At 66.9% G+C, this 84,812-nt stretch carries 80 protein-coding genes and 3 pseudogenes; 30 read left to right on the forward strand and 53 right to left on the reverse strand.

What is annotated here, in order from left to right; translation table 11 throughout:
• The 8 genes and pseudogenes from N536_RS40250 to N536_RS0133435 all read right to left on the reverse strand — a co-directional run.
• Window positions 1-113 (reverse strand): annotated as a pseudogene (locus N536_RS40250) (porin); the annotation flags it as partial.
• Between the two features lie 378 nt (window positions 114-491).
• Window positions 492-650, reverse strand: a complete 159-nt coding sequence (locus tag N536_RS42720) for a hypothetical protein (protein WP_197040291.1) — start codon at window positions 648-650, stop codon at window positions 492-494.
• Window positions 651-809: 159 nt separating this feature from the next.
• Window positions 810-1,349, reverse strand: coding sequence for a molybdenum cofactor biosynthesis protein B (locus N536_RS0133410; RefSeq protein ID WP_155948857.1), 540 nt, complete (start codon window positions 1,347-1,349; stop codon window positions 810-812).
• Window positions 1,350-1,378: 29 nt separating this feature from the next.
• Complete coding sequence (locus tag N536_RS0133415; protein WP_029117589.1) at window positions 1,379-2,719, reverse strand: S1C family serine protease; 1,341 nt, start codon at window positions 2,717-2,719, stop codon at window positions 1,379-1,381.
• A 169-nt stretch (window positions 2,720-2,888) separates the two neighbouring features.
• The gene (locus N536_RS40255) at window positions 2,889-4,313 is read right to left on the reverse strand and encodes a HAMP domain-containing sensor histidine kinase (protein WP_051574956.1); all 1,425 of its coding nucleotides are present in this window, start codon (window positions 4,311-4,313) and stop codon (window positions 2,889-2,891) included.
• A 74-nt stretch (window positions 4,314-4,387) separates the two neighbouring features.
• On the reverse strand, window positions 4,388-5,074 hold the full coding sequence (locus tag N536_RS0133425) for a response regulator transcription factor (protein ID WP_029117590.1): 687 nt from the start codon (window positions 5,072-5,074) through the stop codon (window positions 4,388-4,390).
• A 66-nt stretch (window positions 5,075-5,140) separates the two neighbouring features.
• A complete protein-coding gene (rpmF, locus tag N536_RS0133430) occupies window positions 5,141-5,314 on the reverse strand; it encodes a 50S ribosomal protein L32 (RefSeq protein WP_029117591.1) in 174 nt (57 codons plus the stop codon).
• A gap of 95 nt (window positions 5,315-5,409) precedes the next feature.
• Complete coding sequence (locus tag N536_RS0133435; protein ID WP_029117592.1) at window positions 5,410-5,751, reverse strand: hypothetical protein; 342 nt, start codon at window positions 5,749-5,751, stop codon at window positions 5,410-5,412.
• A gap of 128 nt (window positions 5,752-5,879) precedes the next feature.
• Between N536_RS0133435 and N536_RS0133440 the strand changes: the two genes are divergently transcribed.
• From N536_RS0133440 to N536_RS0133475, 8 genes are all read left to right on the forward strand, one after another.
• Window positions 5,880-6,179 (forward strand): hypothetical protein, encoded by a 300-nt coding sequence (locus N536_RS0133440; RefSeq protein ID WP_029117593.1) that lies wholly within the window; start codon window positions 5,880-5,882, stop codon window positions 6,177-6,179.
• 107 nt (window positions 6,180-6,286) lie between these two features.
• A complete protein-coding gene (locus N536_RS0133445) occupies window positions 6,287-8,014 on the forward strand; it encodes an acyclic terpene utilization AtuA family protein (RefSeq protein ID WP_029117594.1) in 1,728 nt (575 codons plus the stop codon).
• On the forward strand, window positions 8,011-9,159 hold the full coding sequence (locus N536_RS0133450; protein WP_029117595.1) for an acyl-CoA dehydrogenase family protein: 1,149 nt from the start codon (window positions 8,011-8,013) through the stop codon (window positions 9,157-9,159). The genes N536_RS0133445 and N536_RS0133450 overlap by 4 nt, the downstream gene beginning before the upstream one ends.
• Window positions 9,156-10,748, forward strand: coding sequence for an acyl-CoA carboxylase subunit beta (locus tag N536_RS0133455; RefSeq protein WP_029117596.1), 1,593 nt, complete (start codon window positions 9,156-9,158; stop codon window positions 10,746-10,748). Before N536_RS0133450 ends, N536_RS0133455 begins: the two co-directional genes overlap by 4 nt.
• 85 nt (window positions 10,749-10,833) lie before the next feature.
• Window positions 10,834-12,789, forward strand: coding sequence for a biotin carboxylase N-terminal domain-containing protein (locus N536_RS0133460; RefSeq protein ID WP_029117597.1), 1,956 nt, complete (start codon window positions 10,834-10,836; stop codon window positions 12,787-12,789).
• Between the two features lie 16 nt (window positions 12,790-12,805).
• Complete coding sequence (locus N536_RS0133465; RefSeq protein ID WP_029117598.1) at window positions 12,806-13,963, forward strand: acyl-CoA dehydrogenase family protein; 1,158 nt, start codon at window positions 12,806-12,808, stop codon at window positions 13,961-13,963.
• Window positions 13,964-13,969: 6 nt separating this feature from the next.
• Complete coding sequence (locus N536_RS0133470) at window positions 13,970-14,740, forward strand: enoyl-CoA hydratase family protein (protein ID WP_029117599.1); 771 nt, start codon at window positions 13,970-13,972, stop codon at window positions 14,738-14,740.
• A gap of 78 nt (window positions 14,741-14,818) precedes the next feature.
• On the forward strand, window positions 14,819-15,400 hold the full coding sequence (locus N536_RS0133475) for a DUF1707 domain-containing protein (RefSeq protein ID WP_029117600.1): 582 nt from the start codon (window positions 14,819-14,821) through the stop codon (window positions 15,398-15,400).
• Window positions 15,401-15,483: 83 nt separating this feature from the next.
• Here the strand turns inward: N536_RS0133475 and N536_RS0133480 are convergent, their stop codons facing one another.
• The 4 genes from N536_RS0133480 to N536_RS0133495 all read right to left on the reverse strand — a co-directional run bounded on the left by N536_RS0133480 (window position 15,484) and on the right by N536_RS0133495 (window position 21,151).
• Window positions 15,484-16,959, reverse strand: coding sequence for a hypothetical protein (locus N536_RS0133480; protein WP_029117601.1), 1,476 nt, complete (start codon window positions 16,957-16,959; stop codon window positions 15,484-15,486).
• Between the two features lie 355 nt (window positions 16,960-17,314).
• On the reverse strand, window positions 17,315-19,288 hold the full coding sequence (locus N536_RS0133485) for a VWA domain-containing protein (RefSeq protein ID WP_029117602.1): 1,974 nt from the start codon (window positions 19,286-19,288) through the stop codon (window positions 17,315-17,317).
• A complete protein-coding gene (locus N536_RS0133490; RefSeq protein WP_029117603.1) occupies window positions 19,281-20,663 on the reverse strand; it encodes a sigma 54-interacting transcriptional regulator in 1,383 nt (460 codons plus the stop codon). Before N536_RS0133490 ends, N536_RS0133485 begins: the two co-directional genes overlap by 8 nt.
• Before the next feature lie 134 nt (window positions 20,664-20,797).
• Window positions 20,798-21,151: a helix-turn-helix transcriptional regulator gene (locus tag N536_RS0133495; protein ID WP_029117604.1), complete on the reverse strand. Its 354-nt coding sequence runs from the start codon at window positions 21,149-21,151 to the stop codon at window positions 20,798-20,800.
• A 127-nt stretch (window positions 21,152-21,278) separates the two neighbouring features.
• Here N536_RS0133495 and N536_RS0133500 point away from each other — a divergent pair, with 127 nt between their 5' ends.
• Both N536_RS0133500 and N536_RS0133505 read left to right on the forward strand, forming a co-directional pair.
• Entirely contained in the window at window positions 21,279-21,698 is a 420-nt protein-coding gene (locus N536_RS0133500; protein WP_029117605.1) for an Hsp20/alpha crystallin family protein, read from the forward strand.
• A 30-nt stretch (window positions 21,699-21,728) separates the two neighbouring features.
• Window positions 21,729-22,031: a hypothetical protein gene (locus N536_RS0133505; RefSeq protein WP_029117606.1), complete on the forward strand. Its 303-nt coding sequence runs from the start codon at window positions 21,729-21,731 to the stop codon at window positions 22,029-22,031.
• A gap of 147 nt (window positions 22,032-22,178) precedes the next feature.
• Here the strand turns inward: N536_RS0133505 and purH are convergent, their stop codons facing one another.
• The 7 genes from purH to N536_RS0133540 form a co-directional block, all read right to left on the reverse strand.
• Entirely contained in the window at window positions 22,179-23,768 is a 1,590-nt protein-coding gene (gene purH, locus N536_RS0133510; RefSeq protein WP_029117607.1) for a bifunctional phosphoribosylaminoimidazolecarboxamide formyltransferase/IMP cyclohydrolase, read from the reverse strand.
• Window positions 23,765-24,394 (reverse strand): phosphoribosylglycinamide formyltransferase, encoded by a 630-nt coding sequence (gene purN, locus N536_RS0133515; protein ID WP_029117608.1) that lies wholly within the window; start codon window positions 24,392-24,394, stop codon window positions 23,765-23,767. The genes purH and purN overlap by 4 nt, the downstream gene beginning before the upstream one ends.
• A 9-nt stretch (window positions 24,395-24,403) precedes the next feature.
• A complete protein-coding gene (locus tag N536_RS0133520) occupies window positions 24,404-25,828 on the reverse strand; it encodes a DUF6350 family protein (RefSeq protein WP_029117609.1) in 1,425 nt (474 codons plus the stop codon).
• 61 nt (window positions 25,829-25,889) lie between these two features.
• Window positions 25,890-26,768: a DUF5336 domain-containing protein gene (locus N536_RS0133525; RefSeq protein ID WP_029117610.1), complete on the reverse strand. Its 879-nt coding sequence runs from the start codon at window positions 26,766-26,768 to the stop codon at window positions 25,890-25,892.
• A 110-nt stretch (window positions 26,769-26,878) separates the two neighbouring features.
• Window positions 26,879-28,009 (reverse strand): dimethylsulfone monooxygenase SfnG, encoded by a 1,131-nt coding sequence (sfnG, locus tag N536_RS0133530; RefSeq protein ID WP_029117611.1) that lies wholly within the window; start codon window positions 28,007-28,009, stop codon window positions 26,879-26,881.
• 57 nt (window positions 28,010-28,066) lie between these two features.
• Window positions 28,067-29,236, reverse strand: coding sequence for a type III PLP-dependent enzyme (locus N536_RS0133535; RefSeq protein ID WP_029117612.1), 1,170 nt, complete (start codon window positions 29,234-29,236; stop codon window positions 28,067-28,069).
• Window positions 29,208-29,732, reverse strand: a complete 525-nt coding sequence (locus N536_RS0133540; protein WP_029117613.1) for a hypothetical protein — start codon at window positions 29,730-29,732, stop codon at window positions 29,208-29,210. The genes N536_RS0133535 and N536_RS0133540 overlap by 29 nt, the downstream gene beginning before the upstream one ends.
• A 127-nt stretch (window positions 29,733-29,859) precedes the next feature.
• Between N536_RS0133540 and N536_RS0133545 the strand changes: the two genes are divergently transcribed.
• The gene (locus N536_RS0133545; protein ID WP_029117614.1) at window positions 29,860-30,708 is read left to right on the forward strand and encodes an LLM class F420-dependent oxidoreductase; all 849 of its coding nucleotides are present in this window, start codon (window positions 29,860-29,862) and stop codon (window positions 30,706-30,708) included.
• A 269-nt stretch (window positions 30,709-30,977) separates the two neighbouring features.
• On the opposite strand, the gene N536_RS43400 is transcribed toward N536_RS0133545, so the two are convergent.
• The 4 genes from N536_RS43400 to sucC all read right to left on the reverse strand — a co-directional run bounded on the left by N536_RS43400 (window position 30,978) and on the right by sucC (window position 35,033).
• Window positions 30,978-31,103: a hypothetical protein gene (locus N536_RS43400; RefSeq protein ID WP_255358533.1), complete on the reverse strand. Its 126-nt coding sequence runs from the start codon at window positions 31,101-31,103 to the stop codon at window positions 30,978-30,980.
• 179 nt (window positions 31,104-31,282) lie between these two features.
• Window positions 31,283-32,818, reverse strand: coding sequence for an acetyl-CoA acetyltransferase (locus N536_RS0133555; protein WP_029117615.1), 1,536 nt, complete (start codon window positions 32,816-32,818; stop codon window positions 31,283-31,285).
• Between the two features lie 133 nt (window positions 32,819-32,951).
• Window positions 32,952-33,854, reverse strand: a complete 903-nt coding sequence (gene sucD / locus N536_RS0133560; RefSeq protein WP_029117616.1) for a succinate--CoA ligase subunit alpha — start codon at window positions 33,852-33,854, stop codon at window positions 32,952-32,954.
• A 15-nt stretch (window positions 33,855-33,869) separates the two neighbouring features.
• A complete protein-coding gene (gene sucC / locus N536_RS0133565; RefSeq protein WP_029117617.1) occupies window positions 33,870-35,033 on the reverse strand; it encodes an ADP-forming succinate--CoA ligase subunit beta in 1,164 nt (387 codons plus the stop codon).
• A gap of 322 nt (window positions 35,034-35,355) precedes the next feature.
• Here sucC and N536_RS0133570 point away from each other — a divergent pair, with 322 nt between their 5' ends.
• Both N536_RS0133570 and N536_RS0133575 read left to right on the forward strand, forming a co-directional pair.
• On the forward strand, window positions 35,356-36,357 hold the full coding sequence (locus N536_RS0133570) for a M23 family metallopeptidase (RefSeq protein WP_036438565.1): 1,002 nt from the start codon (window positions 35,356-35,358) through the stop codon (window positions 36,355-36,357).
• Window positions 36,358-36,388: 31 nt separating this feature from the next.
• Window positions 36,389-36,955: a hypothetical protein gene (locus N536_RS0133575; RefSeq protein ID WP_051574958.1), complete on the forward strand. Its 567-nt coding sequence runs from the start codon at window positions 36,389-36,391 to the stop codon at window positions 36,953-36,955.
• Here N536_RS0133575 and pcrA read toward each other — a convergent pair.
• Window positions 36,952-39,270: a DNA helicase PcrA gene (pcrA, locus tag N536_RS0133580; RefSeq protein ID WP_029117620.1), complete on the reverse strand. Its 2,319-nt coding sequence runs from the start codon at window positions 39,268-39,270 to the stop codon at window positions 36,952-36,954. The two genes, N536_RS0133575 and pcrA, sit on opposite strands and share 4 nt — an antisense overlap.
• 199 nt (window positions 39,271-39,469) lie before the next feature.
• Here pcrA and N536_RS0133585 point away from each other — a divergent pair, with 199 nt between their 5' ends.
• Entirely contained in the window at window positions 39,470-39,796 is a 327-nt protein-coding gene (locus tag N536_RS0133585) for a chorismate mutase (RefSeq protein ID WP_036438534.1), read from the forward strand.
• 97 nt (window positions 39,797-39,893) lie between these two features.
• Here the strand turns inward: N536_RS0133585 and N536_RS0133590 are convergent, their stop codons facing one another.
• Entirely contained in the window at window positions 39,894-41,342 is a 1,449-nt protein-coding gene (locus N536_RS0133590) for an NAD-dependent succinate-semialdehyde dehydrogenase (RefSeq protein WP_029117622.1), read from the reverse strand.
• Between the two features lie 49 nt (window positions 41,343-41,391).
• On the opposite strand from N536_RS0133590, the gene pgi reads away from it, so the two are divergent.
• Window positions 41,392-43,059, forward strand: coding sequence for a glucose-6-phosphate isomerase (gene pgi, locus N536_RS0133595; protein WP_029117623.1), 1,668 nt, complete (start codon window positions 41,392-41,394; stop codon window positions 43,057-43,059).
• A 4-nt stretch (window positions 43,060-43,063) separates the two neighbouring features.
• Here pgi and N536_RS0133600 read toward each other — a convergent pair whose 3' ends face one another.
• The 8 genes from N536_RS0133600 to N536_RS0133635 all read right to left on the reverse strand — a co-directional run bounded on the left by N536_RS0133600 (window position 43,064) and on the right by N536_RS0133635 (window position 51,845).
• Complete coding sequence (locus N536_RS0133600; protein WP_197040292.1) at window positions 43,064-44,449, reverse strand: FAD-binding oxidoreductase; 1,386 nt, start codon at window positions 44,447-44,449, stop codon at window positions 43,064-43,066.
• Window positions 44,446-45,309 carry an ABC transporter permease gene (locus tag N536_RS42445; protein ID WP_036438538.1) on the reverse strand — a complete coding sequence of 288 codons (864 nt, stop codon included), beginning with the start codon at window positions 45,307-45,309 and terminating at the stop codon, window positions 44,446-44,448. The genes N536_RS0133600 and N536_RS42445 overlap by 4 nt, the downstream gene beginning before the upstream one ends.
• A complete protein-coding gene (locus tag N536_RS42450) occupies window positions 45,306-46,259 on the reverse strand; it encodes an ABC transporter permease (RefSeq protein ID WP_231514710.1) in 954 nt (317 codons plus the stop codon). The genes N536_RS42445 and N536_RS42450 overlap by 4 nt, the downstream gene beginning before the upstream one ends.
• Window positions 46,256-47,404 carry a PotD/PotF family extracellular solute-binding protein gene (locus N536_RS0133615; RefSeq protein ID WP_029117627.1) on the reverse strand — a complete coding sequence of 383 codons (1,149 nt, stop codon included), beginning with the start codon at window positions 47,402-47,404 and terminating at the stop codon, window positions 46,256-46,258. The genes N536_RS42450 and N536_RS0133615 overlap by 4 nt, the downstream gene beginning before the upstream one ends.
• Before the next feature lie 49 nt (window positions 47,405-47,453).
• Entirely contained in the window at window positions 47,454-48,599 is a 1,146-nt protein-coding gene (locus tag N536_RS0133620) for an ABC transporter ATP-binding protein (protein WP_029117628.1), read from the reverse strand.
• Window positions 48,596-50,248 (reverse strand): amidohydrolase, encoded by a 1,653-nt coding sequence (locus tag N536_RS0133625; RefSeq protein WP_029117629.1) that lies wholly within the window; start codon window positions 50,246-50,248, stop codon window positions 48,596-48,598. The genes N536_RS0133620 and N536_RS0133625 overlap by 4 nt, the downstream gene beginning before the upstream one ends.
• Window positions 50,249-50,252: 4 nt before the next feature.
• The gene (locus N536_RS40260) at window positions 50,253-50,897 is read right to left on the reverse strand and encodes a helix-turn-helix domain-containing protein (protein ID WP_197040293.1); all 645 of its coding nucleotides are present in this window, start codon (window positions 50,895-50,897) and stop codon (window positions 50,253-50,255) included.
• Window positions 50,898-51,095: 198 nt separating this feature from the next.
• Window positions 51,096-51,845, reverse strand: a complete 750-nt coding sequence (locus tag N536_RS0133635) for an SDR family oxidoreductase (RefSeq protein WP_029117630.1) — start codon at window positions 51,843-51,845, stop codon at window positions 51,096-51,098.
• A gap of 37 nt (window positions 51,846-51,882) precedes the next feature.
• Between N536_RS0133635 and N536_RS0133640 the strand changes: the two genes are divergently transcribed.
• The gene (locus tag N536_RS0133640; protein WP_029117631.1) at window positions 51,883-52,443 is read left to right on the forward strand and encodes a chorismate mutase; all 561 of its coding nucleotides are present in this window, start codon (window positions 51,883-51,885) and stop codon (window positions 52,441-52,443) included.
• Between the two features lie 157 nt (window positions 52,444-52,600).
• On the opposite strand, the gene N536_RS43215 is transcribed toward N536_RS0133640, so the two are convergent.
• The 4 genes and pseudogenes from N536_RS43215 to cobF all read right to left on the reverse strand — a co-directional run bounded on the left by N536_RS43215 (window position 52,601) and on the right by cobF (window position 54,706).
• Complete coding sequence (locus N536_RS43215; RefSeq protein WP_231514715.1) at window positions 52,601-53,074, reverse strand: zinc finger domain-containing protein; 474 nt, start codon at window positions 53,072-53,074, stop codon at window positions 52,601-52,603.
• Window positions 53,075-53,251: 177 nt separating this feature from the next.
• Window positions 53,252-53,497, reverse strand: a pseudogene (locus N536_RS43220) (DNA-formamidopyrimidine glycosylase family protein); the annotation flags it as partial.
• Between the two features lie 34 nt (window positions 53,498-53,531).
• Window positions 53,532-53,933 (reverse strand): phage holin family protein, encoded by a 402-nt coding sequence (locus N536_RS0133650; protein WP_029117633.1) that lies wholly within the window; start codon window positions 53,931-53,933, stop codon window positions 53,532-53,534.
• A gap of 35 nt (window positions 53,934-53,968) precedes the next feature.
• Window positions 53,969-54,706 carry a precorrin-6A synthase (deacetylating) gene (gene cobF / locus N536_RS0133655; protein ID WP_029117634.1) on the reverse strand — a complete coding sequence of 246 codons (738 nt, stop codon included), beginning with the start codon at window positions 54,704-54,706 and terminating at the stop codon, window positions 53,969-53,971.
• Between the two features lie 122 nt (window positions 54,707-54,828).
• On the opposite strand from cobF, the gene N536_RS0133660 reads away from it, so the two are divergent.
• The gene (locus tag N536_RS0133660; RefSeq protein WP_029117635.1) at window positions 54,829-56,046 is read left to right on the forward strand and encodes a diiron oxygenase; all 1,218 of its coding nucleotides are present in this window, start codon (window positions 54,829-54,831) and stop codon (window positions 56,044-56,046) included.
• On the opposite strand, the gene N536_RS0133665 is transcribed toward N536_RS0133660, so the two are convergent.
• The gene (locus tag N536_RS0133665; protein ID WP_029117636.1) at window positions 56,007-57,209 is read right to left on the reverse strand and encodes an MFS transporter; all 1,203 of its coding nucleotides are present in this window, start codon (window positions 57,207-57,209) and stop codon (window positions 56,007-56,009) included. The genes N536_RS0133660 and N536_RS0133665 overlap by 40 nt on opposite strands.
• A gap of 53 nt (window positions 57,210-57,262) precedes the next feature.
• Here N536_RS0133665 and N536_RS0133670 point away from each other — a divergent pair, with 53 nt between their 5' ends.
• Window positions 57,263-58,138, forward strand: coding sequence for an LLM class flavin-dependent oxidoreductase (locus tag N536_RS0133670; RefSeq protein ID WP_029117637.1), 876 nt, complete (start codon window positions 57,263-57,265; stop codon window positions 58,136-58,138).
• Here N536_RS0133670 and N536_RS0133675 read toward each other — a convergent pair.
• A complete protein-coding gene (locus N536_RS0133675; protein ID WP_029117638.1) occupies window positions 58,122-59,279 on the reverse strand; it encodes an ROK family transcriptional regulator in 1,158 nt (385 codons plus the stop codon). The genes N536_RS0133670 and N536_RS0133675 overlap by 17 nt on opposite strands.
• Window positions 59,280-59,378: 99 nt before the next feature.
• Between N536_RS0133675 and N536_RS0133680 the strand changes: the two genes are divergently transcribed.
• Window positions 59,379-60,593: an MFS transporter gene (locus tag N536_RS0133680; protein ID WP_029117639.1), complete on the forward strand. Its 1,215-nt coding sequence runs from the start codon at window positions 59,379-59,381 to the stop codon at window positions 60,591-60,593.
• Window positions 60,594-60,596: 3 nt separating this feature from the next.
• Here the strand turns inward: N536_RS0133680 and N536_RS0133685 are convergent, their stop codons facing one another.
• Complete coding sequence (locus N536_RS0133685; protein ID WP_231514711.1) at window positions 60,597-61,148, reverse strand: HPP family protein; 552 nt, start codon at window positions 61,146-61,148, stop codon at window positions 60,597-60,599.
• A 277-nt stretch (window positions 61,149-61,425) separates the two neighbouring features.
• Here N536_RS0133685 and N536_RS0133690 point away from each other — a divergent pair, with 277 nt between their 5' ends.
• From N536_RS0133690 to N536_RS0133700, 3 genes are all read left to right on the forward strand, one after another.
• Window positions 61,426-62,067 carry a glyoxalase gene (locus N536_RS0133690; RefSeq protein WP_029117641.1) on the forward strand — a complete coding sequence of 214 codons (642 nt, stop codon included), beginning with the start codon at window positions 61,426-61,428 and terminating at the stop codon, window positions 62,065-62,067.
• A 34-nt stretch (window positions 62,068-62,101) separates the two neighbouring features.
• Complete coding sequence (rnhA, locus tag N536_RS0133695) at window positions 62,102-62,569, forward strand: ribonuclease HI (protein ID WP_029117642.1); 468 nt, start codon at window positions 62,102-62,104, stop codon at window positions 62,567-62,569.
• Between the two features lie 117 nt (window positions 62,570-62,686).
• Window positions 62,687-62,986: a hypothetical protein gene (locus N536_RS0133700; RefSeq protein WP_029117643.1), complete on the forward strand. Its 300-nt coding sequence runs from the start codon at window positions 62,687-62,689 to the stop codon at window positions 62,984-62,986.
• Here N536_RS0133700 and N536_RS0133705 read toward each other — a convergent pair.
• Complete coding sequence (locus tag N536_RS0133705; RefSeq protein WP_029117644.1) at window positions 62,965-64,476, reverse strand: cell wall metabolism sensor histidine kinase WalK; 1,512 nt, start codon at window positions 64,474-64,476, stop codon at window positions 62,965-62,967. The genes N536_RS0133700 and N536_RS0133705 overlap by 22 nt on opposite strands.
• On the reverse strand, window positions 64,473-65,246 hold the full coding sequence (locus N536_RS0133710) for a response regulator transcription factor (RefSeq protein WP_051574961.1): 774 nt from the start codon (window positions 65,244-65,246) through the stop codon (window positions 64,473-64,475). The genes N536_RS0133705 and N536_RS0133710 overlap by 4 nt, the downstream gene beginning before the upstream one ends.
• A 57-nt stretch (window positions 65,247-65,303) precedes the next feature.
• On the opposite strand from N536_RS0133710, the gene tsaA reads away from it, so the two are divergent.
• The gene (gene tsaA / locus N536_RS0133715) at window positions 65,304-65,714 is read left to right on the forward strand and encodes a tRNA (N6-threonylcarbamoyladenosine(37)-N6)-methyltransferase TrmO (protein WP_036438544.1); all 411 of its coding nucleotides are present in this window, start codon (window positions 65,304-65,306) and stop codon (window positions 65,712-65,714) included.
• 121 nt (window positions 65,715-65,835) lie between these two features.
• On the opposite strand, the gene N536_RS0133720 is transcribed toward tsaA, so the two are convergent.
• From N536_RS0133720 to N536_RS40265, 3 genes are all read right to left on the reverse strand, one after another.
• Entirely contained in the window at window positions 65,836-66,204 is a 369-nt protein-coding gene (locus N536_RS0133720; RefSeq protein WP_231514712.1) for a heme-binding protein, read from the reverse strand.
• Between the two features lie 171 nt (window positions 66,205-66,375).
• Window positions 66,376-66,720 carry a hypothetical protein gene (locus N536_RS0133725; protein ID WP_036438547.1) on the reverse strand — a complete coding sequence of 115 codons (345 nt, stop codon included), beginning with the start codon at window positions 66,718-66,720 and terminating at the stop codon, window positions 66,376-66,378.
• Window positions 66,717-67,142, reverse strand: coding sequence for a helix-turn-helix domain-containing protein (locus N536_RS40265; RefSeq protein ID WP_036438551.1), 426 nt, complete (start codon window positions 67,140-67,142; stop codon window positions 66,717-66,719). Before N536_RS40265 ends, N536_RS0133725 begins: the two co-directional genes overlap by 4 nt.
• 173 nt (window positions 67,143-67,315) lie before the next feature.
• Here N536_RS40265 and N536_RS0133735 point away from each other — a divergent pair, with 173 nt between their 5' ends.
• On the forward strand, window positions 67,316-68,689 hold the full coding sequence (locus N536_RS0133735) for an aminotransferase class V-fold PLP-dependent enzyme (RefSeq protein WP_029117649.1): 1,374 nt from the start codon (window positions 67,316-67,318) through the stop codon (window positions 68,687-68,689).
• Window positions 68,690-68,791: 102 nt separating this feature from the next.
• Here N536_RS0133735 and N536_RS0133740 read toward each other — a convergent pair whose 3' ends face one another.
• Window positions 68,792-71,059, reverse strand: a complete 2,268-nt coding sequence (locus N536_RS0133740; protein WP_036438557.1) for an ATP-dependent DNA ligase — start codon at window positions 71,057-71,059, stop codon at window positions 68,792-68,794.
• 32 nt (window positions 71,060-71,091) lie between these two features.
• Here N536_RS0133740 and N536_RS0133745 point away from each other — a divergent pair, with 32 nt between their 5' ends.
• A complete protein-coding gene (locus N536_RS0133745; protein WP_029117651.1) occupies window positions 71,092-71,346 on the forward strand; it encodes a hypothetical protein in 255 nt (84 codons plus the stop codon).
• Here N536_RS0133745 and N536_RS0133750 read toward each other — a convergent pair.
• The 6 genes from N536_RS0133750 to N536_RS0133775 all read right to left on the reverse strand — a co-directional run bounded on the left by N536_RS0133750 (window position 71,343) and on the right by N536_RS0133775 (window position 78,062).
• Entirely contained in the window at window positions 71,343-72,608 is a 1,266-nt protein-coding gene (locus N536_RS0133750) for a DUF4032 domain-containing protein (protein ID WP_029117652.1), read from the reverse strand. The genes N536_RS0133745 and N536_RS0133750 overlap by 4 nt on opposite strands.
• A 70-nt stretch (window positions 72,609-72,678) precedes the next feature.
• Entirely contained in the window at window positions 72,679-73,758 is a 1,080-nt protein-coding gene (locus N536_RS0133755; protein WP_029117653.1) for an ABC transporter ATP-binding protein, read from the reverse strand.
• 37 nt (window positions 73,759-73,795) lie between these two features.
• Window positions 73,796-74,680, reverse strand: a complete 885-nt coding sequence (locus N536_RS0133760; protein WP_029117654.1) for a carbohydrate ABC transporter permease — start codon at window positions 74,678-74,680, stop codon at window positions 73,796-73,798.
• A gap of 3 nt (window positions 74,681-74,683) precedes the next feature.
• Window positions 74,684-75,658 (reverse strand): carbohydrate ABC transporter permease, encoded by a 975-nt coding sequence (locus N536_RS0133765; protein ID WP_029117655.1) that lies wholly within the window; start codon window positions 75,656-75,658, stop codon window positions 74,684-74,686.
• Complete coding sequence (locus tag N536_RS0133770; protein WP_197040294.1) at window positions 75,658-77,028, reverse strand: ABC transporter substrate-binding protein; 1,371 nt, start codon at window positions 77,026-77,028, stop codon at window positions 75,658-75,660. Before N536_RS0133770 ends, N536_RS0133765 begins: the two co-directional genes overlap by 1 nt.
• Window positions 77,029-77,039: 11 nt before the next feature.
• Window positions 77,040-78,062 (reverse strand): sugar-binding domain-containing protein, encoded by a 1,023-nt coding sequence (locus tag N536_RS0133775; protein WP_197040295.1) that lies wholly within the window; start codon window positions 78,060-78,062, stop codon window positions 77,040-77,042.
• A 195-nt stretch (window positions 78,063-78,257) separates the two neighbouring features.
• On the opposite strand from N536_RS0133775, the gene N536_RS0133780 reads away from it, so the two are divergent.
• The 5 genes from N536_RS0133780 to N536_RS0133800 all read left to right on the forward strand — a co-directional run bounded on the left by N536_RS0133780 (window position 78,258) and on the right by N536_RS0133800 (window position 84,145).
• Window positions 78,258-79,685 carry a mannitol dehydrogenase family protein gene (locus tag N536_RS0133780; RefSeq protein ID WP_029117658.1) on the forward strand — a complete coding sequence of 476 codons (1,428 nt, stop codon included), beginning with the start codon at window positions 78,258-78,260 and terminating at the stop codon, window positions 79,683-79,685.
• On the forward strand, window positions 79,682-80,596 hold the full coding sequence (locus N536_RS0133785) for a carbohydrate kinase (protein ID WP_029117659.1): 915 nt from the start codon (window positions 79,682-79,684) through the stop codon (window positions 80,594-80,596). Before N536_RS0133780 ends, N536_RS0133785 begins: the two co-directional genes overlap by 4 nt.
• Window positions 80,597-80,617: 21 nt before the next feature.
• The gene (locus N536_RS0133790) at window positions 80,618-81,541 is read left to right on the forward strand and encodes a Ku protein (protein ID WP_029117660.1); all 924 of its coding nucleotides are present in this window, start codon (window positions 80,618-80,620) and stop codon (window positions 81,539-81,541) included.
• A 150-nt stretch (window positions 81,542-81,691) separates the two neighbouring features.
• Window positions 81,692-82,006: a hypothetical protein gene (locus N536_RS42455; RefSeq protein WP_197040296.1), complete on the forward strand. Its 315-nt coding sequence runs from the start codon at window positions 81,692-81,694 to the stop codon at window positions 82,004-82,006.
• A 72-nt stretch (window positions 82,007-82,078) separates the two neighbouring features.
• Window positions 82,079-84,145, forward strand: a complete 2,067-nt coding sequence (locus N536_RS0133800; protein WP_197040297.1) for a CHAT domain-containing protein — start codon at window positions 82,079-82,081, stop codon at window positions 84,143-84,145.
• A gap of 112 nt (window positions 84,146-84,257) precedes the next feature.
• Here the strand turns inward: N536_RS0133800 and N536_RS0133805 are convergent.
• Window positions 84,258-84,812, reverse strand: a pseudogene (locus N536_RS0133805) (HNH endonuclease); the annotation flags it as partial.

The raw sequence follows: 84,812 nt of genomic DNA on the forward strand, positions 1-84,812 counted from the left end.
CCGTCCACCAGACTCAGCTCGTTGTCCAGACCTGCGTGTGACGTGCCCGTGCTCGCGAACAGAGCCGCAATGGCCGCCACGAGTGCGACCAGCACCCGACTGAATGCCTTCATGTTCTCCCTAGCTCTGTAGTACGGCTCACCCGAAGGTTCACCATGTTTCCGTGGCATGTGACTCTGTCGCTAAACCACACACCGCGCAAGACGTCCATGTGAGCGGAATTAGAAATCCCACATGCTGTTCTTACGTATTGCTCATCGTTGACAGCAGAAACATAACGGGGAGGCATCCACGCGGCAACGCAAGCGGGTCGGCGCATGGCGCAGTGTCAGGTCGTGAGCGGACTTTGCTGCCGCTACGAGCGGAGGACCAGTGGGACCGCCGTGGTGTTAGCGCGAGCGGAAAGTTGGACGTCCGTCCCGCATAGCGCGGCGACTACCCAATTGTGCGGTGGGACCTGCTGTTTCCCGCCGTCAATGCGAAATCACAGCTCAGGCATGGTGGGGTGGGACGTTGTCCCGCAACCAACGCTCACGCTCGGCCTCGTCGGCGGATGCGGCGTCGTCGCGCTCGTCGCGCGTCGTGTCGGGAATCGAATCACCGAAAATCTTGTTAACTACATCCCGCGAAGGTGGCGTCGGTTCGTTCACGAGCGACCTCGAGTGTGACGAAGATCACACATGCGCCCGCGTTGCTGTTCATACGCCGTTAACCCAACGCGGGCGGCGGTGTCAAGCGTTGACGACAGCCGGAATTGCCGCGCAGACCAGCCCATTGAGCGGTTGCGCGGCGCAGGTGAATGCAACGGGTCAGATCTCCAGACTCGATAGCTGACCGATTACCTGGGTCGCCAGAGGGCCGAGCGTGGCCATGCCGTCGCGAACCGCGCCCCTGGATCCAGCGATGTTGACGACCAGGGTGCTGCCCGAGATCCCGGCCAACCCACGGGACACGCCAGCGTCGACGATGCCCGCCGAGAGGCCGGACGCGCGCAGCGCCTCGGAGATGCCGAGCAGTTCCCTATCGAGGATGGTCCTGGTGGCCTCCGGCGTCACGTCACGCGGCGTGACGCCGGTGCCACCGACCGAGATCACCAGATCGACGCCGCCGATGACGGCGGTGTTCAGTGCGTTGCGGATTTCGATCTCGTCCGCAGAAACCACGACGACGCCATCCACCACGAACCCGGCCTCGCCGAGCAGTTCGGTGACCAAGGGTCCGCTGTGGTCTTCCTCGTCACCGTGCGCGGTGCGGTCATCGACGACGACGACGAGTGCTCGGCCGACCAGTTCCGCAGGCTGTTCCATGATTGCAACCGTATATCCCGCCGCCGACGCCGGCGAAGCCATAACGAGGGTCGGACGTCCGGGCGCGATCGTCACTGCGCCGCCTTGCCCAAGGTGACCTGCACCGACTGCGGCTTGCCCGCCGGGTCGAGGTAGGTCAGCGTCACCTGGTCGCCGGGCGCCTTGGACCGGACCGCGGCCACCAGAGCGTCCGCGTTGCTGATCACCCTGTCGTCGATCTTGGTGACGACGACGCCGCTGGGCAGTCCGGCCGCAGCAGCGGCGCCACCGGCCGTCACGTCGACGATCTTCGCGCCGTCGACGCCCGCGTCGTTGCCGACCTGCACGCCGAGCGAGGCGTGTGCCGCCGTGCCGTTCTGGATGAGTTCATCGGCGATGCGCTTGGCCTGGTCGACGGGGATGGCGAAGCCGAGGCCGATGGAGCCGCTCTGCGAATCCGCCGACTCGCCGCCGAGCGTCGCGATGGCCGAGTTCACGCCCACCAGCTCGCCGTTCATGTTGACCAGCGCGCCACCGGAGTTGCCAGGGTTGATGGCGGCGTCGGTTTGGATGGCGTCGAGCACCGTGTTCTGGTTCTGCGCGTCACCACCCGCGGCCACCGGCCGGTTCAGGGCGCTGACGATGCCGGTGGTGACGGTGCCCTCGAGCCCGAGCGGCGATCCGATGGCGACGACGTCCTGGCCCACCCGCAGGTTGGCCGACGAGCCGAGGGTGATGGGAGTCAAACCGGAAGCGCCTTCCGCGCGGACGACGGCGATGTCACTGCTCGGATCGGCGCCCACCACGGTGAACGAGGTGGTGTTGCCGTTCGCGAAGGTCACCTTGGTCTGCGTGGCGGCGGGTGCGCCCGGCACCTCCGGCCCGCCCTTGGCCGCCGCCACCACGTGATTGTTGGTCAGGATCAGGCCGTCGGACGACAGGATGATGCCCGAGCCCTCCTCCGATTGCCGACCCATGTCGGTCTCCAGCTTGACCACGCTGGGCACTACCTTGGCCGCGACCTGCTCGACCGAACCGGCGGGCAGGCTGGCCGCGGGCTCGCTCGGCGCAGCGCCCAACGCGCTGCTGGTGACCGCAGGACGGTCGGGCTTCACCAACGTCGCAACGCCGCCGCCGACGCCAGCGGAAACCAAGGCGATCGCCAACGCGCCGATCGTCAAAGACCCTGCGCGGGAACGCTTTCGAGGCGCTTGCGGATGTTGCTGCCCGGGCATGCCCGGCTGCTGCGGCCCGCCGCGGTACGGGTCGTGCGGACCGCGGTAGGCCTGCTGCTGCGTGGCATAACGCCAGTCATACGGCTGCTGTGGAGCACCTTGCCGCGGCGCGGCGGGGTAACCCGGCGCCATGCCGTCATAGGGGCCCGGCCGGTGGCCCGGCGGTGGCGGCGGCGAATACCTCGGATGATTCGTCATTGCAGGTGGTGCTCTTCCTACGAGTAGTAGTTCCGGCGTCTGTCCGTCACAGGTAGAACGAATGGCGCAACCTGACAGTGCCCCTGCGGTCTGAGAATCCACTTAGAGAACGTTCGGCACATCCCCAGACTTTGTAGTGGTTTCCCACCCGGATCTTCCCCACCCGAGTTCATCCATTCTCTGCGTTGGCGTCCGCCCCGTCCACCGGACTCTGCATGCGTGTCGGGGCGGGCCTACCCGGCAAGACCACGTGGATCGACGTCCCCGGCGGATTTCCACCGGGCACCGTGTCCTCGATCCAAAGCGTCCCACCGTGTTTCAGCACGACCTGCTTCACGATTGCCAAGCCGAGGCCGGAACCAGGCATGGCCCGCGCCGCGGTGGAGCGGTAGAACCGTTCGAACACCAGCCGTCGCTCCTGGGGCGAAATCCCGGAGCCGTGGTCGGACACGACGAGCTGCGCGTTGACCGGGTCGACCTGCGTCAACCGCACCGCGACCCTGCCACCGGGAGGGCTCCACTTCGCCGCGTTGTCGAGCAGGTTGAGCACGGCCCGCGAAAGCCCGGCGCCGTCTCCGTACACCTGCCAGCCCTCGACGTTCACGTCGAACCCGATGTCGTTGCGGCGCCGCCGAACCCGTTCGAGGCTGCGGTCGAGGACCTCCGTCATGTCGACGGGCTCGTGAATGGTCACACCCGCGTCGTCGCGGGTCAGATCGACCAAGTCCCCTACCAACGTGGACAATTCCTCGATCTGGGCGATGACGTCCGTTCGCAGGTCCGCCATCTCGTTGTCCGGCAGGCGCGGCGCGCCCGGCGCCATCGAGGCCATCAACAACTCCACGTTCGTGCGCAGCGACGTCAACGGCGTGCGCAGCTCGTGACCGGCGTCGGTCACCAGCCGCGCCTGGCGTTCCCTGGACTCGGCCAGAGCCCGCAGCATCATGTTGAACGCCTCGGTCAGCCGGGCGAGTTCGTCGCTGCCATGGACGGGGATGGGCCGAAGGTCATCGGTGCGCGCCACCCGCTCCGCGGCTTCCGTGAGCCGCGCCACCGGTCGCAATCCGGTGCGGGCAACCGTTCCACCCGCGATCGCCGCGACGGCCATGCCAAGACCGCCGACGATCAGCAGGATGGACCCGAGCCGCTTGAGCACCTCGCCCGTGGGTGCCAGGCTCTTCGAGATCAGCAGTGAACTGCCGTTGGACAGGTGGACGGCCAGCACGCGCTGGTGGTTCGCGGTGCGCAACGACATCAACAGCCGGCCCGAGATCACGTCCTTCTCGGGATCGCCGAGCGGCAGATGCTGACCCTCCTGGTTCGCCGTGAACGTGGTGCGCTCCGGGATCACCAGCATGGCGTTGACGTCGGAGTACGCCGTGCCCTCGATGGCCTTGCCGGGATCGGCCGCCAACGACCCGCTCTCGATCAGCAACCGCGCCCGGCTCTGCAGCTGGCTGTCGATGTCGTCGTAGAGCGCTCGCGACACGACCGCGTAGACCGCGAGGGCCATCAGCACCACGACCATGGCCACCATCGACATGGCGAGCAACATCACGCGCCACCGCAGCGACACGGAACTGGCGTCGTGCATGGACGGCGGAGCCGTGACCGGTCTGCGGAAGGGCGCCTTCCACGTACTCACCAATGATGTTCTGCCGACCGACATCAGGGTGGTGTCTCGCGCAGCACGTAACCCACACCTCGCACGGTGTGAATCAGTCGCAGCTCTCCCTCGGCTTCGGTCTTGCGGCGCAGGTATCCGACGTACACCTCGAGGGCGTTGCCCGATGTCGGGAAGTCGAATCCCCACACCTCTTCGAGGATGCGGCTGCGGGTCAGCACCCGCCGCGGGTTGGCGATCAGCATTTCCAGCAACGCGAATTCGGTTCGGGTCAGGCTGATCTGGCGGTCGCCGCGCGTGACCTCGCGGGTCACCGGGTCGAGGCTCAGGTCGGAGAACGTCATGGCCGCCGACTCGGCGCGATCGTCAACGGTTCTGCGCCGCAGCAGCGCCCGCATGCGGGCGAGCAACTCCTCCAGCGCGAACGGCTTGGGCAGGTAGTCGTCGGCGCCGGCATCGAGGCCGGCCACCCGCTCCGACACCGAATCCCGGGCGGTCAGCACGAGTATGGGGAGATCGTCGCCGGTGCTGCGGAGCTGACGGCACACTTCGAGACCGTCCAGCCTCGGCATCATCACGTCGAGCACCAGGGCATCGGGCCGATCGCTACGGATCAGCTCGAGGGCTTCGAGGCCGTCCTGGGCCAGCTCGACGGAGTAGCCATTGAAGGCAAGCGACCGGCGCAGGGATTCGCGCACCGCGCGATCGTCGTCGACGACAAGTATGCGCACTGCCACAGTGTCATCCCAATGTCTGAGAGTGGCCTGAGAGGCGCGCCGCTGGTGCGGCGAAACGATCTAGCGGCGGTCGAGGTCGACCAGGCCGAGACGCGCGGCCTTGAGCAGGCGACGCGGCACCTTGTGCTGCTGACCCGCCACGGTGACGTTGACCAGGCCCTGGGCCTCGGCCTTCCACTGTGAACGCCGACTACGGGTGTTCGAACGCGACATTCTGCGCTTGGGCACAGCCATGATCGGCTCTCCTCTTCAACGGGATCGAAATCTGGTAGCCGCGCACAAAAGCTGCAGGCGTCGGCAATTGCCCTTCAGGATAGCCCGTGGGCTGCTCAGCCTCCAAAAACGGGCGCGGCAGGCGGTGGCGGGTCCTGCACGACGCACAGCACGACCATGTCGCGGGTCGTGTATTCGTAGTTGATCGCGGGACCGCATTGGGTGACGTTGGCGACCTGCGCCACGACCCGATAGTCGCGGCCAGGAGCGGTGCACGGCACAGCCGTGACGTACTGCAGGTCCTCGGTGTCGAAGGCCAAGTGGTCGTTTCGGTAGTCCATGCACGTCCCGACCGGGAACTCGGCGGCCATGGCAGACGAGTCAGCCGCGGCGGTTGGAGTGGCGATGGCGAGCATCGTCGCGGCGACGCCTGCACAGGCAGCGAATCGGCGAATCATAGTCGGACTATATAGGCCGGCTTACCATGATCACCTGCCATTGGTTCTCTCGGATGACCGACCGTCAAAGTTCACCGGCGAGCCGGCGCGGGGCAGGTTCGCTCGGCAGGGTGGAACGATGGCCATCCGTGAACAATCCCGTCAACACCGCGCAACCCACCGTCGTCATCGACGACCAGCAAGTCCGAGTCACGACCTGGACCTTCGACGCAACCGGCGACGCCACCGGCCCTCACGTCCACGAGTACGACTACATCGTCGTGCCCGTGACGGGCGGGACGTTCACCGTCGTCGATTCGGACGGCGCAACCCGTGAGATGACACAAGACGCCGGTTCCCCGTACCGAGGCAGCGCCGGCACGTCGCACAACGTCATCAACTCCACCGACACACGCGCTGTCTTCGTGGAGATCGAACTCAAGCTATAGGTACCGCCGCGACGTCGGCGCGCGTCCGCGCTGACCGCCCTGGCGTGGGACCGGTGGTACCGACTAACCTACCGGTTGGTTGAGCCGCCGAATTGATGGGAGCACGGGTGACCGCTGCACGTTCTGAGCCAGTCCGCATCGGCAACTGCTCGGGCTTCTACGGCGATCGGCACTCCGCGATGCGGGAGATGCTCACCGGCGGAGACCTCGACTACGTCACTGGCGACTACCTGGCCGAACTGACCATGCTGATCCTGGCCCGCGATCGGGCCAAGTCACCAGAACGCGGCTACGCGAAGACGTTCCTCACGCAGCTCGAGGAGTGCCTGGGCATCGCGCTCGACAAGGGCGTGCGGATCGTCGCCAATGCCGGCGGACTGAATCCCGCCGGGCTCGCCGCCGCCGTCCGCGCGCTGGCCGACCGGCTGGGCCTCGACGCCAAGGTCGCCCACGTCGAGGGTGACGACCTGGTGGGCCGAGCCGCCGAACTCGGCTTCGATCCCGCGCCCCTCGCGGCCAACGCCTACCTCGGCGCATGGGGCATCGTCGACTGTCTAAACGCGGGCGCCGACGTCGTCGTCACGGGCCGGGTGACGGACGCCTCGGTGATCGTCGGGCCCGCCGCAGCGCACTTCGGCTGGGGCCGCACCGATTACGACCCGCTCGCCGGTGCGGTGGCCGCGGGCCACGTCATCGAATGCGGCGTCCAGGCCACGGGCGGCAACTACGCCTTCTTCACCGAGGTGCCCGACCTCACCCACGCCGGGTTCCCGATCGCCGAGATCCACGCCGACGGGTCGTCGGTCATCACAAAGCATTCCGGCACGGGCGGACTGGTCAGCGTCGACACCGTCACCGCACAATTGCTCTACGAGATCGGCGGAGCCCGCTACGCCAACCCCGACGTCACGTTGCGAATGGACAGCCTGGTGTTGAGCGACGACGGACCCGACCGCGTACGCATCTCCGACGTGCGGGGTGAACCGCCGCCGCCGACGCTCAAGGTGTCGCTCAACGCCGTCGGCGGCTTCCGCAACGCGATGACGTTCGTGCTCACCGGCCTGGACATCGAGGCCAAGGCCGACCTCGTCCGCCGCCAATTGGAGGCGAACCTGACGGTGAAGCCTGCGGAGCTCGAGTGGACGCTGGCGCGCACCGACCACCCCGACGCCGACACCGAGGAAGCTGCCAGCGCGTTGCTGCGGTGCGTGGTCCGCGACCCCGATCCCGCCAACGTCGGGCGTCACTTTTCTTCTGCCGCAGTCGAATTGGCGCTGGCCAGCTACCCGGGTTTCACGACGACGGCACCCCCTGGCGATGGCCAGGTGTACGGCGTTTTCACCCCCGGCTACGTCGATGCGACCACCGTGCCGCACGTCGCTGTGCACGCCGACGGCAGCCGCACGGACATCCCCGCCGCCACCGAGACGAAGGTGCTCGAGCCGACCGCACCGTTCGCGTTGCCCCAGCCGCTCCCCTTCGGCGAGACCCGTCGCGCACCGCTGGGACTCCTCGCGGGAGCACGGAGTGGGGACAAGGGTGGCGATGCGAACGTGGGAGTGTGGGTGCGTGCCGGGGCCCCGGGAGCAGCGGAGCAGTGGCGCTGGCTGGCCCATGCGCTGACGGTGGAGAAACTGCGCGAATTGCTGCCGGAGACGGCGGATCTGGGCGTCACCCGCCAGCTGCTGCCCAACCTGCGCGCCATCAACTTCGTCATCGAGGGCATCCTCGGGAAGGGCGTGGCGCATCAGGCCCGTTTCGACCCGCAGGCGAAGGGCCTCGGTGAATGGCTGCGCAGCCGGCACATGGACATCCCGGAGGAGTTCCTGACATGAACATCTGGACCACCCCCGAGCGCGACGAGCTTCGAAAGACGGTGCGCGCGTTCGCCGAACGTGAGGTGCTGCCCCACGTCGACGAATGGGAGCGCGTCGGCGAGTTGCCGCGCGAGCTGCACCGCAAGGCCGGGGAGGCGGGTCTCCTCGGTGCGGGATTCCCCGAGGCCGTCGGCGGTGGCGGTGGCGACGGCGCCGACGCGGTGATCATCTGCGAGGAGATGCACTACGCGGGCTCACCGGGCGGGGTGTTCGCGTCGTTGTTCACCTGCGGCATCGCGGTACCGCACATGATCGCCTCCGGCGACGGGCGGTTGATCGACACCTACGTCCGGCCAACGCTGCGCGGCGACAAGATCGGCGCGCTGGCCATCACCGAGCCGGGTGGCGGCTCGGACGTCGGGCACCTCACCACGAAGGCGGTCCGCGACGGCGACCACTACGTCATCAACGGCGCCAAGACCTACATCACCTCCGGCGTGCGCGCCGACTACGTCGTGACCGCCGCGCGCACCGGTGGGCCTGGGGCCGCAGGGGTTTCGTTGATCGTCGTCGACAAGGGCACGCCGGGCTTCGAGGTCACGCGCAAGCTGGAGAAGATGGGATGGCGCTCGTCGGACACCGCCGAATTGTCCTACACCGACGTCCGGGTGCCCGCCGAGAACCTGATCGGCGCCGAGCACAGCGGCTTCCTGCAGATCGCGGCGGCGTTCGTCAGCGAGCGCGTCGGTCTTGCGGCGCAGGCATACTCGAGCGCGCAGCGCTGCCTCGACCTGACCGTGCAGTGGTGTCGTGACCGGGAGACGTTCGGAAGGCCCTTGATCTCGCGCCAGTCGGTGCAGAACACGCTGGCCGAGATGGCTCGCCGAGTGGACGTCGCACGGGTGTACACCCGTCACCTCGTCGAACGGCAACTAGAAGGCGAAACCAACCTCATCACCGAGGTGTGTTTCGCGAAGAACACCGCCGTCGAGTCCGGCGAGTGGGTGGCGAACGCGGCCGTTCAGCTCTTCGGTGGCATGGGGTACATGGCGGAATCGGAGATCGAACGCCAGTATCGCGACATGCGCATCCTGGGCATCGGCGGCGGAACCACCGAAATCCTCACCGCGCTGGCCGCCAAGACGCTGGGATATCAGTCATGAGCCTGAAATCCGTACTCGACACCTCCTCGGCGGCCTACACCGCGGCGGCGGAGACGATGACCGCCAAGCTCGCCGAGCTGGACACCGAACACGCCAAGGCGCTCGCGGGTGGTGGCCCCAAGTACGTCGAACGCCACCACGCCCGCGGCAAGCTCACCGCCCGCGAACGCATCGAACTGCTCCTGGACCCCGACGCGCCGTTCCTCGAGCTCAGCCCACTCGCGGCGTGGGGCACCGACTTCGCCGTCGGCGCCAGCGTGGTGACGGGCATCGGCGTCGTCGAAGGCGTCGAATGCCTGATCGTCTCCAACGATCCCACCGTCAAGGGCGGCACCAGCAACCCGTGGACGTTGAAGAAGATCCTGCGCGCCAACCAGATTGCGTTCGAGAATCGGTTGCCGGTGGTCTCACTGGTCGAGTCGGGCGGTGCCGATCTACCCACCCAGAAGGAGATCTTCATCCCGGGCGGGCGGATGTTCCGCGACCTGACCCGGCTGTCGGCGGCGGGCATCCCCACCATCGCGCTGGTGTTCGGCAACTCCACGGCGGGCGGCGCCTACGTCCCCGGCATGTCCGATCACGTGGTGATGATCAAGGAGCGCTCCAAGGTCTTCCTGGCCGGGCCGCCCCTGGTGAAGATGGCCACCGGCGAGGAATCCGACGACGAGTCGCTCGGTGGCGCCGAAATGCATTCCCGGACTTCGGGTCTGAGTGACTACCTGGCCGCCGACGAAGTCGACGCGATCCGCATCGGCCGCCGCATCGTGGCCCGGCTGAACTGGCGCAAACAGGGTCCGACGCCGGGGCCGGTCACCGCGCCGCTGTTCGACGCCGAGGAGCTCATCGGCATCGTGCCCGCCGATCTGCGCATCCCGTTCGACCCGCGCGACGTGATTGCGCGCGTGGTCGACGGCTCCGAGTTCGACGAGTTCAAGCCGCTGTACGGCGGATCGCTGGTGACGGGGTGGGCCACCCTGCACGGCTATCCGATCGGCATCCTCGCCAACCACCGCGGTGTGCTGTTCAGCGAGGAGTCGCAGAAGGCCACCCAGTTCATCCAGCTGGCGAACCGGTCCGACACGCCGTTGTTGTTCCTGCACAACACGACCGGGTACATGGTCGGCCGCAAGTACGAGGAAGGCGGCATGATCAAGCACGGCTCGATGATGATCAACGCCGTGTCCAACTCGACCGTGCCGCACATCTCCCTTCTGATCGGCGCCTCCTACGGCGCCGGGCACTACGGCATGTGCGGCCGGGCCTACGCTCCGCGCTTCCTGTTCGCCTGGCCGAGCGCCAAGTCCGCCGTGATGGGCGGGACGCAGCTGGCGGGCGTGCTGTCGATCGTCAGCCGGGCGGCGGCGGAGGCCCGCGGCCAGGAGGTCGACGAGGATGCCGACGCTGCGCTGCGCGCGGCCGTCGAGGCGCAGATCGACGCCGAGTCCCTGCCGATGTTCCTGTCCGGCCGGCTCTACGACGACGGTGTCATCGATCCGCGCGATACCCGCACCGTGCTCGGAATGTGTCTGTCCGCCATCGCAAATGGCCCGATCAAGGGGACGTCGAACTTCGGCGTCTTCCGGATGTGAGCGCCGTGCCAGCGATTTGTGGAGTATTTCCGGCGGTGGGCGCCGCTCAGGCTCCACAAATCGCCGAGGTGGAGGAGAGCGCGAGATGATCACCCGAGTGCTGGTCGCCAACCGCGGCGAGATCGCCCGCCGCGTGTTCGCCACCTGCCGACGCCTGGGCATCGGCACCGTCGCCGTGTACACCGACCCCGACGCCGCCAGCCCGCACGTCGCCGAGGCCGACGCCCGCGTCCGCCTCGAGGGCCGCAACGGCTACCTCGACGCGGCGCAACTGATCGCGGCCGCCCGCGCCGCCGGGGCCGACGCCGTCCACCCTGGTTACGGATTCCTCTCGGAGAACGCGGAATTCGCCGATGCCGTGCAGCGGGCCGGACTCATCTGGATCGGGCCGCCCGTCGCGGCGGTGCAGGCGATGGGCTCCAAGATCGAAGCCAAGAAGATGATGGCCGCCGCGGGGGTGCCGGTACTCGAGGAATTGGACCCGGACTCGGTCACCGCCGCGCAACTGCCCGTGCTGATCAAGGCGTCGGCCGGTGGCGGTGGCCGCGGCATGCGCGTCGTGCGCGACCTCGCCGAACTGCCCAAGCAGGTCGAGGCCGCTCAGCGCGAGGCGCAGTCGGCGTTCGGTGATCCGACGGTCTTCTGCGAGCGCTACCTGGCGACGGGCCATCACGTCGAGGTTCAGGTGATGGCGGACGCGCACGGCACGGTGTGGGCGGTCGGTGAACGTGAATGTTCGATCCAGCGTCGACACCAGAAGATCATCGAGGAGGCGCCGTCGCCGCTCGTCGAGCGCACTCCTGGCATGCGCGCCAAGCTCTTCGAGGCCGCACGGCTGGCCGCCAACGCCATCGGCTACACCGGCGCGGGGACCGTCGAATTCATGGCCTCCGAGACCGGTGACTTCTTCTTCCTGGAGATGAACACCCGGCTGCAGGTCGAACATCCCGTGACCGAGGAGACCACCGGTCTGGACCTGGTCGCCTTGCAACTCGAGGTGGCTTCGGGTGCGCGCCTGGACGCCGAACCACCAGCCGCACGCGGTCATTCGATCGAGGCGAGGCTCTACGCCGAGGACCCCGCCAAGAACTGGCAGCCCCAGGCCGGCGTGATCCACCGGTTCGACGTGCCCAACACTCGCACGGAATTCGGCACGCTGGACCGCCCTGGCGTGCGCGTCGACTCGGGCATCGTGGACGGCTCGGTCGTGTCGGTGTTCTACGACCCGATGCTCGCCAAGGTCATCTCCTCCGCGCCGGCCAGGCGCCAGGCGGCGGGCATCCTGGCCGACGCACTGGCCAGGACACGCCTGCATGGCATCACGACCAACCGGGATCTGCTGGTCAACGTGCTGCGCCATCCGGCGTTCCTCGACGGGGACACCGACACCGCATTCTTCGACACCCACGGCCTCGCCGAGCTGGCCGCGCCGCTCGCCGACCCGTCCGCGGTGAGGCTTGCCACGCTTGCCGCAGCTCTGGCCGACGCGGCCGAAAACCGCCGGACGGCACCGGCTTTCTCCCACGTCCCCAGCGGATGGCGCAACGTGCCGTCCGGCTACCAGACCAAGCGGTTCACCGATGCCGCGGGTGAGGAGCACGACGTCCGCTACCGCTTCGTGCGCGGCCGGCTGGACGCCCCCGACTTCGACGACGTGACGTTGGTATCGGCGACGCCCGATCGGGTGGTGCTGGCCACTGGAGGCGTCGAGCGGCCGTTCGACGTGGCCCGCCACGCCGACCACGTCTTCGTCGACGGCCCGCTGGGGCCGATACGGCTCACCGTCCAACCCCGCTTCCCCGATCCCGATTCGGCAGTCGCGCAGGGCTCGTTGTTGGCTCCGATGCCGGGGTCGGTGATCCGGGTCGGCGCCGCGGCCGGCGATCGGGTGACGGCGGGCCAGCCGCTGATCTGGCTGGAGGCCATGAAGATGGAGCACACCATCACCGCCCCGAGCGCCGGTGTGCTCGCCGAACTCAACGTCTCGGCCGGCCAACAAGTCGACGTCGGCGCCGTACTCGCCCGTGTAGAAGACGCGTGACCCAAAGGAGAATGACATGAGCTTCGTCGAGACCGAGGAACAGCAGGCGCTGCGCAAGGCCGTGGCGGCGATGGCCGCCAACTACGGTCAGGACTACTACCTGGAGAAGGCGCGCGCCGGCCAGCACACCGACGAGTTGTGGAGCGAGGCAGGGAAACTCGGATTCATCGGGGTGAACCTCCCCGAGGAGTACGGCGGCGGCGGCGCGGGCATGTACGAGCTGTCGCTGGTCATGGAGGAGATGTCGGCCGGAGGCTGCGCGCTGCTCATGATGGTGGTATCCCCCGCCATCAACGGCACCATCATCAGCAAGTTCGGCACCGAGGAGCAGAAGAAGCGCTGGATTCCAGGCATCGCCGACGGGACCATCACGATGGCGTTCGCCATCACCGAACCCGACGCCGGATCGAATTCGCACCGGATCACCACCACCGCACGTCGTGATGGCAGCGACTGGATCCTCAAGGGCCAGAAGGTCTTCATCTCGGGCGTCGACCAGGCACAGGCCGTACTCGTCGTCGGCCGCACCGAAGAGGCCAAGACCGGCAACCTGCGGCCGGCGTTGTTCGTCGTCCCCACCGACACACCCGGTTTGAGTTGGACGAAGATCGAGATGGAACTGGTCAGTCCCGAAAGCCAGTTCCAGGTGTTCCTCGACGACGTGCGCCTGCCTGCCGACGCGTTGGTGGGATCCGAGGATGCCGCGATCGCCCAGTTGTTCGCCGGCTTGAACCCGGAGCGGATCATGGGCGCCGCCAGCGCCGTCGGGATGGGACGGTTCGCCATCAACAAGGCCGTCGATTACGTCAAGAGCCGGCAGGTGTGGAAGACGCCGATCGGCGCACACCAGGGGCTGTCACATCCCCTGGCGCAGAACCACATCGAGATCGAGCTGGCCAGACTGATGATGCAGAAGGCCGCGACGCTCTACGACGGCGGTGACGACGTCGGCGCGGCGGAAGCCGCGAACATGGCCAAGTACGCCGCCGGTGAGGCGTCGGTTCGCGCGGTCGACCAGGCCGTCCAGTCGCTGGGCGGCAACGGCCTGACCAAGGAGTACGGCATCGCCGCGGCGGTGACGGCGTCCAAGCTGGCCCGCATCGCCCCGGTGAGCCGCGAGATGATCCTCAACTTCATCGCCCAGACGTCGTTGGGGCTGCCACGGTCATACTGAGTACTCATGAGCGCACTGGTGCACTACTCCGTCGACGGCGCGGTCGCGCGCATCGTGCTGGACTCACCGCACAATCACAATGCGTTGTCGACCGCCCTGGTACATCAACTCCAGCAGGGGCTGAGCGACGCCGCCGAGGAGTCGGGCGTGCGGGCGGTCGTTCTTGGCCACACCGGCAGAACCTTCTGCGCGGGCGCCGACCTCGCCGAGGTAGCGGGTCGCGATCCCGGCGACGTGGCCGTCGACCGGGCCCGTGAGATGACCCAGGTGCTGCGCGCGATCCTCGAACTGCCGATGCCCGTCATCGCCGCGGTCGACGGTCACGTGCGGGCCGGCGGACTCGGCTTGATCGGTGCGTGCGACCTCGTGGTGGCCGGGCCGGCGAGCACGTTCGCGCTCACCGAGGCCCGCATCGGTGTGGCGCCGTCCATCATCTCGCTGACCTTGCTGCCGAAGATGACGCCTCGGGCGGCGGGCCGCTACTTCGTCACCGGCGAGAAGTTCGACGCCGCCGAGGCCGCCGCGATCGGCCTGGTCACCGTCGCCGCTGAGGACGTCGACGCGGCGGTCTCGGCGTTGACCGCGAACATCGCGAAGGGGTCGCCCCAGGGCCTGGCCGCGTCAAAGGCGCTCACCACGACGTCGATCCTCGCAGGCTTCGACCGCTACGCCGAGGAACTGACCAAGCAGTCGGCCGCGCTGTTCGTGTCGGAGGAGGCGCGCGAGGGAATGCTCGCGTTCCTGGAGAAGCGACCACCTAAGTGGGCTCGGTCCTGAAGGGGACGCCAACGTATCGACGGCCACAGTTTGGGCAACAACCTTGCGTGTGTCGGCGATAGTCGTAGGCTCGTCGTGATGAGCACACCAGTGTCGCGTAGTGGTGCGACCCGCGCCTCCGATACCGATCGGATTCACGTGGCGCAGTTGCTCACCGATGCTGCCGCCCAAGGCCGCCTTCCGATGAGCGAATACGAGGACCGGCTGGCCAAGGCGTATGCCGCCCAAACCTACGGAGACCTGGCACGACTGAGCGCGGATCTGCCCGGCGCCACCACGGCCGTCCCCACCGGTGGGCCGTGCCGGCCGGCGCCGTCGACGTTGCTCTTGGCGATCATGAGCGGATTCGAACGCCGCGGCCGCTGGAACGTGCCGAGGCGGTTGACGTCGTTCGCGCTCTTTGGCGGCGGCGTGATCGATCTGCGCTATGCCGACTTCACCTCGCCGGAGGTGGAGATCCACTCGTACTCGATCTGCGGCGGCCAGACGATTCTGCTGCCGCCGGAGGTGAACGTCGACGTGCACGGAGTGGGCGTGATGGGCGCGTTCGACCACCTCGCCGACCGCGGCTCGCCCGGCGCACCGCACATCACCATCCGCGGCTTCTCGCTGTGGGGCAGCGTCGGCATCCGGCGCAAGAAGCGCAAGCCGCCCGCCTAACACCGGCGAAGACCTGATCGAAACGCATCGGCCCCTTCCTTGATGGAAGGGGCCGATGTGTTGATCGTTGCGTTGCGTACTGGCTAGCCGGCGGTGCCGCTCTCCGTACCGGTCTCCGTGCTGGTGCCCGTCTCGGTGGCGGGGGGCTTCGCCGGGGTGTTACCGGTGCCGGTGATGAATCTGCCGATGGCACCGGCGATTTCACCGAATACGCCGAAGCCGCCTTCGCCAGCCTTGGGGGCCTTGCCTTCGCCAGGAAGAATGATGACCGGCTCGACCTTGTTGCCGGTCTTGATGGCGTCGGCGTCATCTGCCTCGTCCGCAACCTTTTCCTTGACGGACGAAGTGGACTTGACGGGCTCGGGCGCCGGGGCGGCTGCGGGCGCCGGGGCGGCTGCGGGCGCCGTTACTGCGGCAACCTTCTTCGTGTCGCCAGCAGTCGTGTCGGCCACCGTCTTATCAACCTCGGTCGTATCGACCTCGGCCGTCTTGACCACCGTCTCCTCCACACCCGCGGCCTTGGCCAACGACGGCGCTGGTGGTGGCGTCACCGGACCGACCAACAGGTACCGAACGACGCCAGTGACGCCGTTGTCGAAGAACTCGTTCCAGAGGTCCTTCGACCGCTGATCGGGTGCGCCGTCGACCAGTCGCCAGCGGAAGTTCTCCGCGAGACCGCTGTCGAAGAAGGCGTTGATGTCGTTGATCTGGCCGGGATCGCTGGTGCTGGCGAGCAACCGGTTCTTCACGACCAGCGAGGTCCCGCCGTTGAAGAAGTCGTCGACGGTCTTGTTTTGATCCTCCGTCAGACCCGACTGCTTGATCGCCCGGTACGCCAGGCCCGAGAAACCGAAGAAGGCGGGGTTGGAGCTGCCGACGAATACTGGTTCGCCGTTCTCGTCCAGGACGGGAACCGTGTCGTCGGGGTCCTCGGTCTCTTCGTTCGGCTCAGTGAGCGGAGTACCTCGATTGAAGAAGATGTCGAGGGCCTGCTGTTGGTCCGGGCTGAGGCCCGTGCCGGTGAGCCACTTGTAGAACACACCCGAAGCACCGAACTGCGGGAAGTTGGCGCCGCCCGCGTCGTCATTGGCGGTGACGAAGAACTTGTCGATGTAGGACCGTTGCTCCGGGCTGGCGTACATCCACAGGCGCAGCCGGATGAGGTCGCTCGCGCCCCCGTTGAAGAAGGCGTTGATCTGCGCGACGGTGACTGGGTCGAGGTTGTCCCGCGTCAGCAGCAGCCGCACGACCTCCGAAGCGCCGGACCCGAAGAACGCGTTGAGAACTTCCTGGGCTCGCGGATCGCCGTCGTTCGCGTTCAGCAACAACTGGTGGATGACACCGGGCACCCCGACGGTGCCGGCCGCATCGGCGTTGCCGGGAGGCTCGTTGAAGAAGGTGTTGATGAGGTCGGTGATGTCCGCGGACAACTGGACGCGGGCGCCGTTGACGACCGCGATGTCGCGCGGCTCGAGTGGGGGCGCGATCGCGGGGATCGCGGCGATGGCGCCTGCCGTCGCCAGTGCGACGCCTGCGGTGACGAAACGGCTAACTGCCATTTTCGGTTCCCCCTCGGATCTCGGAACAGTCGGTGAGCCAAACCTACGCTCATTCTTAGAAACAGCTGAGAAGAACATGATAAGCGCTGGAGAGTATTTTGCCACAGCTCCGCAAAAACTTTGCGGATGACACCTAAGCACATTCAGATTCACACCATCCTTCGCCGGATCGTGATCGGACTCAGGAGACGGACCGAAATGCCTGGATGGCGCATCTTTCGAAGCAGCATCCCATCAGGGTTTTGCGGACGCCCGCGTCAATCTGCGACAGGCCTGGGCAAATAACGTAAACGTCACTCACCGGTAGCTTGCCGGGTAACTTCCAGTTAACCGGACTTCTTAGCAATCAGCCGGGTTAGCGGCGGCGTCGGGAGCGCAGATAGTCGCCAACCACCGCGGCGCCGAGGCCGTCGAGCTCGGGAACGACGACGCGACCCTCCACCCGCCTGGCAACGTAATCGATGAATTGGGCAAGGCCGGGATCGCTGCCCAACCTGAAGATCGTCACCTGCGCACCCAACCGAGCGACCTCGTCGAACCCCCGCACGGTGTGCGCGACGGTGCGCGGATGCGGCGGGTAGTCGAAGAACACCGATGTGCCGTCACCGTCGCCGTAGTCCTCGAGGTGAGCGGTCGGCTCTCCATCGGTGACGACCAGCACCACGGGCTGGGCGTTCGGGTGGCGGCGCAGGTGCCTGCTGGCCAGCGCCAGCGCATGGTGCAGGTTGGTGCCCTGTTCGTAGACGCCCTCGAGGCCGGCCAACTCGCCGGCCGTCACCGTCCGCGCGTACCTGCCGAAGGCGATGATCTCCAGCGAGTCGGACCGGAACCGGGTGCCGACCAGATGGTGGAGTGCGAGCGCGGTGCGCTTCATCGGCAGCCAGCGGTTCTCCATCACCATCGAGAAGGAGGTGTCGACCAGCAGCGCCACCGCGGCTTGGGTCCGCGTCTCGGTCTCGGAGATCTCGACGTCGTCCACCGTGATCCGCATGGGCAGCTCCGCCACACCCGTGCCGGCTTGCCGCAGCACCGCGTTCGTCAGCGTCCTCGTGACATTCCACGGCTCGGTGTCGCCGAACTGCCAGGGCCGTGTCGCCCCCGTGAGCTCCCCCGCCGCACCGGCCCGGCGGGTGTCGCGTTCGCCATGGCGGCCCGACAATCTTTGCGCGACGTCGCGCAGCGCGGCCTGGCCGAGCTGCCGCATGGCCTTGGGCGAGAGCCGCCACTGTCCGTCGGAGCCGCGATCCAGGAAGCCTTGATTCATCAGCGTGCGTTCGAGCTCAGCAAGCGTCCTGGCGTCCACGGCGGCGTCCTCGCCGAGTTGCCGGGCGAGCATGTCCAGATCGACGTCGTCCATCGTGGCGCCTGCATAGCTCTGCGACAGTTGCTCGGCCAGTTGTTCGAGTTCGGCGATGTCGGCCAGCGCCTGGGCGCCCTCCCCCATGCCGAGGGGGTCGTCGCCGGAGAACCGTTCCGAGCCCGACCAGTTTTCGCCGGGCCGCGCGGCCTGCAGGTGCGAGTCGAGTCGATCCAGCGCGTTCATCAGCGACGGCGAGCCGAAGGCCTGCTGTGCCAGAGCATCCAGCTCGGCACGCTGGTCTGCGGAGAGGCTGTTGCGGAACCGCTGCGCGGCGGCGGCACGCTTGGCCAGCGAGTCGAGCAGCTCGTCGATGTTCTGCGGGTTCTCGGGGAAGAACTCGCCGTGCTCCTTCATGAAGTCGGAAAAGTCCTGCTCGGTGTCCTCACCGCGAGAGTGCTTGTCCAACAAGTCGTTCAGATCGTCGAGCATGTCGTTGACGCGTTGACGATCCTCGTCGGTGGCGTTCTCCAGCGCCTGCTTCATGCCTGCGAACCGCTGGTCGAGCATCTCGCGACCCATCAGGTCCTTGATCTGCTCGTACTTCTGCTGCGCCTCGGGCGAGCGCCACTCGTAGTCCGAAAGTTCCTGGACGGCCTTGGCCGGCGACGGCGACAGCGACTCCAGCTGCAGTTCACCGAAACGCGCGTCGTCGTCGAGTGCGCGGGCCAATTCCTTGCGCTCGGCAAGCACGGCCTCGTCGAGCAGCTTCTTGATTTCGGCCAGCGTGCCGTCGAGGTTGTTGCGCTGCAACAGTTCCCGGCGTTTGCGGTTGGCTTCGGCGGCCAACCGGTCGGCGCCGGTCATGTTCTGGGTGCCCCGCCGCATGAGTTCGGACAGTGCCCGCCGCGGCGAGCTTCCCTCCATGACTTCCTGGCCGATCTGTTCGAGTGCCTCACGCAGATCGACCGGCGCGGCGAGCGGGTCGGGGCCGCCGCTGTATCGCGAGTATCGCGACGTGCGTTTAGCCATATACGGTTTCGCCTTCGCCCGATACCTTGTCGATGCGCTTCGCGAGATACAAGGCCTCGAGCGCCAGCTCGATCGCGGCGGCGCGCTCACCGTCGGTCTGCGCACCGAGACGGGTGGCGATGGCTTCGATGACGGGCAGGTCCGGCAGCGCCGCGAGGACGTCCTTGGCCGAGACCCGCTCCCCCGTGGTGACCGGCGAGCCCTCTTCGACGGCGGAGACCATCGGACCCACGTCGATGCCGCCGAGCAGCCGTTGAGCGGTGTCCGCGGTGGCCCGCCGCAACAGGTGCTCGAGGACGGCCTGCTCGCGTCCCTCTTCGCCCGACTCGAACTCCAGCTTGCCGCGCAGCACGTCGATCACCGTGGCGAGATCCACCACCCGTGCCACCGGCTCCTCCTCACCGAGGACCGTCGAGCGGTGCCGCGCCGCGGCGGCGACGGTCTCGGCGGCCGCGATGGCGAACCGTGCCGAGACACCGGAACGTTGGTCGACCGACTGCGATTCGCGAAGGTTCCTCGCGAAGCGCGCCAGGATCTGCAACAGGTAGTCGGGCACGGCCGCGGCGAGGTGCGCCTCCTGCTTGATGACTGCCACCTCGGCCTCGAGCTGCAGCGGGTAGTGCGTGCGAATCTCGGCGCCGAACCGGTCCTTCAGCGGCGTGATGATCCGGCCGCGGTTGGTGTAGTCCTCGGGGTTGGCGCTCGCCACCACCAACACGTCGAGCGGCAACCGCAGCGTGTAGCCACGGACCTGGATGTCGCGCTCCTCCATCACGTTCAGCATCGAGACCTGAATGCGCTCGGCGAGGTCTGGCAGCTCGTTGACGGCGACGATGCCGCGGTGTGCGCGCGGGATCAGCCCGTAGGCGATGGTCTCGGGATCGCCAAGGCTGCGACCCTCGGCCACCTTGATCGGGTCGATGTCGCCAACCAGGTCGGCGACGCTGGTGTCCGGCGTCGCGAGCTTCTCGGTGTAGCGCTCGGAGCGGTGCCGCCACGCGACCGGCAGGTCGTCGCCGGAGTCGGCCGCGCGACGGATCGACTCGGGCGTGATCGGGGTGAACGGATGCTCGTTGAGCTCCGAGCCCGCGATCACCGGCGTCCACTCGTCGAGCAGGCCGGTCAGTCCGCGCAGCAGTCGGGTCTTGCCCTGGCCGCGCTCCCCGAGCAGAACCAGGTCGTGCCCGGCGATCAGCGCCCGCTCGAGCTGCGGCAGGACGGTGTCCTCGAAGCCGAAGATTCCGGGCCACACGTCGCGGCCGTCGGCCAGCGCGGCCAGTAGGTTTTCCCGGATTTCCTGCTTGACGCCCCGCTCGCGATGGCCGGAGGCACGGAGCTCGCCGAGCGTGCGCGGGAGATCGTTAGGTGATGTCACCACTCCACGCTACGACGGTGAGGCGTGCGCGGCATGCGCTCCCTGCTCTTAGCGCAAACACGAGTTCGTCGGCAGATTCGGGAATACACCGGTCGGTACTGGTCCGAGGGGTTTCGGGGATGGTCGAGTTCGGATCACCCGGCGCCATTCCGAAGTCGCCGATTGGTGGCCTCGAGACCGGTATTGGCCGCGCGGAGTTCGTCATTGGCCGCTTGCAATTCCGTGTTGTGGTCCTCGACCTCCAGGATGCGTGCGATGCCTGCGATGTTGACGCCGGCATCCACGAGGCTGGTGATGCGCTTCAACCGCTCCAGGTCGTCAGCGCTGTAGCGACGGGTGCCGCCTTCGGTGCGCGACGGGTTGAGCAGACCGTGGCGTTCCCAGAGCCGCAGTGACTGGGTGCCTGCGCCCGCAAGTTCGGCCGCCACCGAGATCCCATAGACGCCTTGGTCGGCGGGAGGGCCGGTTCGGTCGGGCTCGTCGGTCATCGCCACACCTCATCAAGAAAATCCCGTTTGGACTCTTGCCTGATCTTAGCGGCAGTGCTATAAGAAATATATGCCTGTTGGCATAGGTTATGAGTGACATCTGACATACACGTTGGAGGTGACCACCATGCTGATGCGTACTGATCCATTCCGAGACCTCGACCGCCTCACCCAACAAGTGCTGGGCACGGCGGCACGTCCCGTAGTGATGCCGATGGACGCCTGGCGGGACGGCGAAGAGTTCGTCGTCGAATTCGACCTGCCCGGCGTCGCCCCCGACTCACTGGACCTGGACGTCGAACGCAACGTCGTCACGGTCCGCGCGGAGCGCCCCCGCCTCGACCCCGATCGCGAGATGCTGGCCTCCGAGCGCCAGCGCGGGGTGTTCAGCCGGCAGCTGGTCCTCGGCGAGAACCTGGACACCGACCGGATCGACGCGTCCTACGAGGAAGGCGTCTTGCGGCTGAGAATCCCGGTCGCCGAGCGGGCGAAGCCCCGCAAGATCAACATCGAGCGGAGCAACGGGCACGCTGCCATCAACGCCTGATCGGCCGGTGGGACGAGGCAGGTGGTTGCGATGACGCACGACCCCTTCGGGACGGTCGACACGAGCGACTATGCCTCCGGCGAGGTCCTGTGCCTCCTGGACCGAGACGTGACCGAGCTGTTCGCCGACGTCGACGCGATTCTGTGCGCCGCGCTGCAACCGCGCCGACGCCCACCGGCACCTCCGGCCACCGGGTGTGCCCTTGACGGGCCCCGGTGGGCCGGATGGTCGTTGGACGGATCCGCCCGCGCACGTCGTGAGTGGACCCGCCGACATGCCGGACCGGTTAGGGCGACGCAGCGCGGCCCTCCGGAGCCACGCTGGTCGAACTGACGAGAGGAAGGTGAGGAGATCACACAGTGGAACGGCGGCTACGGTCTGCCCCCTTTGCGCACGATGGGCGCGTTGAAGTACTGGACGCGCCAGTGCCCGTTCGGTGAATGATCGGGGCAGACCGCCAGCCGCCCAATCCAATTGGCGCTAATGCGCGAAGTGGCGGGCACCCGTCAGGTACAGCGTGATGCCCGCCGCCTCAGCGGCTTGAGTCACGATGTCGTCGCGCATCGATCCGCCCGGATGGACGATCGCCTGCACGCCCGCCGCCGTCAACGTCTCCAGCCCGTCGGGGAACGGGAAGAACGCGTCGGATGCCGCGACCGAGCCGGGCACCCTGTCGCCGCCGCGCTCGACCGCCAGCCGTGCCGCGTCGACGCGATTGACCTGACCCATGCCGACGCCGATGGTCGCACCGCCCTTGGCGATGACGATCGCGTTGGACTTCACCGCACGGCAGGTGCGCCAGGCGAACACCAGATCGGCCAACGTGTCTGGGTCAGCCGGTGAGCCGGTGGCCAGCGTCCAGTTGGTCGAGTCGTCGCCTTCGGCATCGATTGCATCGCGCTGTTGCGCCAGCAGTCCGCCGCTGATCTGACGGAACTCGGTGCCGCCCACCAGGGGCTCGGCGGCCACCAGCACGCGAATGTTCTTCTTGCGCGCCAAGATGTCCACGGCGCCCGGATCATAGGCGGGCGCGATGATGACCTCGGTGAAGATGTCGGCGACCGTCTCGGCCATCTCGACGCTGACGGCCGTGTTGGCCGCGATGACGCCGCCGAACGCACTGAGTGGATCGCACTCGTGGGCCTTGCGGTGCGCATCGGCGACCGACACCGACGACACGGCGATGCCGCACGGGTTGGCGTGTTTGATGATCGCGACGCAGACGTCTTCGTGGTCGAACGCCGCGCGCCATGCCGCGTCGGCGTCGGTGAAGTTGTTGTAGGACATCTCCTTACCGTGCAGCTGCTGCGCCTGCGCCAGACCGGGCCACGCGCTGGCGTCGGTGTACAACGCGGCGCTCTGGTGCGGGTTCTCGCCGTAGCGCAGCACCGCCGAACGACGCCAGGTGCCCGCGAACCACTGCGGCAGCGATGCGGGGGCCTCGGATCGTTCCGGGGACAGCGTCGAGCCCATCCACGTCGCCACCGCGACGTCGTACTCCGCGGTGTGGCGGAACGCCAACGACGCCAACCGCTTTCGCTCGGCGAGCGTGAAGCCACCCGCTCGCACGGCGGCGAGCACGCCGTCATATCCGAGCGGCTCGACCACCACTGCGACGCTGGGATGGTTCTTGGCCGCGGCGCGCACCATCGACGGCCCGCCGATGTCGATCTGCTCGACGCACTCGTCCTCGCTCGCGCCCGACTCGACCGTCTCGGTGAACGGGTAGAGGTTGACCACCACCAATTCGAAGGCGGCGACGCCGAGCTCCTGCAGCGCGGCAAGGTGCTCCGGCTTGCGGGTATCGGCGAGCAGACCGGCGTGCACGTGCGGGTGCAACGTCTTGACCCGGCCGTCGAGCACCTCGGGAAAACCGGTGACGTCCTCGACCGGGGTCACCGGAACACCAGCTGCCGCAATGGTCTTCGCCGTCGACCCGGTGGATACGATGGCCACGCCCGCCTCGTGCAGCCCGAGCGCGAGATCCGCAAGGCCCGTCTTGTCGTAGACGCTGATCAGCGCCCGCCGAATGGGGCGCCTGCCGTCCGGCTGGCCCTCGTGTTCCGTCATCCCATGGCCGCCTTTCGTCCCGTCCACGTCACGCCGCGTGTTGCCATCGCGGCGAGCACATCCACCAACAACCGTCGTTCGACGACCTTGATCCGCTCGTGCAGGCTGGCCTCGTCGTCGCCGTCGAGCACCGCCACCGCCTCCTGCGCCAGGATCGGCCCGGTGTCGACGCCCTCGTCAACCAGATGCACGGTGCAACCCGTGAGCCGGACACCGTAGGTCAGTGCCTCGAGCACCGCGTGAGCGCCGGGGAACGCGGGCAGCAGGGCCGGATGCGTGTTGACCACCCGGCCCAGGAAACGGGAAAGGAACTCCCGCCCAAGGATCTTCATGAAGCCCGCCGACACCACCAGGTCGGGCCGATGCTCCGCCGTCGCGGCCGTGATGGCGGCGTCCCACGCCGCGCGATCGGGATGGTCTCCGAGGCGCACGGTGTAACCCGGCACCGAGGCCTCCGCCGCCACGTCGAGCGCACGGCACGCACGATCCGTACCGACCGCAACCACCCGCGCCGGGTAGTCGCCAGTCGCGGCGTCCAACAACGACTCCAACAATGAACCCGTGCCCGACGCCAGGACCACCAGCCGCGCCGGCGCACTCGGGGGCACGCGGAGCTCAGGCAGCACGGGTGCAGCCTAATCGGCCGGTCTGCGCGCCTCGTCGCTGGTGGCGTCCGGCTGGGAGATCTCGGCGTCGTCGTCGGTGATGAAGTGCGCCTCGGGGTCGTCGTCGAGATCGTGATGACGCACCGCACGGGGCACGTCGTCGAACGGAGGTGCGGCGAACACCGGCTCGGTCTCCGCCTCCTCGACGACGGGTGCGTCGAATTCCACGGGTTCGTCGAATTCGACGGGTTCATCGGGCTCGACGGGTTCATCGGGCTCGTCAGGCAGTGGCGCTGCCACGACGACGGGCGCGGGCCTCGGCTTGGGACGCCGGGCGATGCCGCCGGTCATCGCGACGGTCAGGCCGCCGATCCCGACGAACCACAGGAAGACGGCCGGACCGAAGGTGGCCTGGTCGACGCCCACGTCACCGAAGTTTCCCAGCTTCCCCCCGCCCGCGTAACCGAGCAGCGCCATGACGACGGCGGCCAGCGCCGACGCCACCGCCAGCTTGGCCGCTGCCAGCGGCAAGGTCAGGGGCCGCCGCGCACACTGCTGGCCGACCGCGACCGCCGAGGCGGCGGCCACGATGAGCAGTGCCACCCAGACGGGCCCCAGCGGCGGAGAGGGAACGGCGGCGAGCACCGGCACCGCGGGAACGTCACCGCCGAGGACGGTGAAGGAGCTGAACGTGGCCAGCCCGATGTGCGCGCTGGACCCGACCGCGACGGCAGCCGTGCCGACGATGACGTTGGGCACGTACAGCACCGACAGCAGCGTGAGACTGAACTGGCCGAACACCGAGTCCGTGATGGCGTACAGATCGTGCATCGTCGCCCAGTGCACGACCATCGATCCGACCGCGACCACGCCGGAGAGCCCGAACAGCGCCAGAACCCCGGCTGCCGCCGCCCGCACGGCCTCCGGCAGCCAGCCCGGCACCTGCGCGGCCATCGAGGGACGCCGCACCACGCGCGACCCGACGCCGATCACCGCACCGATGAGGTGCACCGCCAGCACGCCGCCGAAGGCGCGCAGCGCGCTCGGCGTCTGAAGTTCGGTCAGGACGGACGACGCGTCGTGGATGATCGCCAACGCGATCGCGGCGATCAGCATCGGCCCGCCGACCGCTGACGCGACCACCCAGCGGACGACGAACCAGGAGCTGCCGGGGCGCAGGGCCGCAGCTGTGGTGCGGGCGGCGCCGAACACCATCGCGAGCACGGGAAGCAGCGGCATCACACCGAGTTCGCGGCCACCGATGGAGACCGGGACCTGATGGACGCCGAGCCACGTGGTGGCGATCGCGCCGGACGCGCCCGTCATGTCGCTGTTGACGATCAGCAACTGCAGCAGAACTACCGCTGCGATGATGACCAGCGCGATCACTGACGGCCCGAACGCGACCCTGAGCAGGTCGCGGGCCTGACGGGTGCCGACTGGCCGGTTGTCCACTAGACGCGTCGCTCCTCGCACGAGCTGGTGCGCGCGAACACGGCATGCGCGCCGCTAGTGATTATGACGGCGGAGGAGCCGATTGCTGCGTAGCGGGCTGCTGTGGCTGTCCCGATTGTTGCGACGACCCCTGAGTCCCCTGGTTTCCGGACCCGCCGGAGGACTGGGGTTGGCCGAAGGTCGGGAAGCCGGTCGGAGGGGTGGGCGGACCGGAATGCTGCTGCGGGTTCTGGGATTGGAAGCCGCCGGTCGACGGGTTGCCCGGGTACCCCTGGCCCTGGCCGTACTGCGGCTGGTAGCCCGGCCGCTGCTGCCCACCCTGTTGCTGCGGGTACTGGCCCGGGTGCTGCTGCTGGCCCTGGGGTTGGCCGTAGTAACCGCCAGGCGCGCCGTACGGGTTGTACTGCTGCTGTTGGTCGTACTTGGGCTTTGGCGCGGGCGCGGTGATGACGCCGGCGTCCAGCAGCAACCACGCCACCGCGGCGATGGCCTGCAGCAGGCTGAATGCGATGACCAGGTACAGCGCCCAGTCGATGGTGGCGCCGCTGGGCGCGTTGATCACCTCGGCGATGACCAACAGGAAGGCCAGGACGGCGACGACAGCGACGACCCCGACGAAGTTGCGCTGCTTGGGCACCAGGCTCACCCCGGCCAGAAGCGCGGCCAGGACCGCAGCCACCAGGGCGATGCCCAGGCCCAGGGTGCTACCGCTGGCGGACCCGAGCTGAGGAAACTCCGAGTTGGAGATGGTGAACTGCGGGCCGAAGCTCGACAGGTAGACCGCGAGGCCGAGCACCGCGACGGCGGCGGCCAGGTACAGGGGCAGCTTGCTCGCGGCCGGGGTCTCGGATTCTGGCGCCGTGGACAACTGCTGCGTCTGCGCGGAGAACTGCGTCGTTGGGGTGGATGAATAACCGGGGCTACCTGGCGGGTAGGTCATGACCTCTCCTGTGCTCGATTCGACCATCCACGCTAGCGCACGGCCGCGCGGGCCAAAACGCCCTGCGGCGCATCGGACCCGCACCGGCGCCGCGAGCAAACCGTCCGCGTTCAGACCGAGACGAGCACCGGCGCGTCGCTCGAATTCTGTTCGGACTCCTCGATTTCACGCACCAGCGGCAGGACGTTGGAGCCGAAGTACTCGATCTCCTCCTGAAAGTGGAGGAAACCGCCGAGGATCAGGTCGACGCCGCGTTTGCGGTAGGCCGCGATGCGTTCGGCGATCTGCTCGGGCGTCCCGATCAGCTGGGTGCGGAACCCGTCGTTGTACTGCACCAAGTCCTCGAACGACGAGTCGGCCCACATGCCCTTCTTGTCGCCCGTCGAGTTGCCCGCCTGCTGCACGGCACCACGGAAACCCTCGACGGCGGGCTTGTTGGCCTTGTCGATGATCTCCCGGAGCGTGTCCTTCGCCTCCTTCTCGGTGTCCCTGGCGATGATGAAGCCGTTCAGCCCCACCTTCACCTCGCGGTTGACCGTGCGGGCATGGTCTCGGACCTCGACGACCTGTTCGGAGATGCCGTCGAAGTCCTTGCCGTTGGAGAAGTACCAGTCGGAGTAGAGCCCGCCGTTGCGGCGCGCGGCCGTCGAGTTACCGCCCTGGAACAGTTCGGGGTTGGGCCGCTCGGGCGTGTTGAGGGGCTTGGGCTTCAACGTGAAGTCGTGGATGCGGTAGAAGTCGCCGCGGAAGTCCACGTCGTCCTCGGTCCAGATCTTGCGCAGCACCTGCAGGAACTCCGCGCTGCGGCGGTAGCGCTCGTCGTGCTCCAGCCACGGCTCGCCCAGGTGGGTGAACTCGTCCTTGAACCAGCCCGAGACGACGTTGACGGCGAAGCGCCCGTTGCTCAGGTGATCGGCGGTGGCGCCGAGCTTGGCGAGTACTGCCGGCTGCCACAGTCCCGGATGGACGGCGGCGATGACCTTGAGCCGTTCGGTGGCCAACAGCAGCGCCAGGCTGAAGCTGGTGGACTCGTGCTGGAATTCGGCGCCGTAGCTGGCCTCGTACCGGACCTGGGACAGCGCGTACTCGAATCCGTTGTTCTCCGCGGTCTGCGCGAGCTTCTTGTTGTACTCGTAATTCCAGTCGGTGCGCTGTTCGATGTCACTGGTCACCAGACCGCCGCTGACGTTGGGCACCCAGTAGGCGAACTTGACGTGATCGGCGATGCGTTCGGTGGTCATGGTGTGCCATCCCAGCAACACCGGACCACGGCGTCACGGGTAACGATCGGGATGAACCTAAGGGTGGGACACCACGATGGGCGTCTCCGCGATGCCGTTGAATCGCGACGAGGTCACCGACGTGTAGGCGCCCATCATCGGGCTGACGACGACGTCGCCGACGTTCAGCGCGGGCATCGGGTAGTCCCGCGCGACGACGTCGACGCTGTCGCAGGTGGGCCCGGCGAGGGTGACGTCCTCGAGTGGCATGCAGTGGCGGTCCCCGTCGACTTCGTCGAGCGCGAGGATCGGCGGGTGGACGTCCTCGGTCATCACGTTGGAGTAGCTGCCGTACAGGCCGTCGTCGAGGTAGTGCCACGTCCGGCCCGCCCGGATGGCGCTGCCGACGACGCTGGTCAGCAGCGTCATGCAGTCCGCGACGAGGAAGCGGCCCGGTTCGGCGAGCAGGGTGAGGTTCCTGCGACGCGGCCCCAGCACGTCGTCGACGACGTCGGCGATGGCGCCGATGGGCGGGGCGTCCTCGCGGTAGGACACGGGAAAGCCGCCACCGATGTCGATGGTCGACACGTGCAGTCCCAGCGTCCGCTCGACGTGTCGGGTCAGCTCCAGCGTCGCCTGCAACGCGTCCCGGAAGGGCTGCACCGACGAACCCTGGCTGCCGACGTGGAAGCTGAAGCCCGCGAATTGAACCCCGGCTGCGACGACGTGTTTGACGAGCAGTTCCGCCTCGGCCGGGTCGGTGCCGAACTTCGACGACAGGTCCGACTTCGCCGTCGGATTCGGGAACGCCAGGCGCACCAGTATCCGGATGTCCGATTCCCGTCCGACGAACTTCTGTGCCTCACAAGGGTTGTCGACGACGAACGTGCGGACGCCGCACTTGTAGGCGTAGTCGATGTCGGTGGCCTTCTTGATCGGATGCGTATGGATGCAACGGGCCATGGGAACGCCGAGTGACCGCACCAGGTCGACTTCGGCGCTGCTTGCGACGTCGAAGCTGCTGCCGCATGCCGCCAGCACGGTCAACACGGCGGGGTGCGGCAGGGCCTTGACCGCATAGTGCAGTCGGAAGCCGCGCAACCGCTCGGTGAGAAGCGAGTACTGCGCGGCCACACGGTAGGGGTCCAGCACGAGTAGCGGGGTGCCGTGTCGGGCGACGAGTTCCCGCCACTGCGTGCTGCTGCGCCGCAGCGCGTCCCTAAGCTGCGACCGGCGCTGCGGATCCATGTCCCACCTCCCCCGCTGCGGGCCGGCGCACTGCCAGCAGAGACTGGAATCGCTCGTAGCTGAAGATGGCCAGAACGTAGAAGCCGACGTCGGCGATCAGCTTGGCGAAGATCCAGCCCGCGACCATGCCACCGAAGAGGATCGGCCCGAGATAGAAGGCCAGCGGCCTGATGAGCGCGCTGTCGATCACCTCGGCGGGCCCGAACTCGATCGCGACGCTGCGCAGGGCGAGACCGTTGGCGCTGGCCGCCCGTCGCATCCTCGGCAGGTGGTGGTGTGCGCGGTAGGTGGTGCGTACCGCCGCCGTGTAGGCCGCAGCGTAGTACCCGGCCGACGCACCGATGGTCGCGACGATGGCCGCAGCGGCGAACGACCCGGTGACCGCGTAGGCGATTGCCGCCCCGCCGAATTCACATGTGGTTCCGGCGATTTCGCACGGTAGGTAGCGCCGTACCCACTCGAGCAGCTTTCGTCGGCGCGATCGTTCGATGCCCATGACCCGAACTGTGCCGTCGTCGCCGCCCCGGGTCGTGAGTAGAGGACTACGCGAGTTCGGGGCGCACAAAGGTGAGTAGCGGGTACCCCACCTTGCCCTTCGGACTAGAACACGTTCTAATTCTGGAATGGACTACGGGCTCGTTCTCTTCACCAGCGACCGCGGGATCACTCCGGCGGCGGCCGCCAAGTTGGCCGATGACCACGGCTTTCACACCTTCTACGTGCCCGAACACACCCACATCCCGATCAAGCGGGAGGCGGCGCACCCGACCACCGGCGACGAGTCGCTACCCGATGACCGCTACATGCGCACGCTGGACCCGTGGGTCAGCCTGGGCACGGCGGCCGCGGTGACGTCGCGGGTGCGGCTGTCGACGGCCGTCGCGCTGCCGGTCGAGCACGACCCGATCACGCTCGCGAAGTCCATCGCGACGCTCGATCATCTGTCGGGCGGCCGGGTCAGCTTGGGCGTCGGATTCGGCTGGAACACCGACGAACTCGCCGACCACAACGTTCCGCCGGCACGGCGCCGCACGATGCTGCGCGAATACCTCGAGGCCATGCGGGCGCTGTGGACGCAGGAGGAAGCCGAATTCGACGGTGAATTCGTCAAATTCGGACCCAGCTGGGCCTGGCCCAAGCCCGTCCAGTCGCACATCCCCGTGCTGGTGGGCGCTGCAGGCACTGAGAAGAACTTCAAGTGGATCTCTAAGTCCGCCGACGGCTGGATCACCACGCCGCGCGACTTCGACATCGACACCCCGGTGAAGCTGCTGCAGGACACCTGGGCAGCGGCCGGCCGGGATGGCGCGCCGCAGATCGTGGCACTGGACTTCAAGCCCGACGCCGAGAAGCTGGCTCGTTGGGCCGAACTCGGCGTCACCGAGGTGCTGTTCGGCCTGCCCGACAAGTCCGAGTCCGATGTGGCGTCCTACGTGGAGCGTCTGGCGGGCAAGATCGCCGCGTTCGCGTAGGGCACGTCACCCTGCCCGCGGCCGACCCGTCGCCGAGATCTGCCACAGGGCTGTCGCCCCGCCAAAATCGCGACCATAGATGCAGAATTCACCGCACCGAGTATTGGCGCGGCATATTCGCGCATCCCGACGATGACCATCCCCTGGAATGAACCACATGGTCGAGCGTGATGCCGACCGGTCGCCGACGGCGACAACCGTCCTGCAGATCTCGCCACACGCACCCTCGACTTCTGCATGGTTGTCGTGCACCCGGCTAAATCGCGACGCTACTGCAGAACTCGGCGCGCCAACCCGTCGCCCGCGAGTTGGGCGATCACTAGCAGGACCTTCTGATTCGGGTAGTCGACTACGCACGCCTTGATGGGCGACGGAGACGACAGTTCGTTGGGCAAGAGGACTCCGCTCAGCGGAACGACCCGGGAGGAACGCCATGCACTCCATCAGCCCACACATCGTCCAGGTATTCGACGACCCGCACGCCGAACATCGCCGCGTAAAGCGGGCAAGCATCCGCCACCGGTTCGAGTCGAAGGGGCGCGTGCCTCGACGTCAGGCGAAGTGACAGCCCGGTTCAGGCCAGTGACGCCCGGTTGATGCCGTCCTCCGTCGACTTCACCGCGATGTGAGCACCCAACGGGTCACCGTCGGACATCAGAGCCACCAGGTCCTCGTCCTCGGTGATGGCCAGGAACCGGCTGTCGTCCGATTCGAGCCTCCCGATGATGATGCCCGTCCGAACCGGCCAGTCGTAGCGCACCGAGTAGGTCTCGATGGTGGCCCGGCCGTCCGCATTGCGGGTGACGGACACCTTCGGCAACGCCGCGATGTCGGCCTGCAGCGCCTTGCTGCGGTCGGCCGCCCAGTCGGCGGGTTCGGTCGAGTACACCCCGACCGAGTACTTGCTCATGACACCGCCGTTCGCGCCGACAAGACCGAAAGCACCCGGCTTGTCCCGCATTTCGGCGACCGTCTCGGCAATCCCGTGCAGCGAGTAGCTATTGCCGGGTCCGCCGAAGTACGGCAAGCCACCGGTGAGGGTCAACCCTCTCGGATCGTCGGCCGCCAGCCCGAACGCATCGCAGACGGCGAAGACGGGGAACGGGAAGCAGCTGTAGAGGTCGAAGGTCGCGACGTCGTCCATGCCGATGCCCGCCACCCGAAGCGCCTCTGCCACTGCTTGTTTCGCCGAGATACTGTCGCCGACGTCCGCGCGGTCCAACAGGTCCTGCTCCGTTTGGTTGGCGTGCCCACGCAGATACACCCACTTCTCCTCGGGCACACCCAACCGGCGGGCGGCCGCCACCGACATCACCAGCACCGCGGCGCCCTGGTTGACCTGATCGCGGGCCACCATCAACCGCGGATACGGGTCACAGATCATCCGGTTCTCATCGGTGACCGTCACGAGCTCCTCGACCGAACGCTCCACCGGCGACGACGAAAAGGGATTCTTCGCAGCCACTTTCGAGAACGGCGCGAAGAGCTCGGCCATCTCTCTGCGGTAGTCGCCGACGCCGAGACCCAGCCGGCTGCGGCGTGCGTTGTCGAGCAGCCCGTACTGCACGGGCGCGCCGGTCAGACCGTGCGACGCCGTGTACTCGCTCATGTACTGCTCGAAGCCGTACCCACGATCCTCGAGCTGGCCGCCGACCGTCTCACTGTGGTCCGGCTTGTCTTCGCGGCGCGCAAAGGTCTTCAGCGTAGAACCGTTCTCGGAGCCGAGGATCAACGCGACCTCGATGTCACCCGACGCGATCGCGCCGCCGAACTCCGTGACCAGCTTCTGCGGGCCGTTCCCGCCGATGGACTCGAGCACCGCGCGCGCGGGATCAGCGCCTACGCGCCGCGCCACCGATCGGACATAGTTGTCCGAACAGCCCAGCGGAGGCTTCCCGAACGGAGTACAGATCTCGAACTGCCGCAGCCCCACGAACACCTCGATGGCCTGTGCCACCGCGCCCGCGTCGGCGCCGGTGTCGGCCAGCGCGGCCCGCACGCCCTCGGTGGCCAGTTCGACGGCGGACATGCCGCGGTAGTCCGGGTCGTCGATGCGCTCGGTGAACTGCCCGACGCCGACGATGACGGGGGTGCGGGGATCGACCGGCATTACGAACCTCCAGGAATGTGTTAGTTCGTCACGCTAACCGATAACTGGAACACGTTCCAATCCCGCCGAAATAGAATTCCCTGTCGTCCACCTTGCGGCTCGACGACAGGGAATGCTATTTCGGCGTTGCGGACTAGAGGTTCTGCAGGATCTCCCGAGCCAGCGACGCGGTCTCGGACGGCGTCTTGCCGACCTTCACGCCCGCAGCCTCGAGGGCTTCCTTCTTGCCCTGCGCGGTGCCCGCACCGTCGGAGACGATGGCGCCGGCATGGCCCATGGTCTTGCCCTCGGGCGCGGTGAAGCCCGCGACGTAACCGACGACCGGCTTGGAGACGTTGGCCTTGACGTAGGCCGCGGCCTTCTCTTCGGCGTCGCCACCGATCTCGCCGATCATCACGATGACCTTGGTCTCGGGGTCCTTCTCGAACGCCTCGATGGCGTCGATGTGGGTGGTCCCGATGACCGGGTCGCCGCCGATGCCGATGGCGGTGGAGAAGCCGAGATCGCGCAGCTCGTACATCATCTGGTAGGTCAGCGTGCCGGACTTCGACACCAGACCGATCGGGCCCTTGCCGGTGATGTTGTTCGGCGTGATGCCGACCAGCGACTCGCCGGGCGTGATGATGCCGGGGCAGTTCGGCCCGATGATGCGGGTCTTTTCGCCCTTCTCGACGTTGTAGGCCCACGCATAGGCGCTGTCCTGCACCGGGATTCCCTCGGTGATGACGACCAGCAGCGGGATCTCGGCGTCGATGGCCTCGATGATGGCGTCCTTGGAGAACGCCGGCGGCACGAACGCGATCGACACGTCGGCGCCGGTCTCCTTCATGGCCTCCGCGACACTGCCGAACACCGGCAGCTCGACGTCGTTGCCGTCCTTGTCCTTGTGCGACACCTTGGTGCCTGCCTTGCGGGCGTTGACGCCGCCCACGACCTGGGTGCCGGCCTTCAGCATCAGCGCGGTGTGCTTGGTGCCCTCGCCGCCGGTGATGCCCTGCACGATGACCTTGGAGTCCTTGGTCAGAAAGATTGCCATGTTGTTCTCGTCCTCTCAGGCGTTCGCCAGCTCGGCGGCCTTGTCGGCACCGGAGTCCATCGTGTCGGCCTGGATCACCAGCGGGTGGTTGGCCTCGGCCAGGATGCGGCGGCCCTCTTCGACGTTGTTGCCGTCGAGGCGAACGACGAGCGGCTTGTTGGCCTCGTCGCCGAGGATCTTCAGCGCCTGGACGATGCCGTTGGCCACCGCGTCGCATGCGGTGATGCCGCCGAAGACGTTCACGAACACGCTCTTGACCTGACTGTCGCCCAGGATGACGTCGAGGCCCGCGGCCATCACCTCGGCCGAGGCGCCGCCGCCGATGTCGAGGAAGTTGGCGGGCTTCACGCCGCCGTGCTTCTCACCCGCGTAGGCGACGACGTCCAGCGTCGACATCACCAGGCCGGCACCGTTTCCGATGATGCCCACCGAACCATCGAGCTTGACGTAGTTGAGGTCGTTCTCCTTGGCCTTCAGCTCGAGCGGGTCCGTGGCGTCCTTGTCCTCGAACTCCTCGTGGCCGGGCTGACGGAAGTCGGCATTGGCGTCGAGCGTGACCTTGCCGTCCAGCGCGAGGATCTGATCGTCGGGGGTCCGCACCAGCGGGTTCACCTCGACGAGGGTGGCGTCCTCACCGACGAAGACCTCCCAGAGCTTCTGGATGGTCACGGCCGCGGCGTCGAGCACCTCGGCGGGCAGATGGCCCTGCTCGGCGATCGAGCGGGCGAACGCCAGGTCGACACCCTTGACGGCGTCGACGGGCACCTTCGCCAGGCGCTCGGGCTTGGTCGCGGCGACCTCTTCGATCTCCATGCCGCCCTCGACCGAGCACATCGCCAGGTAGGTGCGGTTGGAGCGATCGAGCAGGAAGGAGATGTAGTACTCCTCGGCGATGTCGCTGGCCTCGGCAACGAGCAGCTTCTTGACGACGTGACCCTTGATGTCGAGCCCGAGGATGTTCTGCGCGTGCGTGAAGGCGTCGTCGGGGGTGGCCGCGTACTTCACGCCGCCCGCCTTGCCGCGTCCGCCGACCTTCACCTGTGCCTTCACCATCACGGGCTTGCCGATCTCCTCGGCGATGGCCTTGGCGTCCTCGGCGGTGTCGGTGACGCGGCCGGGCGTGGTGGGCACGTTGTGCTTGGCGAACAGCTCCTTCGCCTGGTATTCGAAGAGATCCATTGGCTCACTGTCTGTCTGCGTTGACGTTTGAGTTGATTTACGAGTATTCGACCTGAGAGGCTCGTGCGAACTTTATCCACACCGACCGGACACGTCGGCATCGCCTACCGCTCATGTGGCACATCTCACCGGGGCGCTGTAGTGATTGAAATCACAATCTTGGCCGGAATCAACTCTCGGGTTGCCACCAACATTGGATTTTGGTTAACGTGCCTACGGTCTAGATAACGTTAAGGTCACGACGACAAGGACTTTTCGGTTGGCAGAGCAAGGTTCGACCCGAACTCCACTTGGAGGATCGTCGACCGGCCAACCCACCAGAATCGCCTGCGAGACCACCGACATCATCCCGTTCAACGAGTTCGGTGATCTCGGTGACCTGGACTTTTGCAACAGCTCCGCCTTCGACCGCGAATTCCGCGTGATGCGCGCGCCCGAGCTCGACGACCTCCACGACACCGACGATTTGGTGCCGCTGCGGCTCGCCGTCCCGTCACGATTCCAGCCGCCCGTCGGTGAGGGCCGGCAGCCCGCCCATGCGTACCGCGCCAGCCACACCGACGTGAGCGACGGCATGGCGGCCACCGACATCATCGACATGACCGGCCGCCGGGGCGCGCACCGCAAGCCCGACAACGGCGCCGTCAAGGCTCGCCTGGTCGCCGCCGCGATGGCTGCAGGCGCAACGGCCGCGGCCGCCTACTCGGTGGTGAACAGCTCGGGCCCCGAGCAGGAAAGCACGATGCTCGCGGCCGGAGAGTCCGCGTTCGTCGACGGCGCCGTCATCACAGGCTCAACCGACGGCATGCAGATAGTCACGGTCGCCCCCGCCGCCGCCAGCGCCTCGGTGCACACCGAGGAGATCCAGAAGGCCGCGGCGTTCGCGCAGGAGCGCGCCGAACGCGAAGCCCGGCTGGCCCGGCCGCTGTTCGTGATGCCCACCAAGGGCGTGTGGACGTCGGGCTTCGGCTACCGCTGGGGCGTGCTGCACGGCGGCATCGACATCGCGAACTCGATCGGCACGCCGATCCTGGCCGCCTCCGACGGCGTGGTGATCGACGCGGGCCCCACCGCCGGCTACGGCGCCTGGGTCAAGCTGCGCCACTCCGACGGCACCGTCACGCTCTACGGCCACGTCAACACCTGGCTCGTCAGCGTCGGGCAGCGCGTGATGGCCGGCGATCAGATCGCCACCATCGGCAACCGGGGCAACTCGACGGGCCCGCACCTGCACTTCGAAGTTCTGCTCGGCGGCACCAACCGCGTCGACCCCGTGCCGTGGCTGGCCCAGCGTGGTCTGACGCCGGGCGGCTACGTCGGCTGACCGCCTCAGCCGGGCTGGCTAGGCTGGCTTGGTGACATCCGGCGGACCTCCCGACCGAACCAACATCATCCGGCGTCAGCCCGACGACTCGGACCCGCAGACGAGCATCATTCGCCGTCACCCCACGGGTTCGTTCCCACGCGTCCAGCCGCCCGTAGCGCACCCTGACGAGTCTCAGACGGGGTATATCCCGCGTCCCACGCCCGTGGCGGTCGGACCGGCCGGCCGGCCGCGTCCCAGCCCCACAGCGGCGTCAATCACCGCGACGGTCAGCATCGTCAGCGGCTGGGCCACCGCCGTCATCGCCACGTCGTTGATCGCAGGGTGGTGGCGAACCGACGCATTGTTCTGCGTCGCAATCGGTTTCCTCACCGCGGTATCGGCGGGTGCCACGATCGCCGGTTTGATCGTGCTGCTGCTGCGCCGCCGGATCGGGCGGCTGCTCATCGTGGTCGGTTCGGTCGTGGCGTTGATGATCTTCGCCGGCCTGTTCGTCGCGGGTGCCAAACTGCCGCCGATCGTCTACGGCATTCCGGTCCTGCCCGTCGCCAGCGTCCTGCTGGCACTGCTGCCGGCGACGGGACGCTGGACCCGTTAGAGCTTCTGAATCGGCGCGTGGTTGTGCATGAGCTTGACCCGTCCAGCGCTGCCGAAGTCGATGAGCGACATCGCCGACTCCCCCATGCCGGACACCTCCTCGACCCGACCCAGGCCGTACTTGTCGTGCGTGACGCGATCGCCCGGTTCGAGCGTGATCATCGGGCGCTTGCCCGCAGCGCCTCGCGTTGGCGCCGGCCGGGCGGGACCGAACCGTCCCGCGCCACTCACCGGTGCGCTGAACGACGGCGCTTCAACCCGGCGCCAGTCGATGAGCTCCTGCGGAATCTCCCGAAGGAACCGCGATTCCGGGTTGAGCATGGGCTGACCCCACGACGACCGCACCTTCGCGCGGCTCAGGTAGAGCCGGTGCCGCGCCCGGGTGATGCCGACGTAGGCCAGCCGCCGTTCCTCGGACAGTTCGGTCGGATCGCCCAGCGCCCGCATGTGCGGGAACATGCCGTCCTCCCAGCCGGTGACGAAGACGACGGGGAACTCCAGGCCCTTGGCGGTGTGCAAGGTCATCATGGTGACGACGCCCGCGCCGTGCTCGGGCAGCTCGTCGGCGTCGGCCACCAGTGACACCCGCTCCAGGAACTGCGCGAGCACACCCGTGTCGGGGATGTCCTCGTCCAGCTGCTCGCCCGACTCTTCGCGCAGCGCAGCGGCATTGGCCAGATCGATGCTGAATTCGTGTGCGACGCTGACCAATTCGTTGAGGTTGTCGAGGCGCGCGAGATCCTGTGGATCGCTGGATGATTCGAGTTCACGGCGGTAGCCGGTGCGGTCCAAAACCGCTTCGACCAGGTCGCCGAGCTCGTCGCCCAACTTGCCGCGCAGCTGATCGAGCATCTCCACGAATGCGGCGATCGCCTTCTCCGAGCGGGTGTTCAGCATCGGCACCTTGCCCGCCGCGGCGGCTTGCAGGGCGTCGTTGAAGCTACCGCCGGTGTTCTCGGCGTGGACGGCGACGCACGCCTCGGCCCTGTCGCCGATGCCGCGCCGCGGCGTGTTGAGGATGCGGCGCATGCTCACCGCGTCGCCGGGGTTGTCCAGCACGCGCAGGTAGGCGACGATGTCGCGGATCTCCCTGCGCTCGTAGAACCGAACGCCGCCAACGACTTTGTACGGGATGCCTGCGCGGATGAAGACCTCTTCCAGCGCGCGCGACGAGTTGTTGGTCCGGTAGAACACCGCGACGTCGTTGTAGGTGATGTCGCCCCGGTCAGCCAGCGCGTCGATCTCCTGGGCGACGAAGCGGGCCTCGTCGTGCTCGTTGTCGGCGACGTAGCCGACGATGAGCTCGCCCTCTCCGGCGTCGGTCCACAGCTTCTTGTCGCGGCGACCGGCGTTGCGGGAGATGACGGCATTGGCCGCCGACAGGATGTTCTGCGTCGAGCGGTAGTTCTGTTCCAGCAGGATCGTGGTGGCGTTCGGGTAGTCCCGTTCGAAGTCCTCGATGTTGCGGATCGTGGCGCCGCGGAACGCGTAGATGGACTGGTCGGCGTCGCCGACGACGCACAGTTCGGCCGGCGGCACGGCGTCGCGATCCTCCTGGCCCTCACGCGCCGAGTGGCCCGCCAACTCACGCACCAGGACGTACTGCGCGTGGTTGGTGTCCTGGTACTCGTCGACCAGGATGTGCCGGAAGCGCCGACGGTAGTACTGGGCGATCTGCGGAAACGCCTGCAGCACGGCCACCGTCTCGCCGATCAGGTCGTCGAAGTCCAACGCGTTGGCCGCCCGCAGCCTGCGCTGATACTCGCCGAACGCCTCGGCGATGATGCGCGGCAGCTCCTCGCCCACCTCCGACGCCTCGGCGGCCGCCTGCTGCGGACCGATGAGCTCGTTCTTCAGGTTGGAGATGCCGTTGGACAGCAGCCGCGGCGAGTACCGCTTGGTGTCGAGGCCCATGTCCTTGGCGATCATCATCAGCAGGCGCCGCGAGTCGTCGGCGTCGTAGATCGAGAAGTTGGAGTTCAGGCCCGGCAGCAGCGACGCCTGGTTGCGCAGGATGCGCACGCAGGTGCTGTGGAACGTCGACACCCACATGGACCTTGCCCGGGGACCGATCAGCTGGACCACCCGCTCGCGCATCTCCGCGGCGGCCTTGTTGGTGAACGTGATGGCCAGCACCTGCCCGACGCCGACGTCACGCGCGGCCAGCAGGTAGGCGATGCGGCGGGTCAGCACCGCGGTCTTGCCGGAGCCCGCGCCTGCCACGATCAGCAGCGGGGTGCCCTCGTGCAGCACCGCGAGGCGCTGTTGCGGGTTGAGCCCCTCGAGGAGTTGGTCAGTTTCGGTGGCGATCGACATATCGTCCTAAACCTACCGCTGGCCAGGGACACTTTGCGCCGACGCGGCCCTTGGTGGCACACTCGATCTCGTGCTCCATCAGCAGGGACGATTTTTTTACGGGTACCGGCCTGCGGTGCCCGTGGTCTAGCTGCTTCCTAGAGCCCCGCGGTCCGCTTCCGGATCCGGGGCTCGTCTCTTGTGTGAGGCCCGAATCCGGATGAGACCAGAAACGCCACACAGTCACACAAGCGATGAGAATCAGGAGTCACCAATGTCTTCTCCAGCATCACTGGACGCCGAAGATCTCGACATCGACGAGGCGCGCCAGGAAATCGATCGGCTCGACGCCGAAATCCTCGCCGCCGTGAAGCGCCGCACCGAGGTGTCGCGGGCGATCGGCAAGGTCCGGATGGCCAGCGGCGGAACCCGCCTGGTGCACAGCCGCGAGATGAAGGTCATCGAGCGCTACAGCGTGCTCGGTCCCGAGGGCAAGGACCTGGCGATGCTGCTGCTGCGCCTGGGCCGCGGCCGGCTCGGGCACTAATCCCCCCTCTGCGCCGAAGCTGCTGTGAGATCGCGATTTCGCGACGCAACGCGATCTCCCAGCAGTCTCGGCGCTGAAGGGGTTAGTTGGTCAGCGCCTAGTTGGTCAGGGCGATGTACTTCGTGTCGAGATACTCCTCGATGCCCTCGGAGCCGCCTTCGCGGCCGAAGCCCGACTGCTTGATGCCACCGAACGGCGCAGCCGCATCGGAGATCACACCGCGGTTCACGCCGACCATGCCCGACTCGATGGCCTCGGCAACCCGCAGCGCGCGGTCCAGCGACTGGGTGTAGATGTAGCTGGCCAGCCCGTACTCGGTGTCGTTGGCCGCGCGGATGCCCTCTTCCTCGGTGTCGAAGCCGGCGATCGGCGCGACGGGCCCGAACACCTCCTCCTTGAGGATGCGGGCGTCGCGCGGCACGTCGGCCAGCACGGTGGCGGGGTAGAAGTTGCCCGGCCCTCCCGGGGCCACCCCGCCCACGGCGACCGTCGCCCCGCGCGCCACGGCGTCGGACACCAGGTCCTCGACGGTGCCCACCTGCTTGGCGTTGATCAGCGGCCCCAGCGTGGACGACGAATCGAGCCCGTCGCCAAGGGTGAACTCGCTCATCCGCTTCACCAGCTTCTCGGTGAACTCCTCGCGCACCGCGTTGGCGACGTGGAACCGGTTGGCGGCCGTGCAGGCCTCGCCGCCGTTGCGCATCTTGGCCAGCAGCGCCCCCTCGACCGCCGCGTCCACATCGGCGTCGTCGAACACGATGAACGGAGCGTTGCCGCCCAACTCCAGCGACAGCCGCAGCAGCTTGTCGGAGCTCTGCTTCGCCAACGCCTTGCCCACGCCGGTCGATCCGGTGAACGTGAGCTTGCGCAGCCGTCCGTCGTCGATCAACGCGGTGGTGACGTCACCGGGCTTCGACGTCGGCAACACCGACAGCACGCCCTTCGGCAGCCCCGCCTCGTCCATCAGTTTGGCCAGCAACAGCATGGTCAGCGGGGTCTCCTGCGCGGGCTTGACGATCATCGTGCAGCCTGCGGCGAACGCCGGGCCCATCTTGCGGGTTCCCATGGCAAGCGGGAAGTTCCACGGCGTGATCGCGTAGCACGGGCCGACGGCCTGCTTGGTCACGACGATGCGGCCGTGGCCTGCCGGGCTGGGCGTGTAGCGACCGCCGATGCGCACGGCCTCCTCGGCGAACCAGCGGAAGAACTCGGCGCCGTACTTCACCTCGCCGCGGCTCTCGGCGATCACCTTGCCCATCTCCAACGTCATCAGCGCGGCGATGTCCTCGGCCCGGGCGGTGATGGTCTCGAAGACAGAACGCAGGATCTCGCCGCGTTCACGCGCCGGGGTGGCGGCCCACTCGGCCTGCACCGCCGATGCGGCGTTGAGGGCGACGAGGCCGTCCTCGGGCGTGGCATCGGCAACGGAGATCAGCACTTCGTCGGTCGCGGGATTGAGCACGTCGAAGGTCGACGAACCAGCACGCTCCTCACCGCCGATCCACAGGCCGGTGGGAACGGATGACAACAGCTTGTCGGTGTCCATACCTCCATCATTTACACCTTCGAAAGACGCTCCGCACTAGGGTCGAAGAATGACCGCCCAGTCCACTCAGATTCCCGACATCACCTCCACCCCTGCTTGGAACGCGTTGGTCCGGCATCACGACGAAATCGGTGCGAAACACATCCGCGAGCTGTTCGACGAGGACCCCGAACGCGGCCGCGAGCTGACGCTGAGCGTCGGCGATCTCTACATCGACTACAGCAAGCACCGGGTCACGCGCGACACGCTGCGGCTGCTCGTCGACCTGGCGAAGGCGGCTGACCTCGAAGGTCGCCGCGATGCCATGTTCGCCGGTGAGCACATCAACACCTCGGAGGACCGCGCCGTGCTGCACACGGCGCTGCGGCTGCCGAAGGGCGCGGAGCTGACGGTCGACGGGCAGGACGTCGTCGCCGACGTGCACGAAGTCCTCGACTCGATGGGCGCCTTCACCGACCGGCTGCGCAGCGGTGAGTGGACGGGCGCGACGGGTGAGCGCATCAAGACCGTCGTCAACATCGGCATCGGCGGTTCCGACCTGGGCCCGGTGATGGTGGACCAGGCGCTGCGGCACTACGCCGACGCGGGCATCTCGGCGCGGTTCGTCTCCAACGTCGACCCAGCCGACCTCGTCGCGAAGCTGGCCGACATCGAGCCGGCCACAACGCTTTTCATCGTCGCGTCGAAGACGTTCTCCACACTGGAGACGCTCACCAACGCGACCGCCGCCCGGCGCTGGCTCACCGACGCACTCGGTGACGCCGCCGTATCCAAGCACTTCGTGGCGGTCTCGACCAACAAGCGACTGGTCGACGACTTCGGCATCAACACCGACAACATGTTCGGGTTCTGGGACTGGGTCGGCGGCCGGTACTCGGTGGACTCGGCGATCGGCCTTTCGGTGATGGCGGTGATCGGCAAGGAGCGGTTCGCGGAATTCCTGGCCGGCTTCCACATCGTCGACGAGCACTTCAGGACCACGCCGCTGGAGGCGAATGCGCCTGTGCTGCTTGGCCTGATCGGGCTTTGGTACAACAACTTCTTCGACGCGCAGGCGCGGGCGGTGCTGCCCTACTCCAACGACATGGCCCGCTTCGCGGCCTACCTGCAGCAGCTGACGATGGAGTCCAACGGTAAGTCGGTGCGCACCGACGGGACCCCCGTTACCGCCGACACCGGCGAAATCTATTGGGGCGAACCGGGAACCAACGGCCAGCACGCGTTCTATCAGCTGCTGCACCAGGGCACCCGGCTGATTCCTGCCGACTTCATCGGGTTCAGCCAGCCCACCGACGACCTGCCCACCGCCGACGGCACGGGCAGCATGCACGACCTGCTGATGAGCAACTTCTTCGCCCAGACCCAGGTGCTGGCGTTCGGCAAGACCGCCAAGGAGATCGCCGCGGAGGGCACGCCCGCCGACGTCGTGCCGCACAAGGTGATGCCCGGAAACCGGCCAACCACTTCGATTCTCGCGACCAAGCTGACACCGTCGGTGGTGGGCCAGCTGATCGCCCTCTACGAGCACCAGGTGTTCACCGAGGGCGTCATCTGGGGCATCGACTCGTTCGACCAGTGGGGCGTGGAGCTGGGCAAGACTCAGGCGAAGGCGCTGTTGCCGGTGATCATCAACGACGACTCCCCCGCCGAGCAGTCCGACAGCTCGACCGACGCCCTGGTGCGCCGCTACCGCACCGAGCGGGGCCGGTCGGCCTAGCGACTCAGTGGCCGCGGCCCGAGACGAGGTCGGCCACCGTCGCGATCGGCGACGTACCGCGGCGGCCGCGCAACTCCGCGCGGTCGGCGGCGTAGTAGGCCGCGTAGAGGGCCTGTACGGCGATGTACCGCAACGGTTCCGGCTCCCACTTGCGCACCTGGTGGTTCACCCACGGTAGCTCCGTGAGCGCCGACGGCGACTTCAGGATGAGGTCGCGCAGGGTGCGTCCGGCGAGGTTGGTCGACGTAACGCCCGTTCCCACGTAACCGCCCGCCCAGCCGAGCCCCGTCGAGGGATCGAGTCCCACCGTCGCCGACCAGTCACGCGGCACCCCGAGCACGCCGGACCAGACGTGCTCCACTGCCGCGTCAGCCGTCGAGGGAAAGAACCGGGTCAAGATTTCGCGCAGGAGGCCGACGGTCTTGGGGTCGGTGGCGCCGTCGACGTCGGTGCCCGAGCCATAGCGGTACGGAACGCCTCTGCCACCGATCGCGATGCGGTCGTCGGCCGTGCGCTGCGCGTACATGTAGGCGTGGGCCTGATCGCCGAGCGTCTCGTAGCCGTTCCACCCGATGTCGGCCCAGGTTTCGGCGGGCAGCGGTTCGGTGACGATCAGCGAGGAGTTCATCGGCAGCCACGTGCGCCGCAGGCCGTTGATCCTGGCGGTGAATCCCTCAGTGGCCCTGACGATCACGTCGGCCGTCACCGTGCCGGCGGCCGTCCTCGCCTCGTGCGGACGGATCTCGTCGACCCTGGTGTGCTCGTAGATCTCGACGCCCAGCGATTCGACGACCCTGGCGAGACCTCTGGCGAGCTTCGCGGGGTGCAGACGTGCGCAGTGCGGGTGCCACATCGCTCCGGTCGTTCCGCGCACGTTGATGCGAGCCGTGGCCTCTGCGGCGCTGAGAAGTTCGACGTCCGTCATCGACCACTCGCCCGCCTCGGCGACGGCGTCGAGCAGCCGGGCTTGCTGAGCGGCGTTCGTGGCAACGGTGAACTCGCCGCCCTTGATCACGTCGCAGTCGATGTTCTCGGCGCGGGTGACTCGGATGACCTCGTCGACGGTCTCGTTCATCGCGGTCTGCAGGCGCCCCACCGCTTCTCGGCCGTGCGACTTCAGGTAGGAGCCGCGGCCACCGGTGATCTCGTTGGTGAGCCAGCCGCCATTGCGACCCGACGCGCCGAACCCCGCGAAGCGTTGCTCCAGCACGACGATCCGCAACTGGGGCGCCGCCTTCTTGAGGTAGTAGGCCGTCCAGAGGCCTGTGTAGCCGGCACCGATGATGCAGACGTCGGCCTGCGTGGAACCGGGCAGGGCCGGCCGCGCTGGTTCCGGCCCAATGCTGTTCCACCAGAAGGAAACCTTGCCGTTCGTCAGTGCGGCGCTCATCGGCCCACCATCGCACTCGTCAGCCCGGCGGCGCCACCACCAGAACCCGCCGGATCCCGCCGGAGGATCAGGGCGGCAATGCCGAGCACGATCAAGGTGAGCACCAGCATCAGGGTGGACATCGCCGCGATGTCCGGCCGCAGCGACGCCTTCAGCGACGCGAAGATGTACACCGGCCAGGGCGTCGACCCGGCGACCGAGACGAACGACGAGACCACCGTATTGTCGAGGCTGAGCGTGAAGGCAAGCAGCGCACCCGAAATGACGGCGGGACGGATGAGCGGCAGCGTGATGTCGGTGAACCGTCGCAACGGCGGTGCGTACAGATCGGCGGCGGCCTCTTCGAGGAATTCGTTCATCCCGGTCATCCTGGCCCGCACGATGAAGGTGACGACCGCGCTCGCGAAGAGCGAGTTGGCGATGATGAGGCGCACCTGACCGATGTTGAAGCCTGCGAGCCCCCAGTCGACACCGAGCGTGACGAACCAGGGCAACAGCGAGATTGCGCTGACGATCTCGGGGGTCACCATCACCAGGCCAAGAAGGACCAACAGCCCTGGCCCCCACCAGCCGGGCCGACGGGTCAGTGCGATGCCTGCGAAGGTGCCGAGCAGCGTGGCGACGACCGCGGTCCCGGAGGCGGTGATCAACGAGACGGTGATCGCGTTGGTGATCGCCGGATTGGTCAGGGCCGCGACGTACGGCTGCAGCCCGAACCCCTCGAAGGTCTGCAGGGTGCGCCCGTTGTTGAACGAGAACACCACGATGACGACGATCGGGAAGAAGAGGAACAGCAGCCCGAGTACGCCCCAGATGTTCAGGAAGGCGTCGGCGGGACGGATCCTGCGCCGGTCGGTCACGAGGTCTCCTTCAGCGGCAGTTTCAAAGATGTTGCAGCAGTGGCGATGCCACCGACCACCTTGAGAACGCCGCCGACCACGACACTCGTGCCGAAGATGGCCAGCATGAGCAGGACGGCCATCGCCGCGCCGAGTGCCCAGTTCTGGGCGCTCTGGAACTGGGCGGCCACCATCTGGCCGACCATGCTGCCGCTCGCCCCGCCCAGCACTGTTGGGGTGATGTAGTCGCCCATCAACGGAACGAAGACCAGCAGCAGTCCGGCGGTCACCCCCGGCGCAGCCAACGGAACGGTGATGCGCCACAGTGTGTCCCAGGCCGTTCCGCCGAGGTCGCGGCTGGCCTCCAGCAGTTTCGGGTCGAGACGCTCCAGTGCCACGTACAGCGGGAGGATCATCAGTGGCAGATAGTTGTAGACCACGCCGAGCTGGACCGCAGCCGAGGTGTACAAGACGTGTAGGGGCCCGTCCGTCAGATTCGCCCATCGCAGGGTCTTCGACACGAAACCCTCTGGGCTGAGCGAGATTTGCCATCCGATGGTGCGAACCAGGAAGTTGGTCCAGTACGGGATGAGGACGAGGGCCAGCACGACGCCGCGCCACTTGGAGGCCAGCTTGACCGCCATCCAATAGGCCATCGGAAACGCAATCACCAGGCACAGCAACGTTCCCACGACGGCGATCTTGAGCGTCCGAACGAAGATCGCGAAGAATGCGGGCGACGCAGCTTGGCCGTAGCGGTCGAACGACAGGATGTCGTTGGCGTGGGTGGTGTAGAGGTCAGGCTTGTAACCGAAGCTGTACCAGACCACCAGGCCGAACGGCAGGATGAAGAACAGCAGCATCCAGACGCTGATCGGCAGGGCTCCGAGTCCTCCCGGCAGACGCAGCCGCCGCGCGGGCGGCACGTCGGCCAGCGCCGCCTGCTCCGCCCGTCCCTCCACGACGGTCACTTGCCCGCCGCGGCCTTGAGCTCGTCGTAGATGCCGATGATCGTGCCCTCAGCCGACGTCATTTGGCTGTAGACCAGCTTCTTCATGATGTCGTCGCTGATGAAGACCAAGTCGGGCCGTTTGATGTCGGCCTTCTTGGCCGCATCCTCGATTCCCTTGATCCCGGTGTTGTAGCCGATGTAGAGGAGCTCCTTGAGGGAGACGACGGGGTCGAGCACGTAGTTGATGAATTCGTACGCGGCGTCTTCGTGTGGTGCGCCCTTGACGATGGCCCAGTTGTCCTGCCACAGGTTGGCCCCCTCCGACGGCCAGACCCACTTGTACCTGTCGGGCTCGGCGTTCGCGAGGATGCCGAGCCGGGCGTCACCGTTCCAGCAGTGGATCAGCGCGCGGGCGGAGGAGGAGATCGATGCGTTGGTGGACGACTCGAAGGCCTGCACGTGCGGAGCGATCTTGTCGATGATGAAGGAGCGGTAGGCCGCGATGTGGGCGGGATCGGTTGTGTTCTCGTCGATTCCGTTGGCATAGAAATAGGTGAACGCGACCTCGCTCTGGTCTTCGAGGAGCGAAAGGCTTCCCGACGCCTCCTTCTGCGCGGCGTCGAGGAAGTCCACCCAAGACTTCAGTTCGCGCTTGATGATGGTGGTGTCGTAGACGTAGCCCGTCGAGCCCCAGTCCTTGCACACGCTGTACTTGTTGCCGGGGTCGAACGGGGTATCGACCACTTTGGCCGTGAGGTTGCTCATGTTCGGCAGCTTCGAGTGATCGAGCTCGGTGAGCAGCCCGGCGGTCGCCATCTGTTGAATGTTCGAGTGGGTGGGCACGCAGATGTCGTAGCCTGTCGTGCCCTTGGCCGCACTGAGTTTGGCGATCATCTCGGGGTTGGAGCCGTACGAGTCGAGGGTGATCTTCGGGCCCTTGGCCGAGGTGAAGTCCGTCAGCACGGCAGGGTCGTCGTACTCGCCCCAGGTGTAGATGTTGAGGCCGCCGGACGACGCGCCACCACCACCGCCCGACGAATTCGAGCAGGCGGCGAGGAAGGCGCCGACCCCGAGCGCTGCGGTGCCACCCAGAAAGGTTCTGCGGCTGAGCGAGTTCCGCATTGCCTCGGGAACGAGAGCACGGATGTTCTTCTGCTGATTCATGGCGTGACTTCCAGTTCGGGTCGACGGGACGATGGACAACAGCGAGCGGTTACGACGTGAAGATCCGTACGGCGTCCGCCGACCACGAACACGTCACGGGTGATCCGAGTTCGGTGGGCGGGTTGGCGGCGCGGGGCAGACGGGCCAGAATCTGGTCGTCGCTCGGAGTGTGGATGACCAATTGCAGGCTGTGACCGAGTTCTGACACCCCGAGCAGCGTGCCGGTGACGGAGTTGACCAACGTGTCCGAGGCCGCACCGGCCGGTGCGGTCGTGACCACGACCGACTCAGGCCTGATCGCCGCAGTGACCTCGGCGCCGGCCGCGGCAGGCACGCTGCCCTTCGTGGGCCGTGACGAATGGAGGGAGAGGCCGGCGGTCTGCACACTCACCCCCGCGCGATCGAAGGATGTGATCGTGCCGGAGAAGGAGTTCTGCCTGCCGATGAACCCGGCCACGAAGGCCGACTCCGGCTCGTCGTAAACGCTTGAGGCCGTACCGATCTGCTCGATCCGTCCGTCCTTCATGACCGCGACGCGGTCGCTCATCGACAGCGCTTCCTCCTGATCGTGCGTGACGAAGATGAACGTGGTGCCGAGTTCGTGCTGCAGCAGCTTCAGCTCGACCTGCATCTCCTCCCGCAACTTTCGGTCCAAAGCGCTCATCGGCTCGTCCAGCAGCAGAACGGCGGGGCGGTTCACCAAAGCCCTTGCCAGCGCGATGCGTTGCTGCTGGCCGCCCGAGAGCTGCGCCGGTTTCCGGGAGGCGAACGCAGTCATTCTCACCATGTCGAGAGCGCGGCTCACCCGGCCGGCCATCTCCGCCTTCGGCACGCCCGAGCGGCGCAGACCGTAGGCGACGTTGTCGGCGACCTTCATGTGCGGGAACAGTGCGTAGGCCTGGAACACGGTGTTCACCGGGCGTTTGTGCGGCGGCAGGTTCTCGACGTTGCGACCCGAGATCTGGATGGAGCCGTCATCGGGGAATTCGAAGCCGCCGATCATCCGCAATGTCGTCGTCTTGCCGCACCCGCTCGGCCCCAGCAGGCTGAGGAACTCGCCGGCCCGAACGTGCAGAGTGACGTTGTCCACGGCAACGGCGGACCCGTAAACCTTGCTGAGGGAGCGCAGTTCGACGGAGCCGGCCACGGAGTCGGGAGGCGCGGTCACTTCGGAGGGCAGATCGGTGATGCTCATACCGATACCAGCGTCGCGGAGGCGTCGTAGACGATTTCGCCGCCGATGATCGTGTAGGCGACGGTGGCCGAACCGATCTCGGCCACCGGCGCGGCGAAGATGTCGCGGTCGAGAATGACGATGTCGCCGGCCTTTCCGACTTCGATGGTTCCCGAACGCTGCTCGTCGTGGTTGAGGTAGGCCGTGCCCAGGCTGTGCGCTATCAGTGCGTCGGCAAGGGAGAGTGCCTGCTCGCCGAGGAAGGGCATTGCGGCCGGACCCGTCACACCTGCGGGGGCCCGGTTGACGCTGGTGTGGATGATCTCCAGGGGATTCGCCGTGCTCACCGGCCAGTCACTGCCCGAGGCCAACGGCGCTCCCGCCCGCTGCAGCGACCCGAACGGATACTGCCAAGCGGCTCTGCGGGTGCCGAGGAACGGGATCGTCAGGACGTCCATCTGCGGCTCGTGTCTGGCCCAGAGCGGCTGCATGTTGGCGACCACGCCTAGTTCGGCGAACCGGGCGACGTCGTCGGGGTGCACCACCTGGATGTGTGCCAGCGTATGCCGAAGATCCTTGTCGCCGTTGGCCTTGCGGGCCGCCTCGATCGCGTCGAGCGACTCGCGCACGGCCCGGTCGCCGAGGGCGTGGAAGTGCAGCTGGAAGCCCAATGCATCGAGTTGCGTGGAGATCTCGATGAGCGTCGTCGGGTCGACGAAGCTCTTGCCCATGTTCTCGCCCGGACAGCCGCACGCATCCAGGTAGGGCTCGAGCATCCCGGCCGTGAAGTTCTCGGCGACGCCGTCCTGCATGATCTTTACGGTGGTCGCCGCGAATCCGGCGGCCAACGCGCGTTCGCGCTTCTCGACGAGTTCGGGAATCTGCTCGAGACCTCGGTTGCGGTCCCACCACAGCGCCCCGACGACGTGGGCCTTCAGCACACCGGACGCCACGCCACGCAAGTACGAGTCGAGCGGGTCGGGGGTGCCGTTGGTGGCGCCGACGATGGCGTCCTGCCACGCGGTGACCCCCCAGGCGAACAATTGCCGCTGAGCGATCTTCAGCGCCTCGTCCATGTCGTCCTGGCTCGGCTGCGGGATATGTTGTGCGACAAGGTCCATGGCGCCTTCCTGCAACGTCCCGATCGCGTGGCCGTCGGCGTCGCGTTCGATGCGACCGTCGAACGGGTCGGGCGTCCCATCGTCGATGCTGCCGATCTGCAGGGCCTTGGTGTTGACCCAGGCGCCGTGACCGTCGCGGTTGGGGAAGAACGCCGGCCGGTCGGACACGATGGCGTCGAGCGCCGCCGCCGTCGGCAACCCGCCAGGGAACGAGTCCATCGACCATCCCCCACCGGTGATCCAGGGCAGCTCGGGATTGGCCGCGGCGTATTCGGCGATGCGAGTGAGGTAGCCGTCCGCGGTGCCGTACGGGGTCAGGTCGCAGGCGATCATGTCGAGGCCGGCGTGATACGGGTGGATGTGACTGTCTTGAAAGCCCGGGGAGACAAGGCCGCCCGCCGCGTCGATCTCGACGGCGTCGGGGGCGGTGAGCGCATCCGCACCGATCGCGGTGATGATGCCGTTTTCGACGAGAACGGGCTCTTCGACGATGCCGGCAGGTGTGAAGACGTGGCCCCCGGTGATCAGCAGGCGGTCGCGAGTAGCCATGGTGTCAATCCTTAATCTGGTGTGCGGCAGATGCATTGAGCGGGTTCGTGTCGACCGGCGGAGTGAAGTGGGACGTGATCCACATGGCCTGGGCCGGGGTCGCACCGATGTTGACGGCCCGGTGGGGTATCGACGAGAGGTATTCGACGCTGTCGCGGGGTCCGAGGATGAACGTCTCGGAGGCGATGGAGATTTCGATGTGGCCGGTGAGCACGTAGAACAGCTCCTGCGCGTTGTCGTGGGCATACGCCTCGGGGCCGGTCGAGCCGCCAACGTCGAACGAGCCTTCGTAGACTTCGAGCTGGTGGATCGGCGGCCGCGAAAGCAGTAGCTTCTGCAGTCCGCTGTCACTGGAGAAGATGGGCCGCTCGTGCGCTCGAAGCACGGGACGCGAGACGGGTGCTTCGTCGGCGAGCAGGTCGGCGACCGAAATGCTCACGGCCGCGGAGATGCGCTTCAGCGCGCCGACGGACACTCCGCACTTGCCGTTCTCCAGCTGGCTGATGAAGCCCGCACTGACCCCCGCCCGGGCGGCGACATCGCGCGTCGACAGCCGGAGGCGTTCGCGGGCCTCCCGCAGCCGACTGCCGAGTGTGGCGCGAGCCGCTCGGTCGATGTCGGTTACGGCGATCGTGGGTTCGGAAAACACGTGCCTCATTTCGTTAAGACGCACTTAACGGATCGCTTACTGAGGCTAAAGCTATGGCCGCATGCGCCAATGCGCAAGACCCGAGGCTCGAAAGCCAGCAGACTTAACGCAACCGAAAAGATCGCACGACCCGTGACTTGGGTGCGGAAACCGTCGCGCAGCGAACGAAAACGCTCGCGAATCGCAGGGTGGGACTGCTTAGGCGAAGCGCTTGGTGAACCGAGGCGGCAGCACCTTGATGAGCTCGACCAGCGGCCACCACGGCCAGGCCGGGACGACGGCGCGGCCCTTCTCCTTCTCGATGGCGTCGACCATCGCCTTGACGCCGGTCTCGTTGTCGACCATCAGCATCGTGGTGCCCGACTTGGCCGTCATCTCCGACTCGATGTAGCCGGGCTCGAGCACCGTGATCTTGATCGGACCCGACGGATACTCTGCGCGCAACGACTCGCCAAGCGACGTGACGCCGGCCTTGCTGGCGGCGTAGGCGGCCTTGGTGCCGGGCACGCCCTTGTTGCCAAGCACCGACGAGACCAGGACGAGGTGGCCCGCACCCGTCTTCTTGAACATCTCCAGCGCGGTCTCGATCTGCACCAGCGCGGACACGAGGTTGGTCTCGATGGTGGCCTTGTTGGCCCATGGCTTGCCGCCGCCCAGCGGGTAGCCCTTGCCGATGCCGGCGTTGACGATGATGCAGTCGATGCCGCCCAGTTCCTCGCTCAGCTCGCCGAACACCTTGGGCACGGCCTCGTGGTCGTTGACGTCGAGCGCGGCGATCGCGACGGTGATGTTCGGATGCCGGCCGGTCAGCTCGGCCTTCAACTCCTCGAGGTTGTCGGTGCGACGCGCGCAGAGCGCTAGGTCACGGCCCTTGGCGGCAAACTGGCGGGCCATGCCCGCGCCGAGGCCCGAGCTGGCCCCGGTGATCAGGATCTTCTGGCGAGTCACCTGGACAGACTAACCAGTTGGGTGATGATGGTTCACCGTGAGGCGTCGCGTACTACTCCTGGTCGGAATCGTGCTCAGTGGTCTGATCGGTGTGGCGCCCGCCGCACAGGCCGACGACCCCAGCCCGCTGTACGGGCTGGTCGACGCGGCCGCACAGCGACTGCAGACCGCGGACCCCGTCGCGGCGTTCAAGTGGGTCGACGGCGGATCCATCGAGGACGCGGCGCGCGTCAAGCAGGTGCTGGACGCGGTCGGCGCCGACGCTACGAGGCACGGCATCGACGAGGCGTTCGTCCGTGCGGCGTTCGGCGACCAGATCCACGCCACCGAGGGCATCGAGTACACCCGCTTCGGCCAGTGGAAGCTGGATCCCGCCGCCGCACCGACGACCGCCCCTGACCTGTCCGAATCACGCACGGCCATCGATGGTTTCAACCGCTCCATCGTCGACGAGATGGCGGAGCACTGGGACGTGCTGCGCGGCCCCGGATGCACGCAGGCCGTGACCGACGCCCGCACCGCCGTCGTGGCCGACCGCCGGCTCGACCCGCTCTACGACCAGGCGCTCACGTTCGCCACCCACTCGTACTGCGGCTAGCGCTGCAGGCGCATGTGGCGTTCGCGTCCCTATGCGCGTTTTCCACACCATGGTGGTTCGTCGGGCCACGACCGGCCTTGTCCACGACCGTGGTGTCGAAAACGTGCATGGGACGCAAGAGGGAGTCCCTGGACCAACGGGCTTCGCGGGCGTCACATCACTTGAGCAGCTTGGACATTCGCCGGTCGGCCAGCACCTTGCCGCCCGTCTGGCACGTCGGGCAGTACTGGAACGACTTGTCGGCGAAGGACACTTCACGCACCGTGTCGCCGCACACCGGGCACGGCAGCCCGGTGCGGGCGTGCACCCGCAGACCCGAGCGCTTCTCGCCCTTCAGCGTGGCCGCGCCCTGCCCGACCAACCGCGTGACGGCATCGGTGAGCACCGTGATCATCGCGTCGTGCAGGGCGGCGAGCTGGGCATCGGTGAGCTTGCCCGCCGTTGCGAACGGCGAGAGCTTCGCGACGTGCAGGATCTCGTCGCTGTAGGCGTTGCCGATACCGGCGATCACCTTCTGGTCGGTGATCACGTTCTTGATCCTGGCGCTGTTGCCCTTGAGCGCCGCCGCAAGGTCGTCGGGGCCGAGCGAAAGGGCATCCGGGCCGAGGGCAGCGATCTGCGGCACCTTCATCGGGTCGTCGACCAGCCACACCGCCAGCCGCTTCTGGGTGCCGGCCTCGGTGAGATCGAAGCCGGGAGCCGCCCCGGCGGCGACATTCGGCTGGGGTGCCTCACCGGGCTTTCCGAGATGCACCCTTAAGGCGATGGGGCTCTTGCCTCCCGGCCGCAGCGGCGCTGGCGACAACTGGTCGGACCAGCGCAGCCAGCCGGCCCGCGACAGGTGGGTGATGAGGTGCAGGTCCCCGCATTGCAGGCCGAGGTACTTGGCCCACCGGTTGGCCCCGGTGACGGCCTGGCCGTGCAACGCCGAGATCGGCGGGTCGAACGTCTTCAGCACCGACAGCGCCGCGACGTCCACCCGACCGACGGTCAGGCCGACGGCGTGGCGGCGAAGGTGGTCGGCGAGCGCTTCGACCTCGGGCAGTTCTGGCACGTTTTCCAGGTTAAGCGCTTGCCCGACACTCGGACTAGGAAGCGCGCGACCTGGTGGCGTCGCGGACCACCAGGGACAACAGCCAGCTGACGACAGACAGGACGATCGCGGCCCAGATCGCCGTCCACCAGAAGTCGTCGATGTAGAGGCCCCAGTGCGTGGTGTTCTCGGTGATCCAGGACGTGATCCACAACATCAACGCGTTGATGACGATGTGAAACAGGCCGAGCGTGAGGATGTAGAGCGGGATCGAGAGGATCTGCACGATCGGCTTGATGATTGCGTTGACCAGGCCGAAGATCACGGCCACCACGACGATGATTCCAATTCGTTGCAGCGTGTTGTCACCGCCGACGAACTCGATGCCGGAGACGACGAGGGTGACGACCCACAGCGCGAATCCGGTCAGCCCGGCACGAACGAGAAACTGCCCCATGCGGGTGATCTTGCCACGCCGAAGGGCCCGCGAACTCAGGCTCGCAACAGGTAGGTGTCCATGATCCAGCCGTGGCGCTGACGGGCGTCGGCCCGGATTGCGGCGATCCGCTCGCCCACCTCGCCGACGGTCCCGGCCGCCAACAACTCGTTCGGCGTGCCGAGGTAGGCGCCCCACCAGATCCTGGTCTCCGGCGGGCAGGCGAGGAACGCACAGTCGCCGTCGAGCATCACCACGGCGGCACCGGACAGCCCCTCCGCGCGCAGGCGTCGTCCGGTGGTGATCAGCACGGGTTCGCCGACGTCGTTGAGCGGGATCCGGTGACGCGCGGTGAGGGCCTGAATGGCGGTGATGCCGGGGATGACGTCGTGGTGCAGGTCGATGCGCTGCGCGACGAGCTCGAGGATGCGCAGCGTGCTGTCGTACAGCGACGGGTCGCCCCACGCGAGGAACGCGCCGACGCCGTCGTCGGGCAGTTCGTCGTGCAGTGCGCGCGCCCAGACGTCGGCGCGGGCGGCGTGCCAATCGGCCACCGCCTGCAGGTAGTCGCCATCCTTGGCGCGGGGCGGGTCGGGCAGCTCGACGAACCGGTAGCCGGGTTCGCGGATGAACCGGTCGCAGACCTCTCGGCGCAGCGCGACCAGGTCGTCCTTGTGGGAACCCTTGTCCATCGCGAAGAACACCTGCGTGTCGTTGAGCGCGGCGACCGCCTGCGCGGTCACGTAGTCCGGGTCACCGGCTCCGATTCCGATGACGTGGATCCGACGAGTCACGCAGGCGAGTATGCCCGACCAAACGCCGAGTCCCGCCGCCGCAAGTACCCGGTACCGGGGGTATTGACATCATCCGGTTCGCGTACATACCTTTGGGTATCGGCCATGAAGGGACGTCAACGATGACAGTTTCCGTCAACGCAGCGAGCGCGCCCACGCGGGAAGAGTTCGCCGGGCGGCTGCTGAAGGGGTCAGCGAAACTGTCCTACGCCCCCATCGTCGACATCGACTGGGATGCGCCGTTGGATCCCGACAAGTTCTTCCTGCCGCCGAAGTCGGTGTCGCTGTACGGAACGCCGTTGTGGGACGCGATGACTCGCGAGCAGCAGATCGAACTGTCCCGCCACGAGCTGGTCAACACCTTGTCGGCAGGAATCTGGTTCGAGAACATCCTCAACCAGGCTTTGTTGCGCGACCTGATGCACGCCGACCCGACGTCGAACGCGACGCACTACGCGTTGACCGAGATGGGCGACGAGACCCGCCACATGGTGATGTTCGGCAAGGCCATCGCGAAGGTCGGCGCCAAACCGGTACGGCCGCGGCTGTATCAACGGATGATCATCAACGGTTTGCCGTTGGCGTTCAAGGGATCCGTGCTCTGGGTCGCCGCGCTGATCGGCGAGGAGATCTTCGACTCGCTACAGCGCAAGATGATGGACGACCCGGACCTGCAGCCGATGGTGCAGCGGCTCATGCGGATTCACGTCACCGAGGAAGCCCGACACATTCAATTCGCCCGCGACGGCGCGCGCAAGCGGGTGGCGGAGATGCCGTGGCTCAACCGCATGTGGGTGGCGAACATCAACGGCCTCGGCGGGATGTTCTTCCAATACCTGTTCACCAATCCGGTGCCCTACCGTCGTGTGGGTCTCGACCCGCGCAAGGCCCGCCGCATCGCCCGCCGCAGCCCGCACCGTCGCGACGTTCAGGTGCTCGGGTTCGCGCCGTTGGCCGCCTTCCTCGACGACGTCGGGCTGATGGGCCCGATCGCGCGCCGGCTCTGGCGGCGGACCCGCTTCCTGCCCGCAAAGACTTCCAGTGCAGAGGGGGCACCGGTCGTCGACGACGGCGTCGACGAGGTGTACGACGGCCCCGTGGTAGTGCGGATCGGCGACGTCGAACACTCCGCGCGGGCACGGCTGTCCGGGCATCTCGATCCGATCGACGGCCGCTACCACTGGCGCGGAACGCTTTTCGCGACGCTTCCCGATGACGTGCTCAAGCAGCCCGCGGTGTCGCTCACCGTGAATGGCCGCACCGCGCAGGCCCGCATCGCCGAACGGACGCCGCAGGGCGGCTATGCGGTGGCCGGGGTGGGCGCTCCGCCGTTCGCGTGACGACCGCCAACCGCCATCGCCAGTAGGACCACTGCGAATACCGCGCCCACGGCTCCCGAGACGAGCAGCGGAACCGTACCGTCGTCGCCCCATGCGAACCCGGCCCACAAGCCGGCCGCCAGCACCGCGAACCCCGTCGCGCCCTGGAACACGCCTTGCGCGCTGGACTGTACGTCAGGCCCGACGATGGACGAGATCCACGCCTTGCCGACGCCGTCGGTGCACCCGGTGAACACGCCGTACGCGCCGATCAGCAGCCACGCGGTGAGTGGATCGTCGGTCAGCCCGAGGCCGCCGTAGCCGATCGCGAAGAACACCAGCCCGATGCCGAACACCGCGGGGCGCGGGATGCGATCGGCGAGTAGGCCTGCCGGATAGCTGACGAGCGCGTACACCGCGTTGTAGGTGACGTAGGCCAGGATCACCTCGGCGACGGAGAAGCCGATCTCGTTGAGCCGCAACAGCAGAAGCGCATCGGGGAAGTTGACGACGGCGAAGGCCACCAGTATCGCGGTCACCCGCCAGTAGCCGCCGGGCAGGTCGCGCACTCGGGAGAACATCCCGACCCGCACCGCCGTGACGATGCGCCGCGGTTCCCTGACCAGGAACACCAGCGCGACGCTGAGCACCGCAGGGATCACGGCGACCCACAGCAGCGGCGCGATCCGATGATCGAGCAACTCGTAGCCGGCCAGGCCCAGCAGCGGTCCCACCACGGCGCCCAGGGTGTCCATGGCGCGGTGGAAGCCGAAGACCCGGCCGCGGGCGGCGGGGTCGACGTCGGCGACGAGCAGGGCGTCCCGCGGCGCGCCGCGCATGCCCTTGCCGAGCCGGTCCACCACGCGGCCGGCGAGCACACCGGGCCAGGCCGCGAAGGCCGCGACCATGACCTTGCCCAGCGCGGCCATGCCGTACCCGGTGGCGATCAGCGGACGGCGCGCGAAGCGGTCGCCGAGCGGCCCGGACGCCAGCTTGGTCAGCGACGCCGCGCCCTCGGCGGCGCCCTCGATGGCGCCGACCACCGCGGGCGGCGCGCCCAGCACGGCGGTCAGGTAGATCGGCAGCAGCGGGTAGAGCAGCTCACTGGCGGTGTCCTGCATGAACGACACGGCCGAGAGCACGCGGACGTTGCGGGTCAACCAGGCGCTAGGCACGCGGCCCATCCTGCCGCAGAGTTCCGTACCGCCGAACTAGAACGTGTTCTAGTATCGGTCTCATGCGGTTCACCTATGCGGAGTCAATGACCGATCCGTCGTACTACATCCCGTTGGCCAAGGCTGCGGAGGCCGCGGGCTATCACGCGATGACCATTGCCGACAGCATCGCCTACCCGTTCGAGTCGGACGCGAAGTATCCGTACACCGAGGACGGCAACCGCGAGTTCCTGGACGGCAAGGCGATGATCGAGACGTTCGCGCTGATCGGGGCGCTCTCCGCCGTGACGACGCGGCTGCACTTCAACATCTTCGTGCTCAAGCTGCCGATCCGCCCGCCGGCCCTGGTTGCCAAGCAGGCCGGCTCGCTGGCGGCGTTGTTCGACAACCGGCTCGGGCTCGGCGTCGGCACCAGCCCCTGGCCCGAGGACTACGAGATCATGGGCGTCCCATTCGCCAAGCGCGGCAAGCGGATGGACGAGTGCATCGACGTCATCCGCGGCCTGACTACGGGTGACTACTTCGAGTACCACGGCGAGTTCTACGACATCCCCAAGATCAAGATGACTCCGGCGCCGACCAAGCCTGTGCCGATTCTCGTCGGCGGACACGCCGATGTCGCACTGCGCCGGGCTGCGCGCAACGACGGCTGGATGCACGGCGGTGGGGATCTCGGTGATCCGGAAGCGCTCGACCAACTCATCAACCGACTCAAGAAATTTCGGGAAGAAGAGGGCCGGACGGGCCCATTCGAAATCCACGTGATGTCGCTCGACGCGTACACACCGGACGGTATCAAGCGCCTCGAGGACAAGGGCGTCACGGACGTCATGGTCGGTTTCCGGATCCCCTACGTCATGGGCGACGACACGCAGCCACTGGACAGCAAGATCCGCAAGCTTGAACGGTTCGCGGAGAACGTCATAGCGAAGGTGTGACCGCGAGCGCGTCGACGGCGCGCGGCCCGAGCACCTCGTCGAGCACCATCATGGCGGTGCCGACGGTCGCCGCGCGATCACCATGCTTCGCGGGCACCACTTCCAGGGTGCGGGTCGCCTGGGCAGTGGCGTTGCCGTACAACGTCTCCCGCAGCCCCGCGACGAAGATGTCGAAGGCTCCACCCAGGTCGCCCGCCAGGACGAGGACACCGGGGTTGAGCAGGTTCACCGCGGCCGCGACCACCTCCCCGACGTAGCGTCCGCTGTCGCGGATCATGCGGCGCGCCTCCGCGTCGCCACCGTTGGCGAGTTCGACGACGTCGCGCATGTGCCGGACGGCATGCCCCTGTTGCTGCAACGCGTGCACCACCGCCCACCCGCCCGCGATGGCTTCCAGGCAACCGATGTCCCCGCACCGGCACGGAATCCCTTGCGCCGCAGCGGTCTTGTTGTGGCCGAACTCCCCCGCCGCCTGAGCCGCGCCACGCTGCAGGACCCCGCCGGCGATGATGCCCGCCCCCAGTCCCGTCGAGGCCTTCAGCACCAGCACGTCATCACGGCCGGGACCGCGCTCGCCGATGGCGATCGCATTGGCGTCGTTGTCCAGGACCACGGGCACACCCGAGAGTCGGCTCAGCTCACCGAAGTACGGCCGCAGATCTACGCCGTCCCAACCGCGCAGGATCGGCGAGTCCCTACTGCACCCACGCTTGCGGTCCACGGTTCCCGGCAGGCTGAGCCCGACACCGTAGACGGGAACGTCGCGGTGCTCGTCGAGCATCAGGTCGAGGCGCTTGACGACGTCGGGCATCAAATCGTCGGGTCCGAGGGCGACCTCCTGATCGATGTCGCTCATCGACAACACCTCGCCGGCGAGGTTGCATACCGCCAACCGGGTGCGGCTGATGCCCACGGCCACCGTCAGCACCACGCCCGCGTCGGCGTCGAAGGACAACAGCGTCGCGGGACGGCCACCGGTCGATGGCGCCTGCTCCCGTTCGACGACGAGACCCGACGCCGTCAGCAGCGCGATCCGTGCGGCGACCGCGGTGCGGGAAAGACCTGTGAGCTGGGCGATCTCCGTGCGCGTGGTGTCGCGACGGGCCCTGATCAGGGTAAAGACATCGCCGACGGTGGCCATGCCTCGATTGAACACCGAAAACGTAAGCCACGCCACTTTCGCCGCTTAAAGGCAAAAGTCAATTTGAAGACAGGCATAAGTAGGCTACCCTTGGGACCCGTGACCAGCACCCTGGAGAGGCCCTTCCGCCCGCAATCCGTCGTGTCCCCGGACCCGACCGTCCGATGGCTGGCAGTGCTCGCACTCGCCATCGGCGGATTCGGCATCGGCACCACCGAGTTCGTCGCCATGGGCCTGCTGCCCGACATCGCGGCCAGCCTGCACATCACCGAACCGACTGCCGGACACGTCATCTCCGCCTACGCGCTCGGCGTCGTGATCGGTGCGCCGCTCATCGCATCCTTGACCGCTCGCGTCCCACGCAAGACGCTGCTGCTGGCCCTGATGATCCTGTTCACGGTGGGCAACCTCGCCAGCATGGTCGCGCCGTCCTACGGCACGCTGATGGCCGCCCGCTTCGTCGCAGGCGTACCGCACGGCGCGTTCTTCGGCGTCGCCGCCCTGGTCGCCGCCCACCTGATGGGCCCGCAGAACCGGGCCAAGGCAGTGGCGCACGTGTTGACCGGCCTGACCGTCGCGACGGTGCTCGGCGTGCCGGTGGCATCGTGGCTCGGGCAGCACTTCGGCTGGCGCAGCGCGTTCGGCCTCGTCGTCCTGATCGGCCTCATCACGTTGACGGCCCTGTGGTTCTGGTTGCCGAGCATGCGCTCGATGCACGCGACCAGCCCGCTCACCGAACTCGGCGCCCTCAAGCGCGTGCAGGTATGGCTGGCCCTGCTGGTCGGCATGGTCGGCTTCGGCGGCATGTTCGCCGTGTACACCTACGTCAGCACGACGCTGACCGATGTCGCCGGCCTGCCGCGGGCGTTCATCCCGTTGGCGCTCATGGTCTTCGGTGTCGGCATGGTGGTCGGCAACCTGGTGGGTGGGCGGATGGCCGACTCCTCGGTGGTCCGTGCCCTGTACGTCGCGATTACCGCGCTGGGCGTCGTGCTCGCGGTGTTCGTGTTGGCGGCACACAATCCGTGGACTGCCATGGCGGGGCTGTTCCTGATCGGCGCGGCGGGGTCGGCGATCGGCCCCGCGCTACAGACGCGGCTGATGGACGTCGCACACGACGCGCAGACACTCGCCGCCGCACTGAACCATTCGGCGCTCAACATCGCCAACGCTACCGGCGCGTGGATCGGCGGCGTGGTGATCGCTGCGGGCCACGGCTACACGGCCCCCGCCGCAGCCGGTGCGCTGCTGGCCGTCGCAGGCCTCGTGGTGCTGACCCTCTCGGTGCTGCTGCAGCGCCGCAGTCGGACTTAGGCGTCACCACCAGTAGTGCGGGTATTTGGCACCGTTGATCTTGTTTCCGGCTAGGCCGACGACGACGAGAATCACCGCAGCCGCACCGATCAGAACGACGAACTCCCATCGCGGGATGGCGGGTACGACGGCGATCATCGCCGTCGCGGCGGCCGGCGAGTGCGACATCCGTAGCAGCTTCATCGCGCCGAGCGCCAACGCTCCGGCAACTGCGCTGGCCCATAGCGAATCGATGCCGATCATGCCGACGAGCACACCGACGACCGCCGACATCACATGCCCACCAATCACGTTGCGCGGCTGTGACAGTGGAAAGTGCGCGCCACCAACGACCAACGCCATACTCGCCGCCAGCGGCGGGATCAACCACGGATCATGAGTGACGGCCGTCAGCGCCGCCACGATCGCGAGTGCCACCAAGCTCGCCAGCATTTCAACGACGATCACCGTCAGCCGCTGGCGCGGTGGCGCAGAACTCGAATACCACCGCGACCGCCTCGGCGCCGGCTCCGCCGCCGAGCGTGGTTCCACAGCGGTCGCAATCGGCTCCGTCACGAAGCGCTCCCGACCGATGCACCCACCCGACAGAAGCTATACGGCACGCCCCCCGTCGAGGAAGGCCAAGCCGTCAATGACGTGATTCACGGTATTTATCGTGTGGCACAACGGATGTCGGCGAATCAATGGTCGACGGTTGCCAACCCCTTCGGATGCGTGATTCACGCCGCCTATCGCGGCGCGATGAGGATGTTGACACCATGGTCGTGGCACCCCGTCGTTGGTTTGCCCTAGACGGGGGTCAGCGGGTACCGACGAACCGGAGACGAGCATCTTGGACGAAGGCCTCACCGTCGCTGGCCTCGACGTCGCTGATCCCGTGGACGCCTGGACTCGTGCTGGGTTCAGCGTGGGCTCCGACGCCGTGTGCAGGGTCGGCGGCGTTGGAATCCGGCTGCTCGGAGATGGCCGTGCCGGCATCGTCGGGTGGTCGTTGCGTGGCCTGCCGTCGGGGCGCGCGCTGGACGATCTCGACGGCATCCCAACGCGGACGTCGGACGGCAACAATGCCATCCCGGCCACGCACGCGAACGGCGTCACCGCGATCGACCACGTGGTGCTGCTGTCCCCCGACCTGGGCCGAACGGTCGAAGCGATGGCCGCGATTGGCGTGCACCCGCGCCGGGAACGCGAGGCCGAACTCGGCGGTCAACCGATTCGCCAGGTCTTCTTCCGGTTCGGTGACGTGATCGTCGAGGTCGTCGGCTCGCCAGTGACGGCAAGCGACGGCCCCTCCACTCTCTGGGGCATCACGTACGTCGTCGACGACATCGATGCCACCGCGTCGTTCTTCGGGGACCGCACGACACCGGTCAAGGACGCGGTGCAACCGGGACGTCGGATCACCACGCTGCATCATCAGGAGCTCGGGATGTCGGTCCGGTCGGCGATGATCTCGGCTCCCGCGCGTCGCTGAGGCCATTGCCCGACGGAGTGCCTATTCTCGGCGCATGCCCGACGCCGACGATGTAGTGGTCATCCACACCGACGGCGGGTGCAGGCCCAACCCCGGTCCTGGTGGCTGGGGTGCGGTGCTGCGCCAACGCGAGCACGTCCGCGAGATGTGCGGCGGCGAGCCCAGTGAGACCAGCAACAACCGGATGGAGTTGACCGCGCCGATCATGGCGCTGGAGGCGCTCACCAGGCCGGTGGTGGTGCACCTGTACACCGACAGCACCTACGTCCGCAGCGGCATCACCAAGTGGGTGCTCGGCTGGGAGCGCAACGGTTGGCTGACCGCGGCCAAGCAGCCGGTGAAGAACGTCGACCTCTGGAAGCGCCTGCAGGCGGCCTGCGCCCGCCACCAGGTCGAGTGGTTTTGGGTGAAGGGCCACTCGGGTGTCGCCGACAACGAGTTGGCCGACGTGCTGGCGACCCGGGGCATGCAGGAAGCGATCGACGCCGTCGCGCTGGCGTGACCCCTAGGCGCTCATACCATTTACAAATATTTGCATCCGGCATGAGCGGGCCGCTTTAGCGGAATCCGATCCTACATTGGAATGTGTACGCACATCAACCAATTGAAGGGTCGGGCCATGAAATACTTTGTCGCTGCTGGGATTACCGCGGCCATGCTGTCATCGTCAGCCATCGCACTCACCGCCGTCGCCACGGCGGCGCCGTCGGGGCCGTCGCAGGTGGATCAAACGGTCCGAACGCTCGAAGCCAGCGGGTACAACGTCACCATCAACCGGACCGGCGACGCACCGTTGTCGGCGTGCACGGTCAGCGGCATCCGCCCCGGACAGACGCACTCCACGCAGGACTCCCGCGGCGGCGGCTCCATCAACACCACGGTGACGTCGAAGACGGTCTACGTGGACGTAACCTGCTGAGCCCGTACGTGAATCGTCACCAACCGCACCCGGAAGGTCGTCCTTCCGGGTGCGGATTCGGCGTCGATGGTGCCGCGGTGCGCCTCGACGATCGACGCGGCGATCGACAACCCCAGCCCGAAGCTCCCGGACGCGTGAGACCGCGATTCGTCCGCTCTGACGAACCGTTCGAACAAGTGCGGCAACAGATCCCGATCGATTCCCGGCCCATCGTCGACGACGGTCAACTCGGCGTACGGTGCGCCGTCGTCGGCCCTGCCCGTGGCAACGGCGGTCGTCACGGTCGTTTCGGCCGGTGTGTGCTTCCAAGCGTTGGACAACAGACTGACGAGCAATTGATGAAGCCGGGCCCGATCACCGACGACCCACACGGCGCCGTCGGGCACGTTGGTCAGCCAGTGATGATTCGGTGCCGACACCGCGGCATCGTTGACGGCGTCGATCACGACGTCGGTGAGGTCCACCTCGGTGGTGTCCAAGTCCTCACCTTCGTCCAGTCGCGCCAGCAGGAGAAGGTCGGAGACCAACGAACTCATCCGGCGCGCTTCGGCTTCGATGCGGGCCAGCGAGTATTCGGTGGTATCCGGCAACACCGAACTGTCCTGGCGGGTCAGCTCCGCGTAACCGTGAATCGCGGCGAGCGGGGTGCGCAGTTCGTGGCTGGCGTCGGTGATGAACCGGCGCATCCGCCGGTCGGAGGCCGCCACCTCGGCCAGCGCGCGTTCTACGTGTTCGAGCAGGCTGTTCAGCGTGTCGCCGACGAGGCCGACCTCGGTGCGCCGGTCCGTGTCCCTGCGGGGGACGCGCGGCGTGATCGAGTGGTGGTCGCGGTCCAGCTTCAACGTCGCCACCTCCGCCGCCGTCGCAGCAACCCGGCCGAGCGGGCGCAGCGCGAACCGGACGATCGCGATGGTGCCGAGAGCCGTCACCAGCAGCGCTAGTGCAGTCAACGCCGCGACGATCGCCGTCTCCCGCGCCACTGCCTTCTGCGCCGGCTCCAGCGACACCGCGGTGACCAGGCGTTCGTCGCCGTCACCCGGCCGGACCTCCATCAAGTACTCGCCGTGACCGGGCAGGTCGACGTCGTGCTTGCCGATTCCGATCCAGGCCGCCAGTTTCGGGATCTTGTCGACCACCTCGCGAGGCGCGGGGCCGGCCTCACCGTCTTCGAAGCGCGCCGAATCCACGACCTTGCCGTTCTGGACCAGCGCGATGACGTTGCCCGGTGCCTGACCGACGACTTGGGTGAGGGGCTTCATTGCGCCAGGCGGCGGTTTGCGGCCATCGGCCGTTGGCGAAATGCGGTACTTCGTCACGCTGTAGCTGAACCCGTCCGCCGATGCCGTCAGCTGGGTGTCGATGACCCCGGAAAGCGAGCTGCGCAGGGTCAGGACCGACAGCACGCCGACAGTGAGCAGCACGACCATGACGATCGCCGAGACCCCGAGCACGAGCTGTCGCCGCAGCGTCCACGTCCGCCAGCGGCTCATTCCGCAGGCCGCAACATGTAGCCGACGCCCCGCACCGTGTGAATCATCGGCTCACGGCCGGCGTCGACCTTCTTCCGCAGGTACGACACGTACAGGTCGACGATGCTCGACCGTCCTCCGAAGTCGTAGTTCCACACCTTGCGCAGAACTTCCTGGCGGCTCAGCGCCCGTCGGGGATGGCGCATCAGGAATCGCAGCAGCTCGAATTCGGTCGACGTCAGCGCGATGGGTTCACCGCTGCGCGTGACCTCGCGGCTGACGCCGTCGAGTTCGAGATCGCCGACGGTCAACGTCTCGTCGTCGGCAGGTGTCAGATACGCCGAGCGCCGCAGCAGACCGCGCAGCCTGGCCACCAGCTCCTCGAGCGAAAAGGGCTTGGTCATGTAGTCGTCGCCGCCGGCGGTCAGACCGGTAACCCTGTCCATCACGGAGTCGCGGGCCGTCAGGAAGAGCGTGGGCGTGTAGGTGTCCGAATCCCGGATCTGTTGCAGCACACCGAGTCCGTCCATGTCGGGCAGCATGATGTCAAGGACCAGGATGTCCGGGGTGTTGGCGCGGTATTTGTCGACGGCCTCACGGGCGTCGTGTGCGACGTCGATGTCCCAGCCCTCGTACTGCAACGCCATACGCACCAGATTGGTGAGCGCACGCTCGTCGTCGACGAGCAGCACCCGGATGGGTGAGCCGTCGGCGCGATACATCCGGGGCAACTTGCCGAGGATGGCGCGACGGGGACCCACGTCAGGGTCACTGACCGGTGGCGAGGTCATCCGTCCATTGTCGCGATGTCCAAGTGAAGCGGTGACGTTCTCATAGACAATTCACATGTGCCCAACTTCGTGCTGCAACCGATCGGACGGGTTGAGTCGACGCTGACCGACGCCAGCGCCGCGCCCCGCCAGGGCGACGAGGGTTCACCGGATTGCTGGCTGGTGTTCGATGCTGACGTCCGGGCCGCACTCGAGGGGATAGGACCCGGCAGCGAGATCGTCGTCATCACCTGGCTGCATCTCGCCGACCGCAACGTACGCCAGGTGCATCCCCGAGGCGAGACCGACAGACCCTTGCGGGGCGTCTTCGCGACGCGCTCGCCCGATCGGCCGAACCCACTCGGCCTGCACGTGGTGACCGTCCTCGATGTCGACGGCCTTCGCATCCGCGTGCGTGACCTGGAGGCGGTCGACCGCACCCCGATCGTCGACGTCAAACCGGTGCTGGAACCGCGGGGACGGCGATGAGGTGTTGTCGTTCAGCGCCTTTCGATCGAGGCGCGCGAGGTTGACGCCACGCAACAAAAGTTCGAGAAGGCAGTTGCGCCAGTTCAATCTCGCGGAGACTCCTGGGGATTGGAGATGCCAGCTATGACGCCATCGCGTCGAACAGCCGGGCGATCTGTGCAGGTGCCACGTCCACACCGCACTGTGCGCGCAAGTTGGCCAGCGGCCGCGCAATGCCCTGCAGGTCGGCCCATTCGTTCGGGTGGGCGATGAAGTAGTTCCGAATGGCGTTCTCGGCGTCGCCGGGTGCCAGCGCGCCGGAGTTGGTGATCGCGTCGTCCGCGCCGGGATGTGTCGCGAGATAGGCGCCGGTCGCCGTCGAGACCCCGCCGAGCGTGGTGCTCAGCCCAGCCGCAGTACATCCGGGCTGAGCGGACGCGGTCGGAATCGCGATCGTCGCGGCAGCCAACCCGCCTAGTGCGCCGGCTGCAAGTACACGGAAAGCTCGCATGGTGATGCTCGATGTTTGCACTTCTCGCCCCTTGAGTCGCGGCGGCACCTTTGTCTCGCCGACGCTAGCGGCTACCCCGCAAACGTCCCGTTAAACCCGCGTCTTTGGCGCCTCACCGGACGTCACCGACTCGCGTCTCAGATACCTTGATTCGCAATCATTCTCGTTTCCTCAGAGATACTTGCGTAGCGTCTCGGCTTGCCTGCGGAGCCGTTGTGCCGCGTCGTGCCGTCCCAGCAACTCATAGCGGTCCGCTTCCGCGACGTAATCGTCGACGTGGTCGTGCAGGACGGCGCGGACATCGGCGATCGACAGCTCACGACGGGCCACCTCCGTCGAGTCGGCGTCCACCGTGGCGGGGTCGACGGCTTCGGCGTTGTCGATCGCCGCGATGGTGGTGCGCAGGGCGGCGACGGCTTCCGCGTGACGGGTCTTCAATGCGACGCCGAGGTCGCGGCGCAACAGGGCGCGAAGCGCATGGGCGTCTGCGGGTCGATCCACCTGGTTCTGCGTCATGTGTCGGCCTGCTCCGCAAGGGCACTGATCAGCGTGATCATCTTCGCCGTGTCATCGGCGCCGCCGACGACGATGACCTTGAGGCTGTTGCGCGTCTCGTCGTACACAGTCTGGACGTGTAGCGGTCGCCGGCCACCCGAGCCGCCGTTGGCCGCGCCCAGCACGTGTGTGGTGATTCGGTCCATGACGCCGCGACCGACGGCCTCGATCTGCACGATCGCCGACACCTCCACGCGTGGCTCCGTTGCCGGAATCGTTTGCCCGCCACCGGTGAACTCCCGCAGGTCCTGCTCGGCGATGCGGTATTGCTTGCCGATCCGCACGGCGGGCAAGCGGCCGTCCCGCACGTAACCGCGGACGGTTCGCACGTGCAGCCCGAGGACTTCGGCCACTTCCTCGGCCGAGTACAACGTTGATGTCACGACTGCAGACTACCGCATCATTACCTATCACTCCTTTATAGAGGGATTATAGGGATGTTTAGCGCACTCAGCGGGGGCCGGTGCTGACCTGAGAACGTCGAGACGCAGGTGCCCACGATCGAAATGCCTTGTCCCCCAATCCCTGCGCCCACCTGGAACGGTAGGGTCGGCACATGCCTGATCGCACCGCCGGCCTGCGCCTCGCCGCCACGCACGCCGAGGCATTCCTTGCCACTCTCGACGAGCGCCCCGTGGCCGCCCGTGTCGACGCCGCCGGTGTGCGCGAAGCCCTCGGCGGTCCACTGCCGATTCGTGGTCAGGATCCCGGTGCCGTCATCGACGCCCTCGTCGCCGGCGCCGAGCCTGGTCTCGTTGCTACCGCGGGGCCACGCCATTTCGGCTTCGTCATCGGCGGGGCGCTGCCCGCCGCGCTGGCCGCGGACTGGCTGGTGGCCGCATGGGACCAGTGCGCGGCGTTCCATTCGCTCTCCCCCGCAGCTGCCGCGATCGAGGAGGTCGCGTCCGCGTGGACGCTCGAGCTGCTGGGCCTTCCGGCGAGCGCGAGCGTCGGATTCGTGACCGGCGGTCAGGGCGCCAACACGACCTGCCTTGCGGCCGCCCGGCACGCCGCGCTGGCCCGCGTCGGCTGGGACGTCGAGCGCGACGGGCTCATCGGCGCGCCGCGGCTGCGCGTGCTGTGCGGTGAGCAGGCGCACGCCACCATTCACACCGCGCTTCGATTGCTCGGCCTCGGCTCGGAGACGGCCGTTCGCATCCCGGCCGACGACCAGGGCCGGATGGACCCGGTGGAGCTTCGGAAGGCGCTGGCCGCCGGCGACGGACCCGCCATCGTCTGCGTGCAGGCAGGCAACGTCGCCACGGGCGCCTTCGACGCCTTCGAACCGATCGCCGACGCATGCGCCGCCCACGGCGCGTGGCTGCACGTCGACGGCGCCTTCGGCCTGTGGGCCGCCGCCGCACCCGCAACGAGGCACCTGACCCGCGGTGTCGAGCGGGCCGACTCGTGGGCCGTCGACGCGCACAAGTGGCTCAACGTGCCCTACGACGGCGCCATGGCCATCGTCGCCGAGCCGGAGCATCACGTCGCCGCGATGAGCCTGGCCGGTCCGTACCTGGTGGCCGATCCCGGGCAGCGCGACAGCACGAACTACGTGCCGGAGAGCTCCCGGCGCGCCCGCGCGGTGCCGGTCTACGCCGCCATCCGCTCGCTCGGCCGCGATGGCGTCGCGGAGTTGATCGAGCGCAACTGTGCGCAGGCCCGGCGGATGGCGCAACGGCTGGTCGCCATTCCCGGTGCCGAGATCCTCAACGACGTCGTGCTCAACCAGATCCTCGTCCGACTGCCGGGCGGCGATGACGCCAACCGCGCCGCGGTGGCCGCCATCCAGCGGGACGGAACGTGCTGGCTCGGGGGCACCAACTGGCGGGGCGAACACGTTCTGCGGGTGTCGATTTCGAATTGGGCGACGACGGACGAGGACATCGACCGCTCGGCCGCGGCGATCTCCGCGGCCGTCGCACGCTAACGGCAACCATCCCGCGCCGACACTGCTGGGAGATCGCGAATCGCGCGGAAAACGCGATCTCCTAGCAGTCTCGGCGTAGTGGTGGGTGGGGCAAGCGAGCGCTTACTCCCACACCACCTCGTCGGGAGTCTTGTCCGGCCGTAGCCCGCGCCAACTGGGCTGGCGCAGCCGGCCGTCCGACGTGCGCTCGCTGTAGCGCACCTCCCCCACCAGTTCCGGGCGCACGAACGTCACGCCCTTGGCGTCAGGGCCGGAAAGCCTTGTGGTGAACGGGGATTCATCAGTATGCAGCGGGGCCAGCGTCTTCTTCAGACTTGCCAGCGCCTTGTCCGTGAACCCTGTGCCGACCCGGCCGGCGAACTGCAGTCCACCATCGGTTGGCACCCCGACCAGCAGAGCGCCGATGCCGCTGGTCCGGCCGCCCTCCCCCGCACGCCATCCGCCGATCACGACCTCCTGGGTCAACCAGAGCTTGTCCTTGATCCACGACGCCGACCGCCGGCCGGGCTGGTAGGTCGAGTCCCGCTTCTTGGCGATCACGCCTTCCCACCGGTGCTTGCGGGCGTATTCCAGCGCCTCCGGTCCGTCGCCGGGGAGCTGCTCTGGCACGGTCAACCCGCCCGCCTCTGCCAGCGCCTCGAGCACCCGACGGCGGTCGGAGTACTTGGCGCGCAACAGGGATCGGCCGTCGAGCGACAGGATGTCGAACGCCCAGAACTCGACACGGGTCGAGCGGGCCCGGTTCTGCATCTCGCCGAAGCTGGGCACCCCGGACTCGTCGAGCGCCACCGCTTCGCCGTCGAGGATGACGTGGTGGTCGGCGAGATCAGCTGCCAGCGCCTGTAATTGGGGATACTCGCGGGTGACGTCACGTCCCCGCCGGGACCGCAGGTTCAGCGTGCCGTGGTCGGCGTCGACGAGCAGCCGGTAGCCGTCCCACTTGCCCTCGAACGCCCATTGCGTCGCCTTGAGTTTGGCCACCGACCCGTGCGTGGCGAGCATCGGCGCCATGTCCGTTGCCGTCAGCGTCGGCTGTTCCTTCATCCGGTGCGCCAGCCAATTCTTGCCATCTGTCTGAATCAACGCGTAGCGGCCGGAGATCCTGCTGCCGTTCAGGGTGACGATCACCTCGCCGCCCTTCGCCGGGCCGTCCGGCGGATTGTCGCGGAACTTCTCGGCCTCGTACGTCCCCGAATCCCAGATGATGACCTTGCCACCCCCGTACTCGCCCTTGGGAATGTCGCCCTCGAACGTCGCGTACTCCAGCGGATGGTCCTCGGTGTGCACGGCCAGGTGGTTCACCGAGGTGGTGTCCGGCAGGTTCTTCGGCACGGCCCACGACACCAGCACCCCGTCGCGTTCGAGCCGGAAGTCGTAGTGCAGCCGGCGGGCGTGGTGCTCCTGGATGACGAAGCGGTCGTCGTTGCCGAGCACGGGTGAGACCGCGGGCACCGGTTCCGGCGTCTTACCGGGATCGCGCATGCCGCGGTAGGTGGTGAGCCGATCTTCCACCGGCACATTGTCATCGAGCTCGGCGATCAGGTCACCGTCACGTTCGACGCGCTCCAACACCTCGTCGAACCGCAGGTGACGTAGCTTCGGGTCGTCGATCTCGTCCCACGTCCGCGGCGCCGCGACGGTGGGTTCGTCACGCCCCCGCATCGAGTACGGCGCAATCGTGGTCTTGGCGGCGCTGTTCTGGCTCCAGTCGACGAACACCTTGCCGGTGCGCAGGCTCTTGGTCATCGTCGCGGTGACGCGCTTGGGCATCGTCTTCTCCAGCTGCTGCGCGACCCGCTTCGCCAGCACCGAGGCGCCGTGCGAGCTGATCGGCTGCGCCAGAGGCACATACAGGTGCAGACCCTTGCTGCCACTGGTCAGCGGGTAGGTGGTCAGCCCGATGTCGGCGATGAGGTCGCGCACCTCGTGTGCGACCTGGCAGAGCTGCTTCATCGTGACGCCCTCACCAGGGTCGAGGTCGAACACGATGCGCGTCGCGGGCCCGGGTTCCTGCCCACTGGCGAGGAAGCGCCACTGCGGAACGTGCACCTCGAGCGAGGCCTGTTGCGCCAGCCAGGCGAGACCCTCACGGCTGTCGATGACCGGATACGTCGTCGTGCCGGACTTGTGGGTGATCGATCCGCGGCCCAGCCAGTCCGGCGCCGACGAGGCGAGCTGCTTCTCGAAGAACGATCCCTCGGCCACCCCGTTCGGCCAGCGCTTCCGCGTGACGGCCCGGCCGGCGATGTGCGGCACCATGACGTCGGCGATGGTCACGTAGTAGTCGAAGACCTCGGCCTTCGTGGTCCCGGTGGCGGGATAGAGCACCTTGTCGGGGTTCGTCAGCTTCACCCGCCCAAAGCGCTCCACGCAGCCATTATCCGCGGAGTAGGGTTCGCTTCGTGCGCAGATTCGTCGCAGCGGCCGTGTTGGCGTGTGCCGGCGCGGTCATCGGCGCTGCGCAAGCCGCTGCGGATCCCGCCGATCTGGTGCCGTACTGCACGGGCGATCAGACGCCGATGGACTCGAATTGCCGGGAAAATCCGTCGCAAGCCGCCCCGCACATGGGCTCCGGCGTCTCTCCTGGACTTCTCTACGGTGGTGTCTCTCCCGGACTGCCGTACGGCGTCAACCCCGGCGAGGACCCGACCATCTAAGGCTCGTCGTCGAATTCGAGGACGGCAAACGGCGCGGTCGGCACCTCGGCGATGGCCAACTTGGCGGCGGCGTCGAGAGGTATGACGTCACGGGACAGCGCCGCAAGGGCTTTGGTGGTGCCCACGTCGTGACCGGCCTGCTCGCTGAGCAACCAGCGCACCTCGAGCAGATCGCAATACGCCTGGATCGGCGTACCGGTGTAGTGCAGCGCGGCGTGGGCCAGTTGCTCCGTGGGCGTCAACAACTCGATCACCCACAGCCGGGCGGCGGCCGACTCGTCGACGTCGTGGCCGACCTCCCGGCACAACTGCGCCTGATACGCCTGCAGATCACCGAGCAGGATGCGGGCCTGCCCCTCACCGACGTCCAGTCCGGTCAGTTCCCGCAGCCGCTGCGCGTGGTAGCGACGGTCGCCGACGGCGACGTGCAGCCGCAGCTGGCTCGGGTTGGCGCTGTCGGGTTGCATCGACAGCTCGTCGACCGCGAAGCCGAGGTCGTTGAGTCGACGGATGGTTCCTTCGACGCGGTAGCGGTCGGTGAAACCGAATACCGGTTCAGCGTGCAGCAAGTCCCACAGCGACTCGTACCGATCCCGAATGTTCTCGGCCTCGGCGATGAGGGTGTTGTTGAACTCTTCGGGCCGCTCGAGTCGCTCGGCGAGATCGAGCATTCCCATCGCGACGTTCTCGACCAAGATGTCGAGGTCGTAGTGACGCTGCCCTCGACTCAGCGACGGGTGCACCTCCGAGGTCTCCGCGTCGACGAGCCACGCCTGCAGCAATTGCCCGTCCCGCGAGAACAGCGTGTTCGCCAGTGAGCAGTCACCCCAGAACACGCCGTGGCGGTGCAGTTCCACCAACAAGCCGGCCATCGCATCCAGCAGCCGCGCACGGTGTTTGGGCTGATCGGGCGGCAGCCGCATGAACAGGCGGCGGTACTGCCAGGACCCCTCGAGGTAGCGGGTGACCAGGATCGCGGTGTCGAATTCCGGCTGCAGCACCAGCCCGGCCGGACGCACGGCGGGCAGCTCCATGTCTTCGAGCCGCCGCAGGACGTCGTACTCCTTCATGGCAAGCCGCGGCGGCATGTCCTTGACGGCCCACAGCTGATCATCGGCGTCGACGAACTTCACCAGGTGGCGGCTGGGCCCCACGGCGATGTCGCGCAACGGAACGTCGGGCACCACCCAGTCCGACAACGGCCGGTCCCACGGCAGCGCGAGGAGGCCAGGAGATGGTGTCCGGAGCCGAAACTCGGTCATTGCCCCCGGTCGTCCCCTGCGCTTCGCGCGTGGGCCCAGCGCTCCTGCCCGCCGGATGGCTGCCGCATCGTCAGTTGAGCCGCTCGCCCGTCTCGGGGTGGAACAGGTGCACCGCGCCCTCGGGATGCCTGCCCAACCGCACGGTGTCCGCCAACCTCGGCGCCCTGCGCGGATTGCACCGCGCCACCAGTTCAACCCCGGAGCTGGCGTGCGTGTAGACGTAGGCCTCGCTGCCGAGATCCTCGACCAGGTCGACGACGACTTCGACGCCACCGGACTCGACGATCTCGAGTTGCTCGGGCCGGATTCCGAACGTCACCTCTGACAGGCCCGCTGCGCTGATCTTGCTCAAATCGTCGCGTTCGAGTTCCAGCGTCGAGTCACCGACCTTGACGCCGTCGGCGGCGACCGGCAGGGTCACCAGGTTCATTGCCGGTGAACCGATGAAGCCCGCAACGAACGCGTTGGCCGGACGATCGTAGAGCTCGTTGGGCGCGGCGAACTGCTGCAACTTCCCGAAGCGCAACACGGCCACCCGGTCGCCCATCGTCATCGCCTCGACCTGGTCGTGGGTGACGTAGACGGTCGTGGTGCCGAGCCGGCGTTGCAGCGCGGCGATCTGGGTGCGAGTCTGCACGCGCAGCTTGGCGTCGAGGTTCGACAGCGGCTCATCCATGCAGAAGACCTGGGGCTCGCGCACGATGGCACGCCCCATCGCGACGCGTTGCCGCTGGCCGCCAGAAAGCTTGGCCGGCTTGCGATCCAGGTGCTCCGTCAGGTCCAGGACCTTGGCGGCCTCCTCGACCTTCTTGCGCCGTTCCGCGGCAGGCACCCCGCGCAGCTTGAGTGCGAAGCCCATGTTCTCGGCGACGGTCTTGTTCGGGTACAGCGCGTAGTTCTGGAACACCATCGCGATGTCGCGATCCTTGGACGGCACACCCGTCATGTCCTTGCCGCCGATCTCAATGGACCCCTCGTCGATGTCCTCGAGGCCGGCGAGCATGCGCAGCGCGGTGCTCTTGCCCGAACCGGAGGGCCCGACCAGGACGATGAACTCGCCGTCCTGGATGTCGAGGTTGAGATTGTCCACCGCGAGTTTGTCCGACCCCTCGTAGATGCAAGAGGCGTTCTTGTACGTGATTGCAGCCATTTTGGATTCTCCGTGTCTATCGAGTGGTTGGGGTGGTCTACTTGATTGCGCCGAAGGACAGTCCGCGCACCAGCTTGTTTTGCGCGAACCAGCCGCACAGGATCACGGGAAGGGCCGCCATGGTTGCGGCCGCCGACAGCACCGCCCAGTACTGACCCTCGCCGGCAATGAAACCGACCAGGTATACCGGCATGGTCTGCGCGTTCACCGCGGTCAGGTTCACCGCGAGGAAGAACTCGTTCCAAGCGAAGATCACGCAGATCAGCGCAGTGGCCGCGATGCCGGGTGACACCAACGGAAGGATCACCTCGCGCACCGACCGCCACAGGCTGGCGCCGTCCAGGCTGGCAGCCTCGAGCAGTTCGCCTGGCACTTCGAGGAAGAACGAGCGCATCATCCAGACGGCGATCGGCAGGTTCATCGACGTGTAGAGGACGACCAAGGCCCAGATGTTGTCCAGTAGACCGATGTTGGACACGATCACGTAGAGCGGCAGGATTGCCGCGACGACGGGCAGCATCTTGGTGCTCATGAAGAAGAACAACGCGTCCGACGTCTTGCGGACGGGCCGCAGCGACAATGCGAAGGCTGCGGGCACCCCCAGGAGCAGCACCAGAATCGTCGACATGCCCGTGGCGAAGACGGAGTTCAACATCGCGGGGCCGATGCCCTGATTGAAGACCGCGGCGTACTGATCCAGCGTCGGTGTGAAGAACAACGTCGGAGGATTGGTCGCCGCGGCACTCTCCTGCTTGAACGACGTCAGTACCATCCAGAACACCGGGAAGAAGAACCCGATCCCGACGAGCCACGCGACCACGCCCCAGGGGCTGAACTTCTTGGACTTCTTCTTCCGCGCCGGAGCGGCATCACTTGTCGCCGTGGTTCGTGCTGTCTTGTCAACTACCTTCGGAGCACTCATGGCCTAGGCCGCCTCTTCCTTGCCGGAGAACGATTTGAAGATCAAGCGAAGCGCGAAGCTGGCGATGATCATCGTGAAGATGACGACCACCACGCCCATGGCGGCGGCCTGGCCCATGTCGAAGCCGAGGAACGCCCGCTGATAGATGTAGAACGGCAGGTTCGCGCTGGCGACGCCCGGTCCACCCTGGGTCATCATGAAGATGGCGTCGAACGTGTTGACCAGGTAGACGGCGCCGAGCACCACGCCCAACTCGATGAAGCGCCGAAGGTGCGGCAGCGTCAGCTCGCGGAAGAGTTGGATCGCGGTGGCACCATCGACCCGGCCCGCCTCGAGCTGGTCGCGGGGCATCGACGTCAGGCCTGCCAGGATGAGCAGCATCATGAACGGCGTCCACTGCCAGATCAATTCGACCATGACCATCATCAGCGGGAACTGACCGATCCAGTCCACCGGGCTGATCCCCACCAGCGACAGCACCCAGTTGAGGATGCCGTTGTTGGGGTCGAGGATCGTCGTCTTCCAGATCAGGGCTCCCGCAACGGGAGTGATGAGGAACGGCGTGATCAGCAGCGTCCGCACTGCCCCTCGTCCGAGGAACGCGCGGTCCAGCAGCAGCGCGATCAACAGGCCGAGGAACGCCGAGATCAACACCACGCCGACGATCAGGATGACGGTGTTTAGTGCCACCGACCAGAACTGACTGTCCTTGACCACCGCGACGTAGTTGTTCAGCCCCACGAATTGCCGCGACCCGGGGCGAACCAGGTTCCACGACAACGTCGAGTAGTACAGGGTGAACAAGAACGGCACCTGCGTGACCGCGATCATGAAGATCAACGCGGGTAGCAGTGGCCCGCGGCGGCGCCACCCCTCGGCGCGGCTCACGCCGACGTCCTGGGCTTCCCGGATCTTGCGGACCCGTTCGGCCACGGCCTCCTGACTGGCGTCTGACTCGGTATCAGCGGTAAGAGTCATCACTTCTCCTGGTATGTCTTGCCGACGACCTCGGCGTATTGCTGTGCTTGGGCCAGCGCGTCGTCCACCGACTTCTGTCCGGCGATCGCTGCGCTGATCTGCTGGCTGACCCGGGTGCCGAGATCCTGGAACTCCGGGATCCCGACGAACTGCACGCCGGTGTACGGAACCGGTTGCACCGTCGGCTTGTTCGGGGTCGAGTTCGTGATCGACTGCAGGGTCAACGGACCGTACGACTTCGAGATCGCTTCGTACTCAGGCAGTTCGGTGTAGGTCGACGTGCGGCTGCCGGGTGGGACGCGCGCCCAGCCGAGCTTCTCACCGACCAGCTTCATGTAGTCCTTGCTGGTCATCCACGAGATGAACTTCCAAGCGCCGTCGGGGTTCTTGGCGGCCTTCGGAATGCCCAGCGACCAGGTGTAGAGCCAACCCGAGTTGGGCTTCTCGACGATGGGCGCCGGCAGGTAGCCGATCTTGCCGACCAGATCCGGGTAGGTCTGGGGATCCTCGAGCACCGAGACCGCCGACGTCGCGTCGTACCACATCGCCGTCTGGCCCTGACCGAACAGGTTCGCGCACTCCTGGAAACCCGTTGAGGACGCGCCCAATTCGCCGGACTTCTTGATGGTGTCGACGTAGAAGTTGACCGCCTTCTTGACCTCCGGGCTGTTGAGTTGCGCGTTCCACTGGTCGTCGAACCAGCGTCCGCCGAAGGTGTTGATCACCGTGTCCAGCGGCGCGAGCACCTCACCCCAGCCCGGCTTGCCGCGCAGGCAGATGCCTGCTCGGTCACCGGTCTTGAGCTGGTCCGCCCACCCCGCGACCTCTTGCCACGTGGGTTGATACTTCGGGTCCGGGTTGACCTTGATGCCGGCCTGCTCGAACATGTCCTTGCGGTACATCAGGAACGACGACTCGCCGTAGAACGGCACCGAGTACATGTTGCCCTCGTAGGACAACGAATCCCGCAGCGACGGAATGAAGTCCTGCTCGTCGTAGCCAGGAGTGTTCTTCGCGTAGTCCGAGAGGTTCAGCAACCAACCGTCCTTGGCCCACTGCGGGGTCTCGAAGTTGCTGATCATCACGACGTCGAACTGACTGCCGCCCATCGCGGTCGACATGGTGATCTTCGCTCGCGCCTGGTTCTCCGAGAGCGAGATGAACTTCAGCTTGGTGCCGGGGTTCTCCTTCTCGAACTCCGACGACAACTTCTGCGCGTCGGCCATCTGTGAGTTGGACACCAGAGCGATCGTCACCTCGTTGTCCGACGCCCCCAGCGACCCTGCGCCTGCGCATCCCGCGGTCAGCACCAGGCCGGCCGCGGCGACGCAAGCCGAAAGCTTGTGCAGCACTCTTCGTGTGGTTCTCACTCTTACCTCCACTATCGGGATTCCAAAAGCCAACGGGCACAGTCCACGTCGCACACCAGGAGCTTGGCCAACTCGCCCCGCAACGCACCGAGGGTGGCCTGGTGCTTGGCCGCTCCACTCGAGACCAAGATGCTCTTCTTGCACGCTCGGACGTCCTCGAGCGGAACCGACACCGCGCGCTGCGCCAGTTCGGTGACGATTGGCGTGCCCGCTGCATCGAAGAACCGGCCGCCGATCTCGCCTACGGCGCCGAGCCCGATGAGTTCGTCGAGCATGCGGTTGTCCAGGAAGCTGCCCTCGAAGAGCGTGGTCGAGGTGGAGACGGCGCCGACGCCGAACAGCATGGTGTCGGCGCGCCGGCCGGCCTCCAGGGTGCGGGAGATCACCGAGTCGCTGCGCATCGACACGACGGTGGACGGGTCGGCATACAACGGTGCGGGAAGGCGAATCGCGTCGGCGCGCAACACTTCTGCCCCGCGGCTCAGAATGAGCTCCATGCCCGTCTGGTAGGCCGCGGTCGACATGGCGCCGTCGAGCTGGACCACCGTCCGGCAACTCGCGACGCCGGGGTTGAGGGCCATCGCGACTGCCACCTGCTCCGGACCCCAGGTGAAGCCGAGCACGTCGTCGGCGGAGAGGCGACGCATCAGCAGGGCCGCGGCGGCACGGCCGACGCCGGCGAACATCGCGGGCCGTCCCGGGGCACCGTCGTCGACGCCGTGGCCGGTGACGACGGCCTCGGTCAGGCCGAACCGCCGTTCGAGCTCGCGCTCCTCTTCGTCGTGCAGATCTTCTTGCAGCGCCGCGGGCACGACCACCTCGATGCGCACCAGCCCCTTGGCCTTGGCCCGCCCGATCAACCGACCGGCCGTCGGACGGGAGACGCCGAGGCGGGTCGCGATCTCCGCCTGCGTCAATCCGTCGAGGTAGTAGAGCGTGGCCGCACGCAGCGCGAGCCGCAGATCTTCCGCGGTGGAACCGGCGGCACTCAAGGAACCGGCCCCGACCTGGCCATTCGACGTCGGTGTCGGCACGATTTCCACCTCCCACCTTCTCCGTTGAATCGTGAACAAATGCTCACGGGTGCGTGTAGATGCTCATCACGCTAACATGGTGAGTGTGACGTACACAACACCTTCGATGTCGAAGAAGATGCGGGCCGGCCGGGCCCCCGCTCCCCTGAACGACGACCGCGTGGCGGGTACCGTCAACTCAGTGGTGACCGTGTCATGAAGCTCAACGAGGTGACGTTGCCGGCGATCCCGATCGCCAAGCCGACCTATGACCGCGACGAGATCAGCGTCGGGATAGTGCATTTCGGTGTGGGCGGGTTCCACCGCGCGCACCAGGCGATGTACGTCGACCAGCTGCTGGAGTCGGGTGCCGCGAAGGACTGGGGCATCTGCGGAGTCGGGGTGATGCCCGCCGACCGGAAGATGGCCGACGTGCTGACCGCCCAAAACGGGCTGTACACGCTGATGACCGAGCATGCCGACGGCAGCCGCGAGGCACGCGTCATCGGTTCGATCGTGGACTACCGCTACGCGCCCGACGACCCCGAGGCCGTGGTCGAGTTGATCGCCGCGCCGAGCACCAGGATCGTCTCGCTGACCATCACCGAGGGTGGATACGACATCGACCATCAACCGGCCGACGGGGTGAGCGTGTTCGCTCTGGTGACCGCAGCGCTGGACCGCCGCCGCGAGCGCGGACTGTCGTCGCCGACGATCGTGTCCTGCGACAACATCGAGGGCAACGGCGAGGTGGCGCGGCACGCGTTCACCACCCATGCGGAGCGGACGCATCCGGGGCTGGCCGAGTGGATGGCCGAGCACACCCGCTTCCCGAACTCGATGGTGGACCGAATCACCCCCGTCACCTCACCCGAGGTGATCGAGGCGCTCGCAACGGAATTCGGTGTCGAGGACCGGTGGCCGGTGGCGGCGGAGCCGTTCACGTCGTGGGTGCTCGAGGACGACTTCTCCGACGGCAGACCGCCGTTCGAGGACGTCGGCGTCCTGATCGTCGACGACGTGACGCCGTACGAGCTGATGAAGTTGCGGCTGCTCAACGCCAGCCACCAGAGCCTGTGCTACTTCGCCTACCTGGCCGGGTACCGGCTGGTGCACGAGGCGGCGGGCGACCCGTTGTTCGCCGAATTCCTGCGCGAATACATGGATTCGGAGGCAACGCCGACGCTGAAGCCGGTGCCGGGCATCGATCTGCCCGACTACAAGCGCACGCTGATCGAACGGTTCGCCAACCCCGGCGTGCGCGACACCATCGCCCGGTTGTGCTACGGCTCCTCGGACCGCATCCCGAAGTGGCTGCTGGCCGTGATCCGGGAGAACCTGCGCACCGGCGCCCCCATCCGGCTGGCCGCGGCGACCGTGGCCAGCTGGGCACGGTATGCCGAGGGCGTCGACGAGCAGGGAGAACCCATCGACGTGCAGGACCAGCTCGCGGATTCGCTTGTGCCGCTGGCTCGTTCGCAGCATGAGAACCCGACGGCGTTCATCGACAACACCGCGCTCTTCGGCGACCTCGGGCAGCAGCCCCGATTCGTCGAGGCGTACCTCTGGGCGCTGGACTCGCTGCACCGCGACGGCGCCCGCGCGACGCTGGAGGCGCTGCTGCACGGAGATTCGGCCTCGTGAGCCGCGCGCTCGTCATCGGTGAGGCGCTGATCGACATCGTCGAGCGCGAGGGGCGGCCGCTCGGCGAACACGTCGGGGGCAGCCCGCTCAACGTGGCGATCGGACTCGGCAGGCTCGGGCGCGACGTCGACTTCCTCACCCACATCGGTGACGACGAACGCGGCCGCCGCATCGTCGACTACGTCGAAGCCTCCGGCGTCCGACTCGTGCCCGGCAGCGTCACCGCCGATCGCACCCCGACAGCGCTGGCCCGGCTCGACGAGATCGGCGCCGCCGACTACGTCTTCGACATCGCCTGGGAGTTGGCGGGCACGCCGGAGGTCGCCCCGCCGATCGTCGCGCACACCGGGTCGATCGCGGCGTACCTGGCTCCGGGCTGCCTGGCGACGGCGGCGCTGCTCGACGCCTATCGGCCGTCGGCAACCGTCACGTTCGACCCGAACGTCCGGCCGGCCCTGATCACCGACCGCGAGGAGGTGATCGGCCGGATCGACCGGCTGGTCGAGAAGGCCGACGTCGTGAAGGCCAGCGACGAGGACCTGCGGTGGATCGACCCCGACCTGGGGCCCGAGAAGGTAGCCGAGAGCTGGCTGGCGTCGGGACCGTCGATCGTCGCCGTGACGCTCGGTGAGCGCGGCGCATTCGCTGTGTGCGCGGCGGGACTGGTGCGGGTGCCTGCGCGGCCGGTCCAGGTGGTGGACACCGTCGGTGCTGGCGACTCGTTCATGACCGGGCTCATCGACGCCTTGTGGGCGCTGGACCTGCTGGGCGCGTCGCGGCGGTCCGACCTGGCGCGCATCGACACCGGCACCCTCGAGGGCGTGGTCCGCGCGGCGGCGCTGGCGTCGGCGGTGACCGTCGCCCGCGCGGGGGCCGACTTGCCGGATCGCGCCGCTCTGCTTCGGGAGTAGCGCAATGGGCAATACTGAGTCATGCGTTCCATCTGGAAGGGATCCATCGCCTTCGGGCTGGTGAACGTGCCGGTCAAGGTCTACAGCGCGACCGAGGACCACGACATCAAGTTCCACCAGGTGCACGCGAAGGACAACGGCCGCATCCGCTACAAGCGGGTTTGCGAGGTGTGTGGCGAGGTCGTCGAGTACCGCGACATCGCCAGGGCGTACGACTCCGACGACGGTCAGACAGTGATCATCACCGACGAGGACATCGCGACGCTGCCCGAGGAACGCAGCCGCGAGATCGAGGTCGTCGAATTCGTGCCCGCCGATCAGCTCGACCCGCTGATGTACGACAAGAGCTACTTCCTGGAGCCCGACTCGAAGTCGTCGAAGTCCTACGTGCTGCTGGCCAAGACGCTGGCCGAGACCGACCGGGTGGCCATCGTGCACTTCGCTTTGCGCAACAAGACGCGGCTGGCGGCGCTGCGGGTGAAGGACTTCAGCAAGCGCGACGTGATGGTGATCCACACGCTGCTGTGGCCCGACGAGATCCGCGATCCCGACTTCCCGGTGCTCGACAAGGAAGTCGACGTCAAGCCCGCGGAGCTGAAGATGGCCGGCCAGGTGGTCGAATCAATGACCGACGACTTCCACCCCGACCAGTTCCGCGACGACTACCAGGAGCAGCTGCACGAGCTGGTGCAAGCGAAACTCGAAGGCGGCGAGGCGTTCACCACCGAGGAGCAGCCCACCGAACTCGACGAGACCGAGGACGTCTCCGACCTGCTGGCCAAGCTGGAGGCCAGCGTCAAGGCGCGCAAGTCGGGCGGCTCCTCGGACTCCGACGACAAGCCCGCGAAGAAGGCACCTGCCAAGAAGGCCGCCGCGAAGAAAGCGCCTGCGAAGAAGGCCGCCGCCAAGAAAGCGCCGGCGAAGAAAGCTGCGGCCAAGAAGTAGGGCTTGCCGCGGGGCACCGATGTACATGAAATTTGCACCTTTGGACACCGACGGCAATTAGGGTCGCTGCAAATTCACTTCGCTTCGCGCGGCCAGCGCGATCCTTAAGGAGCAGAGTTGGCGTCGATTGAGCTCACTGTGCCGGAAGAGTTGGCCACGGCGCTCGCCGGTATTCCCGGCGTTGAGCGATCTGCAAGTAGTCGGCGGAGCGGGACGTGGCAGATTGTTGCCGAGATCTTGGCGGGTACCTCGGTGACGATCTCGCTGCTTCAAGCTCCGCAGACTCTCACCGACGTGGCACAACGTTTACACGGGTTGCTACGGGGTCGGGTCAAAGACGGTCGCGCGATTCACATCGACGCCGTCGGCCCGGGCGGCGAAATGCGGCTCACCATTGACGGACACACCGATCTCGACGATGTCACCGAGCTACTTCGGTCAACGGTCTTCGACAGCGGCCAGTAACACATGCGTTTCCGGAGGGGACGACACCGCGTTCCGACACTTGACACAACGGACGAACACATAATCGAACGCTTGCGCCTTGCGGCGCGCGTTTGGGACGTTGTCGAGCAGCGGCCCTTATTTGCGACACATATGCAATACGCGCGAGAGCTGTTGAGTGAGTTGATGATCAAACGGTCGGACGCGACGGTCGCCGAAGCGGTTCAGGACACTCTGGCGGGCCAGATCGTCCACGTCTACCACAAGCGCTTGCGCAGAGACGATCTGGCAGAGTCCGCGATACACGATTTCGCGGACTCTTCGCCATTTTTTACCGCCACGCACATCGACACGTTGTATCGATCGCTCGACACGTATCAAATACACACCGCGAACACCGCCGCAGTAACCGCGGTAGTCCGCTCGCTGTTCGTTCAACTCGAACGATTCGACGGCAGCCTCGCTACTCCTGAAGTCTTATCTGTGTGCGCTCAAGCGGTGCACGACAACGGTCTTCCACTCGATGACGTCGTCGGTCGATTCAAAGAGCTGACCAACGTGTCCCCCGGCTATGACGCAATCCGGACATTCTATGAAGCTCAATTTAAGAAGAGCGTTGGCGACAAGGACGGCCATGATGCTCTTCGGGTGAGATACCTCGATAGCTTCGCCCGTGTGTCACGGTCGGATCCGGCCGCTGAACGTGTTGAGCACTTGGGCCGTTGGGTCCAGAGCCGTGAACAACCTCAGCGCTCGATCTTGGCCATGGCTGCACAGGCGGCTGAGGCGGGCGACATGGTCAAAGTCGCAAAGCTGTACGAGGTAGCAGCCGACCAAGCCGAATCGCCCGACCAGGCAGCGCTATTCCGACTGCTTTCCGAGGGCGGTCGGTTGAAGTCGAACCAACTGTCCACCGCAGACAGCCTGTATGAGTGCCTGCTCCGTCTGCGCTCGGGCCACATCACACGCGCCAAACCGCTCTTCGACCCCGACCATTTGATGCCGGACTTATGTCAACAAGCGATTCGGGTGCAGCGTCAAAATCCCTTATCCGACATTGCCTTACAAGTGGCGGACTTTGCCGGTGACGTCCGCACGGGGGTTGCACTTGACCACCGATACTCGAGTCTGAAGAACGCAACCGCTGCGATTGCCGACCTTTCGGCGGTAGATGCATTGCAGCGCGACCCCGATGTCCTCGACGTGCGAAACCTCAAGGCATCGCTTCCTGGAGCGTCATTCGTATGGGTGTCCATTACCCATGACACAGACAACGTCGAGGCGGACGACAGCTACGTGAATGTCACCACGCTTTCAGCTGACGAACGAAGATCGTACGTGCGATCGGTTCCAGTACCTGATCGTCAAGATCCCATCGTTCGCACCGCTATCGGGCGTGGTTCCGAGGAGCTCACTGACAACGAATTATGGTGGCTTTCCGACACTATCTTCGGTGACCTCGCTGAGGCGGCAGCTGGTAACGGGCTATATGTCATCCCCGACCAGGCCGCGTGGGAATTGCCCTGGTCCCGCCTCATCCCGTCCTACGTCGACGCATACGCGATAGTGCCCTCCGCAGCCTCGGCAATGCGGTTGTTGTCTACTTCGCATGCTCGGAAACCGAGGTCGGTGATTGGTCTGTTCAATACGGATCTGGCGGGCGCTCAAAAGGAACTGGCGTCGCTGCGTGCTTTGGATGGCGAGGGACACATCGACTTTCATCGGGCGACTACAGCTGAGGAGCTCGCGACCGCGCTGCGGTCGCGTTCGTTCGATTTGTTGGTTGTCACGGCGCACGGAACTCGCGGCGAGGGATTTGAATTCAGCATGGACCTGGGCGCCGAGATAGTGCCGCTCTTGTCACTGCTGGAGCTACCCCTGCCACCAGCCATCAGCTTCGGCTGCTGCTGGTCTGCACGTTCCAGTCGATCCTCGACCTCGGTCGTCGCCGTTCTGAGCTGTCTGTTGGCCGGCGCATCAACGGTAGTCGGCGGTTTGTGGGACATCGATGACAGAGCCTCTGGGGTTGTGTTATCCAAGGCCTACGCAAACTTCGCGCAGGGTTCGTCGCTCGCATCGTCGACGCTTAGCGCGTTCAGATCAGTCGATGAGTCGGCACGATCCGCCGCTGCCGGAATATGCGTCGTCGGGCGTTGGTGAAGTACCCATCGAAACCGCTGCGAAACCAATCGAACGGCAAAGGCAATACTGGCTCGCTTGCGACGGCGCTCCAGACCAGGCGGCGCGGTGGACTGCCGCCAAGAAGCCGCTCTCAGAAGGGTGGTGGTTCGTAGGTGGCGGCGCGCCAGGCTCGTTGTTGGCGTCTTTGTTCGGCGTTGAGTTCGTGGCGTTGGCGGCGTTCGGCGGTGATGCGGTCGCGGCGGTCCTGATCGCGGGTTTGCTTGCGGCGCGGCATCATCACCGACCGATCCGTCTGCGGCGGCACCAGCTGCGGCGGGATGTCCAACTCGCCCGTGGGCTGCCCCAGCGCCGGGAACATCGCCGCACCGTGGGGTTCGGTGCGGTAGACGTGCCCGGTCGGGGCGGTCAACACGATGGTGCCATCCGGTAACTGCTGATCCGACCAGCCGCCCGGACCACCCCCGAACGTCTTGATCAAATGATGGGTACGGCAGTACGCCTTCGTATTCGAGGGATGCGTCGGCCCCACCGGATACGGCACCGTATGGTCCAGATCGCAATTGGCGACGGGTTTGTCGCAGCCCGGCCAGCGGCACGTCAAATCCCGCCACCGGACAAACTCCTTGGTCTTCGCCGACGGTGTGTATCCCGGATCCGCCGCCACATCGGTGGGCACCGTCACCGG

Source organism: Mycobacterium sp. URHB0044 (assembly GCF_000620625.1).
GTDB lineage: Bacteria > Actinomycetota > Actinomycetes > Mycobacteriales > Mycobacteriaceae > Mycobacterium.

What these genes read in the sequence shown, in the direction of transcription:
- N536_RS0133410 (WP_155948857.1), bottom strand. Translation starts at nt 1,349, where the DNA reads ATGGCTTCGCCGGCGTCGGCGGCGGGATATACGGTTGCAATCATGGAA.
- N536_RS0133415 (WP_029117589.1), bottom strand. Translation starts at nt 2,719, where the DNA reads ATGACGAATCATCCGAGGTATTCGCCGCCGCCACCGCCGGGCCACCGG.
- N536_RS40255 (WP_051574956.1), bottom strand. Translation starts at nt 4,313, where the DNA reads ATGCACGACGCCAGTTCCGTGTCGCTGCGGTGGCGCGTGATGTTGCTC.
- rpmF (WP_029117591.1), bottom strand. Translation starts at nt 5,314, where the DNA reads ATGGCTGTGCCCAAGCGCAGAATGTCGCGTTCGAACACCCGTAGTCGG.
- N536_RS0133435 (WP_029117592.1), bottom strand. Translation starts at nt 5,751, where the DNA reads ATGATTCGCCGATTCGCTGCCTGTGCAGGCGTCGCCGCGACGATGCTC.
- N536_RS0133450 (WP_029117595.1), top strand. Translation starts at nt 8,011, where the DNA reads ATGAACATCTGGACCACCCCCGAGCGCGACGAGCTTCGAAAGACGGTG.
- N536_RS0133455 (WP_029117596.1), top strand. Translation starts at nt 9,156, where the DNA reads ATGAGCCTGAAATCCGTACTCGACACCTCCTCGGCGGCCTACACCGCG.
- N536_RS0133460 (WP_029117597.1), top strand. Translation starts at nt 10,834, where the DNA reads ATGATCACCCGAGTGCTGGTCGCCAACCGCGGCGAGATCGCCCGCCGC.
- N536_RS0133465 (WP_029117598.1), top strand. Translation starts at nt 12,806, where the DNA reads ATGAGCTTCGTCGAGACCGAGGAACAGCAGGCGCTGCGCAAGGCCGTG.
- N536_RS0133470 (WP_029117599.1), top strand. Translation starts at nt 13,970, where the DNA reads ATGAGCGCACTGGTGCACTACTCCGTCGACGGCGCGGTCGCGCGCATC.
- N536_RS0133475 (WP_029117600.1), top strand. Translation starts at nt 14,819, where the DNA reads ATGAGCACACCAGTGTCGCGTAGTGGTGCGACCCGCGCCTCCGATACC.
- N536_RS0133480 (WP_029117601.1), bottom strand. Translation starts at nt 16,959, where the DNA reads ATGGCAGTTAGCCGTTTCGTCACCGCAGGCGTCGCACTGGCGACGGCA.
- N536_RS0133485 (WP_029117602.1), bottom strand. Translation starts at nt 19,288, where the DNA reads ATGGCTAAACGCACGTCGCGATACTCGCGATACAGCGGCGGCCCCGAC.
- N536_RS0133495 (WP_029117604.1), bottom strand. Translation starts at nt 21,151, where the DNA reads ATGACCGACGAGCCCGACCGAACCGGCCCTCCCGCCGACCAAGGCGTC.
- N536_RS0133500 (WP_029117605.1), top strand. Translation starts at nt 21,279, where the DNA reads ATGCTGATGCGTACTGATCCATTCCGAGACCTCGACCGCCTCACCCAA.
- N536_RS0133505 (WP_029117606.1), top strand. Translation starts at nt 21,729, where the DNA reads ATGACGCACGACCCCTTCGGGACGGTCGACACGAGCGACTATGCCTCC.
- purH (WP_029117607.1), bottom strand. Translation starts at nt 23,768, where the DNA reads ATGACGGAACACGAGGGCCAGCCGGACGGCAGGCGCCCCATTCGGCGG.
- N536_RS0133525 (WP_029117610.1), bottom strand. Translation starts at nt 26,768, where the DNA reads ATGACCTACCCGCCAGGTAGCCCCGGTTATTCATCCACCCCAACGACG.
- sfnG (WP_029117611.1), bottom strand. Translation starts at nt 28,009, where the DNA reads ATGACCACCGAACGCATCGCCGATCACGTCAAGTTCGCCTACTGGGTG.
- N536_RS0133535 (WP_029117612.1), bottom strand. Translation starts at nt 29,236, where the DNA reads ATGGATCCGCAGCGCCGGTCGCAGCTTAGGGACGCGCTGCGGCGCAGC.
- N536_RS0133540 (WP_029117613.1), bottom strand. Translation starts at nt 29,732, where the DNA reads ATGGGCATCGAACGATCGCGCCGACGAAAGCTGCTCGAGTGGGTACGG.
- N536_RS0133545 (WP_029117614.1), top strand. Translation starts at nt 29,860, where the DNA reads ATGGACTACGGGCTCGTTCTCTTCACCAGCGACCGCGGGATCACTCCG.
- N536_RS0133555 (WP_029117615.1), bottom strand. Translation starts at nt 32,818, where the DNA reads ATGCCGGTCGATCCCCGCACCCCCGTCATCGTCGGCGTCGGGCAGTTC.
- sucD (WP_029117616.1), bottom strand. Translation starts at nt 33,854, where the DNA reads ATGGCAATCTTTCTGACCAAGGACTCCAAGGTCATCGTGCAGGGCATC.
- sucC (WP_029117617.1), bottom strand. Translation starts at nt 35,033, where the DNA reads ATGGATCTCTTCGAATACCAGGCGAAGGAGCTGTTCGCCAAGCACAAC.
- pcrA (WP_029117620.1), bottom strand. Translation starts at nt 39,270, where the DNA reads ATGTCGATCGCCACCGAAACTGACCAACTCCTCGAGGGGCTCAACCCG.
- N536_RS0133585 (WP_036438534.1), top strand. Translation starts at nt 39,470, where the DNA reads ATGAGACCAGAAACGCCACACAGTCACACAAGCGATGAGAATCAGGAG.
- N536_RS0133590 (WP_029117622.1), bottom strand. Translation starts at nt 41,342, where the DNA reads ATGGACACCGACAAGCTGTTGTCATCCGTTCCCACCGGCCTGTGGATC.
- pgi (WP_029117623.1), top strand. Translation starts at nt 41,392, where the DNA reads ATGACCGCCCAGTCCACTCAGATTCCCGACATCACCTCCACCCCTGCT.
- N536_RS0133600 (WP_197040292.1), bottom strand. Translation starts at nt 44,449, where the DNA reads ATGAGCGCCGCACTGACGAACGGCAAGGTTTCCTTCTGGTGGAACAGC.
- N536_RS0133615 (WP_029117627.1), bottom strand. Translation starts at nt 47,404, where the DNA reads ATGAATCAGCAGAAGAACATCCGTGCTCTCGTTCCCGAGGCAATGCGG.
- N536_RS0133620 (WP_029117628.1), bottom strand. Translation starts at nt 48,599, where the DNA reads ATGAGCATCACCGATCTGCCCTCCGAAGTGACCGCGCCTCCCGACTCC.
- N536_RS0133625 (WP_029117629.1), bottom strand. Translation starts at nt 50,248, where the DNA reads ATGGCTACTCGCGACCGCCTGCTGATCACCGGGGGCCACGTCTTCACA.
- N536_RS43215 (WP_231514715.1), bottom strand. Translation starts at nt 53,074, where the DNA reads ATGAAGGTGCCGCAGATCGCTGCCCTCGGCCCGGATGCCCTTTCGCTC.
- N536_RS0133650 (WP_029117633.1), bottom strand. Translation starts at nt 53,933, where the DNA reads ATGGGGCAGTTTCTCGTTCGTGCCGGGCTGACCGGATTCGCGCTGTGG.
- N536_RS0133660 (WP_029117635.1), top strand. Translation starts at nt 54,829, where the DNA reads ATGACAGTTTCCGTCAACGCAGCGAGCGCGCCCACGCGGGAAGAGTTC.
- N536_RS0133665 (WP_029117636.1), bottom strand. Translation starts at nt 57,209, where the DNA reads ATGGGCCGCGTGCCTAGCGCCTGGTTGACCCGCAACGTCCGCGTGCTC.
- N536_RS0133670 (WP_029117637.1), top strand. Translation starts at nt 57,263, where the DNA reads ATGCGGTTCACCTATGCGGAGTCAATGACCGATCCGTCGTACTACATC.
- N536_RS0133675 (WP_029117638.1), bottom strand. Translation starts at nt 59,279, where the DNA reads ATGGCCACCGTCGGCGATGTCTTTACCCTGATCAGGGCCCGTCGCGAC.
- rnhA (WP_029117642.1), top strand. Translation starts at nt 62,102, where the DNA reads ATGCCCGACGCCGACGATGTAGTGGTCATCCACACCGACGGCGGGTGC.
- N536_RS0133700 (WP_029117643.1), top strand. Translation starts at nt 62,687, where the DNA reads ATGAAATACTTTGTCGCTGCTGGGATTACCGCGGCCATGCTGTCATCG.
- N536_RS0133705 (WP_029117644.1), bottom strand. Translation starts at nt 64,476, where the DNA reads ATGAGCCGCTGGCGGACGTGGACGCTGCGGCGACAGCTCGTGCTCGGG.
- N536_RS0133710 (WP_051574961.1), bottom strand. Translation starts at nt 65,246, where the DNA reads ATGACCTCGCCACCGGTCAGTGACCCTGACGTGGGTCCCCGTCGCGCC.
- N536_RS0133720 (WP_231514712.1), bottom strand. Translation starts at nt 66,204, where the DNA reads ATGCGAGCTTTCCGTGTACTTGCAGCCGGCGCACTAGGCGGGTTGGCT.
- N536_RS0133725 (WP_036438547.1), bottom strand. Translation starts at nt 66,720, where the DNA reads ATGACGCAGAACCAGGTGGATCGACCCGCAGACGCCCATGCGCTTCGC.
- N536_RS0133735 (WP_029117649.1), top strand. Translation starts at nt 67,316, where the DNA reads ATGCCTGATCGCACCGCCGGCCTGCGCCTCGCCGCCACGCACGCCGAG.
- N536_RS0133750 (WP_029117652.1), bottom strand. Translation starts at nt 72,608, where the DNA reads ATGACCGAGTTTCGGCTCCGGACACCATCTCCTGGCCTCCTCGCGCTG.
- N536_RS0133755 (WP_029117653.1), bottom strand. Translation starts at nt 73,758, where the DNA reads ATGGCTGCAATCACGTACAAGAACGCCTCTTGCATCTACGAGGGGTCG.
- N536_RS0133760 (WP_029117654.1), bottom strand. Translation starts at nt 74,680, where the DNA reads ATGAGTGCTCCGAAGGTAGTTGACAAGACAGCACGAACCACGGCGACA.
- N536_RS0133765 (WP_029117655.1), bottom strand. Translation starts at nt 75,658, where the DNA reads ATGACTCTTACCGCTGATACCGAGTCAGACGCCAGTCAGGAGGCCGTG.
- N536_RS0133780 (WP_029117658.1), top strand. Translation starts at nt 78,258, where the DNA reads ATGAAGCTCAACGAGGTGACGTTGCCGGCGATCCCGATCGCCAAGCCG.
- N536_RS0133790 (WP_029117660.1), top strand. Translation starts at nt 80,618, where the DNA reads ATGCGTTCCATCTGGAAGGGATCCATCGCCTTCGGGCTGGTGAACGTG.